This window comes from Pyramidobacter sp. YE332 (genome assembly GCF_033060595.1).
Lineage (GTDB): Bacteria > Synergistota > Synergistia > Synergistales > Dethiosulfovibrionaceae > Pyramidobacter.
The window spans coordinates 2,236,168-2,351,510 of sequence record NZ_CP133038.1 but is presented as its reverse complement, the minus strand read 5'-3'; the positions used below and the strand labels follow the sequence as shown (position 1 = coordinate 2,351,510).

General features: G+C 60.8%; 106 protein-coding genes, 3 rRNA genes and 1 pseudogene (2 of these 110 only partly in view). 74 read left to right on the top strand and 36 right to left on the bottom strand.

Features of this window, described 5'->3' with window-relative positions; genetic code table 11:
• Positions 1-107 carry the 3' end of a DMT family transporter gene (locus RAH42_RS11135; RefSeq protein WP_317539521.1) on the top strand. Its footprint begins 805 nt before the window's first position, so only the last 107 of its 912 coding nucleotides appear in the window; its start codon lies beyond the left edge, outside the window; its stop codon occupies positions 105-107.
• Between the two features lie 193 nt (positions 108-300).
• On the opposite strand, the gene RAH42_RS11130 is transcribed toward RAH42_RS11135, so the two are convergent.
• Positions 301-1,257: a DDE-type integrase/transposase/recombinase gene (locus RAH42_RS11130; protein WP_317539520.1), complete on the bottom strand. Its 957-nt coding sequence runs from the start codon at positions 1,255-1,257 to the stop codon at positions 301-303.
• 161 nt (positions 1,258-1,418) lie between these two features.
• On the bottom strand, positions 1,419-1,703 hold the full coding sequence (locus RAH42_RS11125; protein ID WP_317539519.1) for a hypothetical protein: 285 nt from the start codon (positions 1,701-1,703) through the stop codon (positions 1,419-1,421).
• A gap of 805 nt (positions 1,704-2,508) precedes the next feature.
• Here RAH42_RS11125 and RAH42_RS11120 point away from each other — a divergent pair.
• The 3 genes from RAH42_RS11120 to RAH42_RS11110 all read left to right on the top strand — a co-directional run bounded on the left by RAH42_RS11120 (position 2,509) and on the right by RAH42_RS11110 (position 8,115).
• On the top strand, positions 2,509-6,078 hold the full coding sequence (locus tag RAH42_RS11120; RefSeq protein ID WP_317539518.1) for a YadA-like family protein: 3,570 nt from the start codon (positions 2,509-2,511) through the stop codon (positions 6,076-6,078).
• 171 nt (positions 6,079-6,249) lie between these two features.
• A complete protein-coding gene (locus tag RAH42_RS11115; RefSeq protein ID WP_317539517.1) occupies positions 6,250-7,131 on the top strand; it encodes an EamA family transporter in 882 nt (293 codons plus the stop codon).
• An 18-nt stretch (positions 7,132-7,149) separates the two neighbouring features.
• On the top strand, positions 7,150-8,115 hold the full coding sequence (locus RAH42_RS11110; protein ID WP_317539516.1) for a hypothetical protein: 966 nt from the start codon (positions 7,150-7,152) through the stop codon (positions 8,113-8,115).
• 122 nt (positions 8,116-8,237) lie between these two features.
• Here the strand turns inward: RAH42_RS11110 and RAH42_RS11105 are convergent, their stop codons facing one another.
• Together RAH42_RS11105 and RAH42_RS11100 are read right to left on the bottom strand one after the other, a co-directional pair.
• The gene (locus RAH42_RS11105; protein WP_078015781.1) at positions 8,238-9,110 is read right to left on the bottom strand and encodes a LysR family transcriptional regulator; all 873 of its coding nucleotides are present in this window, start codon (positions 9,108-9,110) and stop codon (positions 8,238-8,240) included.
• Between the two features lie 327 nt (positions 9,111-9,437).
• Positions 9,438-10,228 (bottom strand): IS5 family transposase gene (locus RAH42_RS11100; protein WP_317539161.1). Its coding sequence is split into 2 segments (ribosomal slippage): positions 9,438-9,857 and positions 9,860-10,228, totalling 789 coding nucleotides; the frame shifts between segments, so codons are not numbered across the junction.
• Between the two features lie 479 nt (positions 10,229-10,707).
• Here RAH42_RS11100 and RAH42_RS11095 point away from each other — a divergent pair.
• From RAH42_RS11095 to RAH42_RS11080, 4 genes are all read left to right on the top strand, one after another.
• Entirely contained in the window at positions 10,708-10,869 is a 162-nt protein-coding gene (locus tag RAH42_RS11095; RefSeq protein WP_317539515.1) for a hypothetical protein, read from the top strand.
• Positions 10,870-10,934: 65 nt separating this feature from the next.
• On the top strand, positions 10,935-11,198 hold the full coding sequence (locus RAH42_RS11090) for a DUF6290 family protein (protein ID WP_078015780.1): 264 nt from the start codon (positions 10,935-10,937) through the stop codon (positions 11,196-11,198).
• 8 nt (positions 11,199-11,206) lie between these two features.
• Positions 11,207-11,473: a type II toxin-antitoxin system RelE/ParE family toxin gene (locus RAH42_RS11085; protein WP_317539514.1), complete on the top strand. Its 267-nt coding sequence runs from the start codon at positions 11,207-11,209 to the stop codon at positions 11,471-11,473.
• Positions 11,474-11,531: 58 nt separating this feature from the next.
• Positions 11,532-12,322 (top strand): IS5 family transposase gene (locus RAH42_RS11080; RefSeq protein ID WP_317539161.1). Its coding sequence is split into 2 segments (ribosomal slippage): positions 11,532-11,900 and positions 11,903-12,322, totalling 789 coding nucleotides; the frame shifts between segments, so codons are not numbered across the junction.
• Positions 12,323-12,448: 126 nt separating this feature from the next.
• On the opposite strand, the gene RAH42_RS11075 is transcribed toward RAH42_RS11080, so the two are convergent.
• From RAH42_RS11075 to RAH42_RS11065, 3 genes are read right to left on the bottom strand one after another with little or no spacing between them, the layout of a single operon-like run.
• On the bottom strand, positions 12,449-13,054 hold the full coding sequence (locus tag RAH42_RS11075) for a uracil-DNA glycosylase (RefSeq protein ID WP_317539513.1): 606 nt from the start codon (positions 13,052-13,054) through the stop codon (positions 12,449-12,451).
• A gap of 44 nt (positions 13,055-13,098) precedes the next feature.
• The gene (locus RAH42_RS11070; protein WP_078015777.1) at positions 13,099-13,638 is read right to left on the bottom strand and encodes a bifunctional adenosylcobinamide kinase/adenosylcobinamide-phosphate guanylyltransferase; all 540 of its coding nucleotides are present in this window, start codon (positions 13,636-13,638) and stop codon (positions 13,099-13,101) included.
• Positions 13,639-13,694: 56 nt separating this feature from the next.
• Positions 13,695-17,954 (bottom strand): DEAD/DEAH box helicase, encoded by a 4,260-nt coding sequence (locus RAH42_RS11065; protein ID WP_317539512.1) that lies wholly within the window; start codon positions 17,952-17,954, stop codon positions 13,695-13,697.
• Positions 17,955-18,122: 168 nt separating this feature from the next.
• Between RAH42_RS11065 and RAH42_RS11060 the strand changes: the two genes are divergently transcribed.
• Genes RAH42_RS11060 through RAH42_RS11045 form a run of 4 tightly spaced genes read left to right on the top strand, consistent with a single transcriptional unit; the run spans position 18,123 to position 22,502 of the window.
• The gene (locus RAH42_RS11060; protein WP_317539511.1) at positions 18,123-19,394 is read left to right on the top strand and encodes a TolC family protein; all 1,272 of its coding nucleotides are present in this window, start codon (positions 18,123-18,125) and stop codon (positions 19,392-19,394) included.
• Positions 19,391-20,563, top strand: a complete 1,173-nt coding sequence (locus RAH42_RS11055) for an efflux RND transporter periplasmic adaptor subunit (protein ID WP_317539510.1) — start codon at positions 19,391-19,393, stop codon at positions 20,561-20,563. The genes RAH42_RS11060 and RAH42_RS11055 overlap by 4 nt, the downstream gene beginning before the upstream one ends.
• Position 20,564: 1 nt before the next feature.
• Positions 20,565-21,263: an ABC transporter ATP-binding protein gene (locus RAH42_RS11050; protein ID WP_317539509.1), complete on the top strand. Its 699-nt coding sequence runs from the start codon at positions 20,565-20,567 to the stop codon at positions 21,261-21,263.
• A 15-nt stretch (positions 21,264-21,278) separates the two neighbouring features.
• Positions 21,279-22,502: an ABC transporter permease gene (locus RAH42_RS11045; RefSeq protein WP_078015772.1), complete on the top strand. Its 1,224-nt coding sequence runs from the start codon at positions 21,279-21,281 to the stop codon at positions 22,500-22,502.
• 10 nt (positions 22,503-22,512) lie between these two features.
• Here the strand turns inward: RAH42_RS11045 and RAH42_RS11040 are convergent, their stop codons facing one another.
• A complete protein-coding gene (locus RAH42_RS11040) occupies positions 22,513-22,731 on the bottom strand; it encodes a hypothetical protein (RefSeq protein ID WP_317539508.1) in 219 nt (72 codons plus the stop codon).
• A 732-nt stretch (positions 22,732-23,463) separates the two neighbouring features.
• On the opposite strand from RAH42_RS11040, the gene RAH42_RS11035 reads away from it, so the two are divergent.
• The 5 genes from RAH42_RS11035 (at position 23,464) to RAH42_RS11015 (ending at position 32,070) form a co-directional block, all read left to right on the top strand.
• Positions 23,464-24,717, top strand: coding sequence for an ATP-binding protein (locus RAH42_RS11035; protein WP_317539507.1), 1,254 nt, complete (start codon positions 23,464-23,466; stop codon positions 24,715-24,717).
• 58 nt (positions 24,718-24,775) lie between these two features.
• Positions 24,776-25,219 (top strand): hypothetical protein, encoded by a 444-nt coding sequence (locus tag RAH42_RS11030; protein WP_317539506.1) that lies wholly within the window; start codon positions 24,776-24,778, stop codon positions 25,217-25,219.
• Positions 25,220-25,492: 273 nt separating this feature from the next.
• Positions 25,493-26,599, top strand: a complete 1,107-nt coding sequence (locus RAH42_RS11025) for a hypothetical protein (RefSeq protein WP_317539505.1) — start codon at positions 25,493-25,495, stop codon at positions 26,597-26,599.
• 136 nt (positions 26,600-26,735) lie between these two features.
• A complete protein-coding gene (locus RAH42_RS11020; protein WP_317539504.1) occupies positions 26,736-31,307 on the top strand; it encodes a YadA-like family protein in 4,572 nt (1,523 codons plus the stop codon).
• Positions 31,308-31,566: 259 nt separating this feature from the next.
• On the top strand, positions 31,567-32,070 hold the full coding sequence (locus RAH42_RS11015) for an OmpH family outer membrane protein (protein ID WP_317539503.1): 504 nt from the start codon (positions 31,567-31,569) through the stop codon (positions 32,068-32,070).
• Positions 32,071-32,125: 55 nt separating this feature from the next.
• Here the strand turns inward: RAH42_RS11015 and RAH42_RS11010 are convergent, their stop codons facing one another.
• The 7 genes from RAH42_RS11010 to RAH42_RS10985 all read right to left on the bottom strand — a co-directional run bounded on the left by RAH42_RS11010 (position 32,126) and on the right by RAH42_RS10985 (position 38,992).
• Entirely contained in the window at positions 32,126-32,428 is a 303-nt protein-coding gene (locus RAH42_RS11010; protein WP_168170116.1) for a hypothetical protein, read from the bottom strand.
• Between the two features lie 16 nt (positions 32,429-32,444).
• Positions 32,445-33,908 (bottom strand): sodium/pantothenate symporter, encoded by a 1,464-nt coding sequence (gene panF / locus RAH42_RS11005; RefSeq protein ID WP_205948320.1) that lies wholly within the window; start codon positions 33,906-33,908, stop codon positions 32,445-32,447.
• The gene (locus tag RAH42_RS11000) at positions 33,901-34,182 is read right to left on the bottom strand and encodes a YhdT family protein (protein ID WP_078017015.1); all 282 of its coding nucleotides are present in this window, start codon (positions 34,180-34,182) and stop codon (positions 33,901-33,903) included. Before RAH42_RS11000 ends, panF begins: the two co-directional genes overlap by 8 nt.
• A gap of 498 nt (positions 34,183-34,680) precedes the next feature.
• Positions 34,681-35,190, bottom strand: a complete 510-nt coding sequence (locus RAH42_RS13235; RefSeq protein ID WP_343228910.1) for a branched-chain amino acid transport system II carrier protein — start codon at positions 35,188-35,190, stop codon at positions 34,681-34,683.
• Complete coding sequence (locus RAH42_RS13230) at positions 35,139-36,011, bottom strand: branched-chain amino acid transport system II carrier protein (protein WP_343228909.1); 873 nt, start codon at positions 36,009-36,011, stop codon at positions 35,139-35,141. The genes RAH42_RS13235 and RAH42_RS13230 overlap by 52 nt, the downstream gene beginning before the upstream one ends.
• A 276-nt stretch (positions 36,012-36,287) precedes the next feature.
• On the bottom strand, positions 36,288-37,493 hold the full coding sequence (locus tag RAH42_RS10990) for a DUF3798 domain-containing protein (protein WP_078017013.1): 1,206 nt from the start codon (positions 37,491-37,493) through the stop codon (positions 36,288-36,290).
• Between the two features lie 266 nt (positions 37,494-37,759).
• The gene (locus RAH42_RS10985; RefSeq protein ID WP_078017012.1) at positions 37,760-38,992 is read right to left on the bottom strand and encodes a PLP-dependent aminotransferase family protein; all 1,233 of its coding nucleotides are present in this window, start codon (positions 38,990-38,992) and stop codon (positions 37,760-37,762) included.
• 392 nt (positions 38,993-39,384) lie between these two features.
• On the opposite strand from RAH42_RS10985, the gene RAH42_RS10980 reads away from it, so the two are divergent.
• Both RAH42_RS10980 and hydE read left to right on the top strand, forming a co-directional pair.
• A complete protein-coding gene (locus RAH42_RS10980) occupies positions 39,385-39,711 on the top strand; it encodes a hypothetical protein (protein WP_078017011.1) in 327 nt (108 codons plus the stop codon).
• 34 nt (positions 39,712-39,745) lie between these two features.
• A complete protein-coding gene (gene hydE, locus RAH42_RS10975; RefSeq protein WP_078017010.1) occupies positions 39,746-40,819 on the top strand; it encodes a [FeFe] hydrogenase H-cluster radical SAM maturase HydE in 1,074 nt (357 codons plus the stop codon).
• A 59-nt stretch (positions 40,820-40,878) separates the two neighbouring features.
• Here the strand turns inward: hydE and RAH42_RS10970 are convergent, their stop codons facing one another.
• Complete coding sequence (locus RAH42_RS10970) at positions 40,879-42,693, bottom strand: O-antigen ligase family protein (protein ID WP_317539502.1); 1,815 nt, start codon at positions 42,691-42,693, stop codon at positions 40,879-40,881.
• 717 nt (positions 42,694-43,410) lie between these two features.
• On the opposite strand from RAH42_RS10970, the gene RAH42_RS10965 reads away from it, so the two are divergent.
• The 11 genes and pseudogenes from RAH42_RS10965 to rrf all read left to right on the top strand — a co-directional run bounded on the left by RAH42_RS10965 (position 43,411) and on the right by rrf (position 56,811).
• Entirely contained in the window at positions 43,411-44,364 is a 954-nt protein-coding gene (locus RAH42_RS10965) for a hypothetical protein (RefSeq protein WP_317539501.1), read from the top strand.
• Positions 44,358-45,053, top strand: a complete 696-nt coding sequence (locus tag RAH42_RS10960) for a YggS family pyridoxal phosphate-dependent enzyme (protein ID WP_317539500.1) — start codon at positions 44,358-44,360, stop codon at positions 45,051-45,053. The genes RAH42_RS10965 and RAH42_RS10960 overlap by 7 nt, the downstream gene beginning before the upstream one ends.
• A 12-nt stretch (positions 45,054-45,065) precedes the next feature.
• Complete coding sequence (locus tag RAH42_RS10955) at positions 45,066-45,680, top strand: hypothetical protein (RefSeq protein WP_078017006.1); 615 nt, start codon at positions 45,066-45,068, stop codon at positions 45,678-45,680.
• A gap of 3 nt (positions 45,681-45,683) precedes the next feature.
• Complete coding sequence (locus tag RAH42_RS10950; protein WP_078017005.1) at positions 45,684-46,157, top strand: DivIVA domain-containing protein; 474 nt, start codon at positions 45,684-45,686, stop codon at positions 46,155-46,157.
• A pseudogene (gene recG / locus RAH42_RS10945) lies at positions 46,097-48,238 on the top strand (ATP-dependent DNA helicase RecG); the annotation flags it as partial. The gene RAH42_RS10950 and the pseudogene recG, both read left to right, overlap by 61 nt.
• On the top strand, positions 48,238-48,753 hold the full coding sequence (locus tag RAH42_RS10940) for a regulatory protein RecX (protein ID WP_317539499.1): 516 nt from the start codon (positions 48,238-48,240) through the stop codon (positions 48,751-48,753). The pseudogene recG and the gene RAH42_RS10940, both read left to right, overlap by 1 nt.
• A 317-nt stretch (positions 48,754-49,070) precedes the next feature.
• Entirely contained in the window at positions 49,071-50,603 is a 1,533-nt protein-coding gene (gene rny / locus RAH42_RS10935; RefSeq protein WP_317540260.1) for a ribonuclease Y, read from the top strand.
• Positions 50,604-50,612: 9 nt separating this feature from the next.
• Positions 50,613-51,419: a TIGR00282 family metallophosphoesterase gene (locus RAH42_RS10930; RefSeq protein WP_296426950.1), complete on the top strand. Its 807-nt coding sequence runs from the start codon at positions 50,613-50,615 to the stop codon at positions 51,417-51,419.
• 342 nt (positions 51,420-51,761) lie between these two features.
• A 16S ribosomal RNA gene (locus tag RAH42_RS10925) occupies positions 51,762-53,286 on the top strand.
• Positions 53,287-53,590: 304 nt separating this feature from the next.
• A 23S ribosomal RNA gene (locus RAH42_RS10920) occupies positions 53,591-56,565 on the top strand.
• Between the two features lie 131 nt (positions 56,566-56,696).
• A 5S ribosomal RNA gene (gene rrf, locus RAH42_RS10915) occupies positions 56,697-56,811 on the top strand.
• The 16S, 23S and 5S rRNA genes sit together here, the layout of an rRNA operon.
• Before the next feature lie 153 nt (positions 56,812-56,964).
• Here rrf and RAH42_RS10910 read toward each other — a convergent pair.
• On the bottom strand, positions 56,965-57,969 hold the full coding sequence (locus RAH42_RS10910) for a C45 family peptidase (RefSeq protein WP_317539498.1): 1,005 nt from the start codon (positions 57,967-57,969) through the stop codon (positions 56,965-56,967).
• 643 nt (positions 57,970-58,612) lie between these two features.
• On the opposite strand from RAH42_RS10910, the gene RAH42_RS10905 reads away from it, so the two are divergent.
• The 3 genes from RAH42_RS10905 (at position 58,613) to RAH42_RS10895 (ending at position 60,961) form a co-directional block, all read left to right on the top strand.
• Positions 58,613-59,452 (top strand): transporter substrate-binding domain-containing protein, encoded by an 840-nt coding sequence (locus RAH42_RS10905; RefSeq protein WP_317539497.1) that lies wholly within the window; start codon positions 58,613-58,615, stop codon positions 59,450-59,452.
• Positions 59,453-59,543: 91 nt separating this feature from the next.
• A complete protein-coding gene (locus RAH42_RS10900; RefSeq protein WP_120372945.1) occupies positions 59,544-60,221 on the top strand; it encodes an amino acid ABC transporter permease in 678 nt (225 codons plus the stop codon).
• Entirely contained in the window at positions 60,218-60,961 is a 744-nt protein-coding gene (locus RAH42_RS10895; protein WP_317539496.1) for an amino acid ABC transporter ATP-binding protein, read from the top strand. The genes RAH42_RS10900 and RAH42_RS10895 overlap by 4 nt, the downstream gene beginning before the upstream one ends.
• A 123-nt stretch (positions 60,962-61,084) precedes the next feature.
• Here RAH42_RS10895 and rplS read toward each other — a convergent pair whose 3' ends face one another.
• The 8 genes from rplS to RAH42_RS10855 form a co-directional block, all read right to left on the bottom strand.
• Positions 61,085-61,438 carry a 50S ribosomal protein L19 gene (gene rplS, locus RAH42_RS10890; protein WP_296425371.1) on the bottom strand — a complete coding sequence of 118 codons (354 nt, stop codon included), beginning with the start codon at positions 61,436-61,438 and terminating at the stop codon, positions 61,085-61,087.
• Between the two features lie 30 nt (positions 61,439-61,468).
• The gene (trmD, locus tag RAH42_RS10885) at positions 61,469-62,620 is read right to left on the bottom strand and encodes a tRNA (guanosine(37)-N1)-methyltransferase TrmD (RefSeq protein ID WP_317539495.1); all 1,152 of its coding nucleotides are present in this window, start codon (positions 62,618-62,620) and stop codon (positions 61,469-61,471) included.
• The gene (gene rimM, locus RAH42_RS10880) at positions 62,608-63,135 is read right to left on the bottom strand and encodes a ribosome maturation factor RimM (protein WP_296425368.1); all 528 of its coding nucleotides are present in this window, start codon (positions 63,133-63,135) and stop codon (positions 62,608-62,610) included. The genes trmD and rimM overlap by 13 nt, the downstream gene beginning before the upstream one ends.
• 2 nt (positions 63,136-63,137) lie before the next feature.
• The gene (locus tag RAH42_RS10875) at positions 63,138-63,404 is read right to left on the bottom strand and encodes a KH domain-containing protein (RefSeq protein WP_296425366.1); all 267 of its coding nucleotides are present in this window, start codon (positions 63,402-63,404) and stop codon (positions 63,138-63,140) included.
• Between the two features lie 5 nt (positions 63,405-63,409).
• Entirely contained in the window at positions 63,410-63,676 is a 267-nt protein-coding gene (rpsP, locus tag RAH42_RS10870) for a 30S ribosomal protein S16 (protein WP_009163513.1), read from the bottom strand.
• Positions 63,677-63,744: 68 nt separating this feature from the next.
• Complete coding sequence (gene ffh, locus RAH42_RS10865; protein ID WP_296425363.1) at positions 63,745-65,094, bottom strand: signal recognition particle protein; 1,350 nt, start codon at positions 65,092-65,094, stop codon at positions 63,745-63,747.
• On the bottom strand, positions 65,087-65,434 hold the full coding sequence (locus tag RAH42_RS10860) for a sigma-70 family RNA polymerase sigma factor (protein WP_296425361.1): 348 nt from the start codon (positions 65,432-65,434) through the stop codon (positions 65,087-65,089). Before RAH42_RS10860 ends, ffh begins: the two co-directional genes overlap by 8 nt.
• The gene (locus tag RAH42_RS10855) at positions 65,431-65,829 is read right to left on the bottom strand and encodes a hypothetical protein (RefSeq protein WP_317539494.1); all 399 of its coding nucleotides are present in this window, start codon (positions 65,827-65,829) and stop codon (positions 65,431-65,433) included. Before RAH42_RS10855 ends, RAH42_RS10860 begins: the two co-directional genes overlap by 4 nt.
• Between RAH42_RS10855 and RAH42_RS10850 the strand changes: the two genes are divergently transcribed.
• Together RAH42_RS10850 and RAH42_RS10845 are read left to right on the top strand one after the other, a co-directional pair.
• A complete protein-coding gene (locus tag RAH42_RS10850) occupies positions 65,809-66,453 on the top strand; it encodes a lactate utilization protein (protein ID WP_317539493.1) in 645 nt (214 codons plus the stop codon). The genes RAH42_RS10855 and RAH42_RS10850 overlap by 21 nt on opposite strands.
• 2 nt (positions 66,454-66,455) lie before the next feature.
• Positions 66,456-67,445 carry an asparaginase gene (locus tag RAH42_RS10845; protein ID WP_296425355.1) on the top strand — a complete coding sequence of 330 codons (990 nt, stop codon included), beginning with the start codon at positions 66,456-66,458 and terminating at the stop codon, positions 67,443-67,445.
• Positions 67,446-67,723: 278 nt separating this feature from the next.
• Here the strand turns inward: RAH42_RS10845 and hutH are convergent, their stop codons facing one another.
• From hutH to RAH42_RS10815, 6 genes are all read right to left on the bottom strand, one after another.
• Entirely contained in the window at positions 67,724-69,262 is a 1,539-nt protein-coding gene (gene hutH, locus RAH42_RS10840; protein WP_296425352.1) for a histidine ammonia-lyase, read from the bottom strand.
• 92 nt (positions 69,263-69,354) lie between these two features.
• Positions 69,355-71,301 carry a urocanate hydratase gene (locus tag RAH42_RS10835; RefSeq protein WP_317539492.1) on the bottom strand — a complete coding sequence of 649 codons (1,947 nt, stop codon included), beginning with the start codon at positions 71,299-71,301 and terminating at the stop codon, positions 69,355-69,357.
• Positions 71,302-71,516: 215 nt separating this feature from the next.
• Complete coding sequence (gene hutI, locus RAH42_RS10830) at positions 71,517-72,767, bottom strand: imidazolonepropionase (RefSeq protein WP_296425347.1); 1,251 nt, start codon at positions 72,765-72,767, stop codon at positions 71,517-71,519.
• Positions 72,768-72,789: 22 nt separating this feature from the next.
• Entirely contained in the window at positions 72,790-73,545 is a 756-nt protein-coding gene (locus RAH42_RS10825; RefSeq protein ID WP_317539491.1) for an IclR family transcriptional regulator, read from the bottom strand.
• A 273-nt stretch (positions 73,546-73,818) separates the two neighbouring features.
• Positions 73,819-74,442 carry a hypothetical protein gene (locus tag RAH42_RS10820; RefSeq protein ID WP_296425343.1) on the bottom strand — a complete coding sequence of 208 codons (624 nt, stop codon included), beginning with the start codon at positions 74,440-74,442 and terminating at the stop codon, positions 73,819-73,821.
• Positions 74,443-74,620: 178 nt separating this feature from the next.
• A complete protein-coding gene (locus RAH42_RS10815; protein WP_317539490.1) occupies positions 74,621-75,706 on the bottom strand; it encodes a deacylase in 1,086 nt (361 codons plus the stop codon).
• Positions 75,707-75,842: 136 nt separating this feature from the next.
• Here RAH42_RS10815 and RAH42_RS10810 point away from each other — a divergent pair, with 136 nt between their 5' ends.
• Positions 75,843-76,526, top strand: a complete 684-nt coding sequence (locus tag RAH42_RS10810) for a lipid-binding SYLF domain-containing protein (protein WP_296427641.1) — start codon at positions 75,843-75,845, stop codon at positions 76,524-76,526.
• Positions 76,527-76,735: 209 nt separating this feature from the next.
• On the opposite strand, the gene RAH42_RS10805 is transcribed toward RAH42_RS10810, so the two are convergent.
• Genes RAH42_RS10805 through RAH42_RS10795 form a run of 3 tightly spaced genes read right to left on the bottom strand, consistent with a single transcriptional unit; the run spans position 76,736 to position 77,991 of the window.
• Entirely contained in the window at positions 76,736-76,915 is a 180-nt protein-coding gene (locus tag RAH42_RS10805; protein WP_317539489.1) for a hypothetical protein, read from the bottom strand.
• Between the two features lie 49 nt (positions 76,916-76,964).
• Positions 76,965-77,264 (bottom strand): hypothetical protein, encoded by a 300-nt coding sequence (locus RAH42_RS10800; protein ID WP_317539488.1) that lies wholly within the window; start codon positions 77,262-77,264, stop codon positions 76,965-76,967.
• Positions 77,265-77,271: 7 nt separating this feature from the next.
• Positions 77,272-77,991 carry a LexA family transcriptional regulator gene (locus RAH42_RS10795; protein ID WP_317539487.1) on the bottom strand — a complete coding sequence of 240 codons (720 nt, stop codon included), beginning with the start codon at positions 77,989-77,991 and terminating at the stop codon, positions 77,272-77,274.
• A gap of 122 nt (positions 77,992-78,113) precedes the next feature.
• Here RAH42_RS10795 and RAH42_RS10790 point away from each other — a divergent pair, with 122 nt between their 5' ends.
• From RAH42_RS10790 to RAH42_RS10720, 15 genes are all read left to right on the top strand, one after another.
• A complete protein-coding gene (locus tag RAH42_RS10790) occupies positions 78,114-78,356 on the top strand; it encodes a helix-turn-helix transcriptional regulator (RefSeq protein ID WP_317539486.1) in 243 nt (80 codons plus the stop codon).
• Between the two features lie 28 nt (positions 78,357-78,384).
• A complete protein-coding gene (locus RAH42_RS10785) occupies positions 78,385-78,783 on the top strand; it encodes a hypothetical protein (RefSeq protein ID WP_317539485.1) in 399 nt (132 codons plus the stop codon).
• 105 nt (positions 78,784-78,888) lie between these two features.
• The gene (gene crn3 / locus RAH42_RS10780) at positions 78,889-79,173 is read left to right on the top strand and encodes a CRISPR-associated ring nuclease Crn3/Csx3 (protein ID WP_317539484.1); all 285 of its coding nucleotides are present in this window, start codon (positions 78,889-78,891) and stop codon (positions 79,171-79,173) included.
• A 108-nt stretch (positions 79,174-79,281) separates the two neighbouring features.
• Positions 79,282-79,791 (top strand): hypothetical protein, encoded by a 510-nt coding sequence (locus RAH42_RS10775; RefSeq protein ID WP_317539483.1) that lies wholly within the window; start codon positions 79,282-79,284, stop codon positions 79,789-79,791.
• Positions 79,792-79,908: 117 nt separating this feature from the next.
• Entirely contained in the window at positions 79,909-80,265 is a 357-nt protein-coding gene (locus tag RAH42_RS10770; protein WP_317539482.1) for a molecular chaperone DnaJ, read from the top strand.
• 2 nt (positions 80,266-80,267) lie between these two features.
• Positions 80,268-80,717 carry a hypothetical protein gene (locus tag RAH42_RS10765; protein WP_317539481.1) on the top strand — a complete coding sequence of 150 codons (450 nt, stop codon included), beginning with the start codon at positions 80,268-80,270 and terminating at the stop codon, positions 80,715-80,717.
• Positions 80,714-81,886: a DUF2800 domain-containing protein gene (locus tag RAH42_RS10760; RefSeq protein ID WP_317539480.1), complete on the top strand. Its 1,173-nt coding sequence runs from the start codon at positions 80,714-80,716 to the stop codon at positions 81,884-81,886. The genes RAH42_RS10765 and RAH42_RS10760 overlap by 4 nt, the downstream gene beginning before the upstream one ends.
• Before the next feature lie 16 nt (positions 81,887-81,902).
• A complete protein-coding gene (locus RAH42_RS10755; protein WP_317539479.1) occupies positions 81,903-82,451 on the top strand; it encodes a DUF2815 family protein in 549 nt (182 codons plus the stop codon).
• The gene (locus tag RAH42_RS10750; protein WP_317539478.1) at positions 82,435-84,414 is read left to right on the top strand and encodes a DNA polymerase; all 1,980 of its coding nucleotides are present in this window, start codon (positions 82,435-82,437) and stop codon (positions 84,412-84,414) included. Before RAH42_RS10755 ends, RAH42_RS10750 begins: the two co-directional genes overlap by 17 nt.
• A gap of 10 nt (positions 84,415-84,424) precedes the next feature.
• Positions 84,425-86,815: a virulence-associated E family protein gene (locus RAH42_RS10745; RefSeq protein ID WP_317539477.1), complete on the top strand. Its 2,391-nt coding sequence runs from the start codon at positions 84,425-84,427 to the stop codon at positions 86,813-86,815.
• Positions 86,816-87,250: 435 nt separating this feature from the next.
• Positions 87,251-87,565, top strand: a complete 315-nt coding sequence (locus RAH42_RS10740) for a hypothetical protein (RefSeq protein WP_317539476.1) — start codon at positions 87,251-87,253, stop codon at positions 87,563-87,565.
• On the top strand, positions 87,507-88,880 hold the full coding sequence (locus RAH42_RS10735) for a DEAD/DEAH box helicase (protein WP_317539475.1): 1,374 nt from the start codon (positions 87,507-87,509) through the stop codon (positions 88,878-88,880). The genes RAH42_RS10740 and RAH42_RS10735 overlap by 59 nt, the downstream gene beginning before the upstream one ends.
• Positions 88,877-89,239, top strand: coding sequence for a hypothetical protein (locus tag RAH42_RS10730; RefSeq protein ID WP_317539474.1), 363 nt, complete (start codon positions 88,877-88,879; stop codon positions 89,237-89,239). The genes RAH42_RS10735 and RAH42_RS10730 overlap by 4 nt, the downstream gene beginning before the upstream one ends.
• A 12-nt stretch (positions 89,240-89,251) precedes the next feature.
• On the top strand, positions 89,252-89,491 hold the full coding sequence (locus tag RAH42_RS10725; protein WP_317539473.1) for a hypothetical protein: 240 nt from the start codon (positions 89,252-89,254) through the stop codon (positions 89,489-89,491).
• Entirely contained in the window at positions 89,484-89,933 is a 450-nt protein-coding gene (locus RAH42_RS10720; RefSeq protein ID WP_317539472.1) for a hypothetical protein, read from the top strand. Before RAH42_RS10725 ends, RAH42_RS10720 begins: the two co-directional genes overlap by 8 nt.
• Positions 89,934-90,039: 106 nt before the next feature.
• Here RAH42_RS10720 and RAH42_RS10715 read toward each other — a convergent pair whose 3' ends face one another.
• Both RAH42_RS10715 and RAH42_RS10710 read right to left on the bottom strand, forming a co-directional pair.
• Positions 90,040-90,465, bottom strand: coding sequence for a type II toxin-antitoxin system HicB family antitoxin (locus RAH42_RS10715; RefSeq protein WP_317539471.1), 426 nt, complete (start codon positions 90,463-90,465; stop codon positions 90,040-90,042).
• 39 nt (positions 90,466-90,504) lie between these two features.
• Entirely contained in the window at positions 90,505-90,693 is a 189-nt protein-coding gene (locus RAH42_RS10710; protein WP_244389461.1) for a type II toxin-antitoxin system HicA family toxin, read from the bottom strand.
• A 98-nt stretch (positions 90,694-90,791) separates the two neighbouring features.
• Here RAH42_RS10710 and RAH42_RS10705 point away from each other — a divergent pair, with 98 nt between their 5' ends.
• The 23 genes in view from RAH42_RS10705 to RAH42_RS10595 are tightly spaced (at most 49 nt apart) and all read left to right on the top strand, a layout consistent with a single transcriptional unit that may run on beyond the window.
• Positions 90,792-91,196, top strand: coding sequence for a terminase small subunit (locus RAH42_RS10705; RefSeq protein WP_244389462.1), 405 nt, complete (start codon positions 90,792-90,794; stop codon positions 91,194-91,196).
• Entirely contained in the window at positions 91,196-92,575 is a 1,380-nt protein-coding gene (locus RAH42_RS10700) for a hypothetical protein (RefSeq protein ID WP_317539470.1), read from the top strand. The genes RAH42_RS10705 and RAH42_RS10700 overlap by 1 nt, the downstream gene beginning before the upstream one ends.
• 12 nt (positions 92,576-92,587) lie before the next feature.
• Entirely contained in the window at positions 92,588-92,794 is a 207-nt protein-coding gene (locus RAH42_RS10695) for a hypothetical protein (protein WP_317539469.1), read from the top strand.
• Between the two features lie 2 nt (positions 92,795-92,796).
• A complete protein-coding gene (locus RAH42_RS10690; RefSeq protein ID WP_317539468.1) occupies positions 92,797-94,197 on the top strand; it encodes a portal protein in 1,401 nt (466 codons plus the stop codon).
• The gene (locus RAH42_RS10685) at positions 94,083-94,466 is read left to right on the top strand and encodes a portal protein (protein WP_317540259.1); all 384 of its coding nucleotides are present in this window, start codon (positions 94,083-94,085) and stop codon (positions 94,464-94,466) included. The genes RAH42_RS10690 and RAH42_RS10685 overlap by 115 nt, the downstream gene beginning before the upstream one ends.
• Positions 94,463-94,723 carry a hypothetical protein gene (locus RAH42_RS10680; protein WP_317539467.1) on the top strand — a complete coding sequence of 87 codons (261 nt, stop codon included), beginning with the start codon at positions 94,463-94,465 and terminating at the stop codon, positions 94,721-94,723. Before RAH42_RS10685 ends, RAH42_RS10680 begins: the two co-directional genes overlap by 4 nt.
• Positions 94,724-94,737: 14 nt before the next feature.
• Complete coding sequence (locus RAH42_RS10675) at positions 94,738-95,424, top strand: hypothetical protein (RefSeq protein ID WP_317539466.1); 687 nt, start codon at positions 94,738-94,740, stop codon at positions 95,422-95,424.
• The gene (locus tag RAH42_RS10670) at positions 95,424-96,425 is read left to right on the top strand and encodes a major capsid protein (protein WP_317539465.1); all 1,002 of its coding nucleotides are present in this window, start codon (positions 95,424-95,426) and stop codon (positions 96,423-96,425) included. Before RAH42_RS10675 ends, RAH42_RS10670 begins: the two co-directional genes overlap by 1 nt.
• A 15-nt stretch (positions 96,426-96,440) precedes the next feature.
• Positions 96,441-96,833, top strand: coding sequence for a hypothetical protein (locus tag RAH42_RS10665; protein ID WP_317539464.1), 393 nt, complete (start codon positions 96,441-96,443; stop codon positions 96,831-96,833).
• Positions 96,834-97,052, top strand: a complete 219-nt coding sequence (locus RAH42_RS10660) for a hypothetical protein (protein WP_317539463.1) — start codon at positions 96,834-96,836, stop codon at positions 97,050-97,052. It abuts the gene before it with no gap.
• 36 nt (positions 97,053-97,088) lie between these two features.
• Entirely contained in the window at positions 97,089-97,679 is a 591-nt protein-coding gene (locus tag RAH42_RS10655; RefSeq protein ID WP_317539462.1) for a hypothetical protein, read from the top strand.
• Position 97,680: 1 nt separating this feature from the next.
• Positions 97,681-100,326, top strand: coding sequence for a hypothetical protein (locus tag RAH42_RS10650; protein WP_317539461.1), 2,646 nt, complete (start codon positions 97,681-97,683; stop codon positions 100,324-100,326).
• Positions 100,319-100,801, top strand: coding sequence for a hypothetical protein (locus RAH42_RS10645; protein ID WP_317539460.1), 483 nt, complete (start codon positions 100,319-100,321; stop codon positions 100,799-100,801). The genes RAH42_RS10650 and RAH42_RS10645 overlap by 8 nt, the downstream gene beginning before the upstream one ends.
• Positions 100,789-101,472: a hypothetical protein gene (locus RAH42_RS10640; RefSeq protein WP_317539459.1), complete on the top strand. Its 684-nt coding sequence runs from the start codon at positions 100,789-100,791 to the stop codon at positions 101,470-101,472. The genes RAH42_RS10645 and RAH42_RS10640 overlap by 13 nt, the downstream gene beginning before the upstream one ends.
• 3 nt (positions 101,473-101,475) lie before the next feature.
• Positions 101,476-103,332 carry a hypothetical protein gene (locus RAH42_RS10635; RefSeq protein WP_317539458.1) on the top strand — a complete coding sequence of 619 codons (1,857 nt, stop codon included), beginning with the start codon at positions 101,476-101,478 and terminating at the stop codon, positions 103,330-103,332.
• Positions 103,333-103,350: 18 nt separating this feature from the next.
• On the top strand, positions 103,351-106,089 hold the full coding sequence (locus tag RAH42_RS10630) for a hypothetical protein (protein WP_317539457.1): 2,739 nt from the start codon (positions 103,351-103,353) through the stop codon (positions 106,087-106,089).
• The gene (locus RAH42_RS10625) at positions 106,044-107,396 is read left to right on the top strand and encodes a hypothetical protein (RefSeq protein ID WP_317539456.1); all 1,353 of its coding nucleotides are present in this window, start codon (positions 106,044-106,046) and stop codon (positions 107,394-107,396) included. Before RAH42_RS10630 ends, RAH42_RS10625 begins: the two co-directional genes overlap by 46 nt.
• Complete coding sequence (locus RAH42_RS10620; RefSeq protein ID WP_317539455.1) at positions 107,384-110,989, top strand: hypothetical protein; 3,606 nt, start codon at positions 107,384-107,386, stop codon at positions 110,987-110,989. The genes RAH42_RS10625 and RAH42_RS10620 overlap by 13 nt, the downstream gene beginning before the upstream one ends.
• A gap of 49 nt (positions 110,990-111,038) precedes the next feature.
• Positions 111,039-112,394: a hypothetical protein gene (locus RAH42_RS10615; RefSeq protein WP_317539454.1), complete on the top strand. Its 1,356-nt coding sequence runs from the start codon at positions 111,039-111,041 to the stop codon at positions 112,392-112,394.
• Positions 112,395-112,404: 10 nt separating this feature from the next.
• Entirely contained in the window at positions 112,405-113,388 is a 984-nt protein-coding gene (locus RAH42_RS10610; protein ID WP_317539453.1) for a hypothetical protein, read from the top strand.
• A gap of 17 nt (positions 113,389-113,405) precedes the next feature.
• Positions 113,406-113,684, top strand: coding sequence for a hypothetical protein (locus RAH42_RS10605; protein WP_317539452.1), 279 nt, complete (start codon positions 113,406-113,408; stop codon positions 113,682-113,684).
• Entirely contained in the window at positions 113,674-114,480 is an 807-nt protein-coding gene (locus RAH42_RS10600; RefSeq protein ID WP_317539451.1) for a hypothetical protein, read from the top strand. Before RAH42_RS10605 ends, RAH42_RS10600 begins: the two co-directional genes overlap by 11 nt.
• Positions 114,481-115,343: the 5' portion of a radical SAM protein gene (locus RAH42_RS10595; protein WP_317539450.1), read on the top strand. It continues 124 nt past the right edge of the window; the window shows 863 of its 987 coding nt (coding positions 1-863); its start codon is at positions 114,481-114,483; its stop codon lies off the right edge, out of view.

Here is a 115,343-nt window from a genome sequence, read left to right as displayed (position 1 = left end):
GCCTCGCCGCCGGCATGGCGCTGATCCTGCTGTCGTCCGCGCTCCTCGTGCTGGGCAGGAGCCGGGCGCGAAGCGCCGGAGACGGAGTGAAAAAGAGTTTGTCCTGAAAGGTCTTCCGCGCCGCCTTTGGCGCGGAAACGAAAAGAGCCGGGCTTTTGCCGCCGGCCGACGTCGGCCGCGCGGCGGAGAGCGAAAGCAAAAAAATGTCGGCGATCGTTAAGAAATGTACATTAGTCAATGATGTGAGACCGAATCAGCGCAAAAATAAAAGCTCAGAAGTTGTCCTTATTTGTAAGTCGTTCACGGCTGTGTGGACTTGCTGAAATGCTGCCGCATCTGGAGAGGAGACCGCCACCCCAGCACTGCCATCGGGATGCTGTTAGACCTGCGAAGGTAGCGCTTCATCTGGGTCTGCAGGTCAAGATAAGAGTAAAAGCTCATGAAGTTATAGAAACGCTCCTGGTCGTTACGGTGGCTCCTCTCGACCTTTCCGTTATGCCTGGGGATACGGGGGCGGATCCGCTTGTGTTCGACGCCCAGCGCATTGCAGAGGACGTCCAGCGGATGAATACGGTCCGTCTTCTTAAAGTGACAGAACTCGGCTCCATTATCTGTCTGGAGGACCTGAGGCCTGTATTTGAAGTAAGCAATAGCACGCTTGAGGAAATCGCAGCTAGAGTAGCTGCTCTGTTCCATGTAAGGATAAATGAAGCGCTCTCGGGAAGCCTCGTCGATGACGGTGTACTGGTAGAACTTCTGAGGTATTTGCCCGTGATAGCAGGGAGCAGGAACATATTTAACGTCCATCTGCCACTTGATGCCGATCTGCGTGGGCGTATTGTACGGCTTGGGTTTGTAGGGCTTTTTAGTCGAAGGAGCGCTGCTGGAATACCCCAGACGCTTAAATACGCGGTACAGAGAACCGGGATGGCGATCGTACCCGTGTTCCATTCGGAGCTTGCCATAGAGCTCGCAGAGCGAGATGTTCGGATTCCTGCGGTGAAGGTTACGGATCCAGGTCAGTTCCTCCTCCGTATGAGCTTTGGGATGCGGCGTGATCGGCCTGTGGGACTTGTTTTGAAGAGATTCTTGAGAGCCGTCGAAGACCTTGATCCACCGAAACAGAGAAGCCCTGGAAATGTGATAACGCCTGCAGACAAAGCTGACATCTTTTGTGGAGCGGTAGAGTTGACAGGCATGATATTTAGTGTGGAGTTCGTGTGGAAGATATCGCCGGGGTTGTGTTATAGTATTCATGGCGGTTGGGCCCTCCTTAGTATGCTTGGTTGTGGTGACTTACATTCTAAAGGAACCAACCGCTTTTGTATATCTGCTGAGTCTCACTTCATTTGTAACACTACAAAAAATGTCGGCGATCGTTAAGAAAACTGTTGATTCGTGGAGAGTCCGTGATAAAATTAACCATATTCGTCTGAAATTCTTTGAGACAAAAAATTTCCCGGCGGGCTTTCCAAGCCCGCCGGGTGATGTTTTCGAAATAAACTCTCGAGGAGGATGTTGTTGATGGAAAAACGTACCAAGGTCTGCGCTTCCGCTCTGGTGCCGGACATTTGCGGGGGGAGAGGGACGCCTCTCGCCGAAAAACGCCCGTCGCCCGTCCTGAAAGGCGGCGCGCTGGCCGCCGTGGCGCTGGGATTGATGCTGATGAAGGCCGTGCCGGGAATGGCGGCGGATACCGCCACCGGGGCTGGCAGCGGCGTCGCTTACGGCACGGGCAGCAATGCGCCGAAAGCGGAAAATGTGGCGATCGGGAAGGGTGCGACTATTAGCTATTCTAATGGAGCCAGCGCTGCAACCGGTGATATCGTGGTAGGAAGTGGTGCCAAAACCAATAACTATGTCAGCCAGGGCGGTGGAATTGCTATTGGGCAGAATGCGTTTTCAGAAAATATGGCAGGGGTGCAGGAGAAAAACTTTAACTTTGGACAGACTTCATTTACCGGAAGTGGATTTTTGGGACTGCAGTCTCCTTTTATCCCTGCTGATCCGAGCAAAGTTGTTACCGGTATTGCGATCGGGCAAAACACATATGCCCGTACCGGCGGTGTGATGATTGGTACTCATAATTTTAAAGGAAAGCTTTATGACACCGATGTGGATACTGGTTCTGAAGCAAATATGCGTTCCAATAATGTTATTGTCAATGCGACTACACTGGGGACAAACAGCTTCAATAACGCGGCTTTTGGCGTTGTTACCGGTGCTTATTCGGCGATTACCGGCGCTTATAATGGGGGAAATTTTAATTCTAAAGCGTCCCAAAATTTCGGTGCCACTATTACAGGCTCCTTAAACTCTATTGAATCTAAAACAGCTTCGTCCGATGATTCCGGCATAGCGAACAGTATTGTCGGTGTTGCAAATCGGACTTTCAACTCCAACGGTTCTCTGGTTTTCGGCGCCGGCAATGAAATTACAAACTCCGTTGCTTCTATTTCCGCTCCGTCCAGTAGCGGAAATTCCGTACAGGCTTTGCAGAAGTCTTTGATGACCGCCGTAAAAAATTCTAATAGTGGCGGCGCAACTCTCGCCATCGGCGGCGGCAACACCGCCGACTGGACGCAGGTTTCGCAGATCATCGGCGTCAACAACACGCTGAAAGGGGCCGACGGCTCTCCCAGCAAGTACAACCTGCTCGACGGCTACAAAAATACCGCCAGAAACGTAAATCACGTCAGCGTCATCGGCTCCGAGAACACGGTGGAAAACACGGACACGGCGCTTCTCTTGGGCGACAGGCGCAAGCTCTCCGGCGCGAACTACAGCGTCGTTCTCGGCTCGGCCGACGCCGAGAAAGAACTGAAAGTCGCCGATGCCGTGCTGATCGGCCATAACGCCGACGTGCAAAAAGAAGGCGGCGTCGCCCTCGGCAGCGGATCGCTGGCGGACAGGGGCGCTTTTACCGCCTCCACAAAGGGCGCATTCAGTGATTTTGAACTGAACGGCAAAACGGCCGGCGCCGTTTCCGTAGGCACGGCGGACAAACTGCGGCAGATCATCAACGTCGGCGACGCAACGGAAGAAACCGACGCGGTCAACCTGCGCCAGCTGAAAGCAGTGAAATCCGCCGCCGATGCCGCGAAAGTGCATTATTACAGCGCCAACTCCACGAAAACGGGAGCCGGCAGCAACTATGACAATGACGGCGCCGAGGCGGAAGACAGCATCGTGCTCGGTATTTCCTCTTCTTCGAAAGGGATAAACAGTACCGTTCTCGGAAATAACAACAAACTGACAGGGGATAAAAACGGAAGAAACAACAGCATCGTCGCCGGTCAGAACGTAGAGGTGGAGGGCGCTCATAATGCCGTATTCGGCACGGATTATAATAATTACGACCATAAGCTGACAAAAGTCTTTGGTGAACAGAATACGGTCATCGGTGTGGGGAACCTGGTCGGCTATACGGCGGAAAAAGATCCGTCCGATCCGACAAAGTGGATCTACACCAAGAACTCCAGCGGCAGCGACCAGAACGTGGCCGTCGGCCTGACCAACACGGTGAACGGCGGGAGCGTCGTGGTAGGCACCAGTTCCGTATCCGATAGTTTGGGAACGTCTGTCGGTCATGGAAATACTATTATCGGTATGGACGATGATGGCGGACAGAGAGGTATCGCCTTGGGGAACGATCTGACCGTCAAGGGCGAAGAAGCTTTGGCCGTCGGTAACGAGAGCCAGGCCGCAGCTGATTGGACTATCGCAATCGGCTCGAAGAGCAGTGCGGAAAAAGAGACGTCGATCGCCATGGGCTATGATTCTCACGCCAGGGTCAACCGCGGCGTGGCGCTTGGCGCTTTCAGTGTGGCGGATACCAGTAGCGGCGAATTCGGGTATGACCCGTCTACCGGGAGGAAATCCACAAACGCGGATAAGGCGTGGCAATCCAAATTGGGCGCTCTTTCCATCGGCGACAAGACGACTGGACTCACCCGCCAGATCACCAATCTCGCTGCCGGTACGAATGACACTGATGCGGTCAATGTGGCGCAGCTGAAGGCGGTGCAGGCAGCCAGCGTAGAAGCGGCCAAGACCCATTATTACAGCGTAAATGATCGAAATGGACAGTTGAGCTTTGCGCCGAATTATAATAATGATGGAGCGAAAGGAACCGCATCGATCGTTGCCGGACTGGGGTCTTCCATCAACGTGAACAATGAGCCGCAGGGAGCGACTGCCAGCATTTTCGGCACGATGAACACGATCAACGCGAAAAGCGGTGAGCAGTATGACGGCGTGGCAAACAGCATCGTCGGTACCGTCAATGTTACCGACCGCGCGAATGCGTCCCTCATTTTCGGCGCGGGGAACATCATCAAAAATTCCTACGGCGACCTGAAAGACAAAGATGGAAACGCTTTCAATCTGATGGAAATCGCCGGAATAGCTCAAACTGGGAATACGGAAGCACTGGCAAAGAAGCTGGGCGAATATGTTTCCTCCAGCGGCGGCGCGGTGCTTGCCATCGGCGGCGGCAACGTCGCCGATTATGCGACGCATTCTAAGCTGGTCGGCATAGGGAATACTCTGACCGGCGAAGACGGCAAGGAAAGCAAGCTGAACATGATCGACGGTTTCGGAAACACCGGCAAGAATATCAATAACGTCACCGTCATCGGCTCGGGGAATGAGGTAACAGACACCGACGGCGCTCTGCTGCTGGGCGACTACCGGCAGCTGAACGGAGCGAGCGGCAGTATCGTTCTTGGCTCCGCTGACAAACCGGGTACGGGGGCGGCCGGTTTATCAGTGACGGACAAGAAGAATGTCGTGGTTCTCGGTTACAACGCCAATTCGACCGTCGACGGCGGCGTGGCCCTCGGCAGCGGCTCAGTGGCCTCTGTCGACAAAGGCGTCGTCGGCTACGATCCCACCCCTGGGGCAGACCACGCCAACGATACGACCGGCGTCTGGAAATCCACCGCCGCAGCCGTTTCCGTCGGCGCGGTGACAATCACGGGAGGAACGCCGGTCACCCGCCAGATCACCGGCGTCGCGGCCGGCGTCAACGACACCGACGCCGTCAACGTCGCCCAGCTCAAAGCCCTGCTCGGCGCCGGCGGCGGCTCCTGGAATCTCGATACCAAGCCCGGCACGCAGCCGGCAGTCGCCGTCAATCCCAACGACACGGTAACGTTCACCAGCGGCGACAACATCACCATCGCCCGCGACGACAAAAACGTCACGATCGCCACGAAAGCCGACGTGAACTTCAACAGCGTCACGGCGAACACCTTTACGGCCGGCGACACCTCGATCACCGACAACGGCCTCGTCATTGAAAACGGCCCCTCGGTCACCAAGGCCGGCATCAACGCCGGAAACAAAAAGATCGCCAACGTCGCCAAGGGCGAAGTCAGCCAGACCAGCGCCGACGCCGTCAACGGCTCCCAGCTGTGGGGCGTATCGTCGAGCGTATCCAACCACTTCGGCGGCGGCTCCACGGTCAACTCCGACGGTTCGATCTCCGCTCCCACCTACAACATCCGCGGCGGCACCTACCACAACGTCGGCGACGCCCTCAGCGCCGTAGACACACAGTTCAACAACATCTACAACAGATTCGGCGACGTCTACAACCAGATGGGCGAACTGAGAGGCGAAATCAAGACCACCGGAGCGCTCGGCTCCGCCCTCGCCGGCCTGAAACCGATGCAGTACGACCCCGTCGAACCCAGCCAGATCATGGCCGGCTTCGGAGCGTACAGAGGCGAGTACGCGCTGGCCCTCGGCTTTGCGCACTACCTGAAAGAAGACTTCATGGTCCACGCCGGAGTGTCCGTCACCCACCACGGCGATTCGATGGCCAACGCCGGACTGACCTGGAAGATCGGCAGGAAAGAAGACAAGGATCAGATCCCCGAACGCTACCGCAAGGGCCCGATCAGCAGCGTCTACGTGATGCAGAAGGAGAACGCCGAGCTGCAGGCCCAGGTGGCCTCGCAGGCGCACGAGATTGCGGAACTGAAAGCTTCGCAGGCCCGCGAACAGGCGGAGATGAAGGAGCGCATGGAGCGTCTGGAACGCCTGCTACGCGCTTCGGGCAAGCTCAAGTAAACGGAATCCGCCGCCGCGGCGGAGAAGAAACGGGATCGGCAACGCAGGAGGCACGGCAACCGCTGAAGCGGGTCGCCGTGCCTCCTGTGCGTGAAGTCGCGGCGCTGTTCGGGGCGAGGGGCCCTGCTATAATGAACGAAAAGCGGCGGAGCGGCGGGAGGAGTGGGAAGATTGAGTTCTGCGTCACGCAGTCTGGGCGTTTTCGCCATGCTCATGGCGGGGCTGTTCTGGGGCGGCAGCGGCACGATTTCGCGCTTCGCGCCGGCGGCGGCCCTCAATCAACCGCTGGCGCTGGCGTGGACGCGGCTGTTTTTCGGCGGCGTCATGCTCTGTGCGGCGGCGTTGGCCGTTCGCCGTCGCGGCGTTTTTTCGACGGCGCGCGCGGCGTTTCTGGCCGGGATCTGTACGGCGATGAACCAAACGGGGTTTTTCATATCCATGGATGTGCTCGGCGTGGCTCTGGGCACAATGCTGGTGATCGGATCGTCGCTGGTGATGGCCGGCGTTCTCGGCTGTTTCCTCGGCGAGGCGCCGTCGCGGCTCTGGTGGTTTGCGGCGCTGCTGGGCGTTGCCGGCAGCTGTCTGGCGGCTGCGCCCGGTTCGTCGGGCGCTTCTTTTCAGGTGGCGGGATTGTTGTGGGGGCTTCTCGGCGGTCTGGGTTACGCGCTGTTGGGGCTGAATTTGAAGTTGCTGGCGCGGCGCGGGCTTGGCCCGTTGGAGAGCAACGGCGCGGCCCTGCTGTGGGGCGCGGTGCTGATGCTGCCGCTGCTGTGGGGACGCGACATGAGCTGGCTGGCGACGGGGCGCGGTATGGCGAGCGCGCTGGCGCTGGGATTTTTCCCTACGGCGGTGCCGTATTTCTTCTTTGCGTTGGCGTTGGCCCGCATCACCGTGGGACAGTCCTACACGATCGGACTGGTGGAGCCGCTTACGGCGGGGCTGCTGGGACTGTTTTTTCTCGGCGAGACGGCAACGGCCGTGCAGGCGGCCGGCATGGCGCTGGAATTTGCCTGTATGGCGCTGACGGGCTGGGACGCTCTTCATAAAAGTTGACGAAGGGGAGAGGATGAAATGTACGAATCGCTGCTGACCCGTTTCAGCCAGGATCATCCCTGCTGGGACCGCGAGCTGCTGGAACGCGCCGGAGAGGACGCGGCGGGGCTGGACGAACTGACCGCGCGGGGGCTGCTGAAGGAGCATGGCGGAGTCTACGCGCTGACGGCGGCGGGAGCGGAATCGTTCCGCCGGGCCGCGGCGGAGATGTTTCTCGACGAGCGCCCCGGCGGCGAGCCGGAAAACGCGGGACGCTGCCTGCTGACCACGGCGCTGTGGCTGGAACTGGAGCGCGCGAACGTGCAGCGCTGGGGGCTGAAGCGCTACGTCGTCCGTCCCGATTGGCTCGTGCGGCCGGCGCTGCGGCGCGAAGAAGTGTGGCGTATCGAGGGCGGAAAACTGCGCTGGACTTATCCCGACGAACCGCGTTTCAAGGCCATGCTCGCAGCCCATCCTGCCGTGCCGCACCGCCGGCGCCGCGCGGAGATCCCCGACCCGGCCGCCTGGGCGGCGTGGCGGGAACTGCCCGGCGAACGTCTGGGGCTCGATCTGGCGCTGATCGTCAACTACGATTTCGAGAATTACCGCGACTTCAGAGGACATCCAGGCGACGAGCACCGGCTCGTCAATACCGACCGCTTTTACTTCTCGGCCGCGGCGACGGCGGAAGAACAGCTCGACGCGCTCGGGCGCTTCCACCGCCTGCTCTGGGAGCTGAGGCGGCTGGCGATCCCCGGCTATCTCGACTGCGACGTTCACGAACAGGACAGCGTCAACTGGCTGATCTTCGTCAGCCGCACCCGCGCCGGGGCCGACGCTTCGTTGGCGCGGCTGAAAGCGCTGGGCGACGATCTGATCCGCCCCGTCAACCCGATGGAGATCTGGACGCTCGCGCTCGAAGATCTGAAAGCTGCGCCCGACCGCTGCGAAGTGATCTGGGACGTGCTGCCCCAGGCCGGCCGCCCCGTCTGCCTGACGCTGTGATGCGGGCATTTTGCCCTTGAACGACGTAAAGCGGGCGGAAGCCGATGAGATTTGGATCATCGGCTTCCGCCCGCTTTCGTTGTTCCACGTGGAACATTGCCCGGCGGAGGCGGCGCGGCTTTTTAACGAGCTTTTTTCAGAAGACCGTGGAAATAGTCGACGACGAAGTCGAGGAACATTCGCGTCTGGTCGTTGAGTTTGCCGCGTTCGTCGCAGGTGATGTAGATGTTGCGGCTGCACAGCGGGTCGGAGATGTGCACCAGCCGCGCCTTGTCGGTGGCCAGATGCCCCCACGTGGCTTCCGGCCAGAACGAGATGCCCAGGCCGGCGCTGACGAGGCCGCGGATCGTGCCGGGATTGTCGCTTTCGAATCCCACGTGCGGGACGAAGCCGCACAGCGCGAAAAAGCGGTCGGCGATCTCGCGCATCGGGCTGCGCTTGCCGAGCATGATGAAGTTCTCGTTGCGCAGGTCCTTGAGCCGCACCGACTCTTTCAGCGCCAGATGGGACTGCATGGGGACGGCCAGCAGGATCTCCTCGTTCATGACCACACGGCTGTTCTCCGGCGCCGCGTCGGGCAGCGCCGTGCGCATGCAGAGGTCGCACTTGGTGGTGCGGGCGTTCTGGATGATCTGGAAGTCGATGAAGGGATGCATGGCCTTGAACTTGAGGAGGATGTCGGGCAGCAGCGACGAGCCGGCCAGCACGTTGAAGACGATGGTCGAGCGCGAATGTCCCGCTACGACCCTGAGCTCCTTGGAGAGATTGTCGAGGATGCTCATCACGGGCTCGAGCTTGCGCTTCAGCGCCAGCCCCGTGTCGTTGAGCTGCACGCGCTTGCCTTTGCGCAGGAACAGCGAGACGCCGAGCTCCTTCTCCAGCGAGAGCACGGCCTTGCTGATCGACGGCTGGGAGATGTACAGTTCCTCGGCGGCCTTCGAGAAGTTTTCGTATTTAGCGACAGTCATAAAGTACCGCAAATGAAAGAGTTCCATAGAAAGCACTCCTTTATAACTGAAATCTATAATATGATTCTACACGAAACTCCGTCAAACGGCAACGGCGCGGGAGGATGCGGGGAAAGCCGCGGCACGGCGCGAAGAAAAGCAAGAAGGCCCCGCCCACCGCGGCAGAACTCCAAGATAATACTCTTTCTCCATTAAAAGGCCGAGCACAAGGGGGTTGCGAGGGAGATTCACAAAGCGAGCTGCGCAGCAGTCGAGGTAGTTCTGAGCGACTGAACTCCCTCGCGGCGCCCAGTAAACTATGTTAATGCTTTTTATCAAGAATTAGGGCTTGTTTAAAAAACATTTCAGCTTGTATTATTTCAATAAAATAACACTGGCAGCGACAAGAACAAAAGCGAAAAACGAAGCGTCAAGTTTGTCATAGCGGGTGAAAATTCTACGGAACCATTTGATTTTCTGAAAGAAACATTCAACCAAGTGTCGTTCCTTGTAAACATGCTCATCTATAAACCACGGTTCGGGATTATCGCTCTTCGGCGGGATAGTGTAACTTCCCTCCCGAGAAGTAATGTACTCTCTGATGGCTTGCGAACCGTAAGCCTTATCGCCGATGACGTTGCTCCCTCTGATTTCCGCTTGCCCGAGCAAGGACACGGCATGGCGGGAATCGTGGTCATTGCCGGGACTGAGCAGGAGCGCCAGCGGATTGCCTAAACCATCTACTATCGCATGAATTTTCGTATTCTTGCCGCCTCTGGACATGCCAATCGCTTGAGCCCCTTTTTTCCCCCTTCCGGGGTTTTCCCTCTCCCGTTGGCACTTTGATGTACTTTGCAGGACGTGGAGTCGATAGAGAGATTTTCCATGTCGGCATCAGCGCTTAGGGCGGCAAAGATCGCCTCGAATATTCCCCGCTGTTTCCACAGCCTGAAACGTGCGTAAACTGCCTGCCATTTGCCGTAACGCTCCGGAAGATCTCTCCATGGCGCTCCACTTCTGGCAAGCCACAGAATCCCATTGATGATCCTGCGGTTATCGTATTTTGCCGGGCGTCCACGTTGACCTGATTTCGGGTGTTCGGGCGGCAGCATTCTCTTGATTCGATTCCACTCGCTGGAGGTCAGTTCATATCTTCTCTCTTCCATGAGAAAAGTTTAAGCGATTGGATCGATTTAGGCAACTTTGACGTTTTTTAAACAAGCCCTAGTATGAGTATTATCTACGTCCTCATCTTCCCCTCGTGCAAGACCAACTTGAAGATGAAAAGGCTCTGCAAATTATGCAGGCCGTCTTCTCTCCATTCGTAAGGGGGCGCGGTTCACGCCCCCCAATTTCAGTAATTCTGAAGTCGTCTCAGACCGTTTTCCCTCCGCGCAGGGACGACTTGCTTCGACATCGTATTCCTTGAATCATGGACATATTGCGGTAATACCTGTACATTTAACTGTCTTAACAGGGACAGTCGTATACGTGTAAAAACATTTAGAGTCAAGAAGTTTTACCTGTTCGGATACGAAATTACACTCATTATTAAAGATATGATGTAATATCCTATTGCAGTTTTCGGAAAGGAACGATAATATAACATTAGGTAAAGCCGACAAAATAAGAGAGATGACAGCGTATGCTTACCAAAAGAAAAGAGCTGCACTCATTACGGTTTCGCGCAGCACAGCGGAAGCGTCGTTATGACAACGCCGTACTTGTTGAAGCCTGTGCTGAAAACGAGAACGCGAACGAACTTGTAGCGCTTATGTGTAAGCAGATTGGAGAAAGCGGAGAATGAACCTTCGTCGTGGAGAAATATACTACATCGCATTCTCGTACACTCAAACAATGAGGTGATATATCATGCCTAATATTTCAACGCCGCAGGAAACAACAAGTATTGAAATCGCAATCCCTTCACAAACGCTCGTCTTTCTTCAAGGCTATGCAGCCGCGAAAGACCTGACAATATCTGAATGTATCGCGGCGCGTATAGCAGATTGGATAGAAGACGAAGAAGATCGCCAAGCCGCGATGAAAGCCCTTGCAGAATACGAAGCAGACCCAACGGTCTATACACCCGAAGAAGCGCGTGCAGTTTGGGAACAAAGCGATAAGGAACGCTAATTCCAGTGTTGTATAAAATCAGCTACGCTAAAGCGGCGATTAAAGCAATGGCAAGACTTGACAGGCCAATTCGCGAACGTATTAGAAAATGGATTGAAGAAGAGTTGGCCTGTAAGGAAGAGGTGCAGCAAAGCGGCAAGGACCTGAAAGGGAATCTCGCCGGATTGTATCGTTATCGCGTTGGGGATTACAGAGTCATTGTCAAAATAGAACACGGCATTTTAACAATCTTGATTCTCGATGTCGGCCCACGTGGAAGCATTTACAAGAATTAGGGCTTGTTTAAAAAACGTCAAAGTTGCCTAAATCGATCCAATCGCTTAAACTTTTCTCATGGAAGAGAGAAGATATGAACTGACCTCCAGCGAGTGGAATCGAATCAAGAGAATGCTGCCGCCCGAACACCCGAAATCAGGTCAACGTGGACGCCCGGCAAAATACGATAACCGCAGGATCATCAATGGGATTCTGTGGCTTGCCAGAAGTGGAGCGCCATGGAGAGATCTTCCGGAGCGTTACGGCAAATGGCAGGCAGTTTACGCACGTTTCAGGCTGTGGAAACAGCGGGGAATATTCGAGGCGATCTTTGCCGCCCTAAGCGCTGATGCCGACATGGAAAATCTCTCTATCGACTCCACGTCCTGCAAAGTACATCAAAGTGCCAACGGGAGAGGGAAAACCCCGGAAGGGGGAAAAAAGGGGCTCAAGCGATTGGCATGTCCAGAGGCGGCAAGAATACGAAAATTCATGCGATAGTAGATGGTTTAGGCAATCCGCTGGCGCTCCTGCTCAGTCCCGGCAATGACCACGATTCCCGCCATGCCGTGTCCTTGCTCGGGCAAGCGGAAATCAGAGGGAGCAACGTCATCGGCGATAAGGCTTACGGTTCGCAAGCCATCAGAGAGTACATTACTTCTCGGGAGGGAAGTTACACTATCCCGCCGAAGAGCGATAATCCCGAACCGTGGTTTATAGATGAGCATGTTTACAAGGAACGACACTTGGTTGAATGTTTCTTTCAGAAAATCAAATGGTTCCGTAGAATTTTCACCCGCTATGACAAACTTGACGCTTCGTTTTTCGCTTTTGTTCTTGTCGCTGCCAGTGTTATTTTATTGAAATAATACAAGCTGAAATGTTTTTTAAACAAGCCCTAGTATAAAAAAGGTCTCGTCTGGAATGCGCATTCCAGACGAGACCTTTTTTGATTTTTTTCGCGTCTTTGCGGCGGCTCCCGTCCGGCGGCGCGCTCAACCTCGCCCGGCGAGAAAGTCGCGCGCTTCGACCAGGTCGCGGAGCATTTTGTCCCACGGCGAGCCCTCGACGCGGCGCGGGTTGCGCAGCAGGTAGGCGGGGTGGAACAGCGGCCGCAGCGTCATGGTTCGGCCGTTCCACGCAAATTGATGAAAGCGGCCGCGCAGCTCGTTGATGCCGGTCCTGACGCCGAGCAGGGTCTGCGAAGGCACGTTGCCGACGGTAAGCACCAGATGCGGACGGACCGCCTCGAACTGGGCGGTGAGCCACGGCAGGCAGGCGGCGATCTCCGTCCGCAACGGGGTGCGGTTTTTCGGCGGCCGGCATTTGCACACGCTGGTGATGAAGATCTCTTCGCGCTCCAAACCCGCCGCGGCGAGGATTTCGGTGAGCAGACGGCCGGAACGGCCGACGAAGGGGCGGCCGGTGCGCTCCTCTTCGGCGCCGGGCGCTTCGCCGACGATCATGAGGCGGGCGTTTTCGGGCCCTTCGCCGGGCACGTGATAAAAGGCGGAGCCGTCCTCGCGGACGCCGTCGGCCTGTCCCAGCGGACAGCTGCGACATTGGCAGACGCGCTGATGAAGCGCGCTGAGTGCGGACATGCGGATCCCTCCCCGGAAAAGTTCTCGAGGGTATTATACACGAATTATTTGAGCTTGAGCGGCAGCCCGCTGACGCACAGGTAGACCGAGGCGGCCAAGGCGGCGATGCGCTGGTTGAGGCGGCCGACGACGTCGCGGTAGCGCCGCTCGGCGATCCGGTCGGACGGCAGCCCCATGCCCAGCTCGCGGGTGACGACGATCACCTCGCAGGGCGGCCGGCGCAGTTTTCTGACGAACGCTTCGATCTCGGGACAGGTCTCGCCGGTGAAGCGGAAACTGCCGCTCGTCAGGTTGCTCACCCAGGCGCCGAGGTCGTCGACGATGCACACGCCGCCGCGGACCTTGTCGAGCGCCTGGTCGAGATGAACGCCCTCGACGATGGTTTCGCAGCCGTCGTCGAGGCCTTTTTGATAGAGCGCGATGTGCTCCAGCATGTCTTCCTCGGTGGAGGTCTGGGCGGAGACGATCGTTTTTCGCTCCCAGTCCTGCGCCAGTTTCAGCGCGAAAGCGCTGGCGCCGCTGCGCCATCCTCCCGTCACCATGCGGACCTGGACGCCCGAGGGCGACCTCCATTCGCTGTTCATGCGTAACGCCTCCTTCAATCGAAAATTTTTGCCGGCGCGGCGGACGCGCCGCTTCCTCACGCTTCGTCGCGGATCAGCGCCGCCAGCGCCTCGAGATCGAGCGAACGCGGCGTGTCCGCGCCTTCGAGCAGGCTGTCGGCGAGGCGACGCTTGAGGCGGTGCAGGTCGACGATCTTCTCCTCCACGGTGCGGGCGGCCACGAAGCGATAGACGGCGACCGGGCGCGTCTGGCCGATGCGGTAGGCGCGGTCCGAGGCCTGGTCCTCGACGGCGGGGTTCCACCACGGATCCATGTGGACGACGAAATCGGCGCCGGTCAGGTTCAGCCCCGTGCCGCCGGCGCGCAGGCTGATCAAAAAGCAGTCGCCGCGTCCGGCCTGGAACGCGCGCACCAGTTCGGCGCGTCCGCCCGGCGGCGTGGCGCCGTCCAGATAGAGACAGGGCACGCCCCGTTCCGCGAGCGCCTGTTCGATCAGGCGCAGATAGTCGGTGAACTGACTGAAGATCAGGGCGCGATGCCCGCTTTCGCGCAGTTCGGCAACAAGTTCGAGCAGCGCTTCGAGCTTGGAAGAGGGGATCGCCGCGCCCACGCTTTCCGACACGAGCTTGACGGCGCAGCAGCAGCGGCGGAGCTTCATCAGCTGGGCGAAGATGGCGAAGCGCTTGTCCGCCTCCGGAGAGTTTCCGGCGGCGTCGATGGCCTCGACGGCGGACTGGCGCAGCGCTTCGTAGAACGCCGATTCCTGCGGGCTCAGTTCGATGCGGCGCGTCACTTCGGTGCGCTCGGGCAGGTCGTCGAGCACCTGCTCCTTGACGCGGCGCAGCAGGAACGGCGCGATCACCCGGCGCAGACGGGCCCGCGCGCCGTCGTCGCCCGCGGCGATGGGCGAAGCGAAACGCCGGTTGAAGCGCTCCAGCGAGCCGAGCAGGCCGGGGTTGAGGAAGCGGAACAGGTTCCACAGCTCGCTGAGGCGGTTTTCGACCGGCGTGCCGGTCATGATCATGCGGAAGTCGCCCTGCAGCCCCATGACGGCGGCGGAACGCTTGGTGGACATGTTCTTGACCGCCTGCGCCTCGTCGAGCACGACCGTGTGCCACCGTTTCTGCGCGAACGACTCCGCGTCGCTCTGCAGCAGGCCGTAAGACGCCAGCACGACGTCGAAGGGCTTGAGCGTGGCGAGCGCCTTTTCGCGCCCGGCGCTGCGGTAATCGACGACGTTCAGCGTCGGCGCGAAACGCGCCGCCTCCTCGATCCAGTTGCCGCAGACCGACGTGGGCGCGGCCACGAGCGCCGGTCCGCCCTCGGCGCGGTACAGCAGCAGCGCCAGCGTCTGCACGGTTTTGCCCAGCCCCATGTCGTCGGCCAGACAGGCGCCCGCGCCCCAGTGAGCGAGGCGCGCCAGCCAGCGGAATCCTTCCAGCTGGTAGGGGCGCAGCTGCGCGCGCAGCGCGCGCGGCGCTTCGGGCGCGAGATCCCTCGCTTCGTCGAAGCGCTCGCACAGCTCGCGCCATTTTTTGTCGGCGGCCAAAGCGCCTTCGTCGAACAGCTCCGCCACGGCCGCGGCGGCCGGCGCCGGCACGCGCAGTTCCTGCCCCTTGGCGTCGGTCATGGCGTCGAGCGTTTCCAGGCGGCGCTGGAATTCCCGCGTCAGCGCCGCGAACTGCCCCGCGCCGACGGGGACGAAGCGGCCTTTGCGCTGCCGCAGCAGATCCATGAGCTGGCGCAGTGACAGCGTCAGTTCGCGGTCGACGGCGACGGTGCCGGAGAGCGCGAACCAGTCGGTGCCGACGCTTTGGATCGCGCCGAGCATGGCGCTTCCGTCCAGCTCGCGGCGCACGGTCATGGCGCCGCCGCGCGGCCATTCGACGGTCACGTGGGGGATTTTTTGCAGCTGCAAAAGCAGTTCGAGGCACGCGTCGGGAGCGGCGAGCTGCGCGCGCCCGTCGTCGGGATCGCCGTTTTCGGCCAGCGCCGGGCAGGCGGCGAAAAGTTCCTTCGTCTTCCGCGCTTCGGCGGCGAGGTCGCGTTTGACCTGCACGCGCCGCTCGTTCCCCGCGCCGTCCTTTTTCAGGCCGAACAGCGTCGGCGCGCCGCCGCCGGGGCGGCAGGAAAGCCCCTCGCCGCCGAACGGGTGCACCACGATCTCCGCGTTGAGGCCGTCGCCGCAGGGCGAGAGCTGAACGTGCAGACGCGCGTTGGCTTCTTCGACGGGGACGCTCTGCGGCGCGCCCTCCAGTTCGGACTGCACGGTCACGTTCGCGGCCAGCCGGGACAGGATCTTCAGCGTGCGGGCGCGCGCTTCCTCGGGAACGAGCGCGCCCTCGCCGCCGAGAATGGCGAGGATGTTGAGATGCACCGGCGAAAAACGGGTGACGCGCAGCCGCGACGGCGACTCTTCGCTGAGCGCGTATTCGCGTCCCCGCGGGTTGGCGGGCGTCATGAGGATGCGGCAGCCGGACGGGACGGCGGTCACTTCCAGCTGCGGCTCGATTTTGACCACTTCGAGCGGCGAAAAGTCGTCGGCGCGGACGAGGTTGGGCAGCCCGGCGAGGATGTGCAGCGCCTGCATTCCGTCCAGCCACAGCTCCGACTTGCCGTAAGAGCCGCGATCGTACACGGCGTCGGCGACGCGGCGTTCCTGCTCGCTCAGGTTGGGGATGCGTTCCAGCCCGTTGGCGATGGAGCTAAGGGCGATCTCGCGCCCCTTGCTCCATTTCCCCGAGGCCTGCAGCGTCTGTTCGAGCGGGCGCACGGCGACGATCGGTTCGTCCTCCTCCAGCCACGCCGGTCTGGCGATCTCGACGAGCCAGAGGAGGCGGCGTTCGCCTTTCTTCCGGACTCCGCCGGCGTCGCCGGCGAGCGATTCCAGCGCGTCGAGGGCGTACTCCCACGGCGGACGCGGGCTGAACAGGTCGCGAAGCGGGTGCCAGCCGTTGTCCTGTCGGCTTGCCAGCGCTTCGCCGGCGGCTTCCAGCTCGCTGGCGACGAACGACATGCCGAGGCTGTTCAGGTGGAACGCCGCGATGCGGTAGAACGCCCGCCACGTTCTGGCCAGCCGGGGCGCGATCCAGCGCGCCGCCAGCAGCAGATGGCACAGGTCGGCCGCGCCGAGCCCGAGGGAGTCCATCAGCTTCGTGAGCCGCTCGTCGAGCGCTTTCTCGTCCTGGCGGGGCGGGGCGCACAGCATGGAGCGAACGGCCCTGTCGAGCGTCTTGACCAAATCGTCTTCGGCGAACAGCGCCGCCTGATTGGCGGAACTTCCTTTGGCGAGGACGCCGAGCGCGTCGTAAAGGCGCCCGCCGCGCGCCCATTCGGTGCGGTTGCTTTCCTTGTGCGCGGCGGCGGCGATCTTGTCGGGCGTTTCGCGCAGCGCCGCCAGCACCGGGATGTAAAACGGATCCCAAAGGTTGACGGGCGGCGGAGCCTTGCCGGCGCGGCGTTTGGGACGACGCGCCAGGCGCGCGTAGCTTTTGCGCGCCGCTTCGAGGTCGCCGCGCACCAGAGCGTCGACCGCCTGCAGGCGGTCGCGACCGGCGTCGTCGAGCTTGGGCAGCAGCTCCATCGCCTTCGCGAAGAGCCCGGCATGGCAGTACTGGTCGGCCAGCAGGGCCGCCAGCTCCGGAAAGTCGCCGGACCGGCAGAGTTCTTCTTCGGCGTCGGTCGCAAAGGCGCGCAGTTCCGGGCTCATTCTCGTCAGATGCAGCGTTTCGAGGAAAAAGGGGCGCATGACTTTCGGCAGGGCGCGAAACATCTCGCGGTCGAAGGGGTTGTTCAGCACCGTGGCGGCAAAAACGCTCAGGCATTGCTCTTCGGTGGCTTCCCCGCCGGCGAAGTCGAGCGCTCCCAGCTGGATGAAACTTTCGGAGTCGCCCAGATAAAAATATTTGCGCAGGAAGTACACGGCGCGCCAGAGCTCTCTGAACACCCGATAGCCGCCGCCGAATTCGGCGCGCAGCGAGGGCAGATGCAGTTTGCTCTCCACGGCTTCGCAATACAGCGCGAAGGAGTTTTCGCGCACCGTTTCGCGGGCGACCAGCTCGCGGATGGGCAGAACGACGGACCAGCCTTCGCCCTCGGCTCCCCGCTCGCGCCCGGCCAGCCCGAGCTGTTTCCAGCGCTGCAGCGCCGCCGCCGCGTCGAAACCGGGAAGAGTCGGCGAGATGCGGGCCGCTTTTCGGGAATGGAGCATCGTCTCGTACGCGCCCGCCGCGACGGGGCCGACCGCCGCCGCCAGGATCCGCAAGGCGTGCTTCTCGTCGCCGTCCGTCTTGCGGTAGAGAGAAAGCAAATTTTCCCGTTCGAAATCAAGCTGCACTGCGCGTCACCTGCCTTTTTCATCTGTCGTTATTATAGCCTTTCCGCGCGGAGTAGGGAATTCACCGGGGGGCGAACTGGTATTTTCGACAATGCCAAACGGAATGGGCGGCGCTAGACTGAAGCCAACGAAATCGGAACGGACAGATCATTCGACGAGGTGACTCACATGAGGAAAAAAACCGGCGCTCTGGCTTTGGGCGGCTGCCTGCTTCTGCTCGGCGTCCCCGCCATGGCCGGCGAAAAACTGACGCTGGCGCAGTGCGTCGAAAAGGCGCTGGCCTCCCATCCCAGCCTGACGGCCGCCGAAGGAACGGCGGAATCGCGCCATGCCGCCGCCTCGCTCTCCGCATCCGGCAGCCGGCTGAAAGCCAGCGCGACGGGTTCTTACGCGCGCAACGGTTCCACCAAGGGAGCGAACAGCGGCGGCAGCGACGGCGACTGGAGCACCGGCGTTTCGCTCTCGCAGACGGTGTACGACTGGGGCAAGACGAAGGCGTCCGTGAAAAGCGCCAAGCTCGGCGAAAAAGCCGCGCGGGAAACGCTGGAACGCACCCGCGAGAGCGTGGTCGCCGACGTGCGCGACGCCTATTACAGCCTGAACAAGGCCGTGCGCGACACGGCGGTGCAAAACGAACAGGTGAAAAATTACCAGCAACGCCTCGATTGGGCCAAATCCTACTATTCGGCCGGCGCCAAGGCCAAAATCGAAGTCACCAAGGCCGAGACCGACCTGGCCAACGCCAAACTCTCGCTGATCAAGGCCGAGTCCGCGGCGGAGCAGTACAAGGCCCGGCTCGCCTCGGCGATGGGAACGCCCGAACTGGAAATCGACGGCGTCGCCGACGAACTGGAATACGAACGATGGGACATCGCCCTCGGCGACGCGCTGAAGCGCGCGGCCGCGAACCGCGCCGACCTGGCCGCTCAGGATCTGCTGGTGGACAAGGCGAAGACCGACGTGACCGCGGCGAAGCTGAACAATGCCCCCGATCTGACCGCCAGCGCCGGCTACAGCTTCGGCGGCTCGGGATTTTACGACGACGACCAGTGGAACGCCAGGCTCAGCCTGTCGATCCCGATCGGCGACGGCGGCGAGACGAAAGCGCGCGTGGCCGGCGCCACAGCCGATCTGAAAGTGGCGCGGGCCAACCGCGACAAGCTGGCGCAGGACGTCGTGCTCGACGTGCGCCAGGCCTGGCAGAGCCTTCGGGAAAGCGCCGCTTCCATCGACGCCGCCCGCGCGGCGGAGCGGCAGGCCCGCGAAAATCTCGATCTGGCGCTGAGCCGCTACCGGGCTGGCGTGGGCGACAGCCTGGAGATTTCCGACGCCGTCGACGCTTACGCGCAATCGCAGACGACGCTGATCGCGAGCCTTTACAATCACAAGGAGGCGCGGCTCAGCCTCGAGAAAGCCATGGGGGAGGTTTCCGGATCATGAAACTGAAAAGGATCGTCACGCTTCTTGCCGTCGTCGCGCTCAGCTGCGGCGGCGTGTACTGGTACAGCGAACGGCGCGCCGCCAGCGCCGACGTGAGCTACCGCACGGCCGTCGCCGCCCGCGGTTCGCTGCGCAGCGTCATCCAGGCCACCGGCACCCTGAGCGCCGAGGAGACCGTTGACGTCGGCACGCAGATCAGCGGCACCATCAACGACATCTACGTCGACTACAACGACAAGGTCGCGCAGGGACAGCTCATCGCCGTGATGGACGACCGCACCCAGCAGGCCGAAGTCGACATGGCCAGGGCCAACGTCCTCTCCGCCAAGGCGGACTTGGCCAAGGCGAAGGCCACGCTGCTCAAGGCCGACCGCGACCTGAAGCGCACTCGCGAGCTGATCAGAAAAGATCTGATCGCCCGCAGCGAGCTCGACGCCGACGTGGCTTCCCAGTCGACGGCCAGCGCCGACGTGATGGCCGCGCAGGCGCGCGTGGCCCAGTACGAGGCCACGCTGCGCAAGGCCGAGATCAACCTCGGTTACACGAAGATCTATTCGCCCGTCGACGGCGTCGTCGTGGCCAAGAACGTGGAAAAGGGACAGACCGTGGCTGCCAGCTATCAGACGCCCAGCATCGCCGAGATCGCCCGCGACCTCAAGCAGATGCAGGTCGAAGTCAACGTCGACGAAGCCGACATCGGCAGCGTCAAAGTGGGGCAGGACGCCGAATTCACCGTCGACGCCTACGCCGACACGACGTTCTCCGGCAAGGTCACGCAGGTGCGCATCTCGCCCAGCACCAGCGAAAACGTCGTCAGCTACACGGTGATCGTCAAGGTCGCCAACGACGAAGAAAAGCTGATGCCCGGCATGACGGCCAACGTCTCGCTGGTCGTCACCGAGAAGAAAGACGTCCTGCTCGTGCCCAACGCGGCGCTGCGCTTCCGCCCCGTCGTCAGCACCGAAATCGCCATGGGGCCGCCCTCCCGCCGCGGCACCGTGGCCGTGGCGGAGACGCCCGGCGTGTACGTGCTGCTCGGCAAAAAGCCCGCCAAGATCGAAGTGGAGAAGGGCATCAGCGACGGCGACCGCACCGAGATCCTTTCCGGCCTCGAGGAAGGCGCGAGGGTGCTGGTCGGCTTCAACCTGCAAGCGGAAAAGAAGAAATAAGATGCCGCTCGTCGAGCTGAGAAACGTCAAAAAAAGCTTCCGCCTCGGCGGCGGGCAGGTGGAGATCCTCCACGGCATCGATCTCGTCGTGGAAAAGGGCGAATTCGTCGCCATGATGGGGCCGTCGGGGTCGGGCAAGTCGACGACCATGAACATCCTCGGCTGCCTCGACAAGCCCACGTCCGGCCAATATTTCCTCGACGGCCGCGACGTCTCGGAACTGAACCGCGACGAGCTCGCGGCGATCCGCAACAGCACCATCGGTTTCGTGTTCCAGGGCTTCAACCTGCTGCAGCGCACCAGCGCCGTCGAAAACGTCGAGCTGCCCATGCTCTACGCCGGCGTCCATGCCAGGGAGCGCCGCGAGCGCGCCGTGGAAGCCCTGGCGCGCATGGGGCTGGGCGAGCGCCTGTATCACGAGCCGAGCCAGCTTTCCGGCGGCCAGCAGCAGCGCGTCGCCATCGCCCGCGGCATCGTCAACCACGCCCCGATCCTGATGGCCGACGAACCGACGGGCAACCTCGACTCCAAGACCAGCGACGAGATCATGCGCCTGTTCCAGCGGCTCAACCGCGAAGAAGGCATCACCATCATCCTCGTCACCCACGAACCGGACGTGGCGGCCTTCGCCGGGCGCGAGCTGCTCTTCCGCGACGGCGTGATCCTCGAAGACCGGCTTAACGAACATCGGCGCACTTAAAAGGAGTGAACGTTCATGATTTCCCTCGTGGAGATTTTTCGTACCGCGCTGCGCGCCCTGCGGCGCAACAAGACCCGTTCGTTCCTGACGACGCTGGGCATCATCATCGGCGTCGGTGCCGTGATCGCCGCCTTCGCCGTCGGCGCGGGAGCCAACAAGGTGATCGACGAGGAGATCGCCTCCTTCGGCACCAACTCCGTCACCGTCATGCGCGAGCGCAACGCCCAATCCACCGGCGACACCGCCAAGTACCTGACCGAAGGCGACGCCGAGGCGATCGCCGCCAACGTCTCCGGCGTCGCGGCCGTGGCGCCCGTCGTGAACGCCAGCGCGCAGGTCGTCTACGGCAACACGAACTGGTCCACGGCAGTCTACGGCAGCACCCCGTCGTACGGCGACGTGCAGGGGTACGCGATCGCGCAGGGACGCAACATCAGCGAATCGGACCAGCGCCAGGGCAACAAGGTGGCCGTGATCGGCAGCACCGTGGCGCAGAAACTTTTTCCCCACGAAGACCCGGTCGGCAAGTCGATCCGCATCGCCAAAGTGCCCTTTGCCGTCGTCGGCGTGTTCGCCGCGAAAGGACAATCCACCGGCGGCTTCATGGATCAGGACGACTTGATCCTCGTGCCGCTGAAAACGGCGCAGAGCCGCCTCGTCAAGTGGGACAACACGCCCGGTCGCGTCGGCACCATCCAGGTCAAGGGCGTGTCCATGGAATCGCTTTCGTACATCACCAGCGAGATCACGATGTTGATGCGCGAGCGCCACAAGATCCGCGGCGGCCAGGCCGACGACTTCGCGGTGCGCAGCCTTTCGCAGATGCTCGAAGCGCGCCGCAGGACCACCAGCGTCACCTCCATGCTGCTGGCTTCCATCGCCGTCATCTCGCTCGTCGTCGGCGGCATCGGCATCATGAACATCATGCTCGTCTCGGTCACGGAACGCACGCGCGAGATCGGCATCCGCATGGCCGTAGGCGCCAAGAGCGTCAACATCCGCCTGCAGTTTTTGATCGAGTCGGTGACGCTGTCGGTGATCGGCGGCATCCTCGGCATCTGCCTGGGCGTCGGCGCGGGGTATGCTCTGGCCTCGGTCACGCAGGCGCCGCCGGTGTTCACGTTCGGTTCCATCGCGCTGGCTTTCGTGTTTTCCGCGGCGGTCGGCATCGGCTTCGGCTATTACCCCGCGGCCAAGGCCTCGCTGCTCGATCCCATCGACGCGCTGAAATACGAATGAGACGCGAAGATCAGCGGCGTTTTTGCGTAAACTCCGCTTTTTCATATACGCTCCACAGAGTAAATCCTTTAAAGGAGGTATTCACATGAAATTCACCGGCAGAAAATATGCTCTTCTGGCGCTGTCGGCGCTGGCGGTCCTGACGTTGGCGGGCGCGGCCTGCGCGCGGCCGGGGCCGGGATTCCACGGCGGGCCGCCGCCGTCTTTCGGGCGCGGTCCGGGCTTCCATCACGCGCCGCCCCCGCCTCGCCGCGATTGGCGTCCCGCCCCTCCGCCTTTCCGTCCCGGACCGGGCGGTCCAGGCTTTCGCCCTGCTCCCCCGCCTCCGCCGCGGCGTGACTGGCGTCCTGCCCCGCCCCCGCCCTTTCACCCCGGCTTCCGCCCAGCCCCACCGCCCCCGCCGCGCCGCGATTGGCGCCCCGGGCCGCCGCCTCCGCCCTACTGGGGACGGAGGATGCCGCCCCCGCCGCCGGCCTGGCACCGTCCGCCGCCTCCGCCTCCGCGGTATTGGCGGCATCGCCGCGACCGGGACGACTTTCTCTTCCTGTTCCCGTTCTTCTTCGCCATCGCCGCCGGCAGCGACTAGCAGTCCTAAAACCGTATAACGTCACGCCCCCGGACCGTTTCGATCGGTCCGGGGGCGTGACGTTTGTTGTCTGTCTTGTGCTCTTTTTAAAAGAAGGATTATGTTCGTTAAGGCGGCTTTATTCATACCGCTGAGCGCGACTGTGGTTGGGGATTTACCGTTGCCTGTTCCCTCCTTTTCCTGAGTGAATATTCGGCGCTGAGAGGTTTTCATTTCATTCTGAATGCGATGCCTGTCAAAAATCATGTCAGGATGAAACGGCACGATGAAGGGACGAATTGCTTTTTCCTGAATGGAAGTCTATAATCATTATTGTAGTTATAACGGTTACGATATGACTTTGAGGTGAAATATATGATTAAACGGGATTTTTATTTGAACAAAATCGTTCGCGCCATGTGGAACGGAGAGATCAAGATCATCACGGGACTTCGCCGCTGCGGGAAATCGGTGCTGCTGTTCGAGCTGTTTTACGATTATCTGCTCAGTCAGGGCGTGAAGGACGAACAGATCGTCAGGATCGCGCTCGATCAGCGAAGGTTCTATCGATACCGCAATCCGATCGTCCTGTGCGAGTCTGTCGAGTCGCTGATCCAGAAAGAGTCGAAAAAGCGGTTTTATCTTTTGCTCGACGAAGTTCAGATGACTTCGACGGCGCTCGACAGCGAAAGTGGCGGTATCTCTGTGACTGTCTACGACATGCTGAACGAGCTGAAAGCGTACAAAAATCTTGACATGTACGTGACGGGGAGCAATTCCAGAGGGCTGTCCAGCGACGTCGCGACGGAATTTCGTGGGCGGGCGACGCAGATCCGCGTTTATCCGCTGTCGTTTGCGGAATTATACTCGCATGTCGGCGGCGACGAGCGCGCGGCGCTTGACCGGTACATGCTTTATGGCGGGATGCCGCGCCTGCTTTCTCTCGATGATGAGAAAGACAAGAAAGATTATCTCATGTCTCTTTATAACGAGCTGTATCTGAAAGACATCGCTGAGCGCAACGGCGTTGAGCGGGAGGACCTGATGAACGGCATCCTTGATTATCTCGCCTCGCAGATCGGCTCGCTGACGAATCCGACGGCCGTCGCAAACGCTCTGACGAGCATGAGACGGGAAAAGGTGAATCCTTCGCTTGTGTCGAATTATATCCAGTATTCCCTCGATTCATTCCTGATCAGCGAGGCGAAGCGGTTTGACGTGAAGGGCAAATCGTATTTCAAGTACCCCAACAAATATTACTATACCGACCTCGGCCTGCGCAACGCGCGGCTGAATTACCGGCAGTTCGACCCGGGACACATCATGGAGAACGTAATTTACAATGAGCTTGTCCGCCGAGGTTATTCCGTCGATGTCGGCGTAGTCAGCGACCGCGCTGGCGGAGGCAACGTGCGGAAAGAGATCGATTTCGTCGTCAACGATACGAACAGAAGGATCTATATCCAGTCGGCGCTGAGAATGGACATGGAGAGCAAAACTTCGTCTGAGCTCGCTTCGCTGTGGCTGACGAACGATTTTTTCAAAAAGATCGTGATTCGCATGGACTTGTTGCACAGCTACTATGACGAAAACGGGATTTTCCACTGCGCGCTTGGCGATTTTCTGCTGAATCGCGTCGAACTGTTCTGACAGCCGGGAAGGAATGGGAGATCCATGGTAAAACCGTAACAAGGAAAAAGACGTCGCGGTGCGCGTCGCCACGACGACGGACGGCGAAACATTTGTCACCGAAGGGGCAGGCGAATACGCGCACGACGATGAAGCGCGCTGCGTCGCCCGCACCGGAAGGAGCGAGGGCGGCGGGATTGCCGGGAGCGTCCTGTATATCGGGCGCGAAAAGCTGCCGTTGTACCGCGACGGCGAAAGTCCGCTTCGCCATCGCCGCCGGCTGGCGGCCCTAAAACCGCATAACGTCGCGCCCCCGGACCGTTCGATCGGTCCAGAGGCGCGACGTTTGCCGCCGGCCCTTCGAAAAGGCGCGTGCGCCCTGCGGACGGCGGCGGGGGCGGTCCCTCTTGTTTCCTCACTGAAATATCGCGCGGCAGATCCCGGGGAAGATCCGCGGCGCGGGCCGGGCGGAGATCCGATGTTTTTCATGAAGTTTTCTGTTTTTAACGATGTTTTTCGGTAAATAAATTCTGAAAATAATTGTTGATTTTGACCGTTTCCGTCGGCATCCGCCGACCCCGGCGCGGCAGCCGACGACCGCCGCGGGAACCGCGGCGGCGCCCTCCGCTGCGGACGGGAGGCTGATACATACAGTAAGTAATCTTTACGCGGGGGGGGTACGATATGATTGTGAACGTTCTTAGAGTAGCTTATTGTATGCTACCACAAGCGTCGCGCCGGACGGAGCGCCGAAAAAGCGGGACGGCGCGGCGCATATTTCGGGGAGGTCATGAAGATGAAAGTGAAAGTTACGGGACGGCGGAAGCCGCCTTTCGGACGAAAGGCGGCGGCCCTGCTTCTGGCGCTGGCGCTGGGAGGAACGACGGGAGCGGGGAGCGCTCTTGGTGTCGACGTTACCGGGGATCATCTGAGGATTGGCTCGGGCGCCGTGTTGGGAAGTGTGTCAGAGTCTGTGATAGGAACTTCCGCCAAGGCGCTTGGCCATCATTCCGTGGCGATAGGGTACGAGGCTTGGGCGACCGACGACGAAAGTTACGCGATAGGGTGTAATGCGAAAGCCACGGGTGGTGTATCTTTCGCGATCGGAAGTAACGCAAAAGCGAAAGGTATGCGTTCCACTGCACTGGGCTTTCATGCAGAAACAGATGGGCAAGACTCGCTGGCGCTGATGGGAACGACATCCACAGCCGCCACACATGGCATTGCCATCGGCGGTCAGGTAACTGTTGCCGACGGCGTCGCCCTTGGCAGCTACTCGAAAGCTGATACAAAGGCGGGGCAGCTCGGATATCTGGGCAACTCTTCAGACGGTCGAGAATGGAGAGCCACGCGCGCGGCTCTTTCTGTGGGCGACACCAGCTCTTCGACCCCTGCCAGTATGCGCGTCACCCGTCAGATCACCGGCCTGACCGGCACCAAAGTCACCTACGGCATCGACAAGACCAAACTCGTGCAGAACATCATCGGCAGCGTGATCAATCAGATCAACAACGGCTCCACCCCGATCACCAACGTGCAGGCCAAGTTCAAGATCGCCGACGCCGGGACGGGAACGAAAACCATCACCGCGGACAAGACCGGCACGGAAACCATCAAGTTCGAAGGCGACGGCACCTACATCACCTCCGCGATGACCGCGAACGGCGTCAAGTACAGCCTCGACACCGCGGCGCTGAACAACGCCATCGGCGGAGCGGCCAACTGGACCGTCAAAGACAACGAGAGCCCGACGCCCGGCAGCAAACAGATCAACGCCGCCACGCCGCTGGTCGTGAAAGGCGAAAACGGCGTGACCACCAAAGTTGACACGGGCGGTCTCACCATCGGCCTGAACGGCGCGAATCTGAGCAGCACCATCAACAACAGCTCCACCGTGATTTAATAACGTCGAAGCCAAGTTCAAGATCGCCGACACCGGGACGGGAACGAAAACCATTACCGCGGACAAGACCGGAACGGAAATCATCACGTTCGCCGGCGACGGCAACATTATCGAATCCGAAGTCGGCACGAGCGGTGTGAAGTACAAAGTCAACACCGCCAACCTGAACACCGCCATCGACAACCAGATCGCCAACAACACCACCATCACCGGGCACACCACCGCCATCAACGCCCTCAAGGGCGGCTTCACCGTCAGCAACGCCGCCGGTACGAAGCAGACCATCACCCTCGGCGGCGCGCCCAAGAAGAACATCCAGTTCAAAGGCGAAGCCAACAAAATCCTCGTCGAAGTGGCGAGCGCCGCCGACGGCGCCACCGTCACCGTGAAGACCGACCCCAACCTCGGAACTCACCTCAACATCGCCAACAACGGCGCCATCACCAGTCTGAACACCACGGTAAACGGGCACACCACCGACATCACCGCCCTGAAAGCCGGTTTCAACGTCAAATCCGGTAGCAGCGTAGGCCCGATCGTGGCCGGCGACACCCTGGAGTTCGCGGGCGTCAACTACGTCCAGACCGCCTACGACGCCGCCGCCAAGAAACTGACCGTCGGCCTCGACACAACAGCGCTGAACAGCCAGATCAACAATCAGGTGAACAGCAACACTACGGTCGTTCAGCACGGCACCGACATCACCGCACTGAAAGCCGGTTTTGACCTGAAAGCCGGCAGCACGACGAACAACGTGCAGCTGGGCGGAACTCCGGTTCCGACCGTGGAATTCGCCACGACCGACGACACCATGACCGTCGGCCTGACCGGCACCAAAGTCACCTACGGCATCGACAAGACCAAACTCGTGCAGAACATCACCGGCAGCGTGATCACCAACATCAACAACGGCTCCACCCCGATCACCAACGTGCAGGCCAAGTTCAAGATCGCCGGCGACAGCACCGGTCCGCAGGAAGTGACCGTGGACAAGACCGGCACGCAGACCGTCAAGTTCGCCGGCGACGGCACCTACATCAAATCCGCGATGACTACGGACGGCGTCAAGTACAGCCTCGACACCGCCGCGTTGAACGCCGCCATCGGCGGAACGGCCAACTGGACCATCAAGGACAGCCAGACCCCGACGCCCGGCTCCAAAGTCATCGACGCCAGTACGCCGCTGGTCGTCAAGGGCGACGCCTACATCAAACCCATCGTCAACGCCGCCGGGCTGAACTTCACGCTGGACGAGACCAAGCTGAACAGCACCATCACCAACAATCTCACCGTTCAGCAGAACGTCACCAACATTGCCAATCTGACCGGCACGGTGACCGGGCACACCAGCGACATCTCGAAACTGAAAGGCGGCTTCGACCTGAAAGCCGGAACCGTCACCAGCCCCGTCGCCCTCGGCGGCGCCAAACCGACGATCGAATTCGCGACGACCGACGACACCATGACCGTCGGCCTCTCCGGCACCAAAGTCACCTACGGCATCGACAAGAGCAAGCTGATCACCAACATCAACAACGGCTCCACCCCGATCACCAACGTACAGGCAAAGTTCAAGATCGCCGACGCCGGGACCGGAACGAAAACCATCACCGCGGACAAGACCGGAACGGAAACCATCAAGTTCGAAGGCGACGGCGCCTACATCACCTCCGCGATGACCGCGAACGGCGTGAAGTACAGCCTCAACACCACGGCGCTGAACACCGCCATCACCAACAACACCACCGTGCAGAACCTCGCCGGCGGCTTCACCGTCAGCAACGAAGCCGGAACGAAGCAGGACATCACTTTGGGCGGCGCGTCCAAAAAGAACATCCAGTTCAAGGGCGAAGCCAACAAAATCCTCGTCGAAGTAGCCAACGCCTCCGACGGCGCCACCGTCACCGTGAAGACCGACCCCAACCTCGGAACCAACCTCAACATCGCCAACAATTCGGCCATCAACGCGTTGAAAGACGGCTTCGACCTGAAAGCCGGCAGCACCACGTCGAACGTCGCCCTCGGCGGCGCCAAACCGACGATCGAGTTCGCGACGACCGACGACACCATGACCGTCGGCCTGACCGGCACCAAAGTCACCTACGGCATCGACACGGCCAAACTCGCCCAGAACATCACCGGCAGCGTGATCACCAACATCAACAACGCGACCACGACCCCGATCACCAACATCAGCGCCAAATTCGGCGTGACTGCGGAAACGGGAACGAAGAAGACCGTAACGCTGGCCAAGGACACCGAACCGACCGTCAAATTCGAAGGCGACGGCACCTACATCAAGTCCGCCATGACCACCGACGGCGTGAAGTACAGCCTCGACACCGCGGCCCTGACCGGCGCCATCGGCGGAACGGCGAACTGGACGATCAAGGACGCGGAAGCCGTACCGGGCAGCAAGTTGATCAACAGCGCCACTCCGCTGGTGGTCACAGGCGCCGGCGGCGTCACCACGAAAGTCGACGCGGGCGGCCTCACCATCGGCCTGGACGGTTCGACACTGAGCAATACCATCAACAACAGCTCCACCGTGATTAATAACGTCGAAGCGAAATTCAAGATCGCCGACACCGGGACCGGAACGAAAACCATTACCGCCGACAAAACGGGAACGGAAATCATCACGTTCGCCGGCGACGGCAACATCATCGAATCCGAAGTTGGCACGGCTGGCGTGAAGTACAAAGTCAACACCGCCAACCTGAACACCGCCATCAACAACCAGATCGCCAGCAATACCACCGTGCAGAACCTCGCCGGCGGCTTCACCGTCAGCAACGAAGCCGGAACGAAACAGGACATTACCCTCGGTGGTGCGTCCAAAAAGAACATCAAGTTCGCAGGCGAAGCGAACAAGATCGACGTGACCGTGACAGCCGACGGGAGCGACGGCGCGAAAGTGACCGTGAAGGCCAACCCCAACCTCGGTCAAAACATCGACATCAGCAACAACAGCGCCATCACCACCATCACCGGCGCCCTGTCCGGCGGATTGAACTTCGCCGGCAACGACGGCGCCGTCAATCGCACCCTCGGCCAGACCCTGAACCTCAAAGGCGGCCTGGCAAGCGTGAGCGCCAGCGTATCCGGCAAGAACCTCGGCGTGAAAAAGAACGCCGCCGGCGACGGCTTCGACCTCGTCATGAGCGAAAAACCCGAATTCGCGGAAGTGACCGTCGGCTCGACCCATAAAGTCATCCTGAGCGACGGCAAAGTCAGCGTCGGAGGCAAAGACTACATCACCACCGCCGGCCTGAACGCCGGCGGACAGAAAATCACCAACGTCGCCAACGCCACAGCCAACGGCGACGCCGTCAACTACGGCCAGCTGAAAGCCGCCACCCTCGCCGCGGGACAGAACGCCACCTACACCATCGGCGCCGACCCCGCCGGGACCGCCCCCGGCATCCTCCTCGACAGCGCGCACAAACGCCTCGACATCATCCCCACAGGCGACGTCATCACCACCGCCGTCAGCGGACGCACCCTCAGAGTCGGCCTCGACCCCGCCAAACTCCAGACCCTGATCAACACCACCACCGCACCCATCACCAACATCTCCGCAAAGTTCAGCGTCAGCGACGGAGCGAGCACCCCCACAGCCACACCGTCACCCTCGCCCAGAACCAGACCCCCAACATCCAGTTCGTCGGCGCCTCCAACCAGATCGTCACCAACGTCACCACCACCCCGCCGGCGGCGTCGTCACCATCGGCCTGCACCAGGACATCCTCGACGCCATCGCCAACGGCAGCGGCGGCAGCGGCGCCTGGAACCTCCAGACCAACGGCGACACCGCCACCCCCATCGGCAACGGCGACACCGTCCAGTTCAAAAACGGCAAGAACATCGCCGTCACCCGCCCCATAACGGCAAAGACGTCACCGTGAGCGTCGTCGACGCCCCCGTCTTCGCCGGCAAAGTGAGCGCCCAAGGCTTCGACGCAACCCACCACAAAATCGAACACGTCCAGGCCGGCCCCCTCACCGCCGGCAGCAGCGACGCCGTCAACGGCGCCCAGCTGTGGAAAACCGCAAGCAGCCTCGCCACCCACCTCGGCGGCGGCGCCACAGCCAAAGCCGACGGCTCCGTCACCGCCCCCGCGTACAAATTCAAGACCATCGGCGGCGGCGCCACCCACCACAGCGTCAGCGACGCCCTCGACGCCGTCGACCGCGAGTTCAGCACCCTGTACCGGAACTTCGGCCAACTCCGCGACATCGACAGCCACCTCAACCGCCTGCGCAGAGACATCAAAACCTCGGGCGCGCTCGGCTCCGCCCTGAGCGCCTTGAAACCGATGCAGTACGACCCGCTCGAACCCAGCCAGCTCATGGCCGGATTCGGAGCCTACAAAGGCGAATACGCCCTGGCCCTCGGCTGGGCGCACTACGTGAAAGAAGACTTCATGGTCCACGCCGGAGTGTCCGTCACCCACCACGGCGAGTCGATGGCCAACGCCGGGCTGACGTGGAGGATCGGCAGGAAGGCAGACAAGGAACAGATCCCCGAACGTTACCGCAAAGGCCCGATGAGCAGCGTCTACGTGATGCAGAAGGAGAACGCGCAGCTGCAGGCGCAGGTAACCTCGCAGGCGCACGAGATGGCTTCTCAGGCACAGGAGATCGCCGAACTGAAAGCCGACATGGAAGAATTGAAGCGTCTGCTGCGGGCGTCGAAACGGAGATAACGTTTCAGCCTAACGTTCCGATCCTTGGATCGGCACGTATCGGCAATGCAATGTAAAGAGAAAGGACTGCAAAGGAAAGGACTGCAAAGGAAAGGACCGGCAATGCAGAGAGAAAAGGGCGGAGTCTTATTCGCTCCGCCCTTTCTTCTTGTTCGTTTTTTATCTGTTTCTATTTATTTTCTATCAATTTGCCATTTATCTTCCCATTCATTCGAGGAGTTTTTTTTTAGTGAAGTGCGTGACGAAAATGAAGCGTGTGATGAAATCGATAGTTTTCCTGGCGATGTTCGCGTCGCTGTCCGCGGCGGCGTTTGCCACGGAGATCGCCGTGGTGGACACGGAAAAGCTCCTGGTCCAGTCCGAACCCGGCAAGCTGGGGCAGGCCCATCTGGAGGAAGTGCAGAAAGTGCTCCAGAAAGGGTATAACGACCTGCGGGCGCTGTACCGCGGCCAGGAGAACACGGCCGAGGCGCAGAACGCGGTCGCGCAGGGGCAGGCGGCGCTGGAACGGCAGATGGAAGTGGAACGCGCGGCGGTGACGTCGGTGCTGCAGTCGGAACTTATGGCGTCCGTGGAAGCGTGGCGGAAGAAGAATCCGAAGTTCCACGCGGTGATGGCGCGTCAGCTGCTGCTCGACGCGGCGCCCAGGCTGGACGTCACCGACGCCGTGCTGAAGGAGATGAACAGGCGCAGGCCGAAGTTCGCCGCCCTTCCCACGGTGACGGTGAGCAAACCAAAGCGAGCGCTTCCGAAAACGAAATAGCGCCGATTCTTGATAGGGCGTTTTAACGGCAAGAGTTCGATGTTGCGGGGGAGATTCACAAAGCGCCCTTGCGTTCGGTTTTTTGATCAAGAAATAGTATTAATCGAGAAATAGTGCGAGATTCATCAAAAAACAGCAACGAGGCCGTCTCAATTGATTTTTGAGACGGCCTCGTTTTTTTAAGATCGATTCTGACTGCGTTGCGCTGATTCTTGCTGGAACGGCCTGGCTGTGAACGTTCGGCGCGCCGAGGGATTCCGGTCGCGCGGAACTGTCTCTTTCCCTCCGCTGCGCAATTCGTTTTGCGAATTTTGCCGGAGCGCTCCCGCTGGCCTGCGTTTCGATCGGGAAACGGCATTCTCTTTGCAGCGGCGCTATTCTCCCCAGAACGTGTCGATCACGTCGCCCGGCGGCGGGGGAGTGAGCAGGCTGACGGCGGCGAAGGCGGAAAGGCCGATGATCAGGCTGGGAACGATCACGTTCATGCCGTAGAAGTTCTTCAGCCACGCGCCCATGACGAAGTAGGAGCCGACGCCGCAGACGGCGGAGGCAAGCGCTCCGGCGGCGTTGGCGCGGCGCCAGTAGAGGCCGAGCACGAGCGGCCAGAGGAAGGCCGCTTCCATGCCGCCGAAGGCGAACAGATTCAGCCACACGATCAGGCTGGGGGGACGCACGGCGGCGAGGAACACGACCGCGCCGAGGATGGCGGTGCTGAACACGCTCAGCTTTTTGACGCGCCGTTCGTCGCCGGCGGCGGCCGGATCGACGTAGTTGATGTAAAGGTCTTTGACGATGGTCGAAGACATCTGGATCAGCTGCGAGTCGATGGTGGACATCACGCCCGCCAGCGGCCCCGCCAGGAACACGCCCGCCACGACCGGCGGCAGGACTTTCACGGCCAGCTGCGGCATGATCGAATCGGGCGTCTGCAGCCCCGGCAGCACGGCGCTGCCCAGCGCGCCGCAGAAGTGCATGCCGAGCATGATGAAGCTGACGACGAACGTGCCGATGACGATGGCCCCGTGCATCGATCGCGAGTCCTTGTAGCCCATGCAGCGCACGGCGGTGTGCGGCAGGCCGATCGTGCCGAAGCAGACCAGCACCCAGAAGGAAAGGATGAACGGCTTGGCGATGAAGTGATCGGGACCGAACGGCGTGAGCAGCGCCGGATCGGCCGCGGCGATCCGGCCCATGACGGCCTTCATGCCGCCTCCGGAAACGGAAATGCCCCAGATCATGGCGATCGTGCCGAGGATCATGACCACGCCCTGCAGCGCGTCGGTGAGCGCCACGGCGCGGAAGCCGCCGACGGTGGTGTAGAGGACGACCGTGCCGGCGAAGATCATCAGTCCCCACAGATAGGGCAGTCCGGTGATCGTCTCGAACAGCCGCGCGCCGCCGATGAACTGCGCCGTCATGGCCGCGAGGAAAAACAGGATCAAACTGACGGACGCGACCACGACGAGCAGCGGGCTGCGGTAGCGCTCGCGCAGAAAGTCGTTGACCGTGATCGCGTCGATGCGGCGGGCGACGATGGCGAACTTTTTGCCCAGCACCCCCAGCGTCAGCCAGGCCGTGGGCACCTGGATCACCGCCAGCAGCACCCAGCCCAGCCCCGTCTTGTAGGCCACGCCGGGGCCGCCGATGAAGCTCGACGCCGAAGTGTAGGTGGCGACCAGCGTCATCGCCAGAACAAAGCCGCCCATGCTGCGGCTGCCGATGAAGTATTCGCTGAGGAAACTTTTGCTTTTCTCCAGATGCGCGCCGCTGTACAGCGCCAGCAGATAGACGCCGGCCAGGTAAGCCAGCACGGGAGTCAGCAGCGGCCAGTTAATCATGGGAAGCTTCCTCCTTTTCGTGCGGGGCCAGCGAGGCGTTTTTGAACAGGAACTTCACCATCAGCCACGCCAAAAAGCAGAACAACACCGGGCCGGCGACGGAACTGTAAAAAAACCATTCCGGCAGCCCCAGCACGAAGCGGTAGCGCGCGGGATCTCCCGATCCCAGCCCGTAGGCGAAAGCGTACCACCAGACGAAGAACGACAGCGCCAGGACTATGGAGCACAAAGCTTCGAAGTTGGCCTGGCGAAAGCGGCGGTCCATGTTTTTCATGGGCGAGAACCTCCTCCGTTTTTTCGGCCGCTCTGAAAGCACGTCGCGCCTTTCGCCGGTCCCGCGCCGGCGATATGCTGTGATCCCACAAGGCTCAGTGCCGCCGTCCCCGCGCGGGCGGCCCGCGAAACGCGCGGAGAACTTCCGGCCGCCGTTCACATGACGGCGGCGTCCTTTGCACAACGAAGAGACCGACAGGCTCCATTATACGACAAATCCATGAAGGCTCAAGCGAGATCTTGACGCCGTCCGCGCGCCGTTCCGTCCGGCGGCGTCCGAGGCGCGAAAACGAGACGGGAAACGGCGGCGTCCCAGGCAGGAACGCCGCCGTCTTGAGCGATTGATACTATTCCGAAATACCGAACAGCAAGAGCGCCGCGAAGGAAATACGCAAAGCGAGTTGCGCAGACCGCGCAGCGGTCGAGACAGTTCTGAGCGACGGGACCTTCTCGGGGCACCGAGCTTTCACAGTCGAGTCATTCTACTAAAGAACGAGTATTATTTTTCGGGCGCTGCGTTTTTGCGGCGTCTCCTTGTCCAGGCTGCTCCGGCAATCCCGCCGAGGGCGCTCGTAAAGATCCAGGCAAAGCCCTCCTGCCCAAGCGGGATGGCGGCCAGCATATTTTTGGCTTGGTCAGCAACTGTGCTCACATGCTGTAAGCCATAGAGGATCCCTATGAGGAAAGCTCCGACGACGGCTCCTCGGTAGACCCCGGGGGTGATTCCCCGATCAAACAAGTTCAGGAGGATCAGGACGATGGCCACAGGGTAAAGAGCGTACAGGACCGGTACGGACAAAGAGATGATGTGCCTCACCCCGTACACCGAAAGGACGGCGCTGGCGGTGACGATGATCCAGACCAAGCCCCTATAGGAGAGCCGTTTGTCCAGGAGCTTTTCGAAATATCCCGCCACCGCCGTGGTGAGACCGATCGCTGTGGTCAGACAGGCGAAGGTCATGGCGCTGGCCAAGGCGTATCTGCCGGTGTCGCCGGCGATAGCGTCCACGAGTCTGACCGTGATGGCGGTGTGCCCGTCCTTCGTATTGGCGAAGCTCTCTCCCCCGAAGCTCCCAGGTAGACAAGCCCTCCGTAGACAAAGAGGAAGCCCAGCATGGAAACGAGAGCGACCTTGACGGCCATTGATAGTCCTTCCTTAGTATTGCCGTGACCGTGCCCCATGATGTCAGCCATGATGATGCTCGCAAAGGCCATTGAGGCAAGAGCGTCCATGGTCTGGTAGCCCTCGGTGAAACCGAGAGCAAAGGCGTTGTCGACCACAGGAGCGGCCGGTTTGCCGATAGGCACGAGAATTCCCTTGACGATGATGAAGCCCAGCATCAGAATTAAAAAAGGGGTGAAGTATGTCCCAATCTGGTCAAGCACCTGGGAAGGATTGAGAGAAAAATAGAGCGTGACGGCGAAGAAGATGAAGGAAACCGCGATCGCGCTCCAGGAAATGCCCAGAATACTCCCCGGGTCAAAGGCCCCCAAAAGGGGAAGGATTCCCACCTCGAAGGTCGTCGCTGCCGTCCGGGGAATGGCAAACAGCGGCCCGATACACAGAAGGATGGCAAAATTGAAGGCTTTTGCAAAAGGCAGACTGACCTTCCCTGCAAATTTGTCGATATTGCCCCCGGCTCTGAATGTGGCAAGCAGCCCGAGCAAAGGCATTCCGATTCCCGTGACGGCGAAGCCTAAGAGGCCTGCGGGCCACTTTTGGCCGGAGACAATCCCGATATAGGGAGGAAAAATAATGTTGCCCGCGCCGAGAAACATGGCAAACAAACCGAAACCCATCACGATAATTTCCTTGTTCTTCGAGTTCATATGATCTCACATCCTAGGGGCTTTCAATCTCCGAGTCTCCTGGGGCGAGGGGGAACGGGGAAGGAGTTCGAGAGGAAACGTCCGAGTTTCTCTACCGACTCTTGGTGGAAAACGACGAACGAGTTGCCTCGCTCTTCGAAGGAGTCCAGTCGCTCAGGACTGTCTCGACCGCTGCGCGGCCTGCGCAACTCGCTTTGTAGATCTTCCCCGGGGCTTGGAGAACATTCGTCGTTTTAGCAAAGAATCAGTATTGCGGCGCGATCTTTTTAAGAGATCTTATTTGATCGCGAGATATTTCTCGGGGATCGGCAGCTCGGTGTTGCCCAGGTAGCCCTGGCCGAACACGTACGTGTCCTGATAGACCAGCAGGTGATTCTTCTTTTCCAGCCCCGTCTGCGCGTCGCGGTAGTAAGATCCGTTCCACTTGGCGCCGGGCGTGTTGGCCGCGTAAACGGCGAACAGGTCGTCGGCCTTGAACTGGCGGCGGAAATTCTGGGCGCTGACGCCGGCTTCCGCGCATTTTTTGCCGTACTCGGCGAGCCCGACCACGGCCGTGAAGCCGGAGGAATAGGCCCAGGTGCCCATGCGCTTCGCGCCGCCGCGCCTGACGACCTCCTCCTCGATGCGCTTGAGGATGGCGGGGAAATCTCCGGCCACGCTGGAAAGATCCAGGCCCAGCGCGCCGGGATAGCCCATCAGCGGCGAAGGCACGTCGGCTTCGACGAAAATGCCGCCGAGCGCGGCGATCTGCTTGAGCAGCGGCTCGGTGTGAGCGTCGTTGGTGCAGAAGAACGCCGTCTTCTGGCCGTAACGGTCAAGCCACGTGGGCACGTGTTCGAGGATGAACTGCTGCGCGCCGGCCACGCCGACGTCGCTCATCGGATCGGGCGCCGTCTCGGCATGAAAGGCGATGCCCATGTCCTCGCAGGCCGCCTTCATGATGTTGAAGCGGCGCAGTTTGAGTTCCGAGCTGAGGTGGCGCGGGAAGGATATGTGCACGAAATCGGTGGCGCCCAGCTTCTTGGCGCCGTAGATGATCAGATAGCCGCGCGTGATCGAGTCGATGTTGGTGGCGAGATCGGCGATGCTCTCGATGACGCCGGGATCCTCCTGCGGCTGGCCGGCGAAGAGCAAAATGTCGGGACGCTTCTCGCGGATGCGGCGGAACGCCTCGGTCGTACCGGGCACGGCCGTCATGACCACGACCACCTTCATCAGCGGATCGTCGGCGAAGGCCGCGATCTGGCTGATGGTAGTCTCCATCTCGGCCATGAAGTTGTCCGGCATCGTCACGTGCTTGATGTAGCCGCCGTCGGCCACGTCGCCGTAACGGCGGATCAGTTCCTCGGCGCCGCGCAGGTTGTCCTCCGCCTGCGAGACGGTCTCGGTGCAGACGCCGATGTGGAACGGCGCCGCCGCGAAAGCCGTACCGGCCGCGCACAGGAACGCCGCCGCCAAAAGTGCCGTCAGAGATTTGCGCATGATGTATCCCTCCTGGAGTGGGAATATTCTATTCGGAGCTTCCCCCGTCGCACGGCGGGGGAATGGGGCTCTGCCGGGAACTTCCAGTTCGCCGGCGGGATCTTGAACGATGCGGCCGTATCCGCGATGATGGCATCGAACGCTTTCCATTCGCTTTCGGGGTAGGCGAACCGGAGCGCGCAGCCTACGAAAAACTCCAAACTTCTTTTCAAAAAAAGGAGGGGAAATTCCCCTCCCCATATGATTTACGAATGATTTACGAAGAACTACGCTTTGATCCCTTCGGCTTCGGCCTTCATCTCCTGGATGGCCGCGGCGATGCGAGCGATGCCCTCTTCGATGACCTCGGGCGAGCAGTAGGTGTAGTTCAAACGGGCGTTGTTGATGCAGGCGCCGGGCTCGACGGCGAAGGCGGAACCCTGGATGAAGGCGACCTTCTTGTCGAGCGCGCGCTTCATCAGTTCGTCGGTGTTGACGCCGGGCACGTTGATCCAGTAGAAGAAGCCGCCCTGAGGCTTGACCCACGTGACGCCGAGAGGCGCCAGATGGCGCTTCATGCTCTCTTCCATGGAATCGCGGCGCTTGCGGTAGTTGTCGATGATTTTGGGCAGATGCCTGACAAGGTGTCCTTTTTGGCAATACTCGGCGATCAGGGCCTGATCGACGGAGCTGGAGCAGAGATCGGTGCTCTGTTTGAAGACGCACATCTTGCGGACGATGGCGGGATCGCCGATGACCCAGCCCGTGCGCGTGCCGGGCGCCAGGATTTTGGAGAACGAACCGGCATAGATCACGTTGCCGACCGTGTCGAACGAGAAGATGGAGGGCAGGTGCTCGCCTTCGTAGCGCACGTAGCCGTAAGGATCGTCCTCGAAAATGCCGATGTCGTATTCCTCGGCGATGGCCGCCAGCTTCTTGCGTTTTTCGACGCTCATGGTCATGCCGCCGGGATTCTGAAAGTTGACGATGGTGTAGAGGAACTTGACCTTTTTGCCCTCGGCGCGCAGCGACTCGATCAGAGCGGGCACCTTTTCGACCTGAAGGCCGTCGGCGTCGCAGGGAATGCCGCGGCACACGCCGCCGTGATTCATGAACACGGTGATGGCGGCCATATAGGACGGATCTTCGGTGATGATGACGTCGCCGGGATCGAGCATGGCCCAGGAGAACAGGTCGAGCGCCTGCTGCGAACCGGTGGTCACGAAAATCTGATCCAGGCCGACCTTGCGCCCAAGGCGCGGCTCCATGAAGTCGATCAGGAACTCGCGCAGCGCCGGGTTGCCGTCGGTGGTGCCGTACTGGAGCAGTTCGGTGCCGTTGTCCTTAAGCAGGTGCGCGCTCTCGTAGAACTCGTTGACGGGAAAGACCTCGGGCGCGGGCATGCCGCCGGCGAAGGAGATCATGCCGGGCTTTTTGATGACCGCGAGGATCTCGCGGACGGGAGAAGGACGCGTGTGCATTGCTTTGTAGCTGAAATTGCCATTCCAAGTGCTGCTCATGATGAAAAAACACCTCCTCAAAAATTTCGCTCTCATGCCTGCGGCGCGAGAGCCGATTCATTTGCGCTCCGGCGGAGAAAAGTTCTCGGGACCTTAGCTCCAATAGTGCATAATTGGATTATACAAAATAATTTTAACTCTGACTATAGAGAATCGGAGATGAAATATTTTTCCTGTTCAAAATTAAGCATAAAATATGATTTGTCGTTTTTTGTATGCAATAAATATCAGGATCGCCTTCTGACCGGGGACGGCCGGCGAACGAATCGTTGGGGGGAATTTTCGAGGCATGGGCGCCGGCGTTCCTGTTGCCGTATGCTTGTCCGCCGTCGGCCGGATTGTTATAATGTTCGCCGGCGGAGGGAGAGTCCGCCGGAAAGGGGCGGGGGACGGTGGCAAAAAAACGGCAACAGGACGGTTTCTGGTCAGGGCTGCTGGTATCGCTGGCGCTCAGCGCCGAGTGGTCGGCGCCCGCCTGGATCGCGCTGGCGCTCCATCACTGGGCGGGGATTTCGCTGCGCTGGTTCTGGGGACTGCTGGGGCTGTGGATTTTCCCGCTGGCGCTTTCGTCGCTGGCGATGGCCGTCATGAAGCGGGCCATCGACGCTCCCGAGCCGGAACGCCCCAACAAGAATCCCTATTCGGTTCGACACCGTCCCGTTCGCGCGGTTGGAGAAGAAGAGGCGGTTTCCTCCCGGCGCGCCGGACGGGAGCTTTGACCGGCAGATGTCGGGAGCCGGAAAAGAATCTGCCATGGACGACAAAATCCGAACGCTCGCGGCGCACCTGATCGCGGAACACGATCTGCCGCCACGGGATCTGCAGACGTTGCTCGAAAACAACTCGCCCGAGCTGCGCCGCACGCTGGCAGGCGCGGCGCAGGCGCTGTGCCGCGCCTATTACGGCGACGAGGTGTACGTGCGCGGCCTGATCGAGTTCACCAACGAGTGCCGCAACGACTGCTATTATTGCGGCATCCGCCGCGGCAACGGCGCCGTGCGGCGCTACCGCCTCGGCGAAGAGGAGATCCTCGGCTGCTGCCGGCAGGGCTACGATTGGGGATTTCGCACGTTCGTGCTGCAGGGCGGCGAGGATCCGCAGTATCCGCCCGAGCGCATCGCGTCGCTCGTGGCTTCCGTCCGCCGCGAGTTCCCCGACTGCGCCGTGACGCTTTCGGTGGGCGAGTGCAGCGACGAAGCCTATCGGATGTTTTTCGAGGCCGGCGCCGAACGCTATCTGCTGCGCCACGAGACGGCCTGCGACGGACATTACCGTATGCTCCACCCGCTGCGGCAGCGCCCGGAAAACCGCAGGCGCTGTCTGTGGACGCTGAAACGCCTCGGCTACCAGGTCGGCGCCGGGTTCATGGTCGGTTCGCCCGGGCAGAGGCCCGCGCACCTCGCCGCCGACTTTCAGTTCATGAAGGAACTGCAGCCGCAGATGATCGGCGTCGGCCCCTTCATCCCCCAGCGCGACACGCCTTTCGGTCACGCGCCGGCGGGCACGCTGGAACTGACGCTGCTGTGCCTGTCGCTGCTGCGCCTGTTTTTTCCCAAAGCCCTGATTCCCGCCACCACGGCGCTGGGCACGATCGCGGCGGACGGGCGCGAGCTGGGGATTTTGGCCGGAGCCAACGTCGTCATGCCCAACCTTTCGCCGCCGGCCGTGCGCCGGGATTACGCCCTCTACGACCGCAAGATCTGCACCGGCGAAGAAGCCGCCGAAGGCCGAGGCGTCCTCGCCCTGCGCATGAAAAACATCGGCCGCCGTCTGGCGGTCGGCCGCGGCGACGCCTATGGCTTCCCGCCGCGCTGCAAAAAATCCTGAGCCGATTTTCCGGCTCAGGATTTTTTTGTACGAAATATATCCATGTGGACGGCAGAAAATCAGCCTGCCGCTGCGCCCGCAGACGGCGCCGGCGGGGCGTACGGTTCGAGAAATTCAAGCAGCGGGACGATATTGGACCGACGCGCGTAGTCCATCAGCGTGGCGAAGTCCTGCGCCGTGGGCTGCTGAACGAAGCAGGCGATCAGCTGATTGAGGCCGTCGGCGATGATCCCGCGGTCGCCGAGCTTTTCGCCCAGGCGGAGGCGCAACATAGCCAGCTCGTGCTCCGCCAGGTCGCGCACCATCGGACTGTGACGGGCGATGTTCATGAGCCGGACTTTTTCCTCCACGTCGTCGGTGAAGCTCTCGGCGCGGCGCAGCAGCAAGTCGGCGCGGATGCCGTCGATGCCGAACCAGAATCCGCCCACGGCCGCGGCGAGCATGAAGGCGCCCGTCAGGCGGTAGAACAGCGAAGGCAATTTCTTCGGCGCGAACGCGCCCTCTTCGCCCCGGAAAAGGTGGCGGCTGCAAAGCGCGAAAGCGAGAGCGACCCAGAGCGAGTTTTCGATGCGGTGGAACGGGCGCGTCCAGAGCGCGTCGAACCAGACCAGGAACAGGAACGAACTTCCCCAGAGGAACTCCATGGGCAGCCGGCGGCCGCGGCGGCGGCGCACGCAGCGGCACAACGCCGCCAGCCAGAGCAGGGCGGCCAGCAGCAGCGACAGAACGCCCCACAGGCCGAACTCGCAGAACCACTGCAGGATTTCGTTGTGCGCCCAGTAGGTGAACTGCCATTTCATGGTGGGATCGAGCGTCATGGCGGCGCGCTGCCCCTGAAGATAGTACCATTTGAACTGCCCCAGGCCGACGCCGGTCAGCGGCCGAAACGCGCCGACCTGCCACGACGTTTGCCAGATTTCCCGGCGGGCGGCGACGTCGGCGATATTTTTGATCATGTCGCGCGTCTTCAGCAAAAAGTCGAAGCCCCGCCCCGTGTCGGCGAGGATGAACACGGCCAGCACGGCGAAGAACAGGGCGATGCCGAGGGCGACGCGTTTGAGCTGGCCGCGGTCGCGCGAGGTGAAGAAGATCAGCAGCGCCATCGCCAGCGCCCCCACCCAGAACGCGAGGATCCCCGAGCGGCTTGTGGAACGGATCAGGCACCACGACATGACCACGTAGAAGAGCAGATTGCCGGCGATCATGATCCTGTTCCGGAGATTTTTGGCGAAAAGACCGCCGTAGCTGACGAAGAGGAACAACGACGAGAACAGCGCCATCGCCAGCCACAGCGCGAGCATGTTCTGCTGTCCCGTGTTGCCGATGTAGTGCCCCGGCGTCTGCATGACCAGCTTCAGGCCCCGGAGCGGCGCGACGAGGCCGCGTACCTGCAGCTCGGCGAAAATCCCGTTGATCGTGGCGTTCAGCGCCGCCAGCCAGAGGATCGGACGCAGCCAGCCTTCCTTGAAAAAGGAGAACGCCGCCAGATAGAAGACGACGCAGCCGGCGAAAAAGAACCACTCGCGCTGCCAGCCGGGCACGGAGCGAAGCGGTACCCAGCGCGGCTGCAGCGTCACGAAAACCATGAAGAGCAGCCAGTAAAGCCCCATGACGTCGAGGCGCAGCGGCCCGCGCCTGCCGTCGAGCAGCGCCGGGCCGCCCGCGCAGAGCGCCAGCAGACCGACGGGGACCAGCGCGAAGCACCACTTCATCAGGTGCAGCGTCTGAAAGAACGAAGTGCCCGAATACACCAGGTTCGGCAGCGTCAGGCTGACCGCAAAAAGCAGGAAGAACAGCGCGCTGCGGAAAGAATCCCCGGCGTCGGGCGCGGTCTCCGGCACGGCGTGCGGCGGCGAAGCATCGTGCAGTTCCACGGCGAAGTCCCCTTTTCTTCTCGAGAATTTTCCATACTATAGCATAAGAACGGCCGCCATGAAGCGGGGATGTCCGCGAAAAAAGAAATTTTCCACGGCCAAAACGATGCGGCGTCTCGTTGCCATCTCCAAATTTTTGACGTTTTGCGCTACAATAAAAAACTGATCGGAGCGATAGTTGAGTGCGGAGGCGCGGCAATGGGACGACATGACGTAAAATCAACGAAACAGACACGCGAAAAAACGGAACGCGTGCCGGCGGAAGGGAAAGGGACCGCCGCGCCCGCATCGACGGGAGGCGCCGTAACATGGCCGCGGCGTCCGCGGCGGAGGCCCGATCTGAGCGGCGCTGCGCCGGGAAAGAGCATGGCGTCGGAGGCGCCGGCGCAGGACGTTTCTGACGGTTCGGCCCCGTCCGGGCGCGGCAAGCTCAAATGGCCCATACGTCCGCGTTCGCAGCGTTCCGTGAGGCTGCCGGACCTGCATGAAAGCGGCGCGGCGAGCGGGCAGATCAGCCGTCGCCCTTCCCGTCCGGCGGAGACGGAAGCGCCGGAGCGCGGCGGAGTTTCATGGCCTGCCGGGCGGCGCGCGGAGGAACCGCCCCGTTCTGCGAGGGCGGATGCAGGGAAAACGGTCCCGCAGCCTCTCTCTCCTCTCGGGACGAAACGCGCGGAGGAGAAACTCGCTGCAGCCGGGAACGTTCCTCCTTCGCGGCGAATGCCGGAGGATCAGCCCCACGCGAAAGAGCCGTGGCCCGTGCGTTTCCTGCGCGTCGTCCTGGCAACCGGCATCTGCACGCTGGCCGCCGGATTCTATTTTTTGTGGGCCAGACAGAGCGCGGAAGAGGCCATGCCGCCGCTGTTCACGCCTCAGCCCTATTTCTACGAAGAAGAGCAGCCGGTTCACGCGCTGCTGCTCTGGCATGAGAAGGTGCTCACCGCTCCGTCGGGCGGCACGGTGCAGCTGGCTTACGGCGGCAAAGCAGCGGCCGTGGCCGACGACGAAGTGGTGGCGACCGTATTGACGCGCGGACGCACGATCGCGATCCGCACGCCGGCGCGGGGGTACTTTTTGCCGGCCATCGACGGCGCGGAAGACCACTGGGATTATCCGACGCTGTGGCTCGGTTCCGGCTTGCTCCCCAAAGCGCCGGAGCTGCGCTGGGTCGAGGATCTGAAGCCGCTCGACACGGCCGTCCGCGCGGTGGGCAAACTGATCTACCTGCCTCAGGAGCCGCGCGCGATCTTTTACCTTGATCTGACCGACCGGCTGCGGGCCGGACTGGAGCGCGGTTCCATCTCCATCCGCCGCGAGTCGAAGGGGCCGAAGTGGACGGCGCGCGTGCGCGTGTACGTGAAGTACGGCGACGAGCGCGCCAAAGTGGCGCTCGACATGCCCTATTTCCCCATGGACATGGCGCTGTCGCGCGAGGTGGACTTCCTCGTCTGTTCCGACGAGGATGCGGGGCTGGTGGTGCCGGACTCGGCGGTGACGATCCGCCACGGTACCTACGGCGTTTTCGAGCTGGTCGGCGACCGGCTCGTCTTCCGCAGCGTCACCGGAAAGCCCATCGAGGACGGCCGTTTTTTCATCGCCTCGGGGCTTTCCGCCGGAAATCCTGTTATACTTGAAGCGGCAAATGCCGAAGAAAAGAGGGTGCGGTTATGGTAGAGTCGGAAATGTTCGCGTCGATCCGGTCGATTCTGGACCGCATGGAATCGGCGGCGCTGCGGAGCGGCCGCAGGGCGTCGGATGTGACGCTGCTGGCGGTGAGCAAGACCAAGCCGCTGGAAACCGTGGTCGCGGCGGCCCGTACCGGACTGGTGACTCATTTTGGCGAAAATCGCGTTCAGGAAGGACAGGCCAAGATCCCAAACTTTCCCGCGGAGCTCGGCGCCGTCTGGCATCTGATCGGCCATCTGCAGCGCAACAAAGCGCGCAAGGCGGTGGAGCTCTTCGACGTGATCGAAAGCATCGACGGCGAGGAGATCGCCGCGGCGGTCGAGCGCGTCTGCGCCGAAAAGGACCGGCGCCTGGACGTGTTGATCGAGGTCAACAGTTCCGGCGAAGCGTCGAAAACGGGAACGCCGATGGCGGCAGTTCCCGCGCTGGCGGATTTTGTCAGAGGACAATGCCCGCATCTGGCGCTTCAGGGGCTGATGACCATCGGCCCGTTGGGCGGCGACGAAAAAGCGGTCCGCGGCGCTTTCGACGCCACGCGCGAACTGCGCGACCGCCTGCGCATTTCGGCGGGCGATCTGCCGCGTCTTTCCATGGGCATGAGCGGCGATTTCGAGTGGGCGATCGAACAGGGCAGCACCGAAGTTCGCGTGGGCACCGCAATCTTTGGACATCGTTAGGAGGAAATCCCCATGGCCAACAAGCTTTTGTCATTTCTCGGTCTCGCCGACAGCGGCGACGTCGTGGTGGAATCTCACCGGAACAAGAAGCGTCGTACCGACTATATGAAGAAGATCCAGCGCCTTGTCGTCCCCGACGATGAGGAAGAAACGGAAGTCCCTGCGGCGGAAAACGAAGCGGCTCCCGCTGTAGTGGAAGACGAACGGGCTTTTGCCGCCGCGAACGCCGTCGAAGAAAACGGCGGACCTGAGGAAGCTGCGGAGCTCGAGAGCGACGGCGGACGTCATGCGGCCGGCTCTTCCGGCTCTTTTTCCAGCCGTCTGCGCCGCTTCGGCGAGTCGCTGCGCCGTCAGGATGAGGCGGCGCAGCCGCTGGTGCTGGTCAAAAAAGGCGTCGCCGGAATGCTCGACGACATCGAAGACGCGCTCGTAGAGGGACAGACGGTGATGCTCGATTTCGAAAAGGAAGACCGCAAAACGGCCGCCGACGTGGCCCGCCGCATGGCGGATTTCGTGCGCATGCACGACGGCGCCTTCTACACGGTGACGAGCACGAGCCTGTTGCTTTCGCTGAACAAAAACGCCGTGATCGAATGGCTGCCTGAAGAAAACGGCCGGGAGCAGTAGGGGATGGCAAACGACCTGGACTTGCTCAAGGTCGTGGACGTGGAGGGCGTCGTTTTCTCGCGGGGCCTGCGCGGCTATGCGGCCGACGAAGTCGACGAGTTTCTCGACCGCGTCGCCGACACGCTGCAAAGATATTCCGAACTCCACGCCACCGACCAGATGCGCATCCGCGAGCTGGAGACGACCATCAGAGAGAACGACGAGCTCAAGGTGTCGCTGCAGAACGCGCTGACCATGGCGAAAAAAACTTCCGAGGACTTTCTCGCCTCGTCCCAGAAGGAAAGCGAAGCCGTGCTCGCGCAGGCGAAAGCGAGAGCCGAAGGCATCCTGGCCGACGCCGTCGCGCAGAAAACGCAGCTTCTCGGCGAAATCGAGGAACTGCGCCGCTCGAAAGAGCATTTCGTCGCCGACGCCAAGGCCGCGGTGCTGCGGTACAACATGCTGCTCGACGGCCTGCAGGAGAAGCAAGGTCAATGAACCGGGGCTTCCTCCGCCTGGACGACCCGGTGACGGCCATCCGCGGCATCGGCGAGGCAAAGGCGCTGCTGCTTCAGCGTCTCGGCATCGCGACGGCGGAAGATCTCGTGTATTTTTTCCCTCGCCGCTACGAAGACCGGCGGCAGATCGTGACGATCCAGGATCTTGCGCCCGGCGGGCCGCCTCAGGCCTTCCGGGCTCGAGTTGTTTCCATCGAACAGCGCGTGGCGCGAAGCAACCGCCGCATGCAGATCACGCGCGTCTGCCTCAGCGACGGCAAAAACGTGGCCTGGGCCCTGTGGTTCAACCGCTGGAACCTGAGCAAAATCTTGCGGGAGGGTATGGAACTGGCGCTTTACGGCTCGCTGGAGCCGCGCCGTCCCGTGCCGGAGCTGCTCAATCCCGAGTTCGAGATCCTCGACGGCAGCGATCCGCGCAGCGTGGGGCGCATCGTGCCCGTTTATTCCGCGACGGCCGGGCTGAACGAAAAATGGCTGCGCCGCGTCATCGACACGGTGCTCGAAACCCTGGCCCCGACGATCCCCGATATCCTGCCGCCGCCGATCGTCGAGAAGTTCCATTTTATCGACGCCGCCTCCGCCGTGCGCCAGATGCATCAGCCCACCGACGAGGCGCTTTTCCGCGCCGCGCGGCAGCGCCTCGTCTTCGAGGAGTTCTTTCTGCTCCAGGTCGGTCTGGCGCTGCGCCACCGCCGCGGCTGCCTCGAAAGGAAAGCCCCCGCGCTGACCGGGCAGGCGGACCTGACGCGGAAGTTCCTCGCCGGGCTCCCTTTCGAACTCACCGGCGATCAGCGCCGCGTCGCGCAGGAAATCGCCGACGACATGCGCCGTTCCGTGCCCATGAACCGGCTGCTGCAGGGCGACGTCGGTTCGGGAAAGACCGTCGTCGCCGTGCTGGCGATCCTGCAGGCGCTCGACTCGGGCGTGCAGGCCGCCATGATGGCGCCGACGGCCGTGCTCGCCCAGCAGCACGCGCTGACGCTGAGCCGGTGGCTCGAACCTCTGGGCGTCGAAGTCGGCCTGCTGACCGGCGGCGTCGCGCCCGCCGAAAAGAAAAAAATCCACGAGCGTTTGTCCGACGACACGCTGCGCGTCGTCGTCGGCACCCATGCGCTGATCCAAGAAGCCGTCAGCTTCAAGCGGCTCGGCCTGATCGTCATCGACGAGCAGCACCGCTTCGGCGTGCTCCAGCGCAAGGCCCTGAACAGCAAAGCCGGCGCCGAAGCGCCGCATACGCTGGTGATGACGGCCACGCCGATCCCGCGCACGCTGGCCCTTTCGGTCTACGGCGACCTGGCCGTGTCCACGATCCGTCAGCTGCCGGACGGCCGCCAGCCCGTCAAATCCGTGTGGATCGGCGACAACCGCCTGCCGAGAATGCTGCGCTTCCTCGAAAGCGAAATGGCCGCCGGCCGTCAGATCTATTGGGTCTGCCCGCTCATCGAGGAAAGCGAGAACTTCGACGCCGCGCCGCTGGAGTCGCGCTTCGAACGGCTCCGGCGCGAATTCCCGAAGCGGCGTTTGGCCATGCTCCACGGGCGCATGAGCGAAAAGGAAAAAAACGCCGTCATGACCGAATTCTCGGCGGGACGCATCGACCTGCTCGCCTCCACGACCGTCATCGAAGTCGGCGTCGACGTGCCCAACGCGACGGTGATGGTCGTGGAAAACGCCGAACGCTTCGGCCTCTCGCAGCTCCATCAGCTGCGGGGCCGCGTCGGCCGCGGCCCCGCCAAGTCCTGGTGCATCCTCTACGCCGATCCGAAAAATCCCGAGGCGGAACACCGCCTCGATCAATTCTGCTCCCTCAGCGACGGCTTCGCGATCGCCGAGGCGGACATGCAGATGCGCGGTCCGGGCGAGTTCTGCGGCGTGCGCCAGCACGGCCTGACGGATTTCCGCGTCGCCGATCTGATCCGCGACGGCGCCGTCATGGAAGTCGCGCGCCAGGAAGCCTTCGCTCTGATCGCGCAGGGCGATCCCTACGAGAGCTTCCCACTGCTCATGCAGGCCGTGCTGAGCCGCTACGGGCGCATGCTCGACATCGCGAGGACCGCCTGATGAAAGAAGAGCGCTCCCTGCCTTTTTCCGCCCTGCCCGACGAAGACATGAAGTGGGAGTCCGTGCTGATCCGCCTCGTTTCGACCCCGCGCACGCGCAAAGAGCTGGCGCGGAAACTGCGCGAGCGCCGCTGCCCCGAGGAGAAAGCGGCGGAGCTGCTGGACCGTTTCGAAGAGATCGGCATGATCGACGACCGCGCCTACGCGCTGCTCTACGTCGATTCCAAGCGCGATTTCGGCCTGCGCCGCCTGCGCGACGAACTGAGAGCGCGCGGCGTCAGCCATGCCGATATCGACGACGCCCTTGCGGAGAGCGGAATCGACGAGGCCGAACGGGCGCTGCGCCTGGCGCGCCAGTGGGGAAATCAGCGCGGCATGACGCCGCAAAAACTCGACGCTCGTCTGCGCCGCCGCGGCTTTTCGTCGTCCGCGGTCCGCGAGGCGTTTTCGCAGTTGCATGAAGAACTTGAAAATTTCCGCAGTCTCGGCGAAGGGACTGGCGGCGATGAAGAATAACGGTACAGAGCGATACGCGGAAGCTCATGAGGAACTCTTTTTCTCATGGGCTTCCGCTGTTGTAAACGATGGATGTCCGAAAACGCACGAAGATTTTTCCGGCCTTTTTATGGGGAAATTTTTACGTTTTCCCCTTGTGAAGTTTCGCAGATAACTGTAAAATAAAAAACGTTACAGGCAGATTTTTGTCAAGCCCGCGTTCCCCTCAACATATGTTTTCATTTATTTTTCGAAGGGATGCCGGCTTCCGCTGCCGCCTGAAAATGGGCGGGGCGATTTTATATTGACAAATTCATAAGGAGTGAGAACTTTTGAGTATTTATCTGGTACTTGGAGTGCTCCTCGGCATCATCGGGGGCACGGGGGCGGGGATGTTCATCGCCAAGGGCGTGGCCGCGCGCAAGGTGGCGGAAGCGCGCTCTCAGGCGGAGAACATCGTCAAGGAAGCGCGGTCCAGCGCCGAGCGCGACAGCAAGCTGCTGGTGTCGGAGGCGCGTGACGAAGCTTCCAAAGTCCGCCTCGAAGCCGAGCGGGACGCCAAGGAGCGGCGCGTGGAGCTGCAGCGCACCGAACGCCTTCTGGAGCAGAAAGAAGAGAAACTCGACCGCAAGCTGGAAAAGCTCCAGCACCGCGAGGACGAGATGAAGACCCGTCAGGACGATCTGGAAAAGAAGATCCAGGAAGCCGACGAACTCTGCAAGAGACGCGTCACCGACCTCGAACAGATCGCCCGGATGACCAGCGACCAGGCCCGCGCCCAGCTGCTTCATGAGGTAGAAGACAGCGCTCAGCACGCGATCGGCCTGCGGCTGGCGGAGATGGAAGCCCAGGCCCAGCGCGACGCGAACAAGAAAGCCCGCGAGATCATCGTCACCGCCGTGCAGCGCTGCGCCGTGGAGAAATCCTCGGACGTCGCCGTCAGCACCGTGTCGCTGCCGAACGACGAGATGAAGGGCCGCATTATCGGCCGCGAAGGCCGCAACATCCGCGCCTTCGAGACGGCCACCGGCGTCGACCTGATCGTGGACGACACGCCGGAAGCGGTGACGCTGAGCTGTTTCGACCCCGTGCGTCGTGAGATCGCCCGTCTGTCGCTCGAAAAGCTGGTTGTGGACGGCCGCATCCATCCTGCCCGCATCGAGGAGCTGGTCGCCAAAGCGACCGCCGAAGTGGAGGAGTCCATCGCCGACGCCGGCGATCAGGCGCTGATGGAACTCGGCATCAAGCAGATGAATTCCGAGCTGGTCCGCACCATCGGCCAGCTGCGCTACCGCTACAGCTACGGCCAGAACGCCCTGCAGCACAGCATGGAAGTGGCGTACATCTCCGGCATGATCGCCTCCGAGCTGGGCGTCAACGAAGAACTGGCCCGTCGCGCCGGCCTGCTTCACGACATCGGCAAGGCCGTCGATTTCAAGATCGAGGGCCCGCACGCCCTGATCGGCGCCGACCTCGCCAAACGTTACGGCGAGCCGCCCGAAGTCATCAACGCCATCGGCTCGCACCACGAAGACATGGAAGTCAAGAGCATTTACGACGTCATCGTCGCCACCGCCGACGCCATCAGCGCAGCGCGCCCCGGCGCCCGTCGCGAGAGCATCGACGCCTACGTCAAACGTCTGGAAAAACTCGAGACCGTGGCCAACGGCTTCAAGGGCGTCAGCAAGGCCTTCGCCATCCAGGCCGGACGCGAAGTCCGCGTGCTGGTCGCGCCCAGCGTCCCCGACGAGGCGTCCGTGGCCAAACTGGCTTACGACATCGCCCGCAAGATCGAGGAAGAACTGAAGTATCCCGGCCAGATCAAAGTCACCGCCATCAAGGAGATCCGCGCCTCCGACCTCGCCAAGTAGGCTTCGCCCATGAGGATACTCTTCGTCGGCGACGTCGTCGGCAGCCCCGGGCGAAACGCCTTTTTCGCCATGCTGCCCAAGCTGCGCCGCCTGAAAGGCCCCTTCGATTTCGTTCTCGTCAACGGCGAAAACAGCGCCGCCGGCCGCGGCCTCACCGAAAAGATCATGAACGAATTTTTCGCCGCCGGCGTAGACGGCATCACCTCGGGCAACCACATCTGGGACAAAAAAGAGTTTCTTCCTCTTCTGGATGAAGAGAGCCGCGTCCTCCGTCCCCTCAATTACCCGCAGGGCGTGCCCGGCCGCGGCTGGACGATCCTTGCCGGCAGGAACGGCAAAAGACTGGGCGTCGTCAACATCCAGGGACGCGTTTTCATGCCCCTCACTGACTGCCCCTTCCGCGCCATGGACGAGGTACTGCCGAAACTCGGCGACATTCCCGTCTTCGTCGATTTCCACGCCGAAGCCACCTCGGAAAAACGCGTCATGGGACTGTACCTTGACGGAAGGGTTTCCGCCATGGTCGGGACCCATACCCACGTCCAGACGGCCGACGAAGAAATCCTGCCCGGCGGCACCGCCTACATCAGCGACGTCGGCATGACCGGCGCGTTCCGCAGCTCCATCGGCATGACCTACGAAAGCGTTTTGCCCCGATTTCTCACCTCTTTGCCGGCTAAGTTCGAAGTTGCCCAGGAGGACGTGCGACTGAACGGCGTGATCGTTGAGATCGACGACGAGGACGGCAGAGCCTGCGGCATCGAACGCGTGGCGATTCGCTCAGGTGAATTGGACGAACTCACCGGCAAAAACTGAGCCGAAAAAAATGCGCAACAGAAAAATCCCGAAAACGCCGGTTTTCGGGATTTTTCTGTTGCCGGCAGGCATTGAGCGCCGTTTCAGCGATCTGTGGGATTTGATCGTCCGGGACCGTTTGCGATATGAAGCTTTACAGATTACAAATAAGCCAATAACATCAACTAAAAGAAGATATAGACAAAAAATGCTCCAGGGTGTATCATTTCCCTTGCACTGAACGAAACGCGGTTCACATTGGATCGCCAAACGTCAGTGCAGCTCCTTGACAACCGAAGAGGACGAGGAAGAGAAGCCAAGCGAGAAGGATCCGAGAAGATGGAACAGGTAAGGATAAAGGATTCAACGGAGAGTTTGATCCTGGCTCAGGACGAACGCTGGCGGCGTGCTTAACACATGCAAGTTGGGCGAGGATGATTTGAGGAGACATATGTTGAATTGAATCATTCGAGCAGCGGACGGGTGAGTAAAGCACAAGGACTTGTCCGAAAGAGAGGGACACCTGCGGGAAACCGGAGCTAATACCTCATAAGCCGGAAGGTGAAAAGCAGAGATGCGCTTTTGGAGAGACTTGTGTCCTATCAGGCAGTTGGTGAGGTGAAAGCTCACCAAACCGAAGACGGGTAGCCGGACTGAGAGGTCGACCGGCCACATTGGAACTGAGAGACGGTCCAGACTCCTACGGGAGGCAGCAGTGGGGAATATTGGGCAATGGGCGGAAGCCTGACCCAGCGACGCCGCGTGAGGGAAGACAGCCTTCGGGTTGTAAACCTCTGTTGCAGGGGAAGAAGGAAGTGACGGTACCCTGCGAGGAAGCTCCGGCTAACTACGTGCCAGCAGCCGCGGTAATACGTAGGGAGCGAGCGTTGTCCGGAATTACTGGGCGTAAAGGGCGCGTAGGCGGCGCTTCAAGTCGTCTGTCAAATGGAAGGGCTTAACCCTTTTTCGCAGACGAAACTGGAGAGCTTGAGAAGCAGAGAGGCAAACAGAATTCCTGGTGTAGCGGTGAAATGCGTAGATATCAGGAAGAATACCAGTGGCGAAGGCGGTTTGCTGGCTGCATACTGACGCTGAAGCGCGAAAGCCAGGGGAGCGAACGGGATTAGATACCCCGGTAGTCCTGGCAGTAAACGATGTATGCTGGGTGTGAGACTAGCGATAGTTTCGTGCCGAAGTTAACGCGATAAGCATACCGCCTGGGGAGTACGGTCGCAAGATTGAAACTCAAAGGAATTGACGGGGGCCCGCACAAGCGGTGGAGCACGTGGTTTAATTCGATGCAAACCGAAGAACCTTACCTGGACTTGACATACACGCGGTAGAGAAGCGAAAGCGGATCGACCCCTCCGCAAGGAAGGGAACGTGAACAGGTGCTGCATGGCTGTCGTCAGCTCGTGTCGTGAGATGTTGGGTTAAGTCCCGCAACGAGCGCAACCCCTATTGCCAGTTGCTACCAGGTAAAGCTGAGCACTCCGGCGAGACTGCCATCGACAAGATGGAGGAAGGTGGGGACGACGTCAAGTCATCATGGCCCATATGTCCAGGGCGACACACATGCTACAATGGATGGTACAGAGAGAAGCGAGACCGGAAGGTGAAGCAGATCCCGGAAAGCCATCCCCAGTTCGGATTGCAGTCTGCAACTCGACTGCATGAAGTTGGAATCGCTAGTAATCGCGGATCAGCCAAGCCGCGGTGAATACGTTCCCGGGCCTTGTACACACCGCCCGTCACACCATCCGAGTCGGGTGCTCTCCAAGCCGGAGGCCTAACCGCAAGGAAGGATCCGCCTAAAGAGTGTCCGGTGAGGAGGGTGAAGTCGTAACAAGGTAGCCGTACGGGAACGTGCGGCTGGATCACCTCCTTTCTAAGGAGCACCATCAGCGAACGAGAACTCAAGCTGAACGAAACAAGCTGCACGTTTGCACGACAGAAATACCAAAACATCTTCCCCCGCTTCACGCCGCTTCTCTCCCCCTCTTCGAGTCAAGGAACCCAACCGGGCGTTTTATGCCTGGATTAAGAAAGCGCCGAGCGCCAAACGCAAAACGCCAAAGAGCAAGCGCCGAAAGAGCGCGCGGCATCCAGCGTTGGAGAAAGATCCTCGGGAAACCGGATCCCCCTCCCGCGCGCCCAGCCATTTGACAATCGAACAGGACGAAACTGAAACAGGTTAAGGTAGAAAGGGCATACGACGGATGCCTAGGCACTTACAGCCGACGAAAGACGCAGCAAGCGGCGAAACGCCGCGGGGAGCCGCAAGCAGGCCTCGATCCGCGGATATCTGAATGGGGCAACCCCACGGGTGCAGACCCGTGACTCCGTAAAGGAGAGGAACCCGGTGAAGTGAAACATCTCAGTAGCCGGAGGAAAAGAAATCGAAGAGATCCCCCAGTAGTGGTGAGCGAACAGGGGCCAGCCTAAACCCCCGCAGTGCAAGGCAGCAGCCGTTGCTGCGGAGGGAGTTGCGGGACAGTCGGGGAAGCGCTGCTGAGCTTCCGCAGAGTAAGAAAAGCTCGGGTTAGTCGAATCGTGTTGGAAAAGCGAGCCGCAGAACGTGAAAGCCGCGTAGACGAAAACCCGATCCCTCTGAAGACCGAATCCCAAGTAGAGCGGAGCACGAGAAATTCCGTTTGAATCCGGGCCGCCCATGGTCCAAGGCTAAATACTGTAAGTGACCGATAGCGCATAGTACCGAGAGGGAAAGGTGAAAAGCACCCCGGGAGGGGAGTGAAAGAGACCTGAAATCGTATGCCTACAAGCAGTTGGAGCTGGAAATACAGCGATGTATGGAAAGTGACAGCGTGCCTATTGAAAAATGAGCCGGCGAGATATTGCATGCAGCGAGGTTAAGGGATGAAGTTCCGGAGCCGAAGCGAAAGCGAGTTCGAAGAGAGCGCGAAGTTGCCTGCAATAAACCCGAAGCCTGACGATCTAGCCATGGGCAGGTTGAAGTGGGGGTGAAACCCCATGGAGGACCGCACCAGTGCCTGTTGAAAAAGTCTTGGATGACCTGTGGTTAGGAGTGAAAAGCTAATCGAGTTAGGTAATAGCTGGTTCTCCCCGAAATGCATTGAGGTGCAGCCTTGATGGATTCGTGACGGAGGTAGAGCGACTGACAGCTCAAGCGGTCCTGGGGGATTTGCGCGAGCCATCAAACTCCGAATGCCGCCACGTAGAAATCAGGAGTGAGACCGCGGGTGATAAGGTTCGTGGTCGAAAGGGAAACAGCCCAGATCATCAGCTAAGGCCCCGAAGAGCATGCTAAGTGTGACAAGGATGTAGGGACCCCGAAACAGCCAGGAGGTTGGCTCAGAAGCAGCCATCCTTTAAAGAGTGCGTAACAGCTCACTGGTCGAGGACCCCCGCGCCGAAAATGTAGGGGGCTAAGCATGCCGCCGAAGCTATGGGATAGAGCAATCTATCGGTAGGGGAGCGTAGTCAGCGGGACGAAGCGAAATTGTAAAGTTTCGTGGACAGCTGAGTAGTGAGAATGCCGGCATGAGTAACGACATATTTGCGAGAATCAAATACACCGGAAGACCAAGGATTCCTGGGGAAGGTTGATCCGCCCAGGGTAAGGCGGGGCCTAAGTCAAGGCTGAAAAGCGTAGATGATGGACAGCAGGTTGAAATTCCTGCCCCGCGATAAGTTCGCTACGACCGAAGCAGCGACGCAGAAAGCTAGACAGGCCGGCTGATGGAAGAGCCAGTCCAAGGAAGCAGGCTGGGGCGACAGTCAAGCACATCGCCCCGTCAAGGCCGAGATCCGAGAGGGAGCCTCATTTCGAGGCGAAGCTGTTGAAGCTCCGCTGCCAGGAAAACCTGCTAGGGAGAACTTATGGCGCCCGTACCCGAAACCGACACAGGTGGTCAAGCTGAGCAAGCTAAGGTGAGTGGAATAACTCTCGTTAAGGAACTCTGCAAGTTAACTCCGTAACTTAGGGAGAAGGAGTGCTGCCCCCGTCAATCGTAAGGTGAAGCGGGGAGCAGCCACAGAAACCAGGCTCAAGCGACTGTTTACCAAAAACACAGGACTCTGCATAAGACGCAAGTCGAAGTATAGAGTCTGACGCCTGCCCGGTGCTGGAAGGTTAAATGGAAGAGTGAGCCGCAAGGCGCAGCTTGGAAATGAAGCCCCAGTAAACGGCGGCCGTAACTATAACGGTCCTAAGGTAGCGAAATTCCTTGTCGGGTAAGTTCCGACCTGCACGAATGGCGTAACGATTTGAGCGCTGTCTCAACGAGAGATCCAGTGAAATTGTGGTACCGGTCAAGACGCCGGTTCCCCGTGGTAGGACGGAAAGACCCCATGGAGCTTTACTGTAGCCTGATACTGATATTTGAAATCACATGCACAGGATAGGTGGGAGGCGGAGAAGAGAGAGCTTTGGCTTTCTTGGAGCCATCGTTGGGATACCACCCTTGTGATTTCGAATGTCTAACTTTAGCGTCTGAATCGACGAAGAGGACACAGTCAGGCGGGCAGTTTGACTGGGGCGGTCGCCTCCCAAAGAGTAACGGAGGCGCGCAAAGGTCAACTCATGGCGAATGGAAACCGCCAAGAGAGCGCAAGGGTATAAGTTGGCTTAACTGCGAGAGAGACATTTCGAGCAGAGACGAAAGTCGGTCCTAGTGATCCGGCGGTGCTGAATGGAAAGGCCGTCGCTCATCGGATAAAAGCTACCCTGGGGATAACAGGCTGATCTCCCCCGAGAGTTCCCATCGACGGGGAGGTTTGGCACCTCGATGTCGGCTCGTCGCATCCTGGGGCTGTAGCAGGTCCCAAGGGTTGGTCTGTTCGCCCATTAAAGCGGTACGCGAGCTGGGTTCAAAACGTCGTGAGACAGTTTGGTCCCTATCCACCACGGGCGCAAGATATTTGAGGGGAGCTGCTCCTAGTACGAGAGGACCGGAGTGGACGTACCACTGGTGTATCTGTTGTGGCGCCAGCCGCATCAGCAGAGTAGCCAAGTACGGCCCGGATAACCGCTGAAGGCATCTAAGCGGGAAACCGCCCCCAAGATGAGATATCTCATACCAGAAGGTAGTAAGGTGTCCCCGAGACGAGGGGTTCGATAGGCCGGGAATGGAAGCGTTGCGAGACGTTGAGTTAACCGGTACTAATACACCGAGGCCTTAACCTGTTTCAGTTTCGTGCTGTTCGAGAGAAGAGAAACGAAAAAGAGAAACGAAAAAAGAACAACGAAAAGGTTTCGCTTTCGCACTGACTGTGGACGCGTCCATGGCAGTTGCGGAAGTCGAATTGAACAGAGATACTGGTGATAAATGCGGAGGGGGTCCACCCGGTCCCATGCCGAACCCGGCAGTTAAGCCCTCACGCGCCGATGGTACTGCGATTCGCTTCGCGGGAGAGTAGGTCGTCGCCCGTGTCTCTGTTTTTTCTTCCTTACTTCTTCCTTCTTCTCTTTTTCTCTTCCTTTCTCCGCTCGAAAATCTTCGCTTAAAAATCTTCGTTCAAAAATCGCCGGCCCGCTGCGGAAAATCCTTCCCGCCGCGGGCCGGCCTTTTTTGGCTCTTTTTTCTTAAAGCGGGAATCGCTGATCGTGACGGAAAGGACAACGCTGCGGATTGCCTTCGGCGCGGTAGATTTTTCTGTTTGCGAGATCGTAGACGACGGACCAGACGGTATCTTTGCCTGTACTGGGGGGATACTGACTCAGAAAGCCGTGTTCGCCGCTCAACAGTTTTTGGGCGGAAGAGGCGTCGGTGACGCGCCCCTTGATGAGGGAATCTCTCATCGTCCGATATCGGCGTTCCGAGAACCACTCTTCGGCCGCGGCTTTCTGGAGGCTGTCCATTGGTCTCATATGAAAACTGTTGACGGCGCAGAGAAAGTTCTGCGGTAGAGGGGTGGAACTGACGCTCACGTGTTCGGAGCTGCATTCGATCAAAGCGATTCTGCCCGATGGATCGGCGGCGGTGAAGGTTTGTGAAGAGCTGATGGGGAGCCTGGCAATGCTTTGAAGCACGTCGTCGACGTTACGGCATTTTTCCAGAAAGAAGCGCAGCAGCAGTCCCGCGTTCATTCCTGGCTTTATGCGTCGCGGCAGAACCGAGGTAAGACCGACGGCAAGACCGAGGCGGTTGACGCCGTCTTCCATCTGTATGAAGCTGGTCGTGTTCGCGGTGAAGCCCTGTGAGGCGGCGGGAACGTCGTAAATGACGTTCATATTTTGTTCTTTGAGCTCCGAGAAGAAATCGCTGTTGCGGCCAAGCAGGATCTGTCCTTTGCCCGACAGCGCAAAGCAGGAACAGTTGGCGCCCGGCGCTATCGAATAGAGGCTGAACAGAAGCGTCCGCAGCTTTTCGGGGGAACAGCCTTGCCCGTCCGCGACGCCTTGGATTTCATCGAGGATTTCCGGAAAAAATTTTTGATAAACGGGCAGACAGGCCGAAGCGAAGTTTCCTGCTTCTTCGGAAAGCGGAAAGGGAATCTGAGAGAGGAGTGAAACGTTTCGCGGCGCCAGTTTTTGTCCCCACTGACGGCCGATATTGTAATGCGTTCCCGAGAATATTTCATGATTCATGAGATTGCGCTCCTTATTTTTGTAATAAGGGGCTGCCGGCAACTCCTGAACAAAAGGATAGTGGAATAAAAATTTTATGTCAATGCCTCTGCGGTTTTATAATTTACGCGCTGCGCACGTGATCCAGAGGACGAAACGAAATTGCTTGCGCGGCGCTTGAGATTCTGCCGACGGTATTGAATGCTTTCCCCGAATCGGTTCTCCGCAAGACGCTGATTCTGAAGACGGCGATGATTGACGACGGGGAGCCGTATGTGCTGCTGTGGAACACGGAGCAAAAGGGGGAGTAATATACCGAAGAACCATAAGAGAAGGGGCACTATAGCGACGCTTGAAAGAGGAAACGAGATTGATCTTTTCAACTTAGCGTGATATGGGGCCTTTTTGTGTTAACGAAAACGATTGGTAAAGAATTGTTCTGTATGGAGCGCATTTTTTTTGGGTTTTGTTCATTGAATTGTATGAGCGTACGTACTTGCATTTCTCTGTAGAGAGAATTATCATTATAAACAATAATCATGTACCGCGAGAATGAATGGTAAGCGGAAACGATGAAAATATTTGGAGAAGCAGTCTTTTCGTTTTTATCGTGCGCTCTGCGGGGCATGGTTATATATTTGTCGCGAGGAGGAAAAGCTTTAGAATGGAAGTTAAGGCAAAGTTCTTGGGGTGTCTGGGGCTGGTAGGGGTGCTTTTCGTTTCGGCGGCGTATGCCGGCAATGAGAAGAAGATCAGCGTGGAACCAGAGACGCTGAAGGAGATTGGAACGGTTGTTTTTGGAACCGACGGAGCTTATCCTCCCTTCAATTTTTTGGATGATGCGGGGAATCTTACCGGTTTTGAAGTCGATATGATTCACGAGATTGCGGCGCGTACTGGGATTTCGATAGAGATCAAAACCTTGCCGTGGGACGGAATTTTTGGGCAGATGGACTCGAAACGCATTGATACGGTGGTGTGCTGCATCTTTCCCAGCGATGAGCGTCAGAAAAAATATGACTTTTCGCGTGAATACATTTATGACGAGAATCGCATTATCGTGCGCAAGGGCGACGGGGCGAAATATAAGACGTTTGAAGATCTGAAGGGGCTGCGTATCGGCTGCGCTGCTGGCGGCAACACGATTCTGCGTCTTGAAGAGCTGCAGAAAAAAGTTCCTTTTGAGATTGTCGCATACAGTGAGGAAGGGCATCCTTACGATCTGGCAATGGGACGCCTTGACGCGATTTATAAATCGCCGGTATCGGCTTTCATTCAGGCGAAGCAGGGTGGTTTTGAGCTTGAAGTTGCCGCATGTCCTTCGATCGAGGAAGGATCCTGCGCGTTCCCCTGGCGCAAAGACGAACCGCGCTCTGAGAAGATTCGCAAGATTTTCAGCGAGGCGACGCAGCAGCTCATTGACGATGGAACGATGAAAGAGCTCAGTATGAAGTGGTTGGGGCTTGATGAAACAGCCTACAAACCTCTTAAGGTTTTTGAGTAAGCGAGACGATTCGGAAGGATTTCTCTGTGCGCGGAGAAATCCTTCTTTGATGTTCGGATTTTAAAAACTAAATCTTGAGTTGAGGTCGGTCATGAATATTGATTGGTCATATGCGTTGCGGCAATTGCCAGTGATCCTGAGTTATGCGGGGATAACTTTGAAAATCGCTGTGCTGGCTATGATGTTGACCCTCGCTTTGGCGCTGGCGGTCACGATTATCCGTTATTACAAAGTCCCGCTATTGACGCCGTTAGTGAACGTATATATCGATATATTTCGAGGAACGCCGTTGTTGACGCAGCTCTTTTTCATTTATTATGGCTTTGCGCAGGTCTCGCCGTTCTTTCGTGAAATGAAGGCGATCAACGCGGCAATACTGGGTTTGGCGCTGAACGCCGCGGCCTATACGACGGAAAATATGCGCTCGGCTCTGGAAGCCGTGGCGAAAGGGCAGACCGAAGCAGGTCTTGCGTGCGGCATGACCCAGTTGCAGACTATGTGGTATATCGTGCTGCCGCAGGCGGCGAGGATCGCCGTTCCGGTATTGACGAACGATTTTATCGCTCTGCTGAAGAACACGTCCATGGCTTTCACGTTGGGTGTCAGAGAAATTATGGGACAAGTGTCGCTGATAGGGAATGGTTCTTTTAAATTTTTTGAAGCATACCTTGACGCGTTTATCATCTATTTCTGCTTGTCGAAAATTATCGGTATCCTTCAGAAGTATTTGGAACGTCGTCTGAAAGTTGTCGGAGGAAGCGCACAATGATCACCATCCGCGGATTGAAGAAACGCTTTGGTGCTCTGGAAGTGCTGAAGGGGGTCGACCTTGACGTAGAAGACGGCGAAGTTATGGCGATTATTGGCCCTTCCGGCACGGGGAAATCCACGTTGCTTCGGTGCATGAATTATCTGGAAGTTCCCGATGCAGGGGAAGTGAGTATCGACGGAATAACCCTGACGGCAGGACAGGCGGCGCGGCGGGATATTTATAAACTGCGGCGCAAAACGGCCATGATCTTTCAGAACTTCCATCTGTTCAACAACAAAACGGCGCTCGAGAATATCGCCTTTCCCACACAGATTGTCCAGCATAGGAAAAAGAAAGAGGCCCGTGCGGCAGCCCTGAAAATTTTGGAGCAGGTAGGGCTCGAGGAAAAAGCAGACGCCTCTTCGGCTACGCTTTCCGGCGGGCAGCAGCAGCGCGTCGCTATCGGCCGCGCCATTGCGCTGAACCCCAAAGTCATGCTCTTTGACGAGCCGACCAGCGCGCTTGATCCATATCTGGTCGGGGAAGTGCTGAACGTGATCCGCGGGTTGGCGCGGAAACACAACATGACGATGGTGATCGTGACCCATGAGATGTCGTTTGCCCGTGACGTCGCGGACCGTGTGGTGTACATGAATCATGGGCGGATCGTCGAAAGCGGCACGCCGGAACAGATTTTCAACGCTCCGCAGCAGGAAGAGACGCGGCAGTTTCTCATGCACATTTCTGAACGTCGATGAAGCGCATGTGTGGCCTGGATCGGTGTTTTTGATCTTCGGGGTAAGAGGTAACAAAAAGTCTCCCATTTTTTCGATACGTTCGAAAAAATGGGAGACTTTTTAGTGCGTGGGGCTGTGAGGAGATTAAACGCGACGCTCTTTGATGCGGGCGCTCTTGCCGCTGAGTTTGCGCAGATAGTACAGCTTGGCGCGGCGGACGCGGCCGAGGCGCTTGACTTCGATCTGGGCGACGCTGGGGCAGTGAAGGGGGAAAATCCTCTCCACGCCGATGCCGTTGCTGATCTTGCGGACGGTGAAGCTTTCGCCGATGCCGCCGTGCTTGCGGGCGATGACGATGCCTTCGAAGGCCTGAAGACGCTCGCGGGCGCCTTCCTTGACCTTGACGGAAACGCGCACGGTGTCGCCGGCGCGGAAGGCGGGGATTTCGCCCTCCGGCTTCATGTATTTCTGCTCAACGAGTTTTACTCTGGGATCCATACTGCATTACCTCCCTGTTTGTCGGGTGTTTTATCTGGAACCGAAAAACCGGTCCAGCGTAGCGGAGATCAGAGCGGTGCGAGGCAGTTCTCCACCGGTAGTCTCCTGGGGCCGCATGGCGATGACGCGGCCTTGCGCCGGCGCGGCGCCGAAAAGGATCAGCGCGGGACCGGACGCTCCGACCATTTGCCGTTTGGCTTCCATCCATGGGATGCCTGAAGGAGTTTCCGCGGCGATGGTGAGGAGCGGGCCGTGTTTTTTTCTCGCGACCCACTCCGCCATGCGGCTGACGGAGGGGACGCACTTGATTTCGGGAACTTCGGACAGCCGGCTGCGGAGCGCGTCAAAGTCTTCGCACTTCTGCGGCGCGGCGATCACGCGCGCGAGGCCGTAGGCTTTTGCGGTTTGAACGATCTGCGCGAGTTCGGCGGCCAGTTCCGGCGCGGTGGGATCGATTGAAAGACCAAGATACACTTCGTCTTGCAGATAGTCCATTACGTTGGCGCGGCTGAGCAGATCGGGACGGCGAGAGAGCGTGCGGCCGGCCGCGGCGCGCCGGCGCCATTTCTCGATCTGGGCGTCGTCGCCGGACGTGAGTTCGGCGGGGACTTCCATGCCCTGCCAGACGGCGGGGCGGGTGAAGTGGGGCGTGTCGAGCATGCCGTTGTAGAACGAGTCGTCGGCGACGGAAAGCTCTTTGCCGACGACGCCGGGAACGAGGCGCGAGAGCGCGTCGATCAGCGTCATGGCGGGGATCTCGCCGCCGGTGAGGACGTAATCGCCGATGGAGTATTCCAGATCGACGTACTTCTCGACGAAACGCTCGTCCAGTCCTTCGTAATGGCCGCAGAAGATCGCAAGATGTTCTTCGCGCGCAAGCGCTTCGACGAGGTCCTGCGTCAACACGGCGCCGACGGGCGTGGGGAAGAGGACTTTCGTCCTTTCGCCGCGGACGGAATGCAGCGCCCGCTCCAGCACTTCGGGCATGAGGGTCATGCCGCCTTTGCCGCCGAAGCTGTAATCGTCGATCTGCCGGTAATTGCCCTGCGCAAAGTCGCGCAGGTTCACGATCTCCACGTCGATCAGCCCTTTTTCCACGGCGCGGCCGACGATGCTGGTGCGCGCGAAGCTGTCGAGAAAATCGGGAAACGCGGTGACGACGGTGACTTTCACAGTTCCCACAGTCCTTCGATCAAACGGAGCGTGACGCGGCGCGCTTTCAGGTCGGCGTCGCGGAGGAATTCCGGCGCGGCGGGGATCAGGTGATCCTTGCCGTCGGGATCTCTAACGACGACGAGCTGAGAGGCTCCGCTGTCGACGATGTCTTTGACGACGCCGAGCTTGCGCCCCTGGTCGTCGCACGCGTCAAGGCCGATCAGGTCGCTGATCCAGAACTCGCCAGGCGCCAGCGGCATGCGCTCGTCCGAGGCGATCTCCACGGAGCAGCCGCGCAGAAGTTCGGCCTGCTCGATGGTGTCGACGCCTTCCAGCGCGGCCAGAAAATAACCGCGCGTCAGCGCGTCGCGCATGCCTTCCACGCGATAGCTCCCCGCGCATTTTCCGTCACGGTAGAAGCTGAGGCTCTCCATATCGAAAAAACGCTCGGGAAAATCGGTGAGCGGCCGGATCTTGAGCTCGCCGCGAAGGCCGTGAGTACCCTGGACCTGCCCGATGACGACTCTGACGGTGCCAGGCATCGTTATTCGGCGTCGGCGTTCCTGTCGCCGGTCTCGGCGACGTCGACTTCGACGCTGTCTCCGCCCTTGACGGAGGAGACGCGGACGATCTGACGAATGGCGTTGATGGTGGCGCCGCGGCGGCCGATGACGCGGCCGGTGTCTTCTTCGGCGACGTGGATCAGCACGCGGAGGACGCCCTCGGCGTCCTTCTCGGCGCTGACTTCAACCGATTCGGGCTTGGTCACGAGCGAGACGGCGATGGTTTTGACGAGAGCCTGGTAATCCATGGGCGTCACTCGGCTTTCTCGGAGAACTTGGCCCAGACGCCGGCCTTCTTGAGAAGAGCGCGGGCCGTGTCGGACGGAAGAGCGCCGTTGCGGAGCCACTTCACGGCGGATTCCTCGTTGATCTTGATCTCGGCGGGATCCTTCATGGGATCGTACGTGCCGAGCTCCTCGATGAAGCGGCCGTCGCGGGGGCTGTGGGAGTCGGCCACCACGAGACGATAGAAGGGGACCTTTTTGCGGCCGTGACGTGAAAGACGAATTCTTACTGCCATTTCTGCAACACCTCCTGAAACAATTTGTCGTTTATAAAAAATCCCGTTTGGGGATTTTCTGCGGTTTTTCAGCGGCGGAACATGCCGCCCAGACCTCCCATGAGGCCTCTTTTTTTGCCCATCTTGCCGAAGCGCTTCCACAACTCGCTCATCTGCTCGAACTGCTTCAGCAGCTGGTTGACCATCTGCACCGTGGTGCCCGAGCCTTCGGCGATGCGGCGCCGGCGGCTGCCCTTGATGATCGAGGGATCGCGGCGCTCGGCCTTCGTCATGGACTGGATGATGGCTTTCATGCGCAGCAGGCGCTTGTCGTCCAACGCTTCCGACGGCAGATCCTTCATTTTGCTGGTGATCGCGCCGGGCAGCATCTCCATCACCTTGTCGAGCGGGCCCATCTTCTCGACCTGAGCGAACTGCGCGAGCAGGTCGTCCATCGTGAAGCGCTGCTTTTTGAAGCTCTGCGCCATCTGCCGGATGTCGGTTTCGGTCGTGGCCTCCTTGATCTTTTCCACCAGGCCGGCCATGTCGCCCATGCCCATGATGCGCTCGGCCATGCGGCGGGGATCGAACTGCTCGATGGCGTCGAGTCCTTCGCCGACGCCGGCGAATTTGACCGGCACGCCGGTAGCGGCCAGCACGGCCAGAGCCGCTCCGCCGCGGGCGTCGCCGTCGAGCTTGCTGAGCACGACGCCGGTGACGCCGAGGCGTTTGTTGAAGGCTTCGGCCACGTTCAGGGCTTCCTGCCCCGACATGGCGTCGACGACCAGAAGGATTTCGTGCGGGTTCAGGACTGCTTTCATGCGGTCGAGCTCGGCCATCATCTCCTCGTCGACGGCGAGACGTCCGGCCGTGTCGAAGATGAGTACGTCGATCAGGTGCGAGGCGGCGTAGGCGAGAGCCCGTTGGGAGAGCGCCACGACGTCGGTCTCGCCGGCTTCGGGGCCGAAGAAGGCGACTCCGGCCTGGCCGGCCAGCACGCGCAGCTGATCCACCGCGGCGGGGCGGCGCAGGTCGCAGGCGACGAGCATGGGCTTGTGGTTCTTGCTCAGCTTTTTGGCGAGCTTGGCGCTGCTCGTCGTTTTGCCGCCGCCCTGAAGTCCGACCATCATCACCAGCGTCGGAGGCTGGGAGGCGATGTCGATGCCGCGGCTGCCTTCGCCCATGATGCGGGCGATCTCTTCGTAGACGACGGCGGCGACCTGCTGGGCGGGCATGATCGACTCGAGCACCTCGGCGCCGACGGCGCGGACGCGGATCTTTTCGACCAGGTCCTTGACGACTTTGTAGTTGACGTCGGCTTCGAGAAGGGCGCGGCGAACTTCGCGCAGGGCCTGCTGAACGTCTTCTTCGGTCAGCTTGCCGCGGCCGCGCAGTCCGCTGAAAATGCTTTCCAGCCGTTCTTTGAGCGAGTCAAACATGATTCATCGTCCTTCCGGCGCACGCCTCGACAATGGCCGCGGCGTGCTGTTGGGGATTTTCGCCGTCGCAGATGGCGCGGGCTTCGTCCTCGATACGGCGAAAGCTCTCGGCGTGGCCGAGCAGCGTTTCGATCTCGTCGAGGCGGTCGCGTGCCCGCTGCAGCTGGTCGGAAACGCCCTGACGGCTGATCCCCAGATCGTCGGCGATCTCCGAGAGCGAGAGATCGTCGAGATCGTGCATTTCGTAGACGCGGCGCTGCCGTTCCGTGAGGAGCGGCCCGTAGAGATCGTACAGCCGCGAAAGCTGAATGCGCCGTTCCAGCACTTCGTTTTCGCTCACTCTGTCCCCACTCCCTTCGCGACGCGAGCATTATAAGCGATCGTAACGAGGGTGTCAAGATGTTTTGCTTGACCCGTCCGAGAAAGGTTGTGTTCGCTGTCCCCGTTTTCTTCATCATGCGGCTTCGTCTGAGATGATTGTGCCGGTTGCCGAGAGGCGGGATTTGATTTTTGCATTTCGGCGGGCAAGAATTCTCTTTTTCTGCGGGGATAGGTATGATAAAATAAGCTCGGCTCTGTTTTTAATCTTTTTTTGTTTCGCGTTTGAATGTGGAAAAACGAACGCGTTTGCGCCATGGGCTGAGGCAGAGCGAACGCTTCGCCGAGCCCGAACTGGAGGAGAAAATGAAGACTGAAACGACGATGAATGAGGCTGTGCGAGACAACTACCGCCATCTTGCGGCGAGCATGGAGAAGCATCTGGTCCGACGGGGGCACGTTCCCTTTTACGCCGCGACCGCGTCGGAAGCTCTGGAAAAGGTTCTGACCCTGATCCCCGCCGGCGCCAGCGTGGGGATCCCCGGCTCCGTGACGATTCGCGAGATCGGCGCCGTCGAAGCGCTGCGGGGGCGCGGGCACAAGGTGGTGCAGCACTGGGATCCGAAGGCGACGGCGGCGGAGAAGCTGGAAGCGCGTTTTGAAGAAGCGCAGTGCGACGTCTTTCTCGCCAGTTCCAACGCGATCACCAAAGACGGCGTGCTCGTCAATATCGACGGTTCCGGCAATCGCGTGGCGGCCATGTGCTGGAGCCGCGGCGACCGGATCTACGTCGTCGGCATGAACAAGGTCTGTCCCGACGTGGCAAGCGCCCTTGCGCGCGTGCGCGACCGCGCGGCGCCGCCCAACGCGCTGCGGCTCAAGAGCAAGACGCCCTGCGCCATCATGGGCTGTCATGACGAGAAAGGCTGTCTCGGTCCCGACAGCCTCTGCCGCGCCGTGCTGATCATGGAGCAGGCGCCGACCATGCCAGACGGCAGGAAATCCTACGTGGTTCTCGTAGGCGAAGAATTGGGGTATTGAGAATGGCAGATCAGAATATTTCACTTGTCATCGCCGGCGGCGAAATCTCCATGGGACTGGCCGACGGCATCGTCACCTCGCAGCAGCCGGTTTCGGCGGAGACGATCCAGTCGTGGATTTCGCCCGAGCTGGCGGGAGCGGTGCGCCTGGTGGACTGGAGCCATCAGCCCAGCAGTCATTATTCGGTGCGCATGACGGCCGACCTCGTCGAACTGTTGAGCCAGCAGGTCGAAGCGGGAGCTCATGCCGTCGTCGTCTTCTGCGGCTCCGACGCCGTGGAGGAGATGGCCTATCTGGCCGATCTGCTCTGGGTGTATCCGCAGCCGCTGATATTTGCCGCGACTCATGCGCCGGCGGGCGTTCCCGGCAGCGACGCGCTGACCGTGCTGAACGAGGCGCTGCTCACCGCCCTGTCGCGCGAAGCGTGGGGGCAGGGCGTGCTGGTCTGCGCCGGCGGACAGCTTTTTGCGGCTTCCGATATCGTTGAGTATGCCGACTACGGCCGTCTCGGTTTCGCGGGCAATTTCCGCGGCGCCATCGGCGCCATTGTCGCCGGCAAGGTCCATCTCTGGCAGGCTCCCAAGCGCAGCAAAATTTTTGACGCGCCGTTTACGCCGGCCCGCAATGTGGAGCTGCTCTACGCTTCGCTGGGGGCCGGGGAACGTTTTCTGCAGCTGCTCACCGGCGACGAGGGCAATCCCCTCGACGGCCTTGTCATCGCCGGCTTCGGCGGCGGCCATGTCTATCCCGCCTGGGTCCCTTACCTGAAGGCCCTTGTGCGCGACGGCGTCCCCGTGGTGGTCGTGTCGCGCTGCCTGCGGGGCTGTGTGATGGAGGATTCTTCCTTCGAGGGAGCCTTCCTGAAGCTGAAGGAGTTCGGCGTCATGAACGGCGGCTTCCTTTCTCCCTTGCAGGCGCGCCTCAAGTTGGCTGTCGGCATTGGCGCAAATCTGAAGGGCGAAGAGCTGCAGAAATATCTGTTGGACCAGTAACGAAAAATGATGTTTGCTCTTGAGAAAACAGCAAGACGAACAAGGCGCCGGAAGATTTTTCTTCCGGCGCCTTGTTCGTCCTGCTGACGGGGGAGCGCGCTTCATGCGCAGACGTTGGGATTTTGGGAAGCGGCGAGTTACATTGATTCTTGATAGAAAGTGTAAACGTAATTTTCTGAGCGCTGCGGGGGAGTTCAGTCGCTTGGAGCTCCCTCGCAGCGCCCCTGCGTTCGGCTTTTTAATTGAGAAATAGTATGAGCGATGATCTTGTCGGACAATCAGTTCAACTCGCCGATGGCGTTCTCGACGGCGTCGATCAGAGCGCCGCTGCGGACGAAGTCGATGGCTTGGGTCATGAGCGGATGGATGAAGCGGTCTTTTTCGAGGAAGGGGATCTGGGCGCGGAAGGCTTCGTAGGCGGCTTTCGTGCCGCGGCCGAGACTGAGCGGCAGCGAGAAGTCGACGCCCTGGCAGGCGGCCATGGCTTCGATGCCGAGGATCTTTTCCACGTTGCGCAGCACGCGCGCAGCCTTGAGCGAGCCCCAATAGCCCATGGAGACGTGGTCTTCCTGATTGGCGGAGGTGGGGATGGAATCGACGCAGGCGGGGTGGGTCAGCGTCTTGTTCTCCGAGGCCACGGCGGCCTGGGTGTACTGGGTGATCATGAAGCCGCTGTTGACGCCGCTGTCGTCGATCAGGAAGGGCGGCAGGCCGTTGGAGAGGCTTTTGTCGACCATGCGGGCGCTGCGGCGCTCGGAGATGCTGCCGAATTCGGAAACGGCGATGGCGAAAAAGTCCATGGCGAGGGCGATGGGCTGGCCGTGGAAGTTGCCGCCGCTGAGCGCCGCCTCGTCGTCGGGGAAGATCAGCGGGTTGTCGGTGACGGAGTTCATCTCGATCTCGATCTTCGACTTCACGTAATCTAGCGCGTCGCGGCTGGCGCCGTGCACCTGGGGCATGCAGCGCAGCGAATAGGCGTCCTGCACGCGGGAGCCTTTGTACTTGTCGATGATCTCGCTGCCTTCGATGAGGCGGCGTATGTTCTGCGCCACGGCGATCTGGCCGCTGTGGGGGCGCAGCGCGTGGGTGCGGGCGTCGAAGGCGTAGGGCACGCCGTGCAGCGCTTCCAGTGACAGGGCGCCGACGATGTCGGCGTTCTTTTCGAGTTTCAGCGCGTCGTACAGCGCCAACGCGCCGAGTCCGGTCAGCGCCGCGGTGCCGTTGTTGAGCGCCAGTCCTTCTTTGGGATGCAGAGACACGGGGTTGAGTCCCGTCAGCTTCATGGCTTCGAGCGCGGTCATGCGCCGGTTCTGATAGAACACGTCGCCTTCGCCGAGCATGGCGGCAGCGATGTGCGACAGCGGGCAGAGATCGCCCGACGCGCCGACGGAACCCTGCTCGGGCACCATGGGCGTGATGCCGAGATTGAGGAAGTTGACGAGCTGCGACAGCGTTTCCAGCGTGATGCCGGAATGGCCGCAGAGCAGGCCGTTGAGGCGCAGTAGCATTATGGCGCGCACCACGTCGACGGGCAGCGGTTCGCCGACGCCGACGGCGTGGCTGCGGATCAGGTTCTCCTGAAGCAAGCGGGTGCGCGCGGCGTCGACTTTTACGGTGGCGAGATCGCCGAATCCCGTCGTCACGCCGTAGACGATACGGTTGCCGGCGACCCAGTTCTCGATCAGGGCGGACGCCCGGTTGATCTGGCCGACGGCCTCTGCGGAAAGTTTCACCGGAGCGCCGCAGCGCGAGACGTTGATCAGTTGTTCGAGGGTCAGGTTACGGCCGGTAAGGACGACGGGATTGGCGCGGTTCATGGCGATCACTCCTGATTGTTTGGGTTTGACGGGCCGCCGCGGGCTTCGCGGCGGCTCTTTCGTTTAACGTTCCGTTTTTTTTCGAAAAGCGCCTAGGCTTCGTGATGTTCTCTTTGGGCGCAGGCCGCTTCGGCCGCGCGGCGCACCGAGTCGCCGTCGACGTGGTACGGCAGCGTGATGTGGTACTTGCCGGGATACTTGGCGTTCACTTCGCGGCTGACCTCTTCGGCGTGTTCGCAGCGGGCCCAGGCGCGGCGCGCGACGCCGCCGAGCACGTCCCACATCATCGCCGACCTGATGATCGCGTCGGTCTCGGGGCGTCCGTCGAGCAGCAGGCCGAAGCCGCCGTTGATGCACTTGCCGATGCCCACGCCGCCGCCGTTGTGCAGCGTGCAGAGCGTCATGCCGCGGGCGGCGTTGCCGGCGAAGGTGTTGGTGGCCATGTCGGCGCAGATGTTGCTGCCGTCCTTGACGTTGGCCGTCTCGCGGAAGGGGCCGTCGGTGCCGGAGACGTCGTGGTGGTCGCGCCCCAGCATGACGGGGCCGATCTTGCCCTCGCGCACGAGCTTGTTGAACGCGAGGGCGATGTTGGTGCGGCCTTCGGCGTCCTGATAGAGGATGCGGCACTGCGTGCCGACGACGAGGTTGTTCTTTTCGGCGTCGCGGATCCAGACCCAGTTGTCGTAGTCCTGGCTGCGGCGGTCGGGGTCGATGCAGGCCATGGCGGCCTCGTCGGTGGCGCGCAGGTCTTCGTGTTTGCCGCTCAGGCAGCACCAGCGGAAGGGGCCGTAGCCGTAGTCGAACAGATGGGGGCCCATGATGTCTTCGACGTAGCTGGGCCAGATGAAGCCTTCGTAGGTGTCTTTGCCGTTCTTGGCGATCTCGGTAACGCCGGCGTCGAAGACGGCGCGCATGAAGCTGTTACCGTAATCGAAGAAATAGGAGCCGCGGTCCACCAGTTTCTTGATCACGTCGAAATGACGGCGCAGACTGGCGTCGACGTGCCTGCGGAACTCTTCGGGATCCTCGTGCAGCATTTTCGTGCGCTCTTCGAAGGTCAGATCCGCCGGGCAGTATCCGCCCTCGTAAGCGGCATGGCACGAAGTCTGGTCCGAAAGCAGCTGGATTGCGATATGGCGGCTCTCGGCGTACTCGAGCAGCGTGACGACGTTGCCGTAATAGGCGATCGAAAGAGGCTTTTTGGCGTCCAGCGCTTCCTGAGCCATCCGGAAGGCTTTTTCGGCGCTGTCGGTGATCTCGCCGACCCAGCCTTGGCGGTGGCGGGTCTCGATGCGGGAATAATCGACTTCGGCGACGATGCCGACGCCGAACTTGAGGCGCGCGGCGTTGAGCACGGTGTTGAAGGTGCCGTGTACGATGCCCTGCGGCCCGATGTACATCCAGCCGCCGGCGGTCATCTGGCCGTAGTTGCTGACGCCCAGCTGCATGGCGCGGTGCCAGTCCTTCTGGTTGTCGAACAGGCCGACGAGCAGCCCGTTGGTGAGGATCACGCGCGGCGCGCCGGGATGCGAAGCGAACAGTCCCACGGGATGGCCGCTCTCGAGCACCAGCGTGGTGTCGTCGGTCAGCTCGCGCAGATACTTCTGGATCAGGCGGTACTGAAGCCAGTTCTGGCAGACCTGCCCCGTCTCGCCGTAGGTGACGAGTTCGTAGGGATAGAGCGCCGTCTCGAAGTCGAGATTGTTGTCCATCATCACCTGAAAAGCTTTGCCGGCCAGGCACTTGCCCTCGTAGGTGTCGATCGGGCGGCCCCAGATGCGGCCGGCGGGGCGGAAGCGGTAGGCGTAGATGCGGCCGCGCGTGCGCAGTTCTTCCATGAACTCGGGGATCAGCTGCTCGTGGTACTTCTCGGGCACGTAGCGCAGCGCGTTGCGCAGCGCCAGCTCCGTCTCGGACTGCGAAAGCGTCCAGCCGCGGTCGGGGGCGCGGCGGATCCCCGCCGCGAATTCGGGATATTCGGGCAGAACCTCGTCCAGTTTGATGACCATCGCTTCACTGTTGAGCAAATTCTCCTGCATGTGTTTTTCTCTCCTTTTATAAAACAAGATCTCCCGCGGAGAAGCGGAGCAGCGGAGAAAAATCCTTTTCCGATGAACCGCGTCCCGCCGATCTTTTTCCCCACGGACTTCCATCAAGCGAACGAACGTTTTACGACAAACAAAAACAACCCAATTGCCTCGCGGCCGACAGCTTTTTATTTTTCCACGTCTCCGCGAGAACTTTCGATGCGTCTTTACGCCACGTAAACGCCTTTTTTGTACACTTCCATGACGGGACTGACGCCGGCGTGATAAGCCAGGATCGTCGGCGAATCGCCGTCAAGCAGCAAAAAGTCGGCCTGTTTGCCGATCTCCAGGCTGCCGACTCTGTCCTGCAGGCCGACGGACCAGGCGGCGTTGAGCGTGCAGCCGGTCAGCGCCTCTTCTACGGTCATGTTCATGTTCATCACCGCCAGGCCGAAGACGAACGGCATCGACTCGCAGAAGCAGGAGCCGGGGTTGCAGTCGGTGGCCAGCGCCACGGGCACGCCCAGTGCGATCATGCGGCGCGCGTCGGCGTAGGGCTTGCGCAGGCTGTATGCCGTGGCGGGCAGCACGTCGGCGATGACGCCGGCTTCCGCCATGGCCCTGAGATTCTTTTCGTTGGCCGCCAGCAGGTGTTCGGCCGAGGCGACGCGAAGTTCCGCCGCCAGCCCCGCGCCCTGCGTGTCGTCCACTTCGTCGGCGTGGATGCGCAGCTTCATGCCCAGCGTGCGAGCCGCTTCGAGGATGCGGCGGCTCTGCGGCACGGTGTACACGCCCGTCTCGCAGAACACGTCGCAGTAGCGCGCGATGCCCTGTTTTTTAACGGCGGGCAGCATTTCATCGACGAGAATATCGACGAAATCGTCGGCGCGCCCCTTGTATTCCGTGGGCACGGCGTGGGCACCCATGAACGTGGGCACGATGTCCAGCGGCGTCTCCTCGCCGAGGCGGGCGATCACGCGCAGCATTTTCAGTTCCTCGGCGGTGTCCAGGCCGTAACCGCTTTTCACTTCCATGGTCGTAGTGCCGAAGTTCAAGGCCGAGAGCACGTTCTCGCGCGTGGTCTCGAACAGTTCCTCCTCGCTGGCCGCCTTGACGGCGTTGACGCTGGAAAGGATGCCGCCGCCCGCGCCGAGGATCTCCAGATACGTTTTGCCCTGCAGGCGCATCGTGAATTCCTTTTCGCGCCGCGCCGCAAAGCAGATGTGCGTATGCGGATCGACGAAGCCGGGAATCATCGCCGCGCCCTCGCAGTTGCGCTCCTCTTCGATCTCCGCGTCCTTCGCGGCGAGAGCCGCGCGCACTTCCGCCTCGTCGCCGACGGCGGCGATCAGGCCGCCCTCGACGAACAGCGCGCCCTTCTCCCACGACGCGACGCGCCCCTGCGCGGCCCCCGCCGCCGGCGCGCCGCCCATCAGCGGCGTGGCGATCGCCGCGTTGTAAAACAGTTTTCCGCTCATCCCTTCGCCTCCTTTTGAATCGTTACATCAACGAAGCGATCTCTGCCGCCGCGCTTTTCAGCGCCGGCAGCAGATCGGCTTCCCAGTTCCCGAACGTTCCCGCCACGCCGGCGATGCCCAGCTGCGCCACGAAATGGCCATGACGGTCGTACAGCGGCACGCTCAGATCCTCGGCGTTGGCCATCCACTCTTCGCGCGAATGGGCGCAGCCCGCGCGCCGGATCCCGGCGACGCGCTCCCGCAGCCGCGGCGCGTCGGCCGCCGAGCCGTCGGGCATTTTCAGCGGCGAGGCCAGGATCCGCTCGCGCAGGCTCGTCTCGCAGAACGCCAGCAGTACCAGCCCCGTGGCGCCGGCGCAGAGCGGCACGCTCATGCCCTCGCGCGCCACGAACTTGACGGCGATCTCCGGCTCTTCGGTGTGGACGCACAGGCCGCCCGTGCCCTCGATCACGCTCAGGATCGCGGTTTTCCCCGTGCGTTCCACAAGCCGCCGCATCGGCTCTCTGGCGCAGCGTACCAGCGCCTCGAAGAGCACGGGGCGGTGGTTGAGCAGGAAGAAACGAAGCCCGGCGCGGTAGACGCCGCTTTCCGCATCCTGGACCGCCCAGCCGTAGGATTCCAGCGCCGCCAGAAAACGATGCGCCGTACTGCGCGGAACGCCCGCCGCCGCAGCCAGGTCGCGCACGCTCGTCACCCGTTCGGAACGCACCAGCGCCTCCATCAGGCGAACGACTTTGCCCACGGCGTCGTTTTTGCTCTGCTGTCCTGTCGAATCCATCATGAACCTCCAAAAGTGGGACGCTCCGTCTTAAAAATTGTTTAATATAACTATACTAAAAAAATATCCCTTGTCAATCGAGAAAAAAGAGAAACTTAGATTTTCTTCATTCGGCGCCGATGATTTGGCGCGCTACGGCTCAATGGCACGGGTCCGTATCATTCGGATGAGGCTGGCCGGCCCGATGCCGGCGGGATTTTTGCATTAAAATGAGGGAAGTTCCTCCGCGCTGCGGCGCAAAAGAGCTTCCCTCGTTGAGTTTTTCTGAAAAAATCACTTCCACTGCGTTTCCAGCGACAGGATCGTATAGCGGTTCCGCTGTTTGGTCTTGGGCGTGACCCAGGCCTCGAACGTGGCGGGGCGGTCGCTCTCGTCCTCGACGTTGTAGATATCGCCGGTCATGCGCAGCATCCCGGCTTCTTCGAAGACTTGCTTCACCTGCGCGTAATAGACGGACTCGCCGTCGGCGCCCTCGAAGTGGTAGAGTTTCCCGTCGTAATGGAAGTCGGAACCCTCCATGTTGCGATTCTTCAGATCGATGTCGAAATACTTTTTCACCGTCTCGGCCACGAATTTTCCGTCGATCGTCAGCGAGCCGTACGGGCAGTTTTTGTCGGCGCAGCGTTTGACGCGGCTTTTGAAGTTGTTCACGTAATTGTGCCAGACGCCGAAACGGATCAGCTCGGCCAGACCTTCTTCGCTCTTCATGTGCAGCAGGCCGTCGCTGCCGTCTTCCCCCACGTCGAAGCCGTAGTAGCCCAGCTCGGTGAAATTGCTCAGGAAGATGCTCATCCTTTTCAGTTCCGCCGCGCCGGGATCCAGCGTTTTCGCCCCGGCCGAGGCCGCGGCGCAGGCAGCCAGCGCGCACGCTGCCATCACGCGTGCAAACTTTTTCATCTTCATTCGCTCCTTTCGTCGCTCTCGTCTCTCTCGTCTCGACGCCCGAAGCCCTCTTCCGGCTTCCGTCGGACCACGTTTTAAAATTACAAAGAATATAACACGGGCGAAAGATCTCGGCAAGCGGCCAAAATCAATCTGCTGGCGCGCCGTTTTCGCCTTCGCTGCCGCGCTTTCGTTATTGCAGCCACGCGCCCACGCCCTGCGCTTCGATCTGCTTTTTGGAGGGCAGACCGTTCACCGCCAGCGGCGCGCCGGTCAGTTCGGGAAACTTTTCGAACCAGACTCTCAACACTTCCGCCGTGATACCGACGCGCTCTTCGAGCGGATGTCTGGCGTCGCGGAGCGGATCGGCGCCGACTGCATGCGCGTTCATCGCCGGATTGGGCGTTTCGCTGAGAAACGGGACGCAGGGCGTCCCTTCGCCGATCTCGTAGTGGGAGATGCCCCGAAAGCCGGGGACGGACTGTTCGGGCTTGAGAGAAACGCCTCGCTCTTCGAGCTCCAGGATCATCTCGATACATGGCTCGAGGTATTTCGGATGAGTGACCAGAGAGTAAGAGAGCGAACCGCCGGGATGTTTTTTGCCGTCGCGGGGATCGAACACTTCCTCCGGCGCGGTCGCTTCGTGCATGTCGAGACAGGAACCGGGCTTTTCGCGGCGGATCAGCTCCATGACGCCGAACGTCACCATCTGCGCCGGCGTTCCGTCGGCGACGCCGGGATAATTGCGGTTGACGTTGCGCCATTCGGAGCCGTCTTTGTGAACGTAACCGAGCGGGTGGACGAAATGTTCGGGGTCGCTCTCGCCTTTCTTCAGCGGTATGCGGCGATCGCCGTAATACAGCCAGCGCTTGCCCTGGCGGCTTTCGAACGGCAGCTGATGGGGCACTTGCCCGAGCGCGTCCGGCACCGACATGCCGGCGGCGTTCAGACAGGGGATGACGAACAGCTTGCCCTGTTCGACTTCCGCGTTTTCGAGAAGAACTTCCGCCGTCAGCACGCCGCCGATCTCGCGCGGATGCGTCCCCGCCAGGATCAGCGCCGTCGCGCCCGGCTTCTTGCCCTCCATCACGTAGACCGCCGTGTCGTAATCGGTGCCTCTGAGATTGGGATTGTAGTCGGAAAGCCATTTGATCCCCGTCACGCCGTATCCCGGCCGCACGTCCAGCCGAAAAGCCGCCCGCGCCGCCGCGCCGTTCAAAGCTAAAACCGCCGCCATCCCGGCGGCTGCCGCAAATTTTTGAAAACGTGTGCAGACCATTTTTGTCCCCCTCCGTTGGATTTCGTTGCCGCATTCCACGCTGTGCCGTTATTCTTCCGGGATCATTATACCAACGTCTGCGACTTTCTACGCGGATGGTGATAAAATAAAAGCACCTTAAAAGCGGAGGTGTCACATGAAAAAATTTCTCGGTGTGATTTTGTTCCTGGCGGTTTCATGCTGCACGGCAGTTCAGGCGAAGGATTATCACGTGGCGGCGCGGGTGAAGGAAGCGCAGGCGGCCGTGGATAAAATGATCCGCTCCAAATCGGCGGCGGGACTGGCACAGTCAGTCAAGGAAGGCGTCGGCGTGGCCATTTTCCCCAACGTCGTCAAGGCGGGACTCATCGTCGGCGGCCGTTACGGCGAGGGGTTGATGCTGCGTCATGATCCCAAGACGGGCCAATGGTACGGACCGGCGTTTTTCAGCATCAGCGGCGGGTCGGTCGGACTGCAGGTCGGCGCTTCTTCGACGGCGCTGGTTTTGACCGTCAACAATGAAAAAGGCATGAAGGCATTCCGCGGCGGCACCTTCACGCTGGGGGCCGACGTCGCTGCCGTGGCCGGCCCGAGCGGACGCAACTCCTACGTCGGCACCAACATCAACGCCGACGCGCCGATCTTCAGCTACTCGATCACCAAAGGCGTTTTCGCCGGCGTGGCCCTCGACGGCTCGGTGATCAGCGAACTGCCCCGCGTCAACGACGCCTGCTGGGGCAGACACCTGAACAACGTCCAGATCTTTCACCGCAGACCGGCGCGCAAGGACGTGCAGGCGCTGATCAGAAAACTCAACCAGCTGATTTCCCTGGCAAAGTAAACTCGTTCTTTCGGTCCCGGAATAAAAAAGCGCAGACCCTTGATCCCAAAGGTCTGCGCTTTTTTGTTTTTCGCGGTAAAAAATGGAGCCGACTGCCTTGCTAGAAATATCTATGAATAGTTGTAAATACTGAATTAATATGTTTGTATTCGCGGCTTTAGTCACCGAAAAGTCACCATTATGATGCCGGTTTGCACTTTTTGCCCTCGTTATTTTGATGAGTTCTGCTGCGTAGCTTCACAGCGTTCTTTTATAGCAATGCTGGGTAAAACCTCTAATTCTATATCTTCACAGATTTGTCCTTCGAGTTGCTCAAGTTCGCGATCTAATGCGCTAGACAGGGAACTTTTATTCTCATCCTGTATTGGGAGAGATAAAGATGTTTTCATAGACCTGCCTCCTTTATTGAGCATATCATTGTTTTTTTGCCACGGTTATTTAATCTCGCGATATAGAAAAAGCTAATGGCAAAACTACTATGTATGGGAATAAAAACACAACGCCTGTTAATAGCCATGGCCATTGCCAAACTTTAAGAGCCCCAACAATCCCAAGAACTGTTCCTACAACTGGGATATACGATAGGGGAATAGAAATTAGTAAACAGAAAAACCAATTCCAATCTAGCCAATACCGTAACCCTTGATAAAAAGCCACTGTTTGAACAACTCCTAAACTAAAATAAACGATCATAAAAAAGGCCGTTGCTGTGTTGTGTAATAAGTTTTTGTTGTTCATTTATGTGCTACTCTCCTTTCTTGGGGATCGTCATTCCACGGCACACTTTGCCTATATATCTGAACCGTCCGGTTTCAACGTCTTCTTTTGTAAATCTCTTAACGGGGTATTTAAGGGAAGCGGAACGCAATTCCCCTCCATCGCAATGACGATTCCAGTAGATCCATTTCACCATCCAGTCGCCGTCGAGTTCCGCAATAATAACATCTCCGTTATCCGCTTCGGCAATGGGATTCACTAAAACCTGACAGCCGTCGGGAATGCCGGCTTCTTCCATGGAGTCGCCGCTAATGCGTACAATAAACGGGCTTTCTCCCGGCTCCGTGGAATATTGGCCGCCCAGCAGCCACACAGGGATTTCAAGCTCTTCTCTTACGACGCCTTCCACTGACACCGCTCCCATTCCCGCGCAGGCGGACATGAAATCTTCGTACACTGGAACTTTAATGCTACCGTTCATTCCATAATGCTCGATAATTTCAACGCGCTCTTCCTTCGGGGAGGGCGCGGTTTTGTTTTCAAACCCGCCTGCTTCGGCTCCACTCACCAAAGATGTAACCGGCACTTCCAATACTAAAGCTATTTTTTCAAGTTCGCTGAGTCTCGGTTCTCGTTTCCCCGCTTCCCAACGACGCACAGAGTCGATAGACACTCCTACGCGCTGGGCGAGGTCTATCTGATTCAAACCTTTGTCTTTTCGTAGTCGCCGCAACAAGTCTTTAAGCATGTAAAATTCCCCTCCTTATTTAATAATGCCATTTGGCTAGGTTAAATTCAACTCGCAGTATAGCATTATTTTCCTCTTGACAATGCCATTTGGCGTTATATAATAGCGATAAATAATGCTAAATGGCATTAAATAACAAGAGAGAGGGGGGAGCGATTTTGGAGAGCCTGAAACAAAGACGCTTAAGTTTAGGTTTCACGCAAGCAAAACTCGCAGAGTTAAGTGGGCTAAGCATCGACAGCATTCGGCGCTATGAACATGAGGAACGCATTCCTCGCGCTGGAGATTTAAAGACCTTGGCATCAGTGCTTAGAACGACACCCAACGACCTGCTGGGCGTAAATGAAAAAAGCCCCGGCGAGTAGCCGAGGCGGAGGAAGGGGAGAAACAACTATGACAGCGGGGGACGCGATACTGCAGGAAATCGCCGTGAAGACGGCGAAGATTCTGCGCCCATTGATGCGGGACATTATCCGCGAGGCGTTCGAAGATGCCGAGAAGGCGCGCCCCGCGGTGCAGGTAACGCCGACGCTGGAGCGGGAGCCGAAAACGCTGACGGCCAAAGACCTGAAAAGGATCTTCAAGGTCGGAGACTCAACGCTGAATGCCGGCGTGACGGATGGGCGCTTCCCGCCGCCAGTCAGCGGCGGCGGCGCGGTCGGCAGCCAGCGGCGGCGCTGGAACGCCCAGGACGTGTACGACACCGTGCGCCTGGGGCGATGGGATAAGGTGCTCAACGAACGGACGCCGAACATGGCGAAGGAGGCGAGGGCGCATGGACGCGGAGCTTAATCGAATTCTATGCGAGCTTTTTGTAGAGGCGCTGGCATACGCCGGCATAATGCTCGGGGCTTACTGGGTAGTAAGCACGTTGTGGAAAAGAAGGAGGAGCTAGGAATGGATAAGAAATTTGTTTGGTACCGCATCGGAGCAGATATTATTCTCGCGCCGGCTGCGCCGCTTCCGGAACTGCCGGAGATCCCCCGCGGGGCGCTTGTCATCATCGAAGGCCGCGCGCCGGTCTGGCGCTATGGCATGGCGTTCCACCGCCTGCACGGGCTAGCTTCGGCTGTAGCTGTGTACGATCCCCGTCTGGGCGCGGTGGTCGTCGCCTCGCACACGGCGGAGTACTGCGAGGGCGACATCCTCGACGTCGCCCCGCCGGAGGACGATGCAAAATGACCCTCTACGGCCCCGAGTCGCGCTGCGGCCGCCGCCTGCGGTGGTGGGAGCTGCTGCGGATGGCGCTGGAGGCGTTGCTGGAATGATGACAAGGAAGGGAGACAAAAAATGACTAACGAAGAGTACGTGCGCTTGCAGGACATGTGGCTCAAAGCGACAGGAGTTAGAGAAGGCTGTTGGGTAAAGGTGTTGCGGGCTGTTAAAAACCATGAAAGCGGTTGGGGTAATTCCTGGGCGCCTGAAATGGATATGCTTGTAGGGCGAACTATGCAAGTGAAAGATGTGCGCTCCTTACAAGGCATCGCTTTGGGCATAGACGGAGACAGTTCTCTGTTTTACTTCTTTCCATTTTTTGTCCTCGAACCCACAGAAGCGCCAAAGAAGAAGTATGAGTTTAAGCCGTTCGAGCAGGTGCTCGTGAGAGATGAAGATTCAGAAGTGTGGGATGCAAACCTCTTTAATTACACGAGAGGCGACGGTGGGGGACCGTTTGAATGCGTTAGCTGCGCATGGCACCAGTGCATCCCCTACGCTGGACACGAACATCTACTCGGCACGACGGACGAGCCCGAGGACTGGGCGAAGTACTACGACAAGGCGTGCTACGACAAGGAGTGAGCAAATGAGCGCAAAAAAAAACAGAGCCGTCCACGGCGGCAACCGCGAGCGGCTCACAGAACCGGCGAGAACAATGACTAGCTCTCGCCTCTGATTATAACACAGGAGGATTAGGTCATGAATTTTGATCCGGAGACCATGAAAGTCACTATTTGTTCCAAACGCAAAGGGCTGGGGTTCAGCGTCGATCTGAAGGGCGGCCACTTCGACTGCACCGAGTGCCGCGGCACGGGGCGCGTCCTCGTCCAGACGATCAAAGACGAGTTCACGATGGACTCTCTCGACGAGGATCGCCCCTTCGACCGGGAGATCATGAAGGTACAGGTCTGCAAGTCATGCCGGGGGCTTGGGCATATCGATTACGGCACAGAAGAACGCGAATGCAAAGACTGCCACGGCGCCGGTCGGGTAGTCGAACAGAAAATACAGCACGAGTACCAGCTGCATCATCTTGAAGGATTCGAGGAGGAATAAATATGGATATCAAGATCACCATCGCCTTTGAAGAAAAAGAACGGGGAATCCTCAGCGACTTCATCAAAGCCATGACCCTCATTGCCGATGCGCAGAAGACCACCGGCACGCCAGGCGCGAAAACTCCGGAGCCAGACGCCTTCGATCTTCCCGCCGACGAGGAAAAGCCGGCCAAAAAGAAGAAGGCCAAGGCCAAGACGCCGCCGGCCGAAGCCCCCGCGCCAGAGGAACCCGACGATCCCGAGCCGGAAACGGATCTTGCGGCCGTAACCGCTGACCCCGACGCGCAGCGCGCCGAGGTGAAGGACCTGATCCAGAAGTCCGTGCTTACCGACTGCCGCGACGGTATCGTGGCCCTGCTGCAGAAGTACGGCGTCAAAAAGGCCAGCGCCGTTCCGGACGACAAGATCGGCGACTTCCTCGCCGATCTGCGGGAGGTGTGCGCGGCATGACGAAAACGCCGGATCACGCCGCGCGGGCTCACGCGCTGCTGAGTCCCAGCTCGGCACACCGATGGCTGGCCTGTACGCCCTCGGCGCTGCTGGAAGCCGGGGAACCCGACAGGACGACCAGCTTCAGCGAGGAGGGAACGCTGGCGCACGAGTTCGCGGAAGTGTATCTGCGCGACGAACCCTGGGCGGAAGAAACACTTAAGAAGCTTCGGGCTCATGAGCTCTACGCCCCGGAGATGGAGGAACACGCCAAAGATTATGCCTCGTATGTCCGCGGCAAGATGGGCGCGGGCGCGCTGGCGGTGGAGCGGCGGCTCGACCTGAACGGCTGGGCGCCCGGCAGCTTCGGCACGGCCGACTGCCTGATCCTGTCCGACGAGCGGCTGACCGTTATCGACTACAAGTACGGCAAAGGCGTCAAGGTCGAAGCCGACAACAACCCGCAGCTGAAGCTGTACGCCCTGGGGGCTCTGGACGTCTTCGGCTTCGCCTACGACATGCCGCGCGTCGAGCTCGACATCTTTCAGCCGCGGCTGGACAACGTCAGCGAATGGGAGATCGACCGGTCCGACCTGATCGGATGGGGCAACGCCTACGCCAGGCCGCACGCCGAAATGGCGGCCAAAGGCGAAGGCTACCCCATGGCCGGAACGCACTGCCAGTTCTGCCGCTACGCCAAAAAGTGCAAGACGCTGGCGGAGTACAGCCTGGCCGTTGTCTCGGAAGACTTCGAGGATGAGAGCGGCCGACTCGACACCAACGAGCTGAAGCCTTCGGACTGGCAGCTCATCCTCACGCGCGCGCCGATCGTCAAGAGGTGGCTCGAGCTCGTCGACGGCGAGGCCCTGAACAAGCTTATGGCCGACCCGAAGAGCATCCCCGGTTTCAAAGTCGTGGAGGGCCGCAGCGTGAGGAAGTACAACGACACCGCCGTCTGCGCCGAACTGCTCGCCGCGGCCGGCTACAAGCCCGAAGAGTTCAACAAGCCCGCGGAGCTGAAAGGCGTCACGGATATGACTAAGCTGCTCGGTTCGAAGAAATTCAACGAGATCCTCGGATCCCAGATCGTCAAGCCCCAGGGCAAACCGACCGTCGTCCCCATGAACGACAAGCGCCCCGTGTTCCAACCCGCCATCGGCGAAGACTTCGCCGACGAATCGTTATTCTAAAAAGGAGACCATAAAAATGTCCGAAAGAATCGTTCTGCACGACGTCCGCATCTCGTACGCCCACGTGTTCCAGCCCCACGCCTTCGAAGGGCAGGAACCCAAGTACAGCGCTCAGTTCATCCTGCCGAAGGATCATCCGGAAGCAAAGAAGTTTTACACCGCCCTCGTCGAAAAGGCGAAGGAGAAATGGCCGGCCAAGGTCGCGAACGGCAAGTTCCCCGGCTCGCTGACCTGCCCGCTGCGCGACGGCGACGCGGAATTCGAAGACCGCGAGGAGTATCAGGGATGCTATTTCTTCAACGCCCGCAGCGCCAAGCGCCCGCAACTCTTCCAGCCTGACAAGAGCCAGCTCACCGAAGACGACAACCTGCTCTTCTCCGGCGACTACGTCAACGTCTCGGTCAGTCTGTTCGCCTACGACAAAGGCGGCAACCGCGGCGTCGGCGTCGCCCTGCTGGGCGTCCAGTTCAAACGCAAGGGCGAACCGCTGGGCGGCCCCGGCGACTGCACCGACGACTTCGAGGAAGAGGAAGCCGAGGCCGCGGCCAATGACGACCTCTTCTAGGCGGGTGCTGCATCTCGACTTAGAAACCTACTGCGACGAGGATCTGGGGAAGCGCGGCGTACATAAGTACGCCGCTTCTCCATCCTGCGAGATCCTGCTGCTCTCATACGCGCTGGACGACGGCCCTGTCGTCACCTGCGACGCGACGGAATCCAGTTTCAAAGAGAAGTACAAGACTTTCCGGCGCCTTTTCGCCGATAAAGGCATCGTCAAAGCGGCTCACAACGCCGTCTTCGAGATGACGGTCTTATCCCGCAAAGGCTTTGTCATCCGCCCCGACGAGTGGCTGTGCACCATGGCTCTGGCCAATTACGCCGGACTGCCGCCGTCGCTGGCGGCGCTGTCCAATGTCCTGCACCTGTTCGACAAGGGCAAGATGACCATCGGCACGCAGCTGGTCAACTACTTTTCCAAACCCTGCAAGCCGACGAAGGCCAACGGCGGCCGCACGCGCAACCTGCCGAAGGATGATCCCGAGCGCTGGGCGGCGTTCAAGGAATACAACCGGCGCGACGTGGAAGCGGAGCGCGAGGTGTACAAGCGCCTGATCAAATTTGACCAACCGGAGGCGGAGCGCCGTGTGTTCCTCCTGGACTACGAGATCAACCGCCGCGGCATCGGCGTCGATCGCCGACTGGCCGAACAGGCCGTGAAGATGTCGGAACAAGTCACCGACGCCGCCGTAACGGAGTTGAAACGCCTTACCGGACTGGGCAACCCGAACAGCGTCGTTCAGTTCAAATCCTGGCTGGCCGAAAAGGGCGCCGCCGTCGAAAGCCTCACGAAGACCGCAGCCGAAGCACTGCGGGACAGCGTCGAAGACCCGCTGATCAAGCGGGCGGTGGGACTGAAACTCTCGGTCAGCAAGGCGTCGGTCAAAAAGTACGACGCCATGCTGAGAGCTTATAACGCCTCGAGCGAAATCGAAGGCTTCGGCACAGTCAACGGCGCGTTCCAGTACTACGGCGCTAACCGGACCGGGCGCTGGGCGGGGCGGCTGGTGCAGCTGCAAAACCTGCGGCGCAACAGCCTGCCGAATCTCGACGTCGCCCGGACGCTGGTCAGGTCCGGCGACTACAACGGCCTGCGTCTGGCCTACGACGATTACGACACATCGGAGATCCTCGGCCAGCTGGTGCGCACGGCGTTTATCCCGACGCCAGGAAACAAGTTCATCGTCGCCGACTTCTCGGCGATCGAAGCCCGAGTGATCGCCTGGCTGGCGGGCGAGCGCTGGCGGATGGAGGCGTTCGCCCGCGGCGAAGACATCTACAAAAGCAGCTACTCGCAGGCGTTCGGCGTTCCTGTCGATCAGATCACGAAGGAAATGCGCCAAAAAGGGAAGATCATGGAGCTCGCATGTGGCTACGGCGGATCGGTAGGCGCTCTCAAGGCGTTCGGCGCCGACAGGCTGGGCCTGAACGACGACGAGCTGAAGCACCTGGTCAACCGCTGGCGTTCGGCCAGCCCGAACATCGTGCGCTTCTGGCACAGGATCGAGAACGCCGGCAAGGACGCCATCGACGAAGGACGAACGACGCGCTTCAAGCCGGGACTGAAAATCGGTTACGAAACAGGACGCCTGAAGATCACGCTGCCGTCCGGGCGCAGTCTGTACTACCAGGACGCGAAGCTGGAACCGGGGAAGTACGGCCCGATGATCACCTACATGGACATAAACCAGGTGTCGCGCCACTGGGACCGGGCCGACACGCACGGCGGGAAGCTGGCGGAGAACGTCACGCAGGCCGTCGCGCGCGACTGTCTGGCAGCGGCCATGCTCCGCTTGAACGACGCCGGATACAAGATCGTATCTCACATACACGACGAGGTCGTCATAGACGCGCCGCAGGGGGCCAAAGTTTCCGAGGTGGAGAAGATCATGGGCGAACCTGTTTTATGGGCTCCCGGGCTGCTCCTGACGGCCCACGGGTACGAAGGAAGATATTACTTCAAGGATTAGGAGGTGGCTCATGGGTAAAGAACTGACTTTCAGTTTGGCCATGGGCCGGAGCCGGCTGCAGAAAAGATTCCGCAACGAATCCTGGTCTTGGGGCCAGCTGCTCGAACGAGTACGGAACGTCAAGCGCACCGGGGAGACCATGGCCGAATACGCGGCTATGCCGAAGGACAAGCGCAGCGAGCTGAAGGACGCCGGGGCTTTTATCGGCGGTTTCCTCAGGGGCGGCAGCCGCAAGGACGTCGTCAACCGGCAGCTGATCTGTCTTGACGTAGACTTCGCCGATCCGAAAGCGCCTGTCTGGGCGGCATGGGAACAGAAATTCGGCCGCCGCGCGCTGATGTATCCGACGCACAGCAGCACGCCCGAGACGCCGCGTTACCGTCTGGTGATCCCGCTGACAGAAGCCGTGCCGGCGGAGCAGTATCAGCCGATCGCCCGGAAGATCGCCGAAGCGCTGGGCATCGAACAGTTCGACGACACGACCTACGAGCCGCAGAGGATCATGTACTGGCCGTCGGTTCCGAAGGACGCGCCGTTCGAGGCGCTGAGCCTCGACGGAGACGTTCTGACGCCAGGCGAGGTGCTGGGGCTATATCGGGACTGGCGCGATGTGTCGCAGTGGCCGGTCAGCGAGCGGGCGGAAAAAGTACGCCTCCGGGAGCGGAAAAAGATGCAGCCCATCGCCGAGAAACGCGGCGTCGTGGGCGCGTTCTGCCGCGCCTGGCCGATCGAAGAGGCGATCGCGCAGTTCGTCCCCGACTACGCGCCAAGCGAGACGGTTCCCGGGCGGTACACCTACGTCAAAGGCACGACCAGCAACGGCGTCGTGATCTACGAGGATTCGTACAGTTTCAGCCACCACGACACGGACCCCGCAGGAGGCGTGGAGTGCAACGCCTTCGACCTGGTGCGGCTGCACCGCTTCAAGCAGCTGGACGCCGAAGCGAAGAAAGACACGCCGATCACGGCGCTGCCGTCGTACAAGGCTATGGTCGACTTCGCTCTGCACGACGACCGCTGTCTGGAACAGCTGAACAGGGAGCAGGCGGCGGAAGCCGCGGAGGTAGGAGACGACTTCGCCGACGAATCCGACGAACAACCGAAGGCGCCGGAAGGCTGGGAGAAGAAGCTCGAACGCGACCGAACGGGATATCCCGTCAGCACCTACAAAAACATCGAACTGATCCTGCGCTGCGACGGGAAGTTCCGCGGCCGCTTCGGCTACGACGAGTTCGCGCGGCGCGAGGTGGCCCTGAGGGATCTGCCCTGGCGCAAGGTGACGAAGGGCGACAACGGCCTGAAAGACATCGATGACGCGGAAATACGGCTCTGGTTCGGCAAGAAGTACCACATCAACGGCAGGGACAAGATCTGGGACTGCGTCCTGCACGAGTGCCACCGGCGCTGTTTCCATCCGGTCAAGAACTATCTGGAGATGCTGCGCTGGGACGGGAAGAACCGGATCGGCTCTGTGCTGATCGACTACTTTGGCTGCGAAGACTGCGAATACATCCGCGAGATCACGAAAAAGACTTTTCTTGCGGCGGTGACGCGGATCTACGAGCCCGGGGCGCAGTTCGACACGATGCTGACGCTGAAGGGGCCTCAGGGCTGCGGGAAGAGCAGCTTTTTCCGCAAGCTCTCACGGGGCTGGTTCAGCGATTCGCTGAAAGATATCCGATCGAAGGACGCCTACGAGGGCATGCAGGGCGTGTGGATCATCGAAATGGGCGAGCTGTCGGCGCTGCGCAAGGCCGACGCCGAGGCGATCAAAAGCTTCCTGTCGGGGACGATGGACCGCTTTCGCGTCGCCTACGGACGGCGCACGGCGGAGTACCCGCGGCAGTGCATCTTCGTGGCGACGACCAACGAATGCGAGTTCCTGCGCGACCGCACGGGCAACCGGCGCTTCTGGATCGCCGACATCCCCAAAAGTGCCCGGCCGAAGAAGGACGTGTTCGCCCTGGGCGGCGGGGAGATCGATCAGATGTGGGCGGAAGCCAAAGCGCTGTACGACCTTGGCACGGAAAGCGTAGTGCTGCCGCCGCATCTGGCGAAGCAGGCGCTGGAGATCCAGGAGGCGTTCCTGCAGGACGACCCGCGCGCCGGACAGATCAAAGAGTATCTGGACCGCAAACTGCCCCGGGGCTGGGACGATATGAGCCTCGACGACCGGCGGGAATGGCTGGCCTCGAACGAGCGGGGCTCGATCCTGCGGACACGCGTCTGCGCCGCGGAGATCTGGTGCGAAGTCCTGGGTAACGGCGTAGACAGGATGAAGCGCTTCGACGCCGTGGAGATCAATCAGATTTTGGACAGTTTGAGCGGGTGGGAACGGGAAAAAGTAACATATCGAACACGTCCGTATGGCGTGGTAAAAGGATTTCGGAGAATACGTTAAATATGTGCAACTAGCTATATCATAGAAAGTTACAGCCGCCGAGCCATTGAAATTGCTAAGCCTGTGGCATCTTTGGCGCCGCCGTTTGTAACTTTCTAAGTTACAGCCTAAAGCCTTGCAATTACAAGCGTTGCTTTGTTTGTAACTTGTAACCTACTCTAAAATATTATTTATGTGTATTTAGATGAATATCAAACACGCGCGTATACGCGCGTATACGCGCGTAAGGAGATGTTGGAAGAAGGTTACAAAGTTACAGGGGCAAAAAAAACACTTACTAAGCCAGTAGGCATCAGCGTCCGCGAGTGTAACTTTCTAAGTTACAAGATGAGAGGGTTAAATTCAGGCAAGATCAGTTATTTCAATGGTTTAGAGGTTGTAGTATATACGTAACCTAACATACACAATTTGTAACTTTCTCGGAGAAAAAAAACGATGCTTGAAAAGGATCTGGAAAAGTACTTCAACGCCGCCGCAGAGCGGAAGGGGTATATGTCCTTGAAGTTCGTGTCGCCAGCATGGCGCGGCGTTCCGGACCGAATTGTCTTCGGCGCGGGGCGCTGCTACCTGGTGGAGTTCAAAAACGGTCTGGAAGGCAGGCTGTCGAAGCTGCAGGAATTCATGTTCTGGCGCTTCAAGATCCGCGGCTTTCCGGTGACGGTGCTGCGGACAAAGGAGGAGGTTGATCTGTTTGTCGACGGTCTTTCGAGCGTACGACTATCAGCGTCAGGCGATCGAGTGGATCCTTGACCATCCGCGCTGCGGACTCTTCCTGGACATGGGGCTTGGCAAGACGGTCTGTACGCTGACGGCGATCGAGACGCTGATGTACGACTCGCTGGAGATCCGCAAGACGCTGGTGATCGCGCCGCTGCGCGTGGCGCGTTCCGTCTGGGCCGAAGAGTGCCGGAAGTGGGAGCATCTGAATCACCTGCGCGTGTCCAAAGTCCTCGGTTCTCCGGAAGAACGCCGCCAGGCGCTGAAACGCAGGGCCGATATTTATGTGATCAACCGGGAGAACGTCTGCTGGCTAACGAAGAACTTCAAGTGGGACTTCGATCTGTGCGTGATCGACGAGCTGTCGAGTTTTAAGAGCCCGAGCGCGCGGCGCTTCAGATCGCTCCGCCGCGTGATCGGACAGTGCAAGCGCGTGATCGGCCTGACCGGAACGCCCGCGCCCAACGGGATGATGGATCTCTGGGCGGAGATCTTCCTTCTGGACAACGGCCAGCGCCTGGGGCGGACGCTGACCGGTTACCGGGCGAACTATTTTCACCCTGCGTGGATGTCGGGTTTCGTGGTGTATAAATACGCGATCAACGCCGGATGCGCGGAAGTCATCAGGTCGAAGATCTCCGACATCTGCATCAGCATGAACAAGCGGGACTATCTGGACATGCCGGAACGCGTGTACCAGACGGTCTGCGTGGAGCTGCCGCCGGCGGCCATGCGCCTGTACAAGGAAATGGAGCGCGACTGCCTGATCACGCTGGGCGAGAACGTCGTCACGGCCGTGAACGCCGCGGCGGCGAACACCAAACTGCAGCAGATGGCCGGCGGCGCCGTATACGCCGAAGACGACGGCGCGAAGGCGATCCACGACGCCAAACTGGAAGCGCTGGCGCAGCTGATCGAAGAAGCCAACGGGCAGCCGGTGCTGGTCTTCGTGGCCTATCGGCATGACCGGGACCGGATCAGGAAATACCTTGGCAGCGCGGTCCATGAGCTGAACACGGAGGATGACATCGCCGCATGGAACCGCGGGGAGTTCCCCGTTGTTGTGGCGCATCCGGCCAGTATCGGCCACGGGCTGAACCTGCAGCAGGGCGGCCACATCATCATCTGGTACGGTCTCACATGGAGCCTGGAGCTGTATCAGCAGGCGAACGACCGGCTGTACCGGCAGGGACAGAAGGATACCGTCAGCGTCTATCATCTCGTGGCGGCGGATACCGTAGACGAAGCGTGCATGGCGGCGCTGGCGTCGAAGGACGCCGGGCAGAACGCGCTGATGGACTATCTGAAAGCCAGACGCGAAGAGCTGAAGGAGGTAGAGGAGTTATGAACAAGTGGTTGAAACGATTGTCGAAACGGGAGTTTCTGGAACTGCACAAGAAATGCTTTACGGACCAGGCGATAAAGATGACGGACCGGGATGACGAAAACGGCGAATATGTTTTTCTCGAAGACGGTTGGGAGACGTGTGACGGTGTTTCGAAGTTGGAGACTGGGTATAGTTATTCGGATTTCAACGCGCCATATACTTTTGATGTTGACGGGGATTTTGGCGAGGTGGCAAAAAATTTTTTCGAATTTATGTTCAACCGTTTCGGTCTTCCGTATGTTATCGAATTTGTCAGCCAAAAAACCGGCGGCGCTGATATACGGGAGCTGCTGGAATTGGGGTATGGCGTGGATATATGAGGAGGAAACGGGATGTTGAATTATGTTGATCTTTTGGATTTGGAACGGAAACTCGGCGTTGGATCCGAAGATACGTTAGTGGCGAATCCCGACACGATCAATGAACGGGTATATTTCAGCGCCGAAGCAGTGGGTCGATATATCCGTTTTGCGGATAAGGTGGTTGCGGTGCTGAAAGAGCGCGTCGGGGAGCTTGAAGATCAAGCTGAAGAAATGGAGTCGAAGCAGGCTGCACGAGGTTTAGATGACTGAAGACCTGGGTGAAATCAAAAAAGTGCTGCGGTCGGTCTGGTGGACGCAGAAGCGACTCGACGCCGATCTCGAACGTTTGGCGATGCTGCGGGCCAAAGCAGCGGGTGTCCGTGGCATGGAGTATGACCGGCAGAGGGTGCACGGAGGGACGGAGCATAACGCGCTGGAGGGCGCGGCGTGCGCGATCGCGGATTGCGAGGCCAAAATCGAGGCGGAGGTCGCGCAATGGCGGGCGGCGCTGGATCGGGTGACGGGGATCATTCATGACGTCCCCTCGCCAAAATTAGCGGTGATTTTACAGATGCGGTATCTCAATCTGTGGCCGTTTGAAAAAATCGCGGTCGAGCTGGGCTACACGTGGAGGCACGTCAATCGGATGCACGTGTTGGCGCTGAAAGAAGCGAATATGGTTTATCAGGCGCAAAAAGAAAAGATGTCATAGAATGTCATAGTCTTGACGTGATATGATGTAGACTGGGAATTACGGGGAAAAAGAATAACGACAAAGGCGAGGCCGCGAAGGCCCCGCCTTTTTTCATGGGGAACGGTTAAGTTCTGTTGAATTCCGACCTGAGAGCGTTCTGCAGCGTTTGAGAGAAGTTGATGCCTCTGGCGATGGCGGTATCGTTCATCCATTTTGGAATGGTGACGGTCTTGCGCACGGCGCGATTGAAATGCCGCGCGGCGTATTCGCGTACGTCCACGGCGACGAGCGTTGCGAAAGCGTCTTGATAATCGTCGTCGAGTTCAGAGGCTACGTCGCGGGGCGACACATCGCCGAGCGCCGACGGAGCGGGCGGTGTGTCGCCGTCTTCGAACATGGCGGAAAGGACGCCTGCCAGGCAGTCGATCGCCATGGTCATGGCGTCGTCGAGCGTATCGCCGCAGGTCGAGGCGCCGTTAAGGTCGGGAAAGATCACGGAATAACGTCCGTCGGTTTCTTTGACGAATACTGCCGGGTATGAAGAGACCATATAGAATTCCTCCTTTTGCTCCTGTGTCTCGGCCGGAGCTCATTTCAGCCCGGCCTGTTTCAGGATGCTGTTTTCTGTGCCCTTCGTCAGTTCTTTGGTGTGGAAGGCGATCGTGACGACGCCTTTCTTGATCGGGTGTTTGTATTGGCGGTGTGAGCCTCGTGTCCTGTCCCAATACCATCCGTCGCGCATGATGATTTTTTCCATTTCCAGCGGTGTCTTTGGCATGCGTGTGTTCTCCTCTCAACTTGGCAAGACGAGGGTAACATATAACACGCATTAAGTCAATGCGTGTAATTTTAGTACGTGTTGGGAGGTGATCCGCGGTGAAGCCGACGGAAAAGCAGAAGCGTTTTGTTGACGAATATTTGAAAGACCTGAACGCCAGCGCGGCGGCTCGCCGTGCCGGTTACAGCGTAAAGACCGCCGACCGCATCGGGCCGGAACTGCTTGGAAAAACTTGTGTATCAAAGCTAATTGCCGAGCGGATACAGAAACGCCAGCAGCGGACGGAGATCACGCAGGACTTCGTGCTAACGAACTTAAAGGAGATCGTACAGCGGTCGATGCAGCATGAGGGCGCGGACGAATACGACCCGAGAGCGGCGGCGAAGGCGCTGGAGCTGTTGGGGAAGCACCTGGGGATGTTCACGGACAAGATCAAGCTCGAAGGTGAGCTGACTGTGTCCGGGATCCTCGACGAACTTGTTAAACGAAAGGAGGCCGGATAATGTCCGCTCTTGTTGAAATCGCGGCGGTGGTCGAGCGATGGCGGCGCAATCCGGCGGCGTTCGTGCGCGAGGCGCTGCAGGCGAGGCCGAGCAAGCAGCAGGAAGCGGCGCTGCGGGCGTTCGCGCATCCCGGGGCCCGCGTGGCGATCAAGTCCGGCCACGGCACTGGCAAAAGCACTCTGATGAGCTGGCTGATCCTCTGGGCTCTATGCTGCTTTACCGACGTCAAGTGCCCTGTGACGGCGCCGACGGCGCACCAGCTGCAGGACGTCCTCTGGACGGAAGTCCGCAAGTGGGGAGAGCGGCTACCGTCGCTGTGGCGCAACGAACTGGAAGTGACGACGGACACGATCCGATTCAAATCGTGCCCGTCGTTTGCGGTGGCGCGCACGGGCCGGAAGGAAAACTCCGAGGCGCTGCAGGGCTTCCACGCGGGCAATCTAATGTTCTTCGTCGACGAAGCCAGCGGCATCGACGACGTGGTGTTTCAGGTCGCGCAGGGCGCGCTCTCAACGCCCGGCAGCCGCATTCTCATGGCGGCCAACCCCACGCGCACGAGCGGCTACTTCTACAACGCTTTCCACCGCGACCGCGACCGCTGGACGCGGCTCACGTTCTCGTGCCTCGAATCGCCGCACGTCGCGCCGGAATACGCGCGGGAGATCGCTGAGAGTTACGGCGAGGAAAGCGACATTTACAAAGTCCGCGTGCTGGGCGAGTTCCCCGGCGCGTCCGACTTGCAGTTCATTCCCTCGTCGCTGGTGGACGCGGCCGCGGGCAAACACCTGTCCAAAGACCAGTACGGCTTCGCGCCGGTGATCTTGGGCGTGGACGTGGCGCGCTTCGGCGACGACCGCAGCACGGTCGCGATCCGTCAGGGGCTGTACGGCAATATCCTCTGGCGGGGGCGGGGCGTCGACACGATGACGTTCGCCGACAAGGTAGCGACGCTCTGGCGCGGACATGCCGCCGACGCGGTCATGATCGACGGCAACGGCGTCGGCGCGGGCGTGGTCGACCGGTTGCGGCAGATGGGGTTCGCGCCCATCGACGTGCAGTCCGGCAGCGCTTCGGCGCTGCGCAACTGTATCAACAAGCGCGCCGAGATGTGGTGGCGCCTGCGTGACTGGCTGCGCGACGGCGGCTCGATCCCCGACGACGAGGACCTGCGCGCCGACCTGACGGCGCCGGAGTATCAGTACACCGTCAAGGGGCTGGTGCAGCTCGAAAAGAAAGACGACATGAAAAAACGGGGCCTGCCGTCGCCGGATCTCGCCGACGCGCTGGCCCTGACGTTCGCCGTGCCGGTCGCGTCGAGAAACGCGGGCGCGTTCGAGCGGCGCACGGCGGATGACGATTACGATTTGTTCGCACTTTAGGAGGTGATGGGCATGGGCGGAAGCGGAAAGGCACAGTATATCCCGACGCCGTCGCCGATCCCCGGCGCGACCGACGTCTCGTCGGGAACGGCGGCCGACAGCGAGATGTTTCTGTCGAAGGCGCTGGAACGTACGCGCAAACGCCGCGGCGTGGCTTCGACGATGCGGTCGGATCAGGGCGCGGCCTCGGGCGGCGGGAAGGACAAGCTCGGTGAGTGACGATGGAAGCCAATGAACTGAAGAAGCGCCTCGAACAGCGCCGCGGCGCGCTGATGCAGGCGAAGCAGCGCATGGAGCCGCACTGGAAAAGTCTGCGCGAATACATCCAGCCGTTCCGCGGGCGCTTTACCGGCGAGAATCCCGAGCAGGCGACGCCGTCGCTGGGCTCTATCCTGTCGTCGGAAGCGCTGCGCGCCCGGCGGACGCTGGCGGCCGGCATGCAAAGCGGCCTCACGTCGCCGTCGCGGCAGTGGTTCAAGCTGACGACGCACGATCCGGAACTGTCCGAGCGTCAGGACGTGATCGAGTGGTGCGACGACGTGCAGCGCCGCATGATGACCGTCATGGCGGGCAGCTCCTTCTATCACGCGCTGCACAGCGTCTACGACGAGATCGCCGTGTTCGGCACCGGCGCGATGACGATCATGCCGGACTATGACAACGTGATGCAGTGCCGCGCGCTGACGGCTGGGACGTACTGCCTCGGAAAGGGCGCGGGCGACGCGATCGACACGATGTACCGCGATCTGTGGATGACCGCGGGGGCGATGGTCGCCGAGTTCGGCGCCGGGCAGTGCAGCGACGCCGTCGTGCAGGCGGCCGAGCGCAACCCTGATACGGTGTTCGAACTGCGTCACGCCATCGAACCCGAGACCGACCCCGCCATGCGCTGGGCATGGAGAAGCGTCTACTGGGAAGCCGCCGGCGGCCCCGACAGGCTGCTGCGCGTCTCCGGCTATCCGGTGTTCCCCGTCATGGCTCCGCGCTGGTCGGTGGCCGACGACGACATCTACGGTTACGGGCCCGGCAGCGCCGCGCTGGCCGACGTGAAGATGCTTCAGGCGCTCACGAAGGATCAGCTGGAAGCGACGCGCAAGATGGTCAATCCGCCGCTGATCGCCGACGAGGAGCTGCGCACCCGCGGAGTCACGGTCAAGCCGGGCGGCGTCACCTACATGCACACGGGCAGCGGCATCGAAGCAAAGATCCGCAGCCTCTACGACGTGCGTCTCGACCTCGGGCAGCTGGACGCCGTGCGCGGCGAGGTCAAGCGCGACATCAACAGCACGATGTACGTCGATCTCTTCCTGATGCTGGCGCGCGAAGACCGGCCGCAGATGACGGCGCGCGAGATCATCGAGCGCCACGAGGAAAAGATGCTGGCGCTCGGCCCCGTGCTCGAGCGTCTGGAATGGGAGCTGCTGACGCCCGCCATCGACCGTATCTTCGACATCATGGACGACGCGCGGCTGATCCCCCGCCGCCCGAAGCGCTGTCCGGGCGCGAGATCAAGGTCGAGTACATCTCGATCCTCGCGCAGGCGCAGCAGATGCAGGGGACGAAGGCCGAAGAACAGGTGCTGGCGTTCGCCGGATCCATGGCGGCGGCGCAGCCCGAAGTGATGGATCTGGTCGACGGCGACGAGGCGCTGCGGGAATACGCCCGCATGGTCGGCGCCCCGGCGAAGATTCTGCGCACGGAAGAGGAAGTGCAGGCGCGCCGGGCCGCGCGGGCGCAGCAGACGCGGCAACAGCAGGCAGCGGCCGAAGCGCAGCAGGCGGCGGACACGCTGGCGCAGGGGGCCCGGGGAGCGAAGACGCTCTCCGAAGTCGATCCCGGCGGCGGCGCTCTGGCGGCGCTTCTCGGCACGGACGGGGGCGCGTCGTGGTGATCGAGCGCTTGACCGATTTGACGCAGACGGCGTGCGCCGATCCGGCGTCGCGCGCGATGTTGGGAAAAGTGCTGGAAGACGCGGGCGTCCTGCGCCCGTCGTACGGCGGCGATCCCTACGAGACGGCTTACGCCGAAGGGCGGCGGGCCGTCGGACTGTTGCTGTTCGAGCTGCTTCACGCCTGCGACGAGGCGCTGCCGCTGCGCTGCATGCGCGAATACGGCCAGTGGCTCGCCCGGGCCGAAGCCGAAAACTGAGGAGGTATGTGAGTATGGAAGACAACGCGAACGCGCCCGTGGGCGCGCCGATCGAAGCGCCGGAGGGCGAAGGCAATGCCGCGGCGCAGCCTGCGGCAACAGCACCGGGGGCGAAAGCGGATGATCCGATTCGGCCGCCCGCTGACGGAGCTGAAGGAGCGCCTGCAGGCGGAGAAAACGGCGGCGGAGGACAGGGAAAAGGATCGCCTCAGCCGACGGTCCCCGACAAATACGAATTCAAGCTGCCCGAAGGATTCGTCCTCGACGAAGGCAGCGTCGCCGAGCTGACGCCGCTGCTGAAAAAGCTGAACGTCCCGCAAAAGGAAGCGCAGGAACTGGTCGATTTCCACTTCAAGGAAATGGCCCGCGTCGATTCCGAGCGGTCGGCGGCGCACGCCGCCCTGATCAAACAGTGGCAGGACGAGACGCGCAAAGACGCCGAGATCGGCGGGCAGAAGCTGAACGAAAACCTGAGCTATGCGAACCGGTTCATCTCCAAGTTCGCGGGGGCGGAATTCATCTCTCTCATGCGCGAAACGGGTCTGCAGCACAACTCGGACTTTTTGCGCTTCATGGTAAAGGCGGGCAGGGCTTTGGCGGAGGACAAATTCGTCAACGGAAGTTCGGGCGGCGCGAAGCCCTCGACGGTATCCGAACTCGGGAACCTGTGGTTCCCTGAATCTCTTGGAGGTAAAAACTGATGGCAATTCTGACCGATATGAACCCCACGCTGCTGGACGTCGCGCGCCGCACCGACCCGAACGGGAAGGTGGCGACGATCGTCGAGCTGATGAGCGCGCAGAACCCGATCCTGCAGGATATGGTGGTCGTCGAGTGCAACAACGGCATGACGCACCGCACGACGATCCGCACCGGTCTGCCCAAGGGCATGTGGCGCAAGATGTATCAGGGCGTCCAGCCCGAGAAGAGCACTACCCGCCAGGTCGACGACGTCTGCGGCATGCTCGAGACGTACAGCGAGATCGACAAGGCTCTCGCCGACATGGCCCCCGACAAGGCGGCGTTCATGCTGACGGAATCGGCGGCGTTCCTCGAAGGGCTGAACCAGACCATGGCCAACGCCACGTTCTACGGCGACACGGCGGTCACGCCCGAGCGCTTCATGGGGCTGGCGGCGCGCTACAACGCCATCGGCACGAACAGGGAAAAATCCAGCTTCAACGTCCTCGACGGCGGCGGCAAGGGCTCGGACAACACGTCCATCTGGCTGCTGTACTGGGGCGCGCAGACTGTGTGCGGCCTGTATCCCCGCGGCAGCAAGGTGGGGCTGCAGCACCGCGACCTGGGCGAAGTAACGGCTTTCGACGCCGAGGGCGGCAAGTTCCAGGCGTACCGCAGCCACTACAAGTGGGATCTGGGGCTGACCGTGCGCGACTGGCGCTACGCCGTGCGCATCGCCAACATCGACGTCAACGCCTTCGGCGGTACCGGCGGCGCCGACCTGATCGACCTGCTGGTCAAAGCGACGCACCGTATCCCCGCGTCCAAGCTCGGACGCCCCGTCATCTACTGTAACGAGACGATCGGCACGGCGCTGGATCTGCAGGCGCTGAAGAGAACGAACATGATGCTGACCTACAAAGAGGTCGACGGCGCGCCGCAGACGAATTTCCGCGGCATCCCCATCAAGACCTGCGACGCGATCCTCGACACTGAAGCCAAGGTCGGCAACGACGCATAAGGAGGCGGTACGAAAATGATTATGGATTCCCTTCTCGATTTCGGCACGGTGGCGCTGTCTTCGGGCGGCAATCTGCCCAACGTCGTCAACGTCAAGACGCCCGGCGACGCCATCGGCGACGAACTGTATTTCCACATGCAGACCTGCGGCTCCGAAGTCCCCGCGGGCGGCACCGGCGCGACGGTGAAGCTGCAGACGGCCGACGCCGAGAATTTTTCCGGCGCGGTCGATCTCATCACCGGAACGGTCAAGCTCGAGGCCGGCAAGATGCGGTTCTGCGCGCGCATGCCGCTGGGCTGCCGCAAGTACCTGCGCGCCGTGATCACGCCGCAGGGCTCGTTCAGCGCCGGCAAGGCGACGGCGTTCCTCGCGCACGGGCCGCAGCACAGCTACAAGGACCTGAAATAGATGCGGTACCGCGCGGAGCGCGACTGCACGGACTTCGACGGGCGGTTCTACGCCCGCGGTCAGGAGGCCGACCTGTCGCCGGAAACGGCCCATTCCGACCACTTGATCCCTCTGGAAACCGACCCCGCTCCGGAACCGGAAGAAACAGAAACGGAATCGGAAGAAAAGGAAGCCGCGCCCAAAAAGGCGCGCAGGAAGACGAAGCAGGCGGGGGCGTAAGCCCTCGCCTCGTTTGTCCGCAAAGGAGGATCGGCGATGCAGTCGCAAATATCCATCTGCAACAGGGCGCTGGCCCACATGGGGCAGACCCGGTTCATCCGCGCCCTGGACGAGGCCAGCGAAGAGGCGGAGACGCTGCGCCTGCACTACGACCCCGTGCGGCGGGCGCTGCTGTCCGACCGCGTCTGGCGCTTCGCGACGATGCTGTCGCCCCTGCCGGAGCTGACGACGCCGGTTCCCGGCTGGGAACGCGCTTACGCGCTCCCGGCAGGGTGCCTGCGCGTGATCGCCGTGACGCCGGCGACGGCCCCCGACGATCTGGGCGCGGCGTTCGAGACGGCGAGGCTGCCGTCGGGGCGGGCGATCCTCGCGAACGTGCCGAACGCGCTGTGCCGGTACGTGTGCGACGTGACCGACCCGACGGAGTTCCCGCCGCTGTTCGCGGACGCGCTCTCGTGGCGTCTGGCGCTGGAGATCAGCACGCCGCTGACGACGAAGTCGGGTCTGCGCGATCATCTGGCGGCGCACTACATGGAGGCGCTGCGCCGGGCCGTGGACGCCGACGCAGCGGAAGCGTCGATCCCGCTGCCCGAGTGGGGCGACGAGTACATCAAAGCGAGGGCGTAGCATGAGCCTGTATCCGATCCAGCCGTCGTTCGCCGGCGGGGAGCTGTCGCCGTCCCTGTGGGGACGCGTCGATCTGAACAAATATGCCGTGGGGCTGAGACGGCTGGAAAACTTCGTCGTCCATCCCCACGGCGGCGTAAGCCGGCGTCCGGGCATGCGCTTCGTCGCCGAGGCGAAGGGCAAATGCCGCCTCGTGGCGTTCCAGTACAATGCCGAGCAAAATTACATCCTGGAATTCGGGAACAAATACGCGCGCTTTTTCAAGGACGGCCAGCCCGTCATGAAAGGGGCTGTCCCCTACGAAGTCGCCACGCCCTACGCGGCGGCCGAGCTGGACGCGCTGAAATTCACACAGAGCGCCGACGTGCTGTTCATCTGCCACGGAGGGCACGCTCCCATGGAGCTGGCGCGCTATTCCGACGCCAACTGGAAGTTGTCGGAATTCCGCTTCAAGAACGGCCCCTTCCGGGTCCGGCAGGAGGGACAGGAGAAGATCAGCATCGACGTTTCCGGCGTTTCCGGCAACATCGAGATGACGGCCGACACGCCGCTGTTCGTGCCCGGCCACGCCGGCTGCCTCTGGGCCATCACTCAGCAGGTGCCGGAACGCCAGATCAGATACTCGCAGCCGACGACGCTGAACGCCGTGACGCTGACGGGGACGCGCATGCACGAGGTCTACGGCACGGGGACCGTGGTGCGCAAATACCGCAGCGCCGGCGACGATTATGAAGAGATCGTGCCCGTCAAATATTACAACAGTTATCTGCTGCTCCCATCCAGCAGCGCGACGGGGATAAAAATCGGCACGTCGGTCAGGCTCCCTCAGCAAAGCTCTCTTTTCGCGCCGCAAGGGGTCCTCGGTTCGGTCACGGACCTTGTGACCGCGGGCGCGCAGGTCAAGGTCTACCTGTCGCCGTGGCAGGGGCTGTCCTGCGGGGCCAACGACGAACTCGCATCCGTGTCCGCGTCCGTCGATTTTTATATCGATAACGCCGCCGAGGTGTGGTCGAAGGAGATCACGGTCTACAAGTCGTGGCGTCTTGAGACGAACGGCTTCTGGCACGGGACGCTGCTGCTCCAGCGTTACGACGAGGACGAGTCGGCCTGGGTGACGGTCAAGACCTACGTCTCGCCCAACAGCGCCCGAAGCGCCAAAAATTTCGCCGATTCCGGCGAGTTCGACGAACCGACGCGGCTGCGGGTGTACAGCACCAGCTTCACTCCGTTCGTGCCCAAGGACAACGAGGAAACGGACAAGGGGTACGTGCGGCTGATCGCGAACGCCTGCACGCACCGCGGGCTGGTTAAAACGACCGGCTACGTCAACGGCAAAAAAATGTCGGCGAGGGTGCTGCGCCGCCTGTACAGCACCAGCGCTACGCGGAACTGGGAAGAAGGCGCGTGGAGCGCCGCCAGCGGCTGGCCGCAGGTCTGCGGGTTCTACCAGGAGCGCATGATCTTCGGCGCGACCTTCGCGGAGCCCATGACAGTGTGGATGAGCAAGACCGGGGATTACTACGACTTCGGCACGTCAAGTCCCGTCGTGGATGACGACGGCGTGTCGCTGACGCTGGCCGCGCGTCAGGTCAACGCGGTCAAGGCGTTTGTGACGCTGTCCGACCTGCTGCTTCTGACGTCCGGCAGCGAGTGGAAGATTACCGCCGGGGCCAAGACCGACGCGATCACGCCGACATCGGTGTCCGTGTCGGCGCAGGGTTACCGCGGCATCTCCGAAATCGAACCGGTCGTCATCGGCAGCACCGTCCTGTTCGTACAGGGACATGGCGCCCGCGTGCGCGACCTGGGGTATACTTTCGAGAGCGATACGTACACCGGCAGCGACCTGACGGTCATGGCGTCGCATCTGTTCGAAGGGCATACGATCGCCGATCTGACCTACCAGCAGGAGCCGGATTCGGTCTGCTGGGTCGTGCGCGACGATGGCGCGCTGCTGGCGCTGACCTATTTGCGCGAGCACGACGTGATCGCCTGGGGGCGTCATCCCACGGACGGCAAGGTCGAGAGCGTCGCGGTCCTGCCCGCTCCCGGCGGCGACGTCGTCTATCTGTGCGTGCTGCGCCACGGGAAACGCTGCATCGAGACGATGACGCCCGTTCCCGCAACCGGCGCCGCGGAGGCGTTCTTTGTCGATTCCGGCGCGACGGTCCGCGGTTCGAACGTGACCGCCGTGACCGGGCTCGAGCGCCTGAACGGCTGCACGGTGACAATCGTCGCCGACGGTTCGCTGCGCAATCCGCAGGTTGTCGCGAACGGGCGCGTAACGGTGTCCCCGGCGGCTTCGGTCGTCCACGTGGGGCTGCCGTACGCCTCGAAGCTGGAGACGCTCGACCTCAATTTCGCCCGCGGCGACGGCGCGCAGTTGACGCGCAAGGTACGGCTGGCGGCGGCGACGATCCGCGTCGAGAGCACGCGCCACCTGTTCGCGGGCACGGACGAGGAACATCTGCGCGAGTACATCGACCGCACGGGCGAGCCGTACAACAGCCCGACGCGTCTGTCGACGGGCGACTGGCGGGTTACGCTCGATTCGCGTTACGATTCGGGGCGTCTCGTGATCGTCGCGCCCGGGGCGATGCCCGCCTCGATCGTCGCCATCGTGCCGGAGGCCGATCCCGGTGACTGACCTGCGTCTGGTCCCGGCCACGCGCGGGCTGTGCGAGGCCGTAGCCGCCCGGCTGCGCCCGGAAGAGTGCGTCGAGGTCAGGGCGGCCTCGGACGATTCCCCGCTCGAGGCGGTGCTGCGCGGCTATCTCGATTCCGACCTGTGCCGCGTGGCGATGCTGGGGGCGGAACCGCTCTGCATCTGGGGCGTGCGCCGCGAGAACTGGTACTGGCGCCGCGTCTGGCTGCTGGGCACGGACGCCGTGCCGGAACACCGGATGACCTTCCTGCGCGCGTCGCGGCGGTTTTTGCCGCGGGTGCTCGAGCGGTTTCCCCACCTGCGCAACTGGTGCGACGCGTCGTATGTAAAGAGCTTGCAGTGGCTGAGGTGGCTCGGCTTCACGATCTACCCGGCGGAAGCGTACGGCCCCCAGGGGCTGCCGTTCTGCCGGCTGGAAATACATTTGAACGGAGATGAGAACGCATGGGCGGAATGAGTTTGATCGGTCTGGCCCTGTCGGCGGCCGCGCCGATCGTGTCCGGCGTCATGCAGCGGAACGCCGCCAAAACAGCCGCCGCTCAGGCGCGCGAGACGGCCGCCGCTCAGGCGCGGATCGCCGAACAGAACCGCGGCCTGGCGCGGGACGAGGCGGAAGCGACGTCGAAGGCCGGCGCGGAGGAAGAACAAAAGCTGCGCGACCGTGTCCGCGCCACGCTGGCGTCGCAGAACGCGCAGTACGGCGCCGCGGGGCTGTCTCTGGCGTCCGGTTCGCCGTTCCACGTGGGGGCGTCCACGCTGGAAGAGGGCGAAGCCGACGTCGGTACGCTGCGCGAGAACTACGCGCGCAAGAAGTTCAGCCTCGTCAACCAGGCGCAGCAGTACGGCGCGCAGGGACGTTACGCCCTGATCGAAGGCGACGCTAAGGCGCGGGCTTACGAGGCGCAGGGCAGGGCCGCCCTGACCGGCGGGCTGCTGCAGAGCGCCGGTTTCGTGGCCGGCAAGTGGGGCGACATGCTCGGGAGCCGCCCCCCTTCCGGCGGCGTCGTCGGCTCCCCGAACGCCGGAAATTTCTACGGCTACGGCCCCATGAGCGGCGCGAACGCCGGGCGGACGCTGCTGAAACCGCAAGGCTGGTACAAAGACTTTCGCCTGAAATGGGGGCGGTAGGCCATGAGAGTACCGGAGTACAGGCGGCAAATTGCGGACGTCGTCCCCTCGACGCGAATCAAAGCCGACGTCCCCGACCTCGCCGCCGACACGTACAAGGTGGAAGCCGCGGGGGCCAAAGCCGTCGGCGAAGGGCTGAACGCCCTGCGCGTCGGTCTCGAAGCGCAGCGGGAGAAGCAGGATCAGTATCAGCTGGCCAGTGCCGTGAACGAGTTCCGCCGCGCCAACACGGAATATCTGCACGCCCGCGACGGCGGCGTGTTCTCCAAGAAGGGCGGCCAGGTGTTCGGAATTTCCGAACAGTATGACCGGCACGCTCAGGAGACGATGGAGGACATCGCCGCGCGCTACAAGATGAACGACCGCGTGCGGCAGGCCTTTATCGGCGCGACCAACGCCCTGCGCGATTCTTCGCTGTCGTCGGTGATGCGCTACGAGCAGCGCGAGACCGACGCCGCCTGCGAGCTGGAATGGAAGACCATGGCCAGCGAGAGCTTAAGCAACGCCGCGCTGTGCTATAACGACGACGCGGCGTTCGACGAGGAGCTGGACATTGGCATGGGCGCGGTCGCCCAGCAGTTCGCGCCCTATGGCGACGAAGTGGTCGGCCGAAAGCTGAAGGAGTTCGCCAGCAAGTGCCAGACTTCTCGCGTCGCCGCCATGCTCGAAGACGATCCCCGCGCCGCCGAAGCGTACCTGAAAAAACACAAGGGCGAGTTCGCCGGCGCGGATTTCCTCAAGGTGAAAAAGGCCGTCGAAGACCGCGTGGACGTGATCGAGGTGCAGGAGACGACGGACGGGCTGGCGCGCCGCTTTTGTTCCGAATCCGCCGCGCTTGCGCACGTACGCAAGCATTACGAAGGCGACATGGAGAACAAGCTCGTCGTGGCGGTCAAAGCGCGGTTCGGGGAAATGCGCATCGCCCGGAACGACGCGGAGAAAGCCGTGACGCGGCAGCAGAACGGCGCTTTCGCAACTCTGAGAGAGGAATACTGGGACAACGGCAAAACCGTCCCGCAGTCGCGGCTTGAAACGATGTACCGCAGCGGGCGGCTTTCCGATTCCGGGTACGCCTCCGCGCTGAACTACAACCGGTCCCTGATCGACCGCGCCGGGAAAGTGCGCTGGGCGCAGGACCACATCGAAAACTGGGGCGCTCTGCCGCTGGAACAGCAGGACGCCAGGATACAGGAGCTCTTCGGCTACACGCGGCAGGAACGCGAGGACTATGCCAAAGCGTTTCATCAAAAGGCGCTTTTCGGCGAGCTTGGCGAAGACGACATCAAGCTTGGGTACAACTACGGATTGCTCAATTCGCGCGAGAAGGCCAAGGCCGAAGCAGCGCTGAAAGGCGTCAAGGCCGCCGACAAGGCGGCGTTCGCGCTCGAACAGAAGCGCGTCAACGCGCTGTTGAAAAGAGCGGGGCTCGACGCCGACGCCCGCATGGAGATCGAGAAACAGGCCGCCGCGGGGATCGCCGAGCTGAACCCGACCGAGCCCGATTACCGGGAAAACGGACAGCGGATCATCATCGACGCCGCGGCTTCGGCTCTGGCGGAACGGAATTTCCGTCCCTGGTACAAATTGGGGCTGGGGGGCAAGAAGTTCGACGATAAACTGCGCGAACTGAACTCCCGCGCCGGGGAAGCGAAGCCCGACGAGAAGAACGCGGCGCTGGGCGACGCGCTGAGCTTCCTGCTGCCGCAGGACGCCGCCCCCACGCCCGGCAAGGACTCCAAAGTCTTCGCCGACGCCGTGTCCGCGCTGGGCGCCGAATCGACGCCCAAAAAGAAAACGCCCCCGCCGCCCGATCGGGACGACGAGGACGAAGACAACACAAGCATCAGCTTATCGCGGTAGAGAAAGGACGAGAGCGCCATGCCGGAGTTAAATTACGTTTCCTCGCCGGAATACGACGAGCACATCAAAAAGCAGAATTTGCAGGATGACGGCAGCGGCCTCGGCGTTCCCGCTTTCGACCCTCTGGCAAACCGCTATCCGGCGCTGAAAGAGCAGATCGGCCAGTGGCGCGGGCAGGGTATGAGCGACGCCGACATCGACAACGGCCTGGCCGAACAGGAACGGGAACTGCGCCTGTCCGGCAAAAAGAAACCCGCCGAGGTCGACGCCCTGTTCGGACGCACGGAGTACACGCGCGGGCTGGACAAAAGCTGGCTGCTCCGCAACAAGATCGGCACGATCGCGCAGATCACCGGCGAGTCCGAAGCCGACGTGAAAGCCCGGACGATCGACGCATTCAAGCTGGGGATCCCCGCCAGCACGGCCATCGAGCATCCGGAGATTCACAAGCGGCTGGTCGGCGAATACGGCACGCGGCTGGAGAGCAATCCGATCGCCGCCTTCTGGGACGCCGCCGTCGGCGAAGCGCAAAACGGCGAACAGGCGGCGCTGCTGGGCGGCTACATCAAAAAACTGACGGCCGGGCCGCTTTTGCCCGAAGACCAGCAAAGGCTCGTCGCCGACGTGCGGTCCTACCGGGAGCGCCTGGCGGTACAGCAGAGCGTGGAGCCCGACGGGTTTCTCGCCTACATCGCCAAGAATACGGGCGAGCTGGTGGGGCAGCAGATTCCGGGGATCTCCGCGGGGCTGAAAAAATACGGACTGCCCATGGCCGCCGCGGGCGTCGCGACGGCGCTGGCGATCCCCACGGGCGGGCTGTCTCTGGCCGGAGCGGGGGCGGCGCTCACCCCGGCGCTTGTCGGCGCGGCGGCCACCGCCGCGGGAACCGCAGGAGCCTACGAGGACATGATGAACCGCGAGGCGCTGGAAACGTTCCTCGAACTGATGCGGGACCCCAAGAACCAGACGCCCGAAGGACAGGTCCAGGCGGCGCGCCTCGCCATGGCCAAGGGCATGATCAACGCCTATATCGAGCTGGGTACGCTGGGGAACATCGGGAGGATGCTCAACATCCCCGGCATGAAGACGATCGGCCTGCTGCCCGACAAGGTCAAGAGCGCGTTCACGCGCTTCCTGGGCAGCCCCGCCGCCCGAAGCGGCCCCACGGCGGCGAACTTCCTGAAACGGTACGCGGGGACCTACCTTAAAAACGTGAGTGCCGAATCGTTCGAGGAAGTGGAACAGGCGTTCGTGGGCGACGCGTTTTTGAACTTCGCCCGTTCCCTGAACGGCGACCAGTCGCTCGGCGAGGCGATGGGCAATCTGTTTTCCGCCGACGAGCTGCGCTCTCTGGGGCTCGTCTACGGCCAGTCCGCGGCGTCGTTCGCTTCGGGCATGCTGCCGGGCGGGCTCGTCCGCGCCGGAGCCGGGCTGATGGGCCTGCGCGCCTACAACAAAACCCCGCAGGGGAAGCTGCACAAGGCTCTGTCCGAACGCCGGGATTTGCAGGGCGAAGGCGACGTCGTCTTCCTGCCGCGGGAAGTCCTTCAGACCTTTAATCAGTCCGCGGTCCCAGCCGGCGGCGAAGCGCCCGCGACGCCGGGCATCGAAGAAACGCTCGGCGTGACCGACGCCGATTTCGTCGAATCGACGGGAGAAGTCATGATCCCCCGCGAAAAATACGAAGAGGCGGTCCGGGAAAACCCCGCGCTCAAAGCGGCGACGGAAATTCACGCCCGCTACGGAGCCGAAGGACGCACCGTCGCCGAGACGGTGGCGGCCATCCGCGACAACGCCAGCGACCCCCTCAACGCCGACACTCCATTCGCCAAGTCGGCGCGCGACGTGCGAGACCGGAAGATTCAGGCGCTCAAGGACGCGGGGTACGACGACCAGGCTGCCGAAGCCGGCGGCTACGTCTGGGCGAAGTACGCGCTGCGCCGCGCCTGCGCGCTGGGAGAAAACGAACTGGGCGTCCTGAGACCTGACGCCCTGACGCCCGCGGAACTGGACAAACTGGAGATCGAGGGCGAACGAGCGGCGGCACAGGCTGAAACGCCACAAAAGAAGAGCTCGAAGCACCGGAATTTCGAACTGGGCGCCGAAGTCGAAGGCGCGCTCCGGGAATTGAGGAATTTTGCTCCCGGCGGCGTGCACGATCAGGCAGCGATAGACGAGATCAAACGCCAAGGCCGGCTGAAACGGGATCGCGTCGCCTGGAGCCGGGCCGTGGATAGATTCGTCGCCGGAGAAATGGGCTCGCATGACTTCGCCCGTGTGATGGATATGCCGCTCGCGTTGCAATTGGCAGGCGCGCCGGTTCGGGAGATCGTCGCAGATCATAAATTCTTCGGGCATACGCTTCGAGGAAAACATTCGGCGCAGATCACTCCGGCTTTGATGAAAAAACTGGTGACGTCCTTAGCCGACCCCATCATGGTGTTCGATTCGGACAGCCATCCGGGAACGTCTCTCGTGGCAATGCTGGAACTTCAGGATAATCAGGGAGCGACGGTAGTCGTTCCCGTCCGTCTGCAAATGAACCCCGGTGACCCAAAATCCCCGGCAAAGATTACGTCTTTCTACGGGAAGGGGAACGCTGATACGAGGACCCCAAGCAATCGCTGGTTTGTTAATCAGATCAAGAAAGGTAACCTCAGATATATCAACACAAAAAAAGCACCCGCTGGAGTAGTGCCGGAGGGCTCCAATTGCCCAAAGTCCTTGCTCCAACGGGTTCTTTTAAGGACAGTATAAAGACCGAAGCCGATCTTGTCAAGCTGCGAAAAGAAAACGGGAACCGGTTCTATCAGGATCGGGCTCCCGACGGCACGCAGAAGGAAAGAGCGAGGATTATCGAAGCCGCCAAAGCGAACGGCACGTACCTGAAAACGCCTTACGGGACGGAGACCAATCTCACGCCGGAACAATGGGTTCTTGTGCGCACGAAGCAGTTCAAGGAATGGTTCGGGGACTGGGAGCACGATCCCGAGAACGCCTCGAAAGTGTTGGACGGGAACGGTGAGCCGCTGGTTGTGTACCACAGCAGCACGAACACGGGGTTCTCGACTTTCAGCACAGCCGGGTCAGCGGCTTATCCCGGGACAGGAGCGTTCTTCTCGGGGCGAAAAGACGTAGCCGCGACGTATTCCGGAAGCGACGAGCTTGTTTCGCGGGAGCCCGGGACTTCCGAACCGGCTCTCTCCGGCGAGGGGGTTTATCCCGTCTTCTTGAATCTCCGCAATCCCTATCGCATTGACGCCGAAGGCAAAGACTGGACGAACGTCGGCGAGATCAGCGTTTACGACAACGAGACCGGCGAAAGCGTTTACGAACGCGACGGCGAGCCGTTCAGGACGCCCCGCGAAGCGGAAGAATACATCGAGCGGGATCTGGATGACTATTCCGGGCGTTACGAGGTGTCGTATCCCGCCGAGATGACCACCAACGAGATCGCTCAGAGTGTCGGGGAGGGAAACTACGGCGACGGATTCGACGGCGTGATCTTCGAGAATGTCGTCGATGAGGGGCACTGGGGCAGCGTCGACGCCCCGGGCGACGTATATGTCGCGTACGCGCCGAATCAGATCAAGGCCGTCGACAACCGAGGCACGTTCGACGCGAGCGGGAATATCTATAACCAATCTGCCTGGCACGGTTCGCCGCACCAGTTTGAAAGCTTCGACCTCGGCGCGATCGGCACGGGGGAGGGCGGGCAAACGCACGGCTGGGGGCTGTATTTCGCACGGGACCGGAACATAGCCGCCGGGTATCGCGAAAGGCTGGGAAGAGTAAGCAAGCAAGCGACCGTCGACTATGATGCGGTTGAAGAGTACAAAGCGCGTCATGGTGAAGGAACGCCTGAGCGCAGGGCACTTGAGACAGTCCTTAAAATATTTCGCGACCTGGGCGGCGAAAGAGGGGGAGAAGACTCTGCCGTAGCTTATGAAAATACTCAAGCTAAAATCGGCGAACGGCGAATAGATGTCGAAGGGAGAATCGCGGATCTCGAGAGCCTAAAAAAACGGGCAAGTCTATCGACGAGGACTATTTGTCGAGGCTGAAAGCCGAACGGGAACAGATCAAACTGGAAGAAACGGCACTGGACAAGTTCTTTAGCGTAGACTGGGCCAATTCCGGGAGCTTGTTCGAGGTGGACGTGCCGGAAAACGACATGCTGCTGGACGAGGATAAATCACTTGCCGAGCACTCGTGCAAAGTTCGAAAAGCGATTCGCAAAATTGTTCAGAACATGACGGATGACCAGTTTGAAGACGTTGGCGAAGACATACACCGTATCGGGCGAACAAACGCGATTTCTCATTTCTGGCAGCTCCTGTCTGGCGGCAGCGGGAAACAGGTGTACGGTACTTTGATCGATATTTTGGGAGGAGCTCGCGAAGCTTCTCTTGCCCTCAACGAAGCCGGCGTTAAAGGCATCACTTACGACGGATACCAGGACGGCCGCTGTTTCGTGGTGTTCGACGACAAGGCGATCAGCGTCATCAACCGCTTCAACCAAAGGGAGAACACGATTCGCCGCGGACAGATCCGCATCGGCTCGCATGGAGAGGGGCTGGTCACGCTCTTCAAGAACGCCGACCGCTCCACATTCTTCCACGAGATCGGGCACATGATGCTGGACGACCTGATCGCCGACGGGCTGCTTGAAAAGGCGAACGCGCGGACCAAGGCCGACCTCGAAACGGTCAGGAAATATCTGGGCATCGAAGACCTGAACCTGTCGAAGCGGCACACGTTCACCGGCGCGGAAAAAGCGCGCTACGCCGAGGCGCAGGAACGCTTTGCCCGTTCATTTGAAGCCTACCTGATGGAAGGCAAACCGCCGACGCCGGAAATGAAGGGCGTGTTCGCGCGCGTCAGGCAGTGGCTGATCGACATCTATCACGACCTGTCGCGGCTGGACGTGGAGCTTTCGCCGGAAGTTCGCGACGTGTTCGACCACCTGCTGGCGACGCCGGACGAGATCGACGCCGCGCGCAAAACCGTCAACGAGCTGGCGCTGGAAGAGAGTCTGCTCAAACAGCGTCTCGAAGAGCTGGAAGGGCAGGAAGACCTTCTTCCCGACGAGGAATATGAAAAGGGTTACCGGAAAGGTTTCAGGAAGGGCGTCACGGCCGGCCGGAAGCGGGAGATCGAGGCGCGCCGCGCCAAGGCGCAGGCTCTGAAAGCCGCCCAGGCCAAGCGGCGGGCGGAGCGCAACGAGATCAACGACGCGGTGAAGTACATGAAGCGCGCCGTTGGAATGAAGTCGCTTTCGTGGCGCATGCAGCAGGCGATCCGGCAGAAGCTGGAACAGTACACGCTGAAGCGCCCGAACAAAAAGCGCCTCGAAGCGGCGCGCGAACTGCTGGAGTACATCGAGCAGACGCCCGACGCCGAGCTGGAGCAGTTCAACCCGGCGGATCAACGCTATATCCGCATGCTGGAGACGACGACGCTGGGCGACATGACGCTGGCCGACGTCCGCGCCCTGCGGCAGGAGATCGAGAACCTGGTCAACCAGGGGCGCGAGGAATTCGACCGCTGGGAGGCCGAACGGAACAGCCGCCGCGAGAAATGGTTCGCCGCTCTGAACGACGATCTCGACAAGACGAAGCGAGCGAAAGACGCCGGCGGCATCGTCACCAACTCCGCCGACATCGGCAAGCAGTACGACGGCGCTGGGGGCAAGGCCGCCAAGGTGAAAGACTGGGTTTATGCCAACACGCTGGGGGCGAACCGGTTCTTCGACTGGCTGGGCGGCGGGGATGGCAATTACAAGTCTGCCTGGACGCGGCTCTTCGTGGACGAGGTCAACACGGCGTTCGACGAGGAGCTGCGGCATGTGCAGGAGCGCCACCTCGCCATGGAAGAGAAGATGAAGGATCTGGGCATCACCGCGGCCGACCTGAACAAAAAGGTGCGCATCCGCGGCGAAGCGTACAGCAAAGACATGCTGCTGCACGTCTACGCTGGTCTTCAGAACGAAAACAGCCGCGCCGCGATCCTCTACGGCAACATGCGCGCCACGTGGCTGAAAGAAGGCGAAGAGGGCGTGCAGCGCCTGGCGGCGGAGTGCGTGGGGGCATTGAGCGAGAACGAGAAGAAACTCGCCCGCGCCGTCATGCGGGACTTCGACGAGAACTTCGGCCGTATCAACGACGCCTGCATCGAGGCCTACAACATGGGCATGGAGCAGGAGAAGAACTACACGCCGATGTCGCGGTTGGAGTTCGCCGGGCAGTCGCTCAACAACTTGTTCGACATCGACGAAGCCGCCATGATGAAGGGCCAACAGCAGACCGCGGGCGCGGCCCGCGCCCATCTGGAAAAGGGATTCATGCAGAACCGCATCAAAGACCTCGCGCCGGAGAACCAGAAAGCCATCGAGCTGGGACTGATGAGCGTCTGGCACGATCAGGTCGAGACGCAGGAGCACACTGCCGCCTACGCGAAACTGGCGGGGGATCTCCACTCCGTGCTCATGAAGCGCGACAAATCCACAGGCCGCACGCTGGGGGCCGAGGTCAACGACCGCTTCGGGCACGACGCCGTCGCCAATCTGCGCGAGTATACGAACATCGCCGTGCAGGGACAGAACGTCACCGCCAACGCCGTGATGAACGGCGTGTCCAGCTACTTCGGGCGAAACATGGCCGTGGCCTACCTGTGTCTGAATCTGGGCACGGTACTGAAACAGCTCACGTCGATCCCGCGCTTTCTGATCTCCGCCAACTACGGGCATCTGATGACGTCGATCGCGCGCTTCGCGGCGCATCCGCGGGCCATGCTCGAGAAAGTCTACGCGCTCGACCCGCAGATGAAAAACCGCGCGCCCGACGCGTTCATGAACGTGCTCCGCGGCGCCAGGGCGAAGGAGACGAACGCCGCCAAGCTCAAATACCTGAACGCTCTCGAAACGATGATGAAGCCGATCAGTTTCGCCGACCGGCTCGTGTCGTCGATCGGCTGGTGGGCGACGTATCAGAGTAATCTCAAAAACGGCCTGTCGAAAGAGGCGGCCGTGCGCGAGGCCCAGCGCGCCGTGGCGCTGACGCAGCAGACGCCGCTGGCCAAGGACATGCCGCGGCTCTGGAATCAGCAGGGCGTCGCGCGGCTGATGATGATCTTCACATCGGACATGGCCAACACGTGGGGCATGACCGTTTACGACCTGACGCACACGAAAGACGGCAAAAAGGTCCTGTCCACCGTCACGGCGCTGGCTATGACCGCGGTGCTGATGGGATTCGCCGAAGGCGGCCCCGACGATGACGACGACTGGATCACGTGGATGCTGCACAAGTTCGCCGACCAGCAGATCAGCGCCGCGCCTCTGGTCGGCAAGGAGATCATGTCGGCGTTGAACGTCTTCATGGGCGACGGGTACAATCAGGCGACGTACAGCAGCCTCGCCGCGCCGTTCGTGAAGCTGACGCAGGGCTTGGGCGGGATGGCCGCCGCCGATTCCGGCAAAGTTTACGGCGACGGCTCCACGAAGTTCGAGCACTCGACGTTCAAGGCCCTCGAAGGCACGTCCTTACTGACGCCGTTCCCGTTCACGGCGGCGAACCGCATCCGTCGCATCGTCAGGGCGGACGACGCCGGCGAGGCGGCGCGCATCCTGTTCGGCATGAGGATCGGAAAGAAATAGCGTACAAAGGCGGCCCCGCGCGGCCGTCTTATTTTACGGAGGTGAGGCAATGACTGTAGCGACGAACGTCAACAAGATCACGTACCAGGCGAACGGGGCGGTCACGAAATGGCCGTTCAACTTTCCGGTGCTGAACGCGTCGCATCTGAAAGTAATCGTGACCGACCCGGCGGGGGAAGAGACGACGCTGGAGAGCAACTATTACGTCGATCTCCAGACGTCGGCGGTCACCTATCCGGTCACGGGGGCGCCGCTGGCGGCGGGAAACAAGATCACGCTGCTGCGTCTGCTCCCCGCGGTGCAGAACATCGATCTGGAGAACCAGGGGCCGTTCGAGGCCGAAACGCTGGAACGCGGCTACGACTATCTGACCATGCTCGTGCAGCAGCTGGATGAGCGCACGCACCGCGCCATCCTGGGGCCGGTGGCCGGGGACGACCCGCCCGCCGACATGGTGAGCAAGCTGCTGGCGGCCTCGGCGCGGGCGCAGGCGGCGGAGCGGGGCGCCCAAGCTTTGCTGAAGGCGATCCAGAAGCTTTACGACGACTACCAGAAAGAAATCGCCTTCAACGGCGCGGAAATCGGTACTCCGAAGATCTTCAAGGAAGGCGAGCAGTCCGACGGCTATCTGCTGATGAACGGCTCTCCCTACGACACGACCGATTACGTCGATCTGGCCGACGTCCTCGGTACGGCCAACCTGCCGGACTGGACGGACGATCCCTCGATCCCAGCGGGCTGGAAGTGGTACATCAAAGGCAAGCACGCCGCCAACGTGGTCGGTCAGATCAAGCGGCTGCGCATCGTAGTGCACAATCTCCCGGCCGGGCAGTCGGCCTACTGCACATTCGATGCCTCGCAGACGCTGATGGACTTGTACATCCCTCAAGGCATCCAAGGCATCCAGGGCCCCGTCGGCCCCGCAGGCCCCACCGGGCCCCAAGGGCCGCAGGGCGAACAGGGCCCGCGTGGTATTCAAGGGCCGCAGGGCGAGCAGGGAATTCGCGGCCCCGAAGGCGCGCAGGGCGTCAAGGGCGACACCGGCGAACAGGGGCCGAGAGGCTTTCAGGGCGAGCGGGGGCCTCAAGGCATCGCCGGTCCGCAGGGGCCTACGGGGCTGCAGGGCCCGCGGGGGCCGCAGGGCGAAGTCGGCCCCAGAGGCCCGCAGGGCGAAAAAGGCGAAAAGGGGGACCGCGGCATCCCCGGCCCGGAAGGACTGAAAGGCCCCACGGGCGATAAAGGCCCCACCGGAGACGCCCCTGTGGGGCTGTGCTTCGGGAATTTCCAGTACAACAACGACGGGCACCTGCTGTTTTCCGTTTACGGCCTCGAAGAAGGCAGCAACACCGTCGCCAGCTTCGACCACCGCGGGCACGTGATCATGGCGATCACGTCCGACATCTAGGAGGTAACGCATGTCTATCGTCAAAACGATCGATCTCGGCCCCGCGCGGGCCGTCTACAAGGGCGCGTGGGACGCCGAAGCCCTCTACGAATACAACAACATGGTGCGCCACGGCGGGAGCCTGTGGTGCTACGTCTCGACCGACGAAATCGTCGGCGACGAGCCACGTCCTGCCGAAGGCGACGAAACGACGTCCGTTTCCGGCCGCTGGATCGTCGTCGGCGGCAAGGGCGAAAAAGGAGACCCGGGCGAGCGAGGCCTTCAGGGCGTCGCAGGCATCAACGGCCTCGACGGCGCGCAGGGGCCGCAGGGCGAAACGGGGCTCACCGGCCCCGAAGGGCCGCAGGGAATACCGGGACCTCCCGGTATTCAAGGCCCCCGCGGTACCGCTCCCGATCACGAATGGAGCGGCTCCAGACTGCGCTGGAAGAACCCCGACGGCACTTGGTCTGAGTGGGCCGACCTCAAAGGCCCCCAAGGCGTCACCGGCCCCGAAGGCCCCGTCGGCGAACAGGGTCCAATAGGCCCCAAAGGCGAGACCGGGCCGACCGGGCCGCAAGGCCCCAAGGGGGACACGGGCGCAACTGGTCCCGCCGGCCCGAAGGGCGCGACAGGCAACACCGGCGCGACCGGAGCCGCGGCCACCATCCAAATCGGCACAGTAACGACAGGAGCGGCAGGCAGCAACGCGGCGGTCAACAACTCCGGCAACACCCAGAACGCCGTGCTGAACTTCGTCATCCCCCGCGGCGCGACCGGGGCGAAAGGCGCGCAAGGCCCAAAGGGCGCTACGGGGGAGCAGGGCCCTGTCGGCGTCTTCCGCATCGGTTCGGTGACGACGCTTGCCCCCGGAGCCAACGCTACCGTAGCGCTTTCCGGAAACGGCACAAACGGTTCTCCGTACTACTTCGCGTTTGGAATCCCGCGGGGTCCCCAAGGCCCCTCAGGCTCATCTGGCGGTGGCTATACCGGGTGTTCCTGCGATGAGGCATAAAGGATGGAGGAGAAAAAATGAGATGCGAAATTCGACTTTCAAGCTACACCGACTGGGCTAGCGAAACAGAACGCTGCCTGCGCGACGGGCAGAGTGTTGTCCTTGTCCCCGATGATGCAGAAGCGCCGAATTGGGGGCTGCGCGAAATCCTCAATCTTGCGCTGGGATTGTTCCGATTGGATCGCTCGTGTCCTGAATGGCGCGGCGGCGTCTCTTTCGGTGAGCTCAAGTGTGACGAAAGGCCAGTTTTAAACCTGTATCGCTCGATGACAGGAGGTGTCGCCCATGGCGCTTAGTTTTATCGAACTCTTGAACCGGTACAACTACCCTAAGACCATCGCCAAATTCGAGAACATCAAAGCTTACCAGAGCGGGGAATACACGGCCGTTCTCGGCGAAAACACGATAGAACCCGACGTTTTGACGCATGATGACCAATTCGTTTACGACAAAAACAACACCGTCGTCGGCCATTACCACAACGGCGTCTACGTCAGCTTGTTCTACTGGGGGCAAGGAATCAACGACGAATACCTCGACACGCCCATCGAAGGAAAAATTGTCTACGCGCCGCTGGTGGGTTCCGGCGAGTACCTCCCCACGGGGGTTCGGAAATACCTCGTCTACGATGAGGTACCTCCGGCAGCGCAGCCCGAAAATTACGCGCTGAGCTACAAGCGCGTGTTCTTCGGCGGCGAAAAGACACTTGCCGACCTCTACAAGAACGCTTTCAAGTACCAGTATCTCCGCGACAACGACAGCTTTATGGCGCTGAACGAGCACGGCGTCACGGAACACATGCTCGAAGTGGTGAAAGAAACGATCACGCTGCGCGAGTACGGTTCGCTCTATTCCCGCATCGAGAAGCTGTCTATTATTCTGTGCTATATACTTGGTCGCATCCAGACGCTGCTCCCCGAAGACGAACGGGCGCAGCTGAACGATCTTCTCGCTGTCAGCGTCCCCCTCGGCGACGTCGCCCTCGCCGGGCACGACGTGGCGGGGATCCGAGAGATCGCGCTCGCGGCGCAGCAGGGCGTCGAGGCGTTGCGGTCGTACACGGTCAACGAAAACGCCCATCTCGTCGTGTAAATGCGGACCTACCTCGTTTTCACGAATTTCGACTGTAACCTGCGGTGTTCTTATTGTTACCAGTGCAAAAAATGGAACGACGTATTCGACCCGGAACGGGCCTGCCGTTATGTTTCGAGCAGACTCCACGAGGACAACCCGCGTGACGAGGACATACTCGTCTACTGCATCGGCGGCGAAGCGCTATTGTACCCCGAAAAACTGGACGAGCTTTTCACGCGTCTTACGCCAGTTATCGAAGAGTTCCACTGCCGCCCGCAATTCAAAATACAGACTAACGGCACGCTGGTTTCGGGAGAGCGCCAGAAAGCGCTCATCGAAAAATACCGGGGCAATATCCGTTTCGGTTTCTCTATCGACGGATGTAAAGCGCGGCACGACAAAAATCGGTGCGGCAGCTTCGACGCTGCGGTCGCGGGGCTGAGAACTGCGCAGACGCTTCTCCCCAAAGAACGCTTTTCCGTCAAGGCGACATTCACGCCCGAAGACATCCCGGACTACGCCGAAAACGTCGTCTTCCTGCTCGGACTCGGCGTCGAGACGGTCGTTTCAAATTTCACGGTGCAGGATCCGATACCGATGGAACTCGCGCCCACCCTTGCGGAACAAATGTGTCTTGTCGTCGATTGGATGGAAGCGCATCCGGAATGCGCGATCTGGCAGGAGCTTCTCCCCCCTCCCGACCGCGTCGCACACGGCTGCGGCATAGGCGAAACGGCGCGCTGTCAAACGCCCGACGGCACAGAGTACCCGTGTATCCAGTTCGCCTGCAACAAAAGACAGCCGTCGAAAAACTGGCGGGTAGAAGCGCGCATGGCCCCGCACACGTGCCGCGAATGCGTGTTGTACCGCGAGTGCAACCC

What these genes read in the sequence shown, in the direction of transcription:
- RAH42_RS11130 (WP_317539520.1), bottom strand. Translation starts at nt 1,257, where the DNA reads ATGAATACTATAACACAACCCCGGCGATATCTTCCACACGAACTCCAC.
- RAH42_RS11120 (WP_317539518.1), top strand. Translation starts at nt 2,509, where the DNA reads ATGACCGCCGTAAAAAATTCTAATAGTGGCGGCGCAACTCTCGCCATC.
- RAH42_RS11110 (WP_317539516.1), top strand. Translation starts at nt 7,150, where the DNA reads ATGTACGAATCGCTGCTGACCCGTTTCAGCCAGGATCATCCCTGCTGG.
- RAH42_RS11105 (WP_078015781.1), bottom strand. Translation starts at nt 9,110, where the DNA reads ATGGAACTCTTTCATTTGCGGTACTTTATGACTGTCGCTAAATACGAA.
- RAH42_RS11095 (WP_317539515.1), top strand. Translation starts at nt 10,708, where the DNA reads ATGCTTACCAAAAGAAAAGAGCTGCACTCATTACGGTTTCGCGCAGCA.
- RAH42_RS11090 (WP_078015780.1), top strand. Translation starts at nt 10,935, where the DNA reads ATGCCTAATATTTCAACGCCGCAGGAAACAACAAGTATTGAAATCGCA.
- RAH42_RS11075 (WP_317539513.1), bottom strand. Translation starts at nt 13,054, where the DNA reads ATGTCCGCACTCAGCGCGCTTCATCAGCGCGTCTGCCAATGTCGCAGC.
- RAH42_RS11070 (WP_078015777.1), bottom strand. Translation starts at nt 13,638, where the DNA reads ATGAACAGCGAATGGAGGTCGCCCTCGGGCGTCCAGGTCCGCATGGTG.
- RAH42_RS11060 (WP_317539511.1), top strand. Translation starts at nt 18,123, where the DNA reads ATGAGGAAAAAAACCGGCGCTCTGGCTTTGGGCGGCTGCCTGCTTCTG.
- RAH42_RS11055 (WP_317539510.1), top strand. Translation starts at nt 19,391, where the DNA reads ATGAAACTGAAAAGGATCGTCACGCTTCTTGCCGTCGTCGCGCTCAGC.
- RAH42_RS11050 (WP_317539509.1), top strand. Translation starts at nt 20,565, where the DNA reads ATGCCGCTCGTCGAGCTGAGAAACGTCAAAAAAAGCTTCCGCCTCGGC.
- RAH42_RS11045 (WP_078015772.1), top strand. Translation starts at nt 21,279, where the DNA reads ATGATTTCCCTCGTGGAGATTTTTCGTACCGCGCTGCGCGCCCTGCGG.
- RAH42_RS11040 (WP_317539508.1), bottom strand. Translation starts at nt 22,731, where the DNA reads ATGGAAGCCCGGACCGCGCCCGAAAGACGGCGGCGGCCCGCCGTGGAA.
- RAH42_RS11025 (WP_317539505.1), top strand. Translation starts at nt 25,493, where the DNA reads ATGAAAGTGAAAGTTACGGGACGGCGGAAGCCGCCTTTCGGACGAAAG.
- RAH42_RS11015 (WP_317539503.1), top strand. Translation starts at nt 31,567, where the DNA reads ATGAAATCGATAGTTTTCCTGGCGATGTTCGCGTCGCTGTCCGCGGCG.
- RAH42_RS11010 (WP_168170116.1), bottom strand. Translation starts at nt 32,428, where the DNA reads ATGCCGTTTCCCGATCGAAACGCAGGCCAGCGGGAGCGCTCCGGCAAA.
- panF (WP_205948320.1), bottom strand. Translation starts at nt 33,908, where the DNA reads ATGATTAACTGGCCGCTGCTGACTCCCGTGCTGGCTTACCTGGCCGGC.
- RAH42_RS11000 (WP_078017015.1), bottom strand. Translation starts at nt 34,182, where the DNA reads ATGAAAAACATGGACCGCCGCTTTCGCCAGGCCAACTTCGAAGCTTTG.
- RAH42_RS13230 (WP_343228909.1), bottom strand. Translation starts at nt 36,011, where the DNA reads ATGAACTCGAAGAACAAGGAAATTATCGTGATGGGTTTCGGTTTGTTT.
- RAH42_RS10990 (WP_078017013.1), bottom strand. Translation starts at nt 37,493, where the DNA reads ATGCGCAAATCTCTGACGGCACTTTTGGCGGCGGCGTTCCTGTGCGCG.
- RAH42_RS10985 (WP_078017012.1), bottom strand. Translation starts at nt 38,992, where the DNA reads ATGAGCAGCACTTGGAATGGCAATTTCAGCTACAAAGCAATGCACACG.
- hydE (WP_078017010.1), top strand. Translation starts at nt 39,746, where the DNA reads ATGGACGACAAAATCCGAACGCTCGCGGCGCACCTGATCGCGGAACAC.
- RAH42_RS10965 (WP_317539501.1), top strand. Translation starts at nt 43,411, where the DNA reads ATGCCGGAGGATCAGCCCCACGCGAAAGAGCCGTGGCCCGTGCGTTTC.
- RAH42_RS10960 (WP_317539500.1), top strand. Translation starts at nt 44,358, where the DNA reads ATGGTAGAGTCGGAAATGTTCGCGTCGATCCGGTCGATTCTGGACCGC.
- RAH42_RS10955 (WP_078017006.1), top strand. Translation starts at nt 45,066, where the DNA reads ATGGCCAACAAGCTTTTGTCATTTCTCGGTCTCGCCGACAGCGGCGAC.
- RAH42_RS10950 (WP_078017005.1), top strand. Translation starts at nt 45,684, where the DNA reads ATGGCAAACGACCTGGACTTGCTCAAGGTCGTGGACGTGGAGGGCGTC.
- RAH42_RS10940 (WP_317539499.1), top strand. Translation starts at nt 48,238, where the DNA reads ATGAAAGAAGAGCGCTCCCTGCCTTTTTCCGCCCTGCCCGACGAAGAC.
- RAH42_RS10930 (WP_296426950.1), top strand. Translation starts at nt 50,613, where the DNA reads ATGAGGATACTCTTCGTCGGCGACGTCGTCGGCAGCCCCGGGCGAAAC.
- RAH42_RS10910 (WP_317539498.1), bottom strand. Translation starts at nt 57,969, where the DNA reads ATGAATCATGAAATATTCTCGGGAACGCATTACAATATCGGCCGTCAG.
- RAH42_RS10905 (WP_317539497.1), top strand. Translation starts at nt 58,613, where the DNA reads ATGGAAGTTAAGGCAAAGTTCTTGGGGTGTCTGGGGCTGGTAGGGGTG.
- RAH42_RS10900 (WP_120372945.1), top strand. Translation starts at nt 59,544, where the DNA reads ATGAATATTGATTGGTCATATGCGTTGCGGCAATTGCCAGTGATCCTG.
- RAH42_RS10895 (WP_317539496.1), top strand. Translation starts at nt 60,218, where the DNA reads ATGATCACCATCCGCGGATTGAAGAAACGCTTTGGTGCTCTGGAAGTG.
- rplS (WP_296425371.1), bottom strand. Translation starts at nt 61,438, where the DNA reads ATGGATCCCAGAGTAAAACTCGTTGAGCAGAAATACATGAAGCCGGAG.
- rimM (WP_296425368.1), bottom strand. Translation starts at nt 63,135, where the DNA reads ATGCCTGGCACCGTCAGAGTCGTCATCGGGCAGGTCCAGGGTACTCAC.
- RAH42_RS10875 (WP_296425366.1), bottom strand. Translation starts at nt 63,404, where the DNA reads ATGGATTACCAGGCTCTCGTCAAAACCATCGCCGTCTCGCTCGTGACC.
- rpsP (WP_009163513.1), bottom strand. Translation starts at nt 63,676, where the DNA reads ATGGCAGTAAGAATTCGTCTTTCACGTCACGGCCGCAAAAAGGTCCCC.
- ffh (WP_296425363.1), bottom strand. Translation starts at nt 65,094, where the DNA reads ATGTTTGACTCGCTCAAAGAACGGCTGGAAAGCATTTTCAGCGGACTG.
- RAH42_RS10855 (WP_317539494.1), bottom strand. Translation starts at nt 65,829, where the DNA reads ATGGCGGTAGTTGTCTCGCACAGCCTCATTCATCGTCGTTTCAGTCTT.
- RAH42_RS10845 (WP_296425355.1), top strand. Translation starts at nt 66,456, where the DNA reads ATGGCAGATCAGAATATTTCACTTGTCATCGCCGGCGGCGAAATCTCC.
- hutH (WP_296425352.1), bottom strand. Translation starts at nt 69,262, where the DNA reads ATGAACCGCGCCAATCCCGTCGTCCTTACCGGCCGTAACCTGACCCTC.
- RAH42_RS10835 (WP_317539492.1), bottom strand. Translation starts at nt 71,301, where the DNA reads ATGCAGGAGAATTTGCTCAACAGTGAAGCGATGGTCATCAAACTGGAC.
- hutI (WP_296425347.1), bottom strand. Translation starts at nt 72,767, where the DNA reads ATGAGCGGAAAACTGTTTTACAACGCGGCGATCGCCACGCCGCTGATG.
- RAH42_RS10825 (WP_317539491.1), bottom strand. Translation starts at nt 73,545, where the DNA reads ATGGATTCGACAGGACAGCAGAGCAAAAACGACGCCGTGGGCAAAGTC.
- RAH42_RS10820 (WP_296425343.1), bottom strand. Translation starts at nt 74,442, where the DNA reads ATGAAAAAGTTTGCACGCGTGATGGCAGCGTGCGCGCTGGCTGCCTGC.
- RAH42_RS10815 (WP_317539490.1), bottom strand. Translation starts at nt 75,706, where the DNA reads ATGGTCTGCACACGTTTTCAAAAATTTGCGGCAGCCGCCGGGATGGCG.
- RAH42_RS10810 (WP_296427641.1), top strand. Translation starts at nt 75,843, where the DNA reads ATGAAAAAATTTCTCGGTGTGATTTTGTTCCTGGCGGTTTCATGCTGC.
- RAH42_RS10805 (WP_317539489.1), bottom strand. Translation starts at nt 76,915, where the DNA reads ATGAAAACATCTTTATCTCTCCCAATACAGGATGAGAATAAAAGTTCC.
- RAH42_RS10800 (WP_317539488.1), bottom strand. Translation starts at nt 77,264, where the DNA reads ATGAACAACAAAAACTTATTACACAACACAGCAACGGCCTTTTTTATG.
- RAH42_RS10795 (WP_317539487.1), bottom strand. Translation starts at nt 77,991, where the DNA reads ATGCTTAAAGACTTGTTGCGGCGACTACGAAAAGACAAAGGTTTGAAT.
- RAH42_RS10790 (WP_317539486.1), top strand. Translation starts at nt 78,114, where the DNA reads ATGGCATTAAATAACAAGAGAGAGGGGGGAGCGATTTTGGAGAGCCTG.
- RAH42_RS10785 (WP_317539485.1), top strand. Translation starts at nt 78,385, where the DNA reads ATGACAGCGGGGGACGCGATACTGCAGGAAATCGCCGTGAAGACGGCG.
- crn3 (WP_317539484.1), top strand. Translation starts at nt 78,889, where the DNA reads ATGGATAAGAAATTTGTTTGGTACCGCATCGGAGCAGATATTATTCTC.
- RAH42_RS10775 (WP_317539483.1), top strand. Translation starts at nt 79,282, where the DNA reads ATGACTAACGAAGAGTACGTGCGCTTGCAGGACATGTGGCTCAAAGCG.
- RAH42_RS10770 (WP_317539482.1), top strand. Translation starts at nt 79,909, where the DNA reads ATGAATTTTGATCCGGAGACCATGAAAGTCACTATTTGTTCCAAACGC.
- RAH42_RS10765 (WP_317539481.1), top strand. Translation starts at nt 80,268, where the DNA reads ATGGATATCAAGATCACCATCGCCTTTGAAGAAAAAGAACGGGGAATC.
- RAH42_RS10760 (WP_317539480.1), top strand. Translation starts at nt 80,714, where the DNA reads ATGACGAAAACGCCGGATCACGCCGCGCGGGCTCACGCGCTGCTGAGT.
- RAH42_RS10755 (WP_317539479.1), top strand. Translation starts at nt 81,903, where the DNA reads ATGTCCGAAAGAATCGTTCTGCACGACGTCCGCATCTCGTACGCCCAC.
- RAH42_RS10750 (WP_317539478.1), top strand. Translation starts at nt 82,435, where the DNA reads ATGACGACCTCTTCTAGGCGGGTGCTGCATCTCGACTTAGAAACCTAC.
- RAH42_RS10745 (WP_317539477.1), top strand. Translation starts at nt 84,425, where the DNA reads ATGGGTAAAGAACTGACTTTCAGTTTGGCCATGGGCCGGAGCCGGCTG.
- RAH42_RS10740 (WP_317539476.1), top strand. Translation starts at nt 87,251, where the DNA reads ATGCTTGAAAAGGATCTGGAAAAGTACTTCAACGCCGCCGCAGAGCGG.
- RAH42_RS10730 (WP_317539474.1), top strand. Translation starts at nt 88,877, where the DNA reads ATGAACAAGTGGTTGAAACGATTGTCGAAACGGGAGTTTCTGGAACTG.
- RAH42_RS10725 (WP_317539473.1), top strand. Translation starts at nt 89,252, where the DNA reads ATGTTGAATTATGTTGATCTTTTGGATTTGGAACGGAAACTCGGCGTT.
- RAH42_RS10720 (WP_317539472.1), top strand. Translation starts at nt 89,484, where the DNA reads ATGACTGAAGACCTGGGTGAAATCAAAAAAGTGCTGCGGTCGGTCTGG.
- RAH42_RS10715 (WP_317539471.1), bottom strand. Translation starts at nt 90,465, where the DNA reads ATGGTCTCTTCATACCCGGCAGTATTCGTCAAAGAAACCGACGGACGT.
- RAH42_RS10710 (WP_244389461.1), bottom strand. Translation starts at nt 90,693, where the DNA reads ATGCCAAAGACACCGCTGGAAATGGAAAAAATCATCATGCGCGACGGA.
- RAH42_RS10700 (WP_317539470.1), top strand. Translation starts at nt 91,196, where the DNA reads ATGTCCGCTCTTGTTGAAATCGCGGCGGTGGTCGAGCGATGGCGGCGC.
- RAH42_RS10695 (WP_317539469.1), top strand. Translation starts at nt 92,588, where the DNA reads ATGGGCGGAAGCGGAAAGGCACAGTATATCCCGACGCCGTCGCCGATC.
- RAH42_RS10690 (WP_317539468.1), top strand. Translation starts at nt 92,797, where the DNA reads ATGGAAGCCAATGAACTGAAGAAGCGCCTCGAACAGCGCCGCGGCGCG.
- RAH42_RS10675 (WP_317539466.1), top strand. Translation starts at nt 94,738, where the DNA reads ATGGAAGACAACGCGAACGCGCCCGTGGGCGCGCCGATCGAAGCGCCG.
- RAH42_RS10670 (WP_317539465.1), top strand. Translation starts at nt 95,424, where the DNA reads ATGGCAATTCTGACCGATATGAACCCCACGCTGCTGGACGTCGCGCGC.
- RAH42_RS10665 (WP_317539464.1), top strand. Translation starts at nt 96,441, where the DNA reads ATGATTATGGATTCCCTTCTCGATTTCGGCACGGTGGCGCTGTCTTCG.
- RAH42_RS10660 (WP_317539463.1), top strand. Translation starts at nt 96,834, where the DNA reads ATGCGGTACCGCGCGGAGCGCGACTGCACGGACTTCGACGGGCGGTTC.
- RAH42_RS10655 (WP_317539462.1), top strand. Translation starts at nt 97,089, where the DNA reads ATGCAGTCGCAAATATCCATCTGCAACAGGGCGCTGGCCCACATGGGG.
- RAH42_RS10650 (WP_317539461.1), top strand. Translation starts at nt 97,681, where the DNA reads ATGAGCCTGTATCCGATCCAGCCGTCGTTCGCCGGCGGGGAGCTGTCG.
- RAH42_RS10640 (WP_317539459.1), top strand. Translation starts at nt 100,789, where the DNA reads ATGGGCGGAATGAGTTTGATCGGTCTGGCCCTGTCGGCGGCCGCGCCG.
- RAH42_RS10635 (WP_317539458.1), top strand. Translation starts at nt 101,476, where the DNA reads ATGAGAGTACCGGAGTACAGGCGGCAAATTGCGGACGTCGTCCCCTCG.
- RAH42_RS10630 (WP_317539457.1), top strand. Translation starts at nt 103,351, where the DNA reads ATGCCGGAGTTAAATTACGTTTCCTCGCCGGAATACGACGAGCACATC.
- RAH42_RS10615 (WP_317539454.1), top strand. Translation starts at nt 111,039, where the DNA reads ATGACTGTAGCGACGAACGTCAACAAGATCACGTACCAGGCGAACGGG.
- RAH42_RS10610 (WP_317539453.1), top strand. Translation starts at nt 112,405, where the DNA reads ATGTCTATCGTCAAAACGATCGATCTCGGCCCCGCGCGGGCCGTCTAC.
- RAH42_RS10605 (WP_317539452.1), top strand. Translation starts at nt 113,406, where the DNA reads ATGAGATGCGAAATTCGACTTTCAAGCTACACCGACTGGGCTAGCGAA.
- RAH42_RS10600 (WP_317539451.1), top strand. Translation starts at nt 113,674, where the DNA reads ATGGCGCTTAGTTTTATCGAACTCTTGAACCGGTACAACTACCCTAAG.